Source organism: Enterococcus sp. AZ015, from assembly GCF_050499225.1.
In the GTDB taxonomy this organism is placed as follows: Bacteria; Bacillota; Bacilli; order Lactobacillales; family Enterococcaceae; genus Enterococcus_D; species Enterococcus_D entomosocium.
Window position 1 is genome coordinate 963,357 of record NZ_JBMHEX010000001.1, and the last position, 96,644, is coordinate 1,060,000.

Annotated in this window: 104 protein-coding genes, 1 tRNA gene, 1 rRNA gene and 1 other RNA gene (2 of these 107 cut by a window edge); 77 read left to right on the forward strand and 30 right to left on the reverse strand. The window is 40.3% G+C overall.

Features of this window, described 5'->3' with window-relative positions; all coding sequences use genetic code 11:
* From IGK85_RS04395 to IGK85_RS04420, 6 genes are all read left to right on the forward strand, one after another.
* A protein-coding gene (locus IGK85_RS04395) for a VOC family protein (RefSeq protein WP_005237221.1) crosses the window boundary here: on the forward strand, positions 1 to 77 show its final stretch. It extends 328 nt beyond the left edge of the window; only the last 77 of its 405 coding nucleotides appear in the window; the start codon falls outside the window, past its left edge; the stop codon is at positions 75 to 77.
* 191 nt (positions 78 to 268) lie between these two features.
* Positions 269 to 700: an Rrf2 family transcriptional regulator gene (locus IGK85_RS04400; protein ID WP_008377620.1), complete on the forward strand. Its 432-nt coding sequence runs from the start codon at positions 269 to 271 to the stop codon at positions 698 to 700.
* A gap of 130 nt (positions 701 to 830) precedes the next feature.
* Positions 831 to 1,481, forward strand: coding sequence for an NAD(P)-dependent oxidoreductase (locus IGK85_RS04405; RefSeq protein WP_081487901.1), 651 nt, complete (start codon positions 831 to 833; stop codon positions 1,479 to 1,481).
* 166 nt (positions 1,482 to 1,647) lie between these two features.
* Entirely contained in the window at positions 1,648 to 2,109 is a 462-nt protein-coding gene (locus IGK85_RS04410) for a GAF domain-containing protein (RefSeq protein WP_008377623.1), read from the forward strand.
* 181 nt (positions 2,110 to 2,290) lie between these two features.
* The gene (locus IGK85_RS04415) at positions 2,291 to 2,518 is read left to right on the forward strand and encodes a hypothetical protein (RefSeq protein WP_005237217.1); all 228 of its coding nucleotides are present in this window, start codon (positions 2,291 to 2,293) and stop codon (positions 2,516 to 2,518) included.
* A 168-nt stretch (positions 2,519 to 2,686) separates the two neighbouring features.
* A complete protein-coding gene (locus IGK85_RS04420) occupies positions 2,687 to 3,460 on the forward strand; it encodes a hypothetical protein (protein ID WP_086332132.1) in 774 nt (257 codons plus the stop codon).
* 81 nt (positions 3,461 to 3,541) lie between these two features.
* On the opposite strand, the gene IGK85_RS04425 is transcribed toward IGK85_RS04420, so the two are convergent.
* Positions 3,542 to 3,880 (reverse strand): antibiotic biosynthesis monooxygenase family protein, encoded by a 339-nt coding sequence (locus IGK85_RS04425; protein ID WP_008377626.1) that lies wholly within the window; start codon positions 3,878 to 3,880, stop codon positions 3,542 to 3,544.
* A 709-nt stretch (positions 3,881 to 4,589) separates the two neighbouring features.
* Between IGK85_RS04425 and IGK85_RS04430 the strand changes: the two genes are divergently transcribed.
* From IGK85_RS04430 to IGK85_RS04445, 4 genes are all read left to right on the forward strand, one after another.
* Positions 4,590 to 6,251 (forward strand): peptide ABC transporter substrate-binding protein, encoded by a 1,662-nt coding sequence (locus tag IGK85_RS04430; RefSeq protein ID WP_008377628.1) that lies wholly within the window; start codon positions 4,590 to 4,592, stop codon positions 6,249 to 6,251.
* 187 nt (positions 6,252 to 6,438) lie between these two features.
* Positions 6,439 to 7,512, forward strand: a complete 1,074-nt coding sequence (locus tag IGK85_RS04435) for a dipeptide epimerase (RefSeq protein ID WP_008377630.1) — start codon at positions 6,439 to 6,441, stop codon at positions 7,510 to 7,512.
* A gap of 21 nt (positions 7,513 to 7,533) precedes the next feature.
* Positions 7,534 to 8,445, forward strand: a complete 912-nt coding sequence (locus IGK85_RS04440) for a C40 family peptidase (protein WP_008377632.1) — start codon at positions 7,534 to 7,536, stop codon at positions 8,443 to 8,445.
* A 36-nt stretch (positions 8,446 to 8,481) separates the two neighbouring features.
* Entirely contained in the window at positions 8,482 to 9,249 is a 768-nt protein-coding gene (locus tag IGK85_RS04445) for a serine hydrolase (RefSeq protein ID WP_008377634.1), read from the forward strand.
* Between the two features lie 49 nt (positions 9,250 to 9,298).
* Here IGK85_RS04445 and IGK85_RS04450 read toward each other — a convergent pair whose 3' ends face one another.
* Positions 9,299 to 10,000, reverse strand: a complete 702-nt coding sequence (locus IGK85_RS04450) for a GntR family transcriptional regulator (RefSeq protein WP_086338009.1) — start codon at positions 9,998 to 10,000, stop codon at positions 9,299 to 9,301.
* A 171-nt stretch (positions 10,001 to 10,171) separates the two neighbouring features.
* Here IGK85_RS04450 and IGK85_RS04455 point away from each other — a divergent pair, with 171 nt between their 5' ends.
* Together IGK85_RS04455 and IGK85_RS04460 are read left to right on the forward strand one after the other, a co-directional pair.
* Positions 10,172 to 11,476 (forward strand): PTS sugar transporter subunit IIC, encoded by a 1,305-nt coding sequence (locus IGK85_RS04455; protein WP_008377638.1) that lies wholly within the window; start codon positions 10,172 to 10,174, stop codon positions 11,474 to 11,476.
* A 15-nt stretch (positions 11,477 to 11,491) separates the two neighbouring features.
* The gene (locus IGK85_RS04460; protein ID WP_008377640.1) at positions 11,492 to 12,907 is read left to right on the forward strand and encodes a glycoside hydrolase family 1 protein; all 1,416 of its coding nucleotides are present in this window, start codon (positions 11,492 to 11,494) and stop codon (positions 12,905 to 12,907) included.
* 53 nt (positions 12,908 to 12,960) lie between these two features.
* Here the strand turns inward: IGK85_RS04460 and IGK85_RS04465 are convergent, their stop codons facing one another.
* Entirely contained in the window at positions 12,961 to 14,061 is a 1,101-nt protein-coding gene (locus IGK85_RS04465) for a mandelate racemase/muconate lactonizing enzyme family protein (RefSeq protein ID WP_008377641.1), read from the reverse strand.
* A 509-nt stretch (positions 14,062 to 14,570) separates the two neighbouring features.
* Complete coding sequence (locus IGK85_RS04470; RefSeq protein ID WP_005237205.1) at positions 14,571 to 14,939, reverse strand: ACT domain-containing protein; 369 nt, start codon at positions 14,937 to 14,939, stop codon at positions 14,571 to 14,573.
* Between the two features lie 491 nt (positions 14,940 to 15,430).
* On the opposite strand from IGK85_RS04470, the gene IGK85_RS04475 reads away from it, so the two are divergent.
* Complete coding sequence (locus IGK85_RS04475) at positions 15,431 to 15,676, forward strand: nitrogenase subunit molybdenum-iron protein alpha (RefSeq protein WP_008377645.1); 246 nt, start codon at positions 15,431 to 15,433, stop codon at positions 15,674 to 15,676.
* Between the two features lie 587 nt (positions 15,677 to 16,263).
* Here IGK85_RS04475 and ssrA read toward each other — a convergent pair.
* Positions 16,264 to 16,627, reverse strand: a transfer-messenger RNA (tmRNA) gene (ssrA, locus tag IGK85_RS04480).
* A gap of 62 nt (positions 16,628 to 16,689) precedes the next feature.
* Positions 16,690 to 17,460, reverse strand: coding sequence for a Cof-type HAD-IIB family hydrolase (locus IGK85_RS04485; protein ID WP_008377647.1), 771 nt, complete (start codon positions 17,458 to 17,460; stop codon positions 16,690 to 16,692).
* Between the two features lie 145 nt (positions 17,461 to 17,605).
* On the opposite strand from IGK85_RS04485, the gene IGK85_RS04490 reads away from it, so the two are divergent.
* Genes IGK85_RS04490 through IGK85_RS04500 form a run of 3 tightly spaced genes read left to right on the forward strand, consistent with a single transcriptional unit; the run spans position 17,606 to position 20,110 of the window.
* A complete protein-coding gene (locus IGK85_RS04490) occupies positions 17,606 to 17,956 on the forward strand; it encodes an SdpI family protein (protein ID WP_005237201.1) in 351 nt (116 codons plus the stop codon).
* On the forward strand, positions 17,937 to 18,650 hold the full coding sequence (locus IGK85_RS04495) for a response regulator transcription factor (RefSeq protein WP_005237200.1): 714 nt from the start codon (positions 17,937 to 17,939) through the stop codon (positions 18,648 to 18,650). Before IGK85_RS04490 ends, IGK85_RS04495 begins: the two co-directional genes overlap by 20 nt.
* Entirely contained in the window at positions 18,650 to 20,110 is a 1,461-nt protein-coding gene (locus IGK85_RS04500; protein ID WP_005237199.1) for a sensor histidine kinase, read from the forward strand. Before IGK85_RS04495 ends, IGK85_RS04500 begins: the two co-directional genes overlap by 1 nt.
* A gap of 117 nt (positions 20,111 to 20,227) precedes the next feature.
* Here IGK85_RS04500 and IGK85_RS04505 read toward each other — a convergent pair whose 3' ends face one another.
* The 3 genes from IGK85_RS04505 to IGK85_RS04515 all read right to left on the reverse strand — a co-directional run bounded on the left by IGK85_RS04505 (position 20,228) and on the right by IGK85_RS04515 (position 23,682).
* Positions 20,228 to 20,701: a hypothetical protein gene (locus tag IGK85_RS04505; RefSeq protein WP_005237198.1), complete on the reverse strand. Its 474-nt coding sequence runs from the start codon at positions 20,699 to 20,701 to the stop codon at positions 20,228 to 20,230.
* A complete protein-coding gene (locus tag IGK85_RS04510) occupies positions 20,680 to 21,417 on the reverse strand; it encodes a hypothetical protein (protein WP_005237197.1) in 738 nt (245 codons plus the stop codon). The genes IGK85_RS04505 and IGK85_RS04510 overlap by 22 nt, the downstream gene beginning before the upstream one ends.
* Before the next feature lie 180 nt (positions 21,418 to 21,597).
* Complete coding sequence (locus IGK85_RS04515; protein WP_016613914.1) at positions 21,598 to 23,682, reverse strand: LTA synthase family protein; 2,085 nt, start codon at positions 23,680 to 23,682, stop codon at positions 21,598 to 21,600.
* Between the two features lie 237 nt (positions 23,683 to 23,919).
* Here IGK85_RS04515 and IGK85_RS04520 point away from each other — a divergent pair, with 237 nt between their 5' ends.
* From IGK85_RS04520 to ybaK, 3 genes are read left to right on the forward strand one after another with little or no spacing between them, the layout of a single operon-like run.
* Positions 23,920 to 25,089 (forward strand): class I SAM-dependent rRNA methyltransferase, encoded by a 1,170-nt coding sequence (locus IGK85_RS04520; protein WP_035006533.1) that lies wholly within the window; start codon positions 23,920 to 23,922, stop codon positions 25,087 to 25,089.
* Between the two features lie 5 nt (positions 25,090 to 25,094).
* Positions 25,095 to 25,847: a type I 3-dehydroquinate dehydratase gene (gene aroD / locus IGK85_RS04525; protein ID WP_008377653.1), complete on the forward strand. Its 753-nt coding sequence runs from the start codon at positions 25,095 to 25,097 to the stop codon at positions 25,845 to 25,847.
* Between the two features lie 50 nt (positions 25,848 to 25,897).
* A complete protein-coding gene (gene ybaK / locus IGK85_RS04530) occupies positions 25,898 to 26,389 on the forward strand; it encodes a Cys-tRNA(Pro) deacylase (protein WP_008377655.1) in 492 nt (163 codons plus the stop codon).
* A 55-nt stretch (positions 26,390 to 26,444) separates the two neighbouring features.
* On the opposite strand, the gene IGK85_RS04535 is transcribed toward ybaK, so the two are convergent.
* Together IGK85_RS04535 and IGK85_RS04540 are read right to left on the reverse strand one after the other, a co-directional pair.
* Complete coding sequence (locus IGK85_RS04535) at positions 26,445 to 27,482, reverse strand: tagatose 1,6-diphosphate aldolase (RefSeq protein WP_005237193.1); 1,038 nt, start codon at positions 27,480 to 27,482, stop codon at positions 26,445 to 26,447.
* Between the two features lie 137 nt (positions 27,483 to 27,619).
* A complete protein-coding gene (locus IGK85_RS04540; protein ID WP_008377657.1) occupies positions 27,620 to 28,882 on the reverse strand; it encodes an NAD(P)/FAD-dependent oxidoreductase in 1,263 nt (420 codons plus the stop codon).
* A 160-nt stretch (positions 28,883 to 29,042) separates the two neighbouring features.
* Here IGK85_RS04540 and gdhA point away from each other — a divergent pair, with 160 nt between their 5' ends.
* Together gdhA and IGK85_RS04550 are read left to right on the forward strand one after the other, a co-directional pair.
* Complete coding sequence (gene gdhA / locus IGK85_RS04545; RefSeq protein WP_008377658.1) at positions 29,043 to 30,392, forward strand: NADP-specific glutamate dehydrogenase; 1,350 nt, start codon at positions 29,043 to 29,045, stop codon at positions 30,390 to 30,392.
* 102 nt (positions 30,393 to 30,494) lie between these two features.
* Positions 30,495 to 31,841: a glucose-6-phosphate isomerase gene (locus IGK85_RS04550; protein WP_005229134.1), complete on the forward strand. Its 1,347-nt coding sequence runs from the start codon at positions 30,495 to 30,497 to the stop codon at positions 31,839 to 31,841.
* Between the two features lie 102 nt (positions 31,842 to 31,943).
* On the opposite strand, the gene IGK85_RS04555 is transcribed toward IGK85_RS04550, so the two are convergent.
* Positions 31,944 to 33,167, reverse strand: a complete 1,224-nt coding sequence (locus IGK85_RS04555) for a tyrosine-type recombinase/integrase (protein WP_429972142.1) — start codon at positions 33,165 to 33,167, stop codon at positions 31,944 to 31,946.
* 205 nt (positions 33,168 to 33,372) lie between these two features.
* Between IGK85_RS04555 and IGK85_RS04560 the strand changes: the two genes are divergently transcribed.
* On the forward strand, positions 33,373 to 33,579 hold the full coding sequence (locus IGK85_RS04560; RefSeq protein ID WP_311809366.1) for a hypothetical protein: 207 nt from the start codon (positions 33,373 to 33,375) through the stop codon (positions 33,577 to 33,579).
* Here the strand turns inward: IGK85_RS04560 and IGK85_RS04565 are convergent.
* From IGK85_RS04565 to IGK85_RS04585, 5 genes are all read right to left on the reverse strand, one after another.
* Positions 33,576 to 34,166, reverse strand: a complete 591-nt coding sequence (locus IGK85_RS04565; RefSeq protein WP_311809367.1) for a TIR domain-containing protein — start codon at positions 34,164 to 34,166, stop codon at positions 33,576 to 33,578. The two genes, IGK85_RS04560 and IGK85_RS04565, sit on opposite strands and share 4 nt — an antisense overlap.
* Positions 34,166 to 34,669 (reverse strand): DUF4231 domain-containing protein, encoded by a 504-nt coding sequence (locus tag IGK85_RS04570; protein WP_317756031.1) that lies wholly within the window; start codon positions 34,667 to 34,669, stop codon positions 34,166 to 34,168. Before IGK85_RS04570 ends, IGK85_RS04565 begins: the two co-directional genes overlap by 1 nt.
* Positions 34,670 to 34,760: 91 nt before the next feature.
* Positions 34,761 to 35,633 (reverse strand): Ltp family lipoprotein, encoded by an 873-nt coding sequence (locus IGK85_RS04575; RefSeq protein ID WP_311809369.1) that lies wholly within the window; start codon positions 35,631 to 35,633, stop codon positions 34,761 to 34,763.
* Between the two features lie 11 nt (positions 35,634 to 35,644).
* The gene (locus IGK85_RS04580; RefSeq protein ID WP_429972145.1) at positions 35,645 to 36,124 is read right to left on the reverse strand and encodes an ImmA/IrrE family metallo-endopeptidase; all 480 of its coding nucleotides are present in this window, start codon (positions 36,122 to 36,124) and stop codon (positions 35,645 to 35,647) included.
* A 3-nt stretch (positions 36,125 to 36,127) separates the two neighbouring features.
* Positions 36,128 to 36,454 carry a helix-turn-helix domain-containing protein gene (locus tag IGK85_RS04585; RefSeq protein WP_429972147.1) on the reverse strand — a complete coding sequence of 109 codons (327 nt, stop codon included), beginning with the start codon at positions 36,452 to 36,454 and terminating at the stop codon, positions 36,128 to 36,130.
* A gap of 168 nt (positions 36,455 to 36,622) precedes the next feature.
* Between IGK85_RS04585 and IGK85_RS04590 the strand changes: the two genes are divergently transcribed.
* The 17 genes from IGK85_RS04590 to IGK85_RS04670 all read left to right on the forward strand — a co-directional run bounded on the left by IGK85_RS04590 (position 36,623) and on the right by IGK85_RS04670 (position 48,802).
* Positions 36,623 to 36,847: a helix-turn-helix transcriptional regulator gene (locus IGK85_RS04590; RefSeq protein ID WP_429972148.1), complete on the forward strand. Its 225-nt coding sequence runs from the start codon at positions 36,623 to 36,625 to the stop codon at positions 36,845 to 36,847.
* Entirely contained in the window at positions 36,844 to 37,098 is a 255-nt protein-coding gene (locus IGK85_RS04595; protein ID WP_429972149.1) for a hypothetical protein, read from the forward strand. The genes IGK85_RS04590 and IGK85_RS04595 overlap by 4 nt, the downstream gene beginning before the upstream one ends.
* Positions 37,099 to 37,162: 64 nt before the next feature.
* Positions 37,163 to 37,711 (forward strand): hypothetical protein, encoded by a 549-nt coding sequence (locus tag IGK85_RS04600; protein ID WP_312727548.1) that lies wholly within the window; start codon positions 37,163 to 37,165, stop codon positions 37,709 to 37,711.
* 5 nt (positions 37,712 to 37,716) lie between these two features.
* A complete protein-coding gene (locus IGK85_RS04605; protein WP_429972150.1) occupies positions 37,717 to 37,965 on the forward strand; it encodes a helix-turn-helix domain-containing protein in 249 nt (82 codons plus the stop codon).
* A 2-nt stretch (positions 37,966 to 37,967) separates the two neighbouring features.
* Entirely contained in the window at positions 37,968 to 38,159 is a 192-nt protein-coding gene (locus IGK85_RS04610; RefSeq protein ID WP_081119413.1) for a hypothetical protein, read from the forward strand.
* 151 nt (positions 38,160 to 38,310) lie between these two features.
* Positions 38,311 to 39,252 (forward strand): YqaJ viral recombinase family protein, encoded by a 942-nt coding sequence (locus IGK85_RS04615; RefSeq protein WP_429972151.1) that lies wholly within the window; start codon positions 38,311 to 38,313, stop codon positions 39,250 to 39,252.
* Between the two features lies 1 nt (position 39,253).
* Positions 39,254 to 40,153: a recombinase RecT gene (locus IGK85_RS04620; protein ID WP_429972152.1), complete on the forward strand. Its 900-nt coding sequence runs from the start codon at positions 39,254 to 39,256 to the stop codon at positions 40,151 to 40,153.
* Positions 40,154 to 40,191: 38 nt separating this feature from the next.
* Entirely contained in the window at positions 40,192 to 41,097 is a 906-nt protein-coding gene (locus IGK85_RS04625) for a Lin1244/Lin1753 domain-containing protein (protein ID WP_429972153.1), read from the forward strand.
* A 14-nt stretch (positions 41,098 to 41,111) separates the two neighbouring features.
* Positions 41,112 to 41,900 (forward strand): DNA cytosine methyltransferase, encoded by a 789-nt coding sequence (locus IGK85_RS04630; RefSeq protein ID WP_429972154.1) that lies wholly within the window; start codon positions 41,112 to 41,114, stop codon positions 41,898 to 41,900.
* Positions 41,897 to 42,685: a DNA adenine methylase gene (locus IGK85_RS04635; RefSeq protein WP_429972155.1), complete on the forward strand. Its 789-nt coding sequence runs from the start codon at positions 41,897 to 41,899 to the stop codon at positions 42,683 to 42,685. The genes IGK85_RS04630 and IGK85_RS04635 overlap by 4 nt, the downstream gene beginning before the upstream one ends.
* 36 nt (positions 42,686 to 42,721) lie before the next feature.
* The gene (locus IGK85_RS04640; protein ID WP_429972156.1) at positions 42,722 to 42,913 is read left to right on the forward strand and encodes a hypothetical protein; all 192 of its coding nucleotides are present in this window, start codon (positions 42,722 to 42,724) and stop codon (positions 42,911 to 42,913) included.
* Between the two features lie 281 nt (positions 42,914 to 43,194).
* The gene (locus IGK85_RS04645) at positions 43,195 to 43,611 is read left to right on the forward strand and encodes an ArpU family phage packaging/lysis transcriptional regulator (RefSeq protein ID WP_429972157.1); all 417 of its coding nucleotides are present in this window, start codon (positions 43,195 to 43,197) and stop codon (positions 43,609 to 43,611) included.
* Positions 43,612 to 44,059: 448 nt separating this feature from the next.
* Positions 44,060 to 44,653, forward strand: a complete 594-nt coding sequence (locus IGK85_RS04650; protein ID WP_429972158.1) for a hypothetical protein — start codon at positions 44,060 to 44,062, stop codon at positions 44,651 to 44,653.
* Positions 44,654 to 44,733: 80 nt separating this feature from the next.
* Complete coding sequence (locus IGK85_RS04655; protein WP_429972159.1) at positions 44,734 to 45,186, forward strand: terminase small subunit; 453 nt, start codon at positions 44,734 to 44,736, stop codon at positions 45,184 to 45,186.
* The gene (locus IGK85_RS04660) at positions 45,149 to 46,444 is read left to right on the forward strand and encodes a PBSX family phage terminase large subunit (protein WP_429972161.1); all 1,296 of its coding nucleotides are present in this window, start codon (positions 45,149 to 45,151) and stop codon (positions 46,442 to 46,444) included. Before IGK85_RS04655 ends, IGK85_RS04660 begins: the two co-directional genes overlap by 38 nt.
* Positions 46,445 to 46,455: 11 nt before the next feature.
* Positions 46,456 to 47,988, forward strand: a complete 1,533-nt coding sequence (locus IGK85_RS04665; protein ID WP_429972162.1) for a phage portal protein — start codon at positions 46,456 to 46,458, stop codon at positions 47,986 to 47,988.
* Positions 47,981 to 48,802 (forward strand): phage minor head protein, encoded by an 822-nt coding sequence (locus IGK85_RS04670; RefSeq protein ID WP_429972163.1) that lies wholly within the window; start codon positions 47,981 to 47,983, stop codon positions 48,800 to 48,802. Before IGK85_RS04665 ends, IGK85_RS04670 begins: the two co-directional genes overlap by 8 nt.
* Here the strand turns inward: IGK85_RS04670 and IGK85_RS04675 are convergent.
* Positions 48,790 to 49,296 carry a hypothetical protein gene (locus IGK85_RS04675; protein ID WP_429972164.1) on the reverse strand — a complete coding sequence of 169 codons (507 nt, stop codon included), beginning with the start codon at positions 49,294 to 49,296 and terminating at the stop codon, positions 48,790 to 48,792. The genes IGK85_RS04670 and IGK85_RS04675 overlap by 13 nt on opposite strands.
* A 101-nt stretch (positions 49,297 to 49,397) precedes the next feature.
* Between IGK85_RS04675 and IGK85_RS04680 the strand changes: the two genes are divergently transcribed.
* The 13 genes from IGK85_RS04680 to IGK85_RS04740 are packed head-to-tail and all read left to right on the forward strand — an operon-like array spanning position 49,398 to position 61,848.
* A complete protein-coding gene (locus IGK85_RS04680; RefSeq protein ID WP_429972165.1) occupies positions 49,398 to 50,447 on the forward strand; it encodes an XkdF-like putative serine protease domain-containing protein in 1,050 nt (349 codons plus the stop codon).
* A 14-nt stretch (positions 50,448 to 50,461) separates the two neighbouring features.
* Entirely contained in the window at positions 50,462 to 51,400 is a 939-nt protein-coding gene (locus IGK85_RS04685) for a phage capsid protein (protein WP_429972166.1), read from the forward strand.
* Positions 51,401 to 51,420: 20 nt separating this feature from the next.
* On the forward strand, positions 51,421 to 51,627 hold the full coding sequence (locus IGK85_RS04690) for a hypothetical protein (RefSeq protein WP_317756060.1): 207 nt from the start codon (positions 51,421 to 51,423) through the stop codon (positions 51,625 to 51,627).
* 9 nt (positions 51,628 to 51,636) lie between these two features.
* A complete protein-coding gene (locus IGK85_RS04695) occupies positions 51,637 to 52,044 on the forward strand; it encodes a hypothetical protein (protein WP_429972167.1) in 408 nt (135 codons plus the stop codon).
* A complete protein-coding gene (locus tag IGK85_RS04700; protein ID WP_395997389.1) occupies positions 52,034 to 52,378 on the forward strand; it encodes a putative minor capsid protein in 345 nt (114 codons plus the stop codon). Before IGK85_RS04695 ends, IGK85_RS04700 begins: the two co-directional genes overlap by 11 nt.
* Positions 52,375 to 52,704: a hypothetical protein gene (locus IGK85_RS04705; RefSeq protein WP_429972169.1), complete on the forward strand. Its 330-nt coding sequence runs from the start codon at positions 52,375 to 52,377 to the stop codon at positions 52,702 to 52,704. Before IGK85_RS04700 ends, IGK85_RS04705 begins: the two co-directional genes overlap by 4 nt.
* A complete protein-coding gene (locus tag IGK85_RS04710) occupies positions 52,704 to 53,138 on the forward strand; it encodes a phage tail terminator protein (RefSeq protein ID WP_142968757.1) in 435 nt (144 codons plus the stop codon). The genes IGK85_RS04705 and IGK85_RS04710 overlap by 1 nt, the downstream gene beginning before the upstream one ends.
* 11 nt (positions 53,139 to 53,149) lie before the next feature.
* The gene (locus tag IGK85_RS04715; RefSeq protein WP_118215311.1) at positions 53,150 to 53,656 is read left to right on the forward strand and encodes a phage tail tube protein; all 507 of its coding nucleotides are present in this window, start codon (positions 53,150 to 53,152) and stop codon (positions 53,654 to 53,656) included.
* A gap of 50 nt (positions 53,657 to 53,706) precedes the next feature.
* Entirely contained in the window at positions 53,707 to 54,111 is a 405-nt protein-coding gene (locus IGK85_RS04720; protein ID WP_270288454.1) for a hypothetical protein, read from the forward strand.
* A gap of 12 nt (positions 54,112 to 54,123) precedes the next feature.
* A complete protein-coding gene (locus tag IGK85_RS04725; protein ID WP_429972170.1) occupies positions 54,124 to 54,819 on the forward strand; it encodes a Gp15 family bacteriophage protein in 696 nt (231 codons plus the stop codon).
* Positions 54,812 to 58,003, forward strand: coding sequence for a hypothetical protein (locus IGK85_RS04730; RefSeq protein ID WP_429972171.1), 3,192 nt, complete (start codon positions 54,812 to 54,814; stop codon positions 58,001 to 58,003). Before IGK85_RS04725 ends, IGK85_RS04730 begins: the two co-directional genes overlap by 8 nt.
* Complete coding sequence (locus IGK85_RS04735) at positions 57,981 to 59,408, forward strand: distal tail protein Dit (RefSeq protein ID WP_429972173.1); 1,428 nt, start codon at positions 57,981 to 57,983, stop codon at positions 59,406 to 59,408. The genes IGK85_RS04730 and IGK85_RS04735 overlap by 23 nt, the downstream gene beginning before the upstream one ends.
* A gap of 10 nt (positions 59,409 to 59,418) precedes the next feature.
* Positions 59,419 to 61,848, forward strand: a complete 2,430-nt coding sequence (locus IGK85_RS04740; protein ID WP_429972175.1) for a metallophosphoesterase — start codon at positions 59,419 to 59,421, stop codon at positions 61,846 to 61,848.
* Between the two features lie 125 nt (positions 61,849 to 61,973).
* On the opposite strand, the gene IGK85_RS04745 is transcribed toward IGK85_RS04740, so the two are convergent.
* Positions 61,974 to 62,138 carry a hypothetical protein gene (locus IGK85_RS04745; protein WP_231473265.1) on the reverse strand — a complete coding sequence of 55 codons (165 nt, stop codon included), beginning with the start codon at positions 62,136 to 62,138 and terminating at the stop codon, positions 61,974 to 61,976.
* Between the two features lie 124 nt (positions 62,139 to 62,262).
* On the opposite strand from IGK85_RS04745, the gene IGK85_RS04750 reads away from it, so the two are divergent.
* From IGK85_RS04750 to IGK85_RS04790, 9 genes are all read left to right on the forward strand, one after another.
* Complete coding sequence (locus IGK85_RS04750; RefSeq protein ID WP_429972176.1) at positions 62,263 to 64,620, forward strand: hypothetical protein; 2,358 nt, start codon at positions 62,263 to 62,265, stop codon at positions 64,618 to 64,620.
* 12 nt (positions 64,621 to 64,632) lie between these two features.
* On the forward strand, positions 64,633 to 64,911 hold the full coding sequence (locus tag IGK85_RS04755; protein WP_270288459.1) for a hypothetical protein: 279 nt from the start codon (positions 64,633 to 64,635) through the stop codon (positions 64,909 to 64,911).
* Between the two features lie 14 nt (positions 64,912 to 64,925).
* On the forward strand, positions 64,926 to 65,069 hold the full coding sequence (locus tag IGK85_RS04760; RefSeq protein WP_176256981.1) for a CD1375 family protein: 144 nt from the start codon (positions 64,926 to 64,928) through the stop codon (positions 65,067 to 65,069).
* 67 nt (positions 65,070 to 65,136) lie between these two features.
* On the forward strand, positions 65,137 to 65,430 hold the full coding sequence (locus tag IGK85_RS04765; protein WP_010749285.1) for a hypothetical protein: 294 nt from the start codon (positions 65,137 to 65,139) through the stop codon (positions 65,428 to 65,430).
* Between the two features lies 1 nt (position 65,431).
* Positions 65,432 to 65,677 (forward strand): phage holin, encoded by a 246-nt coding sequence (locus IGK85_RS04770; RefSeq protein ID WP_429972177.1) that lies wholly within the window; start codon positions 65,432 to 65,434, stop codon positions 65,675 to 65,677.
* Positions 65,678 to 65,715: 38 nt separating this feature from the next.
* Positions 65,716 to 66,498, forward strand: a complete 783-nt coding sequence (locus IGK85_RS04775; protein WP_429972178.1) for a peptidoglycan amidohydrolase family protein — start codon at positions 65,716 to 65,718, stop codon at positions 66,496 to 66,498.
* A gap of 45 nt (positions 66,499 to 66,543) precedes the next feature.
* Positions 66,544 to 66,924, forward strand: a complete 381-nt coding sequence (locus IGK85_RS04780) for a transcriptional regulator (RefSeq protein WP_086317187.1) — start codon at positions 66,544 to 66,546, stop codon at positions 66,922 to 66,924.
* 101 nt (positions 66,925 to 67,025) lie between these two features.
* Entirely contained in the window at positions 67,026 to 67,682 is a 657-nt protein-coding gene (locus IGK85_RS04785; RefSeq protein WP_156237016.1) for a peptidoglycan amidohydrolase family protein, read from the forward strand.
* Positions 67,683 to 67,705: 23 nt separating this feature from the next.
* Entirely contained in the window at positions 67,706 to 68,401 is a 696-nt protein-coding gene (locus tag IGK85_RS04790; protein WP_429972179.1) for a lysozyme, read from the forward strand.
* A gap of 681 nt (positions 68,402 to 69,082) precedes the next feature.
* On the opposite strand, the gene IGK85_RS04795 is transcribed toward IGK85_RS04790, so the two are convergent.
* From IGK85_RS04795 to IGK85_RS04805, 3 genes are read right to left on the reverse strand one after another with little or no spacing between them, the layout of a single operon-like run.
* The gene (locus IGK85_RS04795) at positions 69,083 to 69,364 is read right to left on the reverse strand and encodes a hypothetical protein (RefSeq protein ID WP_429972180.1); all 282 of its coding nucleotides are present in this window, start codon (positions 69,362 to 69,364) and stop codon (positions 69,083 to 69,085) included.
* Positions 69,255 to 69,524 carry a hypothetical protein gene (locus IGK85_RS04800; protein WP_429972181.1) on the reverse strand — a complete coding sequence of 90 codons (270 nt, stop codon included), beginning with the start codon at positions 69,522 to 69,524 and terminating at the stop codon, positions 69,255 to 69,257. Before IGK85_RS04800 ends, IGK85_RS04795 begins: the two co-directional genes overlap by 110 nt.
* Positions 69,524 to 69,877, reverse strand: a complete 354-nt coding sequence (locus tag IGK85_RS04805; protein WP_429972183.1) for a hypothetical protein — start codon at positions 69,875 to 69,877, stop codon at positions 69,524 to 69,526. Before IGK85_RS04805 ends, IGK85_RS04800 begins: the two co-directional genes overlap by 1 nt.
* 666 nt (positions 69,878 to 70,543) lie before the next feature.
* Here IGK85_RS04805 and IGK85_RS04810 point away from each other — a divergent pair.
* A complete protein-coding gene (locus IGK85_RS04810; RefSeq protein WP_005237189.1) occupies positions 70,544 to 70,753 on the forward strand; it encodes a hypothetical protein in 210 nt (69 codons plus the stop codon).
* A gap of 61 nt (positions 70,754 to 70,814) precedes the next feature.
* On the opposite strand, the gene IGK85_RS04815 is transcribed toward IGK85_RS04810, so the two are convergent.
* The 4 genes from IGK85_RS04815 to IGK85_RS04830 all read right to left on the reverse strand — a co-directional run bounded on the left by IGK85_RS04815 (position 70,815) and on the right by IGK85_RS04830 (position 74,801).
* Positions 70,815 to 72,617: a glycerophosphoryl diester phosphodiesterase membrane domain-containing protein gene (locus IGK85_RS04815; RefSeq protein ID WP_008377797.1), complete on the reverse strand. Its 1,803-nt coding sequence runs from the start codon at positions 72,615 to 72,617 to the stop codon at positions 70,815 to 70,817.
* Between the two features lie 170 nt (positions 72,618 to 72,787).
* On the reverse strand, positions 72,788 to 73,387 hold the full coding sequence (locus tag IGK85_RS04820; protein WP_005229140.1) for a TVP38/TMEM64 family protein: 600 nt from the start codon (positions 73,385 to 73,387) through the stop codon (positions 72,788 to 72,790).
* Between the two features lie 188 nt (positions 73,388 to 73,575).
* Positions 73,576 to 74,046 (reverse strand): threonine/serine exporter family protein, encoded by a 471-nt coding sequence (locus IGK85_RS04825; RefSeq protein WP_005237187.1) that lies wholly within the window; start codon positions 74,044 to 74,046, stop codon positions 73,576 to 73,578.
* On the reverse strand, positions 74,043 to 74,801 hold the full coding sequence (locus IGK85_RS04830) for a threonine/serine exporter family protein (protein ID WP_008377799.1): 759 nt from the start codon (positions 74,799 to 74,801) through the stop codon (positions 74,043 to 74,045). Before IGK85_RS04830 ends, IGK85_RS04825 begins: the two co-directional genes overlap by 4 nt.
* A 277-nt stretch (positions 74,802 to 75,078) precedes the next feature.
* Between IGK85_RS04830 and IGK85_RS04835 the strand changes: the two genes are divergently transcribed.
* Positions 75,079 to 75,645, forward strand: coding sequence for a TetR/AcrR family transcriptional regulator (locus tag IGK85_RS04835; protein ID WP_005237185.1), 567 nt, complete (start codon positions 75,079 to 75,081; stop codon positions 75,643 to 75,645).
* A gap of 84 nt (positions 75,646 to 75,729) precedes the next feature.
* A tRNA-Ser gene (locus tag IGK85_RS04840) sits at positions 75,730 to 75,817 on the forward strand.
* A gap of 205 nt (positions 75,818 to 76,022) precedes the next feature.
* Here the strand turns inward: IGK85_RS04840 and IGK85_RS04845 are convergent.
* Positions 76,023 to 76,682 carry an Ltp family lipoprotein gene (locus IGK85_RS04845; RefSeq protein WP_008377802.1) on the reverse strand — a complete coding sequence of 220 codons (660 nt, stop codon included), beginning with the start codon at positions 76,680 to 76,682 and terminating at the stop codon, positions 76,023 to 76,025.
* A gap of 229 nt (positions 76,683 to 76,911) precedes the next feature.
* Here IGK85_RS04845 and IGK85_RS04850 point away from each other — a divergent pair, with 229 nt between their 5' ends.
* On the forward strand, positions 76,912 to 77,100 hold the full coding sequence (locus tag IGK85_RS04850) for a hypothetical protein (protein ID WP_008377804.1): 189 nt from the start codon (positions 76,912 to 76,914) through the stop codon (positions 77,098 to 77,100).
* A 59-nt stretch (positions 77,101 to 77,159) separates the two neighbouring features.
* Here IGK85_RS04850 and IGK85_RS04855 read toward each other — a convergent pair whose 3' ends face one another.
* Complete coding sequence (locus IGK85_RS04855; RefSeq protein ID WP_005229155.1) at positions 77,160 to 77,309, reverse strand: hypothetical protein; 150 nt, start codon at positions 77,307 to 77,309, stop codon at positions 77,160 to 77,162.
* A 465-nt stretch (positions 77,310 to 77,774) separates the two neighbouring features.
* On the opposite strand from IGK85_RS04855, the gene asnB reads away from it, so the two are divergent.
* A complete protein-coding gene (gene asnB, locus IGK85_RS04860; protein WP_008377808.1) occupies positions 77,775 to 79,670 on the forward strand; it encodes an asparagine synthase (glutamine-hydrolyzing) in 1,896 nt (631 codons plus the stop codon).
* Positions 79,671 to 79,724: 54 nt separating this feature from the next.
* Here the strand turns inward: asnB and IGK85_RS04865 are convergent, their stop codons facing one another.
* Positions 79,725 to 80,528 (reverse strand): Cof-type HAD-IIB family hydrolase, encoded by an 804-nt coding sequence (locus IGK85_RS04865; protein ID WP_005229159.1) that lies wholly within the window; start codon positions 80,526 to 80,528, stop codon positions 79,725 to 79,727.
* A 261-nt stretch (positions 80,529 to 80,789) separates the two neighbouring features.
* Here IGK85_RS04865 and IGK85_RS04870 point away from each other — a divergent pair, with 261 nt between their 5' ends.
* Both IGK85_RS04870 and IGK85_RS04875 read left to right on the forward strand, forming a co-directional pair.
* On the forward strand, positions 80,790 to 82,229 hold the full coding sequence (locus IGK85_RS04870; RefSeq protein ID WP_005237180.1) for an NCS2 family permease: 1,440 nt from the start codon (positions 80,790 to 80,792) through the stop codon (positions 82,227 to 82,229).
* A 100-nt stretch (positions 82,230 to 82,329) separates the two neighbouring features.
* Complete coding sequence (locus tag IGK85_RS04875; RefSeq protein WP_005231893.1) at positions 82,330 to 83,535, forward strand: multidrug efflux MFS transporter; 1,206 nt, start codon at positions 82,330 to 82,332, stop codon at positions 83,533 to 83,535.
* Positions 83,536 to 83,582: 47 nt separating this feature from the next.
* Here IGK85_RS04875 and IGK85_RS04880 read toward each other — a convergent pair whose 3' ends face one another.
* Complete coding sequence (locus tag IGK85_RS04880; protein ID WP_008377814.1) at positions 83,583 to 83,765, reverse strand: YjzD family protein; 183 nt, start codon at positions 83,763 to 83,765, stop codon at positions 83,583 to 83,585.
* Between the two features lie 147 nt (positions 83,766 to 83,912).
* Between IGK85_RS04880 and dnaE the strand changes: the two genes are divergently transcribed.
* The 9 genes from dnaE to IGK85_RS04925 form a co-directional block, all read left to right on the forward strand.
* Positions 83,913 to 87,224, forward strand: a complete 3,312-nt coding sequence (gene dnaE / locus IGK85_RS04885) for a DNA polymerase III subunit alpha (RefSeq protein ID WP_008377815.1) — start codon at positions 83,913 to 83,915, stop codon at positions 87,222 to 87,224.
* Between the two features lie 161 nt (positions 87,225 to 87,385).
* On the forward strand, positions 87,386 to 88,348 hold the full coding sequence (gene pfkA / locus IGK85_RS04890; RefSeq protein WP_005237177.1) for a 6-phosphofructokinase: 963 nt from the start codon (positions 87,386 to 87,388) through the stop codon (positions 88,346 to 88,348).
* Between the two features lie 84 nt (positions 88,349 to 88,432).
* Positions 88,433 to 90,217 carry a pyruvate kinase gene (pyk, locus tag IGK85_RS04895; protein WP_008377816.1) on the forward strand — a complete coding sequence of 595 codons (1,785 nt, stop codon included), beginning with the start codon at positions 88,433 to 88,435 and terminating at the stop codon, positions 90,215 to 90,217.
* Positions 90,218 to 90,412: 195 nt separating this feature from the next.
* Positions 90,413 to 90,973, forward strand: a complete 561-nt coding sequence (locus IGK85_RS04900) for a YceD family protein (RefSeq protein ID WP_008377817.1) — start codon at positions 90,413 to 90,415, stop codon at positions 90,971 to 90,973.
* A gap of 56 nt (positions 90,974 to 91,029) precedes the next feature.
* Entirely contained in the window at positions 91,030 to 91,209 is a 180-nt protein-coding gene (gene rpmF, locus IGK85_RS04905) for a 50S ribosomal protein L32 (RefSeq protein ID WP_005229191.1), read from the forward strand.
* Between the two features lie 183 nt (positions 91,210 to 91,392).
* Positions 91,393 to 92,814: an NADP-dependent phosphogluconate dehydrogenase gene (gene gndA, locus IGK85_RS04910; RefSeq protein ID WP_008377818.1), complete on the forward strand. Its 1,422-nt coding sequence runs from the start codon at positions 91,393 to 91,395 to the stop codon at positions 92,812 to 92,814.
* Between the two features lie 139 nt (positions 92,815 to 92,953).
* Positions 92,954 to 93,640, forward strand: a complete 687-nt coding sequence (locus IGK85_RS04915) for a response regulator transcription factor (protein WP_429972184.1) — start codon at positions 92,954 to 92,956, stop codon at positions 93,638 to 93,640.
* A 14-nt stretch (positions 93,641 to 93,654) separates the two neighbouring features.
* The gene (locus IGK85_RS04920) at positions 93,655 to 95,160 is read left to right on the forward strand and encodes a HAMP domain-containing sensor histidine kinase (RefSeq protein ID WP_034872519.1); all 1,506 of its coding nucleotides are present in this window, start codon (positions 93,655 to 93,657) and stop codon (positions 95,158 to 95,160) included.
* A gap of 614 nt (positions 95,161 to 95,774) precedes the next feature.
* Positions 95,775 to 96,644: ribosomal RNA gene (locus tag IGK85_RS04925) — 16S ribosomal RNA — on the forward strand; it runs 690 nt beyond the window's last position.

The following is a 96,644-nucleotide window of genomic DNA, read 5'->3' on the forward strand; positions in this document are numbered from 1 at the left end:
AGGATATGATGGTCGGCTATGAAATCGTTGATCCCGACGGCAATCAGCTTGAATCAGCATGGATGAATGGCTATTAGCAAAGTGATCGTTTAAATAAAAAGTAAAAAAGTGGTTCAGTATGCAGTTCCTTCAAGAAGTTAGGCTTTTGTGCTAACTTTTTGAGGGCTGTTTTTTTTGACGGGATTCTTGAGTTTTGTAAGATTGATCAGTCCCCTTTGTCTAAATGCTAAAAAAGAGGTATGATACAAGAAAAAGGAGTGGAGACGAAGTGAAATATTCAACCAAATACAGCGACGCCATTCACATCCTCGCTTACATCCACCTCTTTAAAGGAACTGATTTATCAAGTGATCGGATCGCCCAGAGCGTTGAAACGAATCCGGCTTATGTTCGCCGGATTATGAGTGATTTACGGGTTGCTGGATTGATCGAAAGCCAAAGAGGAAAACCAAACCCTAAACTAACGAAGGAACCAAACGAGATTTCTTTGTTGGACATTTATGCGAGTGTTGAAAAAGACCACCATCTTTTACATGCAGACAAAAAAACCAATCCCAACTGCTTGATTGGGGGGAATATCCAAGCGGTATTAGAAGAAACCTATGATGTGCTGCAAAAGAAAATCGAGCAAGAGATGAGCGCCATCTCGCTGCAATCAATCATTGAAGGCATTCAAGGAGAGGCCGATCAAGTAGATTGAACGGACACAACACAGTAAAAAGAACTTTCACCTGCTAAGCAATTTCTTGACAGGAAAGAAAGTTTCTTTTATACTCTAGTTGTAACTTGATTAGTAACAACTATTTTAGTCAAACAAAAGATGAGGAAGGATGATTATCATGAAAATCGGTGTTATTGGCGCAACAGGAAATGCAGGTTCAGCTATTTATCAAGAAGCAGTACAGCGAGGACATGAAGTGACTGCTATTGTTAGAAATGAAGTTAAAGCCAAAGAACAATTTGGTGATACAGTCAAAACACTTAAAAAAGATGCTTTTTCGTTAACAGAAGAAGACCTCGACGGATTTGATGTGTTGGTCGATGCGTTTGCGACAAGTCCTGACCAAGCGTACTTGCATGTGGATCTGGCAGCAAAATTGGTTCATTTGTTTCGAGAAAAGAACACGCGCTTGTTCTTCATTTTAGGAGCTGGCAGCTTGTTCAATGAAGCGGGTGAACGCAATCTTACCGAATTGAAAAAAGCCTCAGGAAGTGAAAGCTGGATCGCGATCCCAGAAAATCAGTTAGATGAATATCTCTTTTTAGAAACCGTCAAAAATGTTCATTGGGTCGGGATTTCTCCAGGAAATCTATTTCAAGAGGGACCAGCTAAACCAGCGATTTTAGGCAAAGATCACTTGCTTTTCAACGACCAAAAGAAATCAGTAACTTCCAGCGGTACGTTAGCCAAAGCAATTCTTGATGAAATTGAAACAGTGCAACATGAAAATACTCGTTTTACTGTGATTGATGCAGAGTAGGTTCAACAAATGATTGACCCAATCGATCAGAATCGATAGCTGCATAGGTTGGCAAGTAGACTGTTTCAGGCAACTTCTTTTTTCACAATTTTTGTTTCCAATACCCAATAATTTAGACAAGACAAATCCTCTGTCTTTGCTTATAATCAAGGACAGAGGTGATAAAATGAATAAAAAAATCGAAGCGTATGAATTGATGCTTCTACAATTAAAAGGGTTGCTAGAAGCGGAGAGTAATTGGATCGCCAACCTAGCCAACTCTTCTGCTTTACTGAATGAAACATTGGAAGATACAGTGTTTGCCGGCTATTATTTGTTTGAAGAAGGCGAGCTGATTTTAGGTCCATTCCAAGGAAGAGTCTCTTGCACCAGAATCACATTAGGCAAAGGGGTTTGTGGGGAATCAGCAGAGAAAAAAACCACATTGATCGTACCCAATGTCAAAGAACATGAAAATTATATTTCTTGTGACTCAGCAGCGATGTCTGAAATCGTAGTTCCCATGGTGGTTGATGATCAGTTGCTTGGAGTGCTGGATATCGATAGTGGAAAAACGAACAGCTATGATGCGATCGATCAGAAATATCTGGAAGAATTTGCTGCTTTATTGGTAGCAAGCCGTCAATAAAGTACTTGTTTTTTAATTTTAACTATAAAACAACATAATGTTTTTAAGTGGGGCGTTCATTGAATAATGAACGCTTTTTTTAGTTATTATTTAAAAATGTCGGGCATATTACTTTATTTAATTAAAATTAGATGATAATATGATAATACAATTAGAAAAATGAGTTTTTAAGGAGAGAATTATGGAAGCAGAAACAATTGTATTAGGTAAAGCATATGAATGTAAACCAGTCGGCTTACAAAGCCGCGTGATTGGTGAAGTGGTCAGAAAAATGGAACGGTGTGTCGTATTAAATGTGATCCGCTACGATGGGATCGATCATGAAGATATCGAAGAACGTTGCGGACGAGTAGTTGCAAAATACAATGAGATCTATCAACCAGCGCTAGTTGAGTGCTTTTTTAGCTGATCCATTGGTAATCAACCAATCAAAATAAAATGAAACCATGCATGTAAACTAATTCCCTTAAAAAGAGACTGTTTCTCAGAAGCAGTCTCTTTTTTGATTCTTAAACTCAGGTATCTAGCAAAAGAAGTGCTATAATAGGCGAGAAAACAACAGAAAGCAGGGATTAGGATGGAACTAAAAAAGACGATCGTTGAGGAGCAGCAGTTGCTTTTTGAATGGCCGAATGAAGCAGGCCAACTGCAAATTGTTAAGGGAAGTCTAGCGCAAGTCAAAGAAAATACTGTGCTATTTTTTATCAAAGACGGCCAAATTTTCTCAGTAGCAGACGATAAAGCCTTTGACGACAAGCTAGAATACGACCGCTTGATGATCCTCACACCATCTTGGGAGATCATGGCTCCTTATTTAGCAGCCTATTATCAAGAGCAATATCAGTTAACTAGTGGGTCCAAAGCATCCATCGGCATCCCACAAGAGTTGCAGCAAACCATTGCTGCTAGCGCAAAACCATTTGATCGCTTTATCGATTTTCTTGGCTATGGATCTACGAGCAAAAAGACGACAAAAGAGGCTAAAAAAGGGGGCAAACCAAGACACAAATGGTCAAAAGAATTACAAGATGAACCCTTCATGGTTGACTATCAAGGAAGTAAAGCAAGGGTCTATTGGCAAAAACGCAACGAGGTTCGAATTGAAAAAGGCGCAATTTTGAGTCAAGAGATTCCCTTGAATAAAGACGGATCGGTTGGTTTTTCTGCTCGTTTAGCGGAAAAAATTCGGCAAGAAAACCAAGCGGCGATCAAAGAGGGACACACGATTGAAGACGTTGTATTAAAAAGTGTCAACGAGGTAGGAATGTTTCTTTACTATGGGGGCACCAATGGTTGGCTACAATTAAAAGATCAGCAAGGAAGAACCTTGAACGAGCGAACGGTCGAGTAGAATTGCCAAGAAGCACAGAAGAAAAAAGCGCCTCTCAAAATGCTCGATCAATCTTTGAGCGTTTGAGAGGTGTCCTTTTCATTAAATAGGAGTAGTAGGCTCTTCATCGATCAAGACAAATTCTTGACCTGTTTTGGACAAAACAAGGCTCGGTTTTGCAGTTCCTTCCTTTTCTGCTCGATACGCCTCTCGGTGCTTTTGCATATGTTCGGGGCGTTTTAACCAAGCTTGAAATGCTTTTTTCTCAGTCCATTTTGACACCAACTGGAAAACGAGGCGGTCTTTTGATTCTGAAAACCAAGCTTCAGCAGAGTGACAGCCAGCAAATGTTTTCATTGAGGCGGTATCTTTTTTCATTTTAGCAAGAAAGATGTCTTTGCCTTCTGGAATGACTTCAAATGCGACGGTACGGATATACATGAAATTCCTCCTTTGACTCGGGACGATTTGGTTTAGTATAGCGCTAATTGAGAATGATTGTCAATTAGCTATGGAATCTTGTAAGCTTTTTATCGATAGTCATTTTTTGATCAAATTCCTCAAAAGCCTTGAACAAATGAAAAAAGTACGTATAATTAATATACGTACTGAAGAGTCCGAAGAGTATTGGAGAAAATGGATACTTGGGGAAGTCTTTCTTTTCTCACGTGCAGTACTCTTCGTTTGTTTAGTGTACCACTCTCATTTTAAAATAGATACGTTTATTTTACTTTCTGAGGAGATTTCTTTTGTTCCTTGAGGTGAAAGCCGAAAAAGTGGGAAGGTTCTGAGAAAGCACTATGAAGACAAAATTTGTGTCTTCTTTTTTTTTGCGAAATGTTAGGAAAATAGTGGGAGTTTTTTTATCCATTTTTCTTCGAAATGATGTATAAGAGAGCAGCCAAAGTTCTGATCGCTAGGAGATCAGAACTTTTTTGTATGCTTTCTTGGAACTACTCCTTTCAACGATATTTAGCATAAAGTCGCTCTTTTCTAATTTTTACATTCAGAAGAGAACTTCTGACACAACTATGTAACCTCTTACATTTTTGATCGTGTTAAATTGACAGGCTGCATAAACATGCGGTAAACTCGGTACAACAAACAGAATATTTTGAATTATCTGAATGTTAGAAGGGGATGAGTAGAAATGGGGAAACGCAGCAAATATGCAGTATCGCTTGTGTTACTAAGCAGCTTTTTTTTAGCAGCTTGTCAAAATGGCAATCAAGAAAACGAGACGGATTCATCAGCAGCTTCTTCCGCAGAGCAAGTGATCAATGTGCAATTTTCAGCAGAGATGGGCAGTGCCGATATTTCTTTAGCCACCGACTCTTATAGCTTTATTACTCTGAACAATGCCTATGAAGGCCTTTATCGCTTGGATGAGAAAAATGTTCCCATGATTGCTGGGGCAAGTGAAGACGCTGAAGTTAGTGAAGATGGGCTGACCTACACCATTTCACTGCGAGAAGAGGCAAAATGGTCGAATGGTGATCCAGTTACAGCGGCTGATTATGTTTTCAGTTGGCAGCGAACGGTTGATCCAGCTACAGCTTCTAATTATGCCTATATGCTGGCACCCATTAAAAATGCGTCGGCTATTTCAGATGGCACGCTGGATAAAAGCGAGTTAGGAATCGAAGCAGTCAATGACCATGAATTGACAATCACGTTAGAAAAACCGACGCCTTACTTTTTATCTTTACTGGCTTTTCCAACCTTTTTCCCACAAAATGAACGTGTCGTGGAGGAATTTGGTGATCAATACGCCTTAACAAGTGAAAACGCGGCGTACAATGGACCATTCCTATTGACCAATTATGCAGGCCCAGGCACCGACATCCAGTGGTCATTGGAAAAAAATCCGGATTATTGGGATGCCGATTCAGTTAAACTTGAAAAAGTTAATTTTGATGTCGTGAAAGACTCATCGACTGCTTATAACTTGTACGAAAGCGGACAAGCCGATGACATTATCTTGAGCGGTGAATTGGCGATGCAGAATGTGAACCATGCTGATTACATTGTTCAGCCTAGTGCAACCACTCAGTATTTAGAAATGAATCAAGCACCAGAAGATTCGCCTTTTCGAAATACGAATCTGCGGCAAGCCATTTCGTATAGTATGAATCGACAACAAATCGTTGACAATATTTTAGGCAACGGCTCGTTACCGGCTGTCGGTTTTGTTCCTTCTGACCTAGCCTTCAATCCAGAGACAAAAGCTGACTTTGTTAAGGATGCGGCAACGACGTTAGACTATGACGAAGAAAAAGCCCAAGAGTATTGGGAAAAGGCCAAAGCTGAGCTGGGGATCGATACGTTGTCTTTCGAGTTGCTGACCTCAGATACCGACCAATCGAAAAAAATGGCGGAATACATTCAAGGAACCTTGCAGCAAACATTGGATGGATTGACTGTCGAAGTCACAAACGTTCCTTTTTCTGTGCGCTTGGATCGTTCAAATAGCGGCGATTTTGAGATGGTCATGAACAACTGGATCGGAGACTATGCAGATCCAATCAACTTTTTGGAATTGTTCAAAAAAGACAGTTCCTACAATCGTGGGAAATGGCTAAATGATGACTACGACCAATTGATCGAACAAGCATCCAATGAAAATGCCAACGACCCAGAAGCCCGTTGGGAAAATATGGTGGAAGCAGAAAAAATCTTAAATGAAGATTTGGGTGTTATACCGCTTTTCCAAAGTGCAGAAGCACATCTGCGGTCATCAAAGATCAAAGGACTTATCGTTCATAGTGTCGGTGCTGCCTATGATTATAAAAATGTATTTGTCGAAGAATAAGTAAAAAAACAATTTTTTCATACATCTACCGACTGACGTAGTCAAACAGTACTGCAGAAAAGAAGAACGCGATTCGAGCGTTCAGCAACTTGAGAACAAGGAATAAAGCCGTTCTTTATCTAGCAGTGAAGAGGAATCATTCATTCCAGCTAGATAAGAACGGCTTTTCTTTTTAGGGGGAACATGAATGATAATCACAGCAGTTGAAACCAAACGAATTCCGATCCAGCTGAATGCACCGTTTAAAACGGCGCTCAGAGAAGTGCACGCCGTCGAAGTGATTCGAGTGTTGCTTTCTTTTGACAATGGGATCGTTGGCATCGGAGAAGCAGCACCTACCGAAGTGATCACCGGTGATACAAAAGAAAGTATTTTAACAGATATCGAAACTGTCTTTGCCCCGTTCCTGTTAGGCAGAAAGGTAGATGCCCAATTGCTGGTAATGGATGAGCTTCATGCGTTAATCCAGCATCATACGAGCCCTAAAGCGGCGATTGATATCGCGTTGCATGATGCACTGGCAAAAGCGGCAAACTTGCCTCTTTACCGCTATTTAGGTGGTTCTGCCAATACACTGACAACCGACTATACGATCAGTGTTGGTTCACAGGAGCAGATGCTGCATGATGCCAAAGCGAAAGTCCAGGCGGGATTTCGCTCCTTGAAAATCAAACTAGGGGTAGGTGTGATCGAAGAGGAGGTTGCGAAAATTCGCTGCATCAATGAACGCTTGGCAGGAAAGATCCCCTTTCGAATTGATGCCAATCAAGGCTGGACCAAAGAAGAAGCGGTGCAGATTTTAGACCAATGGCAAGACATTCCGATCGAGTTTGTTGAGCAACCCGTCAAAGCCAATGATTTTGCTGGACTCAGCTATGTGACTGCTCGGACGACGATTCCGATCATGGCAGACGAAAGTCTTTTTTCCTATGAGGATGCCAAACGTTTGATTGCTGAAAACTGCTGCGATTATATGAACATTAAATTGATGAAAAGCGGCGGGATCAAAGAGGGACAAAAAATTTATCAATTGGCAAAAGAGCATCAAATGCCGGTGATGGTCGGTTCGATGATTGAAGGGTATGGGGGAATGGCTGCAGCCGCCCATTTTGCCTTGGGGATGGCGGATGTCCAATTTTATGATCTGGATGTTCCTTTTATGTGGGAGACCCAAACGACTTCCCCTGAAATGCAAGGGATTCTTCAGCGTCCAGGAAGCTTGAGCGTCACCGAACGCATCGGACTAGGAATCAACGAATAAACAGTTATGAGAGGAGCAAAGATGAAACAAATTGTTCAGGCTGGCTCTTCCTTCTTATGGAAGGAACCCAAAGAAAACAAAGTACTAGCAAAAATCAAAGCATTTCCTTTAGAAGCACTGCACACTTTTTTGACTGATGAAGATACGATGCGGCTTTATCAGGAAAGCTTAGTGGACTCCGAAGTATTATATGGGACGATTGTAGAAGTCATCGCCCAAACGGATGGTTGGTCCCATGTGATCGTCTTGGATCAAATAAGCAATAAACATCCACTCGGGTATCCGGGTTATCTGCCGAACGAGGTATTGAAGCCATTGTCACCAGACTATGCAACAGCCAAAAGAAGGATTGGTGTGATTGCAAAAGAAGCCGTGCTTGTTTTTGACTCGACCACACGACTTGTTTCTTTTGGAACAGTTTTACCACTTGTTGGGGAAACCGCAGATTCCTATCAAGTGGCTACGCCTAATGGACCAGCAACGATCGCTAAAGCTTTTGCTCACGTCCTATCGGACACATGGGCAAAGCTCCCAGAAAAAATAATAGCCTTGGCAGAACAATTTATAAACCAGCCCTATGTCTGGGCAGGCATTAGCGGCAGTGGCTTTGACTGTTCTGGATTCATGTATTCGCTGCATCGACTTCATGGTATTTTAATCCCCCGAGATACGATCGAGCAAGCACAACAAGCAAACATCGTACCTTACAGTCAGGCACAACCAGGGGATCTGCTGTTGTTTGCTTATGAAGAAGGAAAAGGCGAAGTCCATCATGTCGGTCTATATTTGGGGGATGACGAAATGATTCATTCAAGAACACCTGGGTCACGGGTCATGAAAACCAAAATCACTGGCTCTAATTATGAACCAGAACTCGCAGTTGTGGCGCGTTATTGGCAAAACCAGCCGAATGAATCACAGGAATACTCATGAACATTCTTTTCATGATCGTAAGGAAAGGGGCATTTGATGGGAAAAGATGACTTGCGTGTAGCAATTGATCCTATTCTAAAAAACTACCAGGCAACGTTGGAAATGGGGGTATGGATCGGTACGCCAACGGAATGTCTTGTTGACTATCAGGGTCAAAAGTCGTTTTCGGCAGCGAGTATTAGTAAGCTTGTTTTGTACGCGTATTATCTTGAACAAATCATCGAAAAAAAGATCGATCCCCAACAGGTAATTTGTGTGAGCCCTGTTGATCTGACAGGGGGGGCTGGGGTGATCCGTCTTTTTCCTCAGAAGAAAGGTTGGACCATCAGTGAACTTCTCATGGCAATGATCGCCGTATCTGATAATACTGCGACCAATGTACTATTGGACTTAGTAGGGTTGCCCACGCTTCAGGCATGGATTCAGGAGCCGGAGATCCAATTTGAACGGTATATGATGCGACCGATCAAAGACAAAGAGAACCGCTTGACACCCTCGGTGGCTGCCAAACTGCTACTAAGGTGTGTGGAACGAGAAGAAGCTGCACTAGGATTTTCACCTTTAAATCAGCAGCAATTTCAAGATGGATTAGCGGGGAATTTTGCTGAAACTGCGCAGCCTTCTTGCCGCATTTTTAATAAGACAGGTCGTCTTGACCGCATCGAACACGATGTAGCATATTTACAAGCCAATGAAACGACGATCATCATTGCGGCATTTTCCTATGATAAAGCCGGTAGTGGCCGAGGGATCAGTTGGCTAAGAGAAATTGGTCAAACAGTCTATCAGCAGTATTTTAAGTAAAATACGCTGCGTATCGAGTGCCTCTGAGTGAGGATCGATACGCAGCGTATTAATTATTTACAACAATAAAATCCCCCATATCATAGCGGTGCCGTGATTGGGAAAATTCAAAAGGCGTCCCATCGCCGAGGTAAACCGTTTGTTCCACTTCTAAAATGGGATCGGTGGCAGCACAAGCTAAGTATTGCTGGTCGTAGGTGTCTGCACGATCCGCTTTGATACGACGGACAGATGTTCCAATCGAGGAGTGGAGTTGGTTCGTGATGTAGCTATAGACGGAAGAGGCTAAGACTTCTTCGGTAATGCCAGGAATGACATGAAGCGGCATGATGGTATATTCTAAAACAACGGGTATATCGTCAAATAGACGCAAACGAACGATATCATAAATTTGCTGGTCACTGCGAATGTTTAGTTTTTCTTGTTCTTTCTCATCGGGAAAAAGAATGGCAAAAGAAATGATCTTGCTGGTGATCTTTCCTGTTTCTCCAAGGCGCTTGGTCAGCCCGCGATTGATCTTGGCGTTGTAATCGAAGGTTGAATAGGAATCGCTGATAAACGTACCCGTGCCTTTTTTACCGTAAATAATGCCTTCCATTTGTAAAATATTCAATGCTTTTTGAATCGTCACGCGGCTCGTTTGATAATCCGCAGCCAGTTCGGATTGCTTCGGCAATTTTTTCTCTTCTTCGTAAAACCCGTGATTGATTTTGCTCCGTAAATCGGCAGCGATGTCATGGTAGTTCGCCATTTGCTTCACCTCAAAATAATAATAAGTGATAAAACGAAGTATGTAAACTTGGAGCTTTACATACCCTGTTTTGAAGGCTTTTCCTGCGTTTACATTCTTCAGGAAATGAATTACATTTGTAATGTAATCGTTTTCTAACAATTGAAGAATAGGGGTATAGGAGGGAGTTTTATGCAAGGATTTATGGATCGACTCGCTGACGTTTTAGGAAAGTTTGCCAATAGGATCAACAATTTACGCTACATCATGGTCATTAAAAATGCTTTTGCTGCTTTGATTCCAGTAATCATTACAGGAGCGTTTGGTACATTGTTTTCAGCAATGGTTTTTGATGCTGAAAATGGATTGGCACAAATCGAGGCACTGCGCTTTTTAGAAAGTTTAAAACCGATCTCATCTGCGGTCAGTTATGTGACGTTGAGTTTCTTAACGATCTATGCAGTGTTTCTGATTGGGATTGAGCTAGCAAAATTAAATAAGATTTCTGGGGTCTTTCCAGGAATCATCGCCGTGATGTCTTATCTTTCTGTTAATCCAATGATCTTTGAATTTTTGCACGAAGATGCGACGGTGGTTGCCGAAAACGTGCTGGCTAAGCAATATACTGACACGAAAGGTCTATTTTTAGGCATGTTCGTTGCGATCGTTTCCATCGAGCTTTATGCGTGGTTAGGAAGACAAAAACGGCTGCAGATCATGATGCCTGATAGTGTTCCAGGGAATGTTTCGGCAAGTTTTTCGGCATTGTTTCCAACGATTTTCACCGTGACCATCATCGCCACCGCTGGTTTTGCTATCAAAGCACTCACAGGGATGTATGCTTACGATATCATCTACAATGTCGTCCAACGACCACTGGAAGGGATCGTCCAAGGATTACCAGGTATCTTGTTGTTGATGTTTATCGCACAAGTCTTTTGGGTCATCGGGATTCATGGGAACCAGATGGTCAAACCCATTCGCGAACCATTGTTGTTGGCAGCGATCGCTGTCAACACGGAAGCTTTTGAAGCTGGAAAAGAAGTACCCAATATTATTACGATGCCGTTTTGGGATATGTATATGAGTATGGGCGGCTCTGGGGTTACGATTGGGTTGCTGATTGCGATTTTGATCGTCGGCAAGCGGGAGGACATGCGCCAAATCACTAAATTGTCATTAGCACCTGGGATTTTCAATATCAATGAGCCAGTGATCTTCGGAATGCCAATTATGCTGAATCCCATTTTGGCGATTCCCTTTATCCTGACACCGTTAGTAACAGGAACGATTGGGTACGTGGCGACAAGTCTAGGCTTTGCCGCTAAAGCGGTGGTAATGGTCCCATGGCCGATGCCACCGATCGTCAATGCTTATCTAGCTACTGCTGGGGATATCGGGGCTGTGATCACGCAAGTGATCTGTATTGTCGTGGCGATTTTGATCTATCTACCTTTTGTTTTGGTAATGAATCGTACGACCAATGAAGTTGCATAAAGGAGTTTTAAAAAAATGGTAAAAATACCTGAAACATTTATTTTAGGGGCTGCTTCGTCTGCTTGGCAGACAGAAGGCTGGCAAGGAAAGAAAGAAGGGCAAGATTCGTATCTCGACCGCTGGTACAAAGAAGAACGCTTTGTCTGGCATAATGGCTACGGGCCGGCTGTTGCGACGAATTTTATGGAAAAGTTTTCAGAGGATGTTGAACTGATGCAGGAGGTTCATTTGACCCATTACCGAACATCGATCAACTGGGCGCGCTTCTTTACCGACCATGAACAGCTGATCGTTGACGAAGACTATGCTGCTCATATCGATCAGCTTATCGACCAATTGCTTGCGGCTGGCGTCGAACCGATGCTTTGTTTGGAACATTATGAACTGCCAGCTAGTTTGATGGATGCCTATGATGGCTGGAGCTCGCGGAAAGTGGTCGATCTATATACCCGTTATGCCGAAATCGCCTTCGAGCGTTACGGTGATCGAGTCAAACAGTGGTTTACCTTCAATGAGCCGATCGTTATTCAGACTCGTTGCTATCTCGATGCGATCCGCTGGCCCCATGAGCAAAACACAAAAAAATGGATGCTTTGGAACTATCACAAAGTATTGGCGTCCGCCCAAGCGGTGGCTGTCTATCATGAAAAGGGCTACGAGGGGCGCATCGGTTGTGTGCTAAATCCAGAAATGGTTTACGCACGCTCTTCCTCACCGGAGGATCAAAAAGCGCAAAAAATGTATGATCTCTTTTTCAACCGGATCTTTTTTGATCCAATGGTCAAAGGTCATTATCCAGAGGAACTTATCACACTTTGCCAAACCTATGACATCTACTTTGATCCGACAGAAGAAGATTTGGAAACGATCCGCACCCATACGGTGGATTTCTTAGGTGTCAATCAGTACTACCCGAAACGCGTGCGGGCACCACGATATCAATGGCATTCGGATACACCATTTCATCCAGAAATGTTTTATGAGACATTTGATTTGCCAGGAAAACAAATGAATAACTCCCGTGGCTGGGAAATCTATCCGAAGGTCATGTACGATATGGCTAATTATCTTAAAGAAAATTATGGCAATATTCCATGGCTGATCACTGAAAATGGTATGGGGCGGGAAAATGAAGAACAGTATATGGATGCCACAGGTCAAGTCCAAGATGATTATCGGATTCAGTTTATTACCGAACATCTTTACTGGCTGCTAAAAGCCGTCGAGGAAGGCGCCAACTGCGAAGGCTATATGCTTTGGGCATTTACCGATTGTGTTTCACCTATGAATGCATTTAAGAACCGCTATGGTCTCGTCCGAATTGAGTTAAATGAAGAACGGACCCGGTCATTAAAAAAATCAGCCGCTTGGTATCGTTCCCTTATTGATGAACGGTGGCTTCCATTTGAAGAAAAGCCATTGATTCTGTAATAAAAACCCACGATTATTTCCTAATCCTAAAGGAAATAATCGTGGGTTTTCAGTTAAAAGGGTTGTTTATGAGGAGCAAGTTTCTCCCAGTCAAATATGACACCAATCCCTGGTTCTTCTGGTGCAATCGCACGGCCAGCGGATGGATCGATCACTAATGGTCTCGTGGTGTATTGATCGATTGGAAAACTGTGCATTTCAAGATACCCAGCATTAGGCATCGCCGCCAGTAGACTGACGTGTAATTCCTGCATGCCATGTGTAGAAACAGATAAGTTACTTGTTTGTGTTAAGGCAGCAATTTTCAACCAGCCGGTGATCCCACCGCAATTGGAAGCGTCGGGTTGTGGAAAATCGACATTGCCATATTTGATCATATGAGCAAACTCAATAGGGGTGCGCAAGTTTTCCCCGCCTGCGACCGCAATTTGCCCTTCTTTAGCGATACGAGCGTAGCCTTCGTAATCTTCGGGGATTGTTGGTTCTTCAAGGAACAAAATGTCATAAGGCGCCATCAGTTTGGCGGCTTTGATCGCTTTTTCAACAGACCAGCTCATGTTGGCATCCACCATAAAGACAACATCGGGACCAATCAATTCTCTGACCGCTTTTATTCGAGCAATATCTTCGGCAAGTGTTTTTTGGCCCAATTTGATTTTGACCGCTTTTAATCCCATGTCTAAATATTTTTGATTATTGGCTAAGAGTTTTTCAAGAGAAAAGTTTAGATCGATCGCACCACCATAGCATTTGACTTTGTTACTTGCGCCGCCTAAAAGTTTGTAGAGGGGTTCTTGTGCTTTTTTCGCGCGTAAGTCCCATAAGGCAATATCACAAGCCGCAATGGCGAAACTCGCTAAACCGCCTCTGGTAACATAGTGAATGCCCCAGTTCATCTGATCCCACAAGGCCTCCACACATGCTGGATCTTTCCCTAAGAGGATTGCTTTTAGTTCTTTGTCGATCAGTTTGGCAATCGATTCGCCACCGAAGCCACCAGTATACGTATAGCCCACACCTTCACGTCCCTCATCAGTAACGATCTTGACGATAGGCACTTCAAAGTGGGTGTGTAAGCCGTGCTTCGCATCTTCCATGATTTCCGGAAGAGGTATCCGATAATACGCTGTTTGTACATCTGTAATTTTTGCCATTAAAAATCCTCCTCAAACTAATGTTCACGTGTGCATTTTAATGTTAACGTTTGCATAATCATGTTAGCATGGGAACGCGAGATTGACAAGACAAAAATCGCTCAAATTCAATACTTAGGAAACAAGAATGTCTCTTTTTAAGAGGTCATTCACTTAGGAGCGAAGCTAAAGGACCTCTTCAGAATATAAATAGAAATTGGAGAGATGTTATTAGAAATGAATTGAAAACCTTATAAATTGTCATAAAAAAGTATTTAATGTAATTTATAGACATATTTATTGAATAAAAATCATTTTTGTATTATGATTATCTTAACAACGAGCAATGAAGAGTACTGGGGCAGATGAAAGCTTGGGGAAGTCTTTTATTTGGGATACCTAGTACTCTTATCTTTCTTCAACGACAAGTGAAATACAAAAGAACGACTGAACTTCTTTGGTTCAGTCGTTCTTTTGTATTTCATAAAGCGAGCGAGAGTAACTTGTAGTAAGGAAGAAAAAGTTTTTTCTCAATTGACAAAAGAATAATCATTGGCGGTTAAAACAGTACGAGCTTGTTCTACCTGATGCTCCTTGATTAAAATATAATCAGTATTGAAGGTAGAAACAGCAAAAATACTGATTGACTCCTCGGCTAGAAGGGAAGAGATTTTTGCAATAATGCCAATCAAGCTAAAATCCAGCACACCAATTATTTTCATCGCTTTCCATCCATCTTCTCTGTTTAGCGTTTCAGCTGGAACGTTTGCAGTTGGTAACACCAAAGAAAGTTCTTCTGACGTATGGGCAAAAAAAAGAGGAACAATCTTCAGTATCGAAGGATCAATACTCTTTACTTGGATGACAGAAAAAGAGGGAGCCAGTAAGGTTAGTTTCATCTAATCACGTCCTTCGTTTGATGCTTTCATCATATCAAATGGGAAGAACGAAGGGAAGGCGATTATCATTTGATCACGTACGATTCTAAGCGTTGTGTCGTTTCTGCGAGGCATAACAGACGGGTAGATTCTATGCAAATGAAAATAAGCGGTTAAAACTGATGGGTATACCTCTGTTTCTGGAGAAAAAGAAATATCAATTGGATCCGCAATCTATGCTGAATCAGATTTGAAATCAATCGAGTTAATAGAAAATAACTAGCACTCAATCATAAATCAATGGTTGAGTACTATTATTGTACATAAAATTATGGTGGACAGAGGAATGGAACATAAATCACTAATTGTTTGATTGGAAGAAAAATTGATACTGAGGATCATAAAGAGAAGAAGGAACATGCTAAATTTTACGAAGACCTTACAAGATTCAAGAAGAAGGTAAAGAACGCTTTGTAATATTTTGATCAACTTTAGTCAAGGAGGTGTGATGAATGGATAAATTTTTCAACTTTATTGAAAAAGGACTTTCCGAAGAAATTAATTTTTTTATGTTTTCCATAGATTTGGAACATTATTTAGTCGATCACTACGAGGAAATGTATACCGAAAACAAGGAAGCTACATTGTATCTGAATGATTTACTTCCTGATGAGGCTGAGAAAATGGAGCCTGGAATAAATCCAGATAGTTTTTGTGAACGAGTAAAGGAAATTGTAGAGAAATCGAAAACAATTTAATTAGCACTTTTTTTACTGAGGCAGAGTCATATCAAGCCAGCAACGAACTATCATAGATTGCTGATGATCAAGCAGATTATGAAACTTACATCAAGCTTTGATGAAAAGAAACATCTTCAAAAAATTTCATGCGATGAGGCAGGGAAAATAACTATTGTAGAAGCAAAGAAAGCCGTTGAGAACGCAAAACAGGAGTGGAAAAAAGTGTATCTAAAGATACTAAGGAGTAAAAAGCCTTAAATCAAAAATAGAGTAAAAAAATCAGCCCAAGAAAAACTCGCAAACAAGAGATTCGTATACAATTTGGTGAGAAGGTACACCATTGAAGAGCATTGATTGCTTAAAAAAAGCATCTGACTTCACTTGAACAATTAATGTAGGTTCAATCGGTATAAGAAATACAATCTAAGAAAAGCGAGGAATAGCACATCGGTTTAAAGCTGATAATTAACCACCATTTGACTACCAAACATGAAAAACTACGAAAAACATTGTGGAACTGAAAATACAAAAAAAGTGTTAAAAACCTCTTTAAATCAAGGCTTTGAACACTTAGGAAAAACTACGAAAATCTAATTGATTTAAGCTTATGGAGATGGCGGGAGTCGAACCCGCGTCCAAACATATTGCTACCTAAAAATCTACGCTCATAGTCAACTCATTTGTAGATTCGCTTTACAGCTTGCCGAGTGACAGGCAGTCTGTATCGCTAGTCTGATGATCTCTTTTTTATCTTACAGACGGAAAGATAAAACGTATCCCACTTAGAATAGGACCCTTACTCGAGCACATGGGCGATGCCGAGAGGATCTACGCTAACTGTTTTTAGGCAGCTAAAGCGTAAGAGTTTTCGTTTTTAGCAGTTATATTTAACTGTAACGTTTTAACGTAGACGTAACCTACGAAGCGCAATTCAGGCTCAACTATGCCTGTCGAATCCGTAACATCCCCTTGATAAAAGGGGTATCGCTACCATTCACTAGTATACCATATTTTCGTGCGTGTGCAAAGAATCAGATTAAGTCAAAATGTTTCAGGGCGTGTACGATCCCGCCTTCGGTATTTTTCAAGGTCACGAAGTCTGCCAGCTCTTTTAACTCTTGAATCCCATTTCCCATTGCAATCTTGTGGTCACAAGCTTCTAAAAGGGCGAAATCGTTGCTGCCGTCACCAAAGCCAAAGGTAGGTACATCTTCTAGACCCAATAATTCTACCAAGGTTTTTACGCCAGTCCCTTTAGAAGTCCCGGATTTTACGACATCGATTGAAAAGGGCGTATTACGATAAAAAGTTAGTTCGGGAAAACGCTCATGATAATAAGCATCGTTGCCGACACCTAAAACCAACAACATATTGGTCCGATCAGTTTCATAATGAAGAGGATCGATTTCTGGTAGAGGGCTACGGACGTAGTTATATGCACCAACCATTTCCTCGGTGTGACCAGTCGCCCAATAGCCTTTCTCATTGTAATAACACAGCTCATCGCCATTGTCTTTGACGGCTTGGTACATCCTTGCGCAAAGCTCAGGCTTAAGGGTATCGGAAAAAACTTCTTTGCCATCAATGCGGATAAAAGCACCGTTCATGACGATGTTCGAGGTAATACCAGCTGCTTCACGAATAGCGGTAACTTCAGGTTCGGTTCTGCCTGTTGCAATGATCGGCAGTACTTGGTTTTTTCGCAACCTCGCCATCGCCTCAGCAATTTCCGAAGTGATTTGCGAGTGCTCATCTAAAAGTGTACCGTCAAGATCAAAAAAAGTTAATGCTTTGTAGGTCATGTATCTTACTCCTAAGGTTTATAGTCATAGTCCACTCACAATCTTATCAAAGATTGAAAAAAAGGCAAACCTTTATGAATAATCGGTGAAGTTGTTGGTAGAAGAAAGAAATTCGAGTATACTATAGGAAGAATGGAGTGAAACGATGATTTTTTTAGTAATTGGCAGCATTTTTTTCTTGATTGGTCTCACTTTTTTTCTTTTTCCATCAAAAAAAATGAACCTTATTTATGGATACCGTTCCTATCTAGCAAAACAAAATGAACGCAATTGGCGACAGGCCCAAAAACTATCTGCCCGATTCTTTCTGCTTTTTGGCGGAATCATGGCGCTCATTGGGTTTGTCTTGAAATGGCAAGAATGGACCAATTTTTTTCTAGTTGAAATGATCGTGATCCCTTGGTTCATCGTGCCGATCTTTGGCCTGATCGAAGAAAATCTGCAACGATTTGATAAAGAACATAGAGGTGAAGAAAATGAATATATTAATGATTGAAGACAATGAATCTGTTTCTGAAATGATGCAAATGTTTTTCTTGAATGAAGGATGGGAAGCAGTATTTAAATACGATGGCAAAGAAGGACTAGAGGCCTTTGCTGCTGAACCAGACAAGTGGGATATGATTACCCTTGACTTGAATCTTCCTTCCATGGACGGCATGATGGTGGCGCGCGAAATTCGTAAAATCTCTAGTACAGTTCCTATTATTATGTTGACGGCCCGTGATTCAGAAAGCGACCAAGTCATCGGGTTAGAGATGGGGGCGGACGACTATGTGACGAAACCCTTTAGTCCATTGACCTTGATTGCACGGATCAAGGCATTACACCGCCGCAGTGAATTGGTTGAAAAAACAACACCTGAAGCTTCCGATGCCACCTTTGATATCGTCACCGATCATTTCAAAATGAACACAAAAACAAGGGAAGCCTATTTAAATGGCAAACCCATCGATGGGTTGACGCCGAAAGAATTTGATTTGCTTTATACGTTAGCGAAAAAACCGCGACAAGTGTTTTCGAGAGAACAGCTGTTAGAACTGGTTTGGGATTACCAATACTTTGGCGATGAACGGACCGTTGATGCACACATCAAAAAACTAAGACAAAAAATTGAAAAAGTGGGGCCACAGATCATTCAAACCGTCTGGGGCGTTGGGTACAAATTTGATGATGCGGGTGCTGCTTAATGCGCTACCTGTATCAACAGCTGATTGCATTTTTCGTGGTGATCTTCGTGATCTTGATGACGATTGGTATTGCGTTTACTCAAATGACACGCCAAACGTTACAAGAACGGAATTATGAGCAGTTAATGGGGTATGCTTCGTCGGTCGCGACGATTTCGCAAATCAGTGATTCAGAATATTTACAGCAAAATATGACCCGGGATGGCTATCTACAGTATTCCTTGCGTTTGGCTGAGAATATTTTGAGCAACCAAGATATCTCCTTTGCTTTCTTTAAAAGTCCTGATGACATTATTTATCCACTAGATACCGCTCATGCTGTTGATTTTCCGATCTCTGAAAAAGACTGGCAATCCTTAGAAAATGGGGCGCGTCTACAACTGACTTCCGCCACAAATTTATACGGGGAAAAAGAACTGACTTCCTATGTGTTGATACCTTTTTCTGTCAATCGCACGGATTTTTACGGTGTAATGGTGGTTTCGCAATCGGCAAGCAGTATTTTGAATCTTGTCAGTGCTTTTAATCAAAACTTGTTTAAAGTTTGTTTGATCTCGATCGTTGTCTCATTATTGATCAGTTACCTTTTCGCTACGTTCCAAGTAAGACGGATCAATCGAATGAAACGAGCAACCAAAGAAATTACTAATGGCAATTTTGATATTTTCTTGCCGGTGCATAATCGGGATGAATTTGATGAATTAGCCGAAGATTTTAATTTAATGACGAAATCCTTAAAAGAATCCCAAGAAGAAATTGAACGGCAAGAAGAACGTCGTCGGCAATTTATGGCGGATGCTTCTCATGAGATGCGTACCCCGTTGACGACCATCAATGGCTTATTGGAGGGCTTAGAGTACAACGCAATTCCTGAGAATCAAAAAGACAATGCGATCCGCTTGATGAAAAATGAAACCAATCGCTTGATTCGATTAGTCAACGAAAACCTTGACTACGAAAAAATCAGGACCAATCAAATCTCGATGGTCATCAAAAAATTTGATGCGACGCAAACCATCAAAAATCTGTTGACGCAACTGGAGAGCAAGGCAGAAATTGCCAAAGATGTGCTGATTTTAGAAACAACCGAGCCAATCGATGTCTACGCGGATTATGATCGTTTCGTCCAGATCATGGTCAATATTTTACAAAATGCGATCCAGTTTACGGAAGATGGAGAAATTCGGGTCCGAATAGAAAAAGGCTATTTAGAAACGATTATCGAAATCAGTGATACGGGGATCGGTATGTCTGAAGAACAAGTCAAAAATATTTGGGATCGTTACTACAAAGTCGATCCGTCCCGTAAAAACCGTCAATTTGGCGAATCAGGTCTAGGCTTATCAATCGTTGAACAGCTCGTACGCCTGCACAAAGGAAAGATCAGTGTAGAAAGTGAACTTGGCAAAGGCACGACCTTTAAAATCTCTTTTCCAGATATCGACTTAAATGAAGAATAAGGAATCGACCGGCAGCAATTCGCTTAGCCGGTCGATTTTTTTGCGGTTCATTGGCAGCAGCCCAAACAAAAAGACTTGCTTTTGCAAGCAAGCCTTTTTGTATGAGGGCTATGTAAACTATAGATAAGTGGTATAGGGCGTATGGGCAAAGCATTCGTCTTCATGGATCAAATAGATGGCAACAGCAAATTGTTCGGCGATTTCTTGGCACAAAGGTAGCAGGATTTGGACCTCTTCTGTTGTTAACGTGCTCAAGACATTTTCGATTAAAAGGGTTTCTCTTTCTGAAAGTAACGCTAAGAGCAGCTGAATTTTGATCTCCTCAAAGGGGCCTAATTCTGTCCGCTCTTTTTTCAAAGCCGATAAGGGAAGCTGAACATAAGGCAGAACACCCTCTAAATCGCCCCCTTTTTTATTTGCAAGAGATACATTGTCCATGACGGATAAAAAGGGAACGGAAGGCCATTGAGCACGAATCAAGATGGCTTTTTTTTGTGAAAGCAGCAAACTTAATTCAGAAGTTTTTGTTTCATTGTCTTTCGAAACATAATAGAAACCAATTGGTTTCGTTAGCTGAGTTGGTTTTTCCATTGTTTTTTCCTCCAATACAGACTATGTCCGCTGGCAATCAAACCAGTAAAACTGGTAACAGCGGCAAGTAAGACGACAAGTGTGTGGCGTGTGCTTTCAAATAAAATAGCAAGCCAAGTGGTGCTGTTCAAATCGACATTTTGGACCAGAATTTGACTATTCTGCGGAATCGTAATGGCGAATTCTTGTCCAGGAAGACTTTGTACAGCCTCCCAAAAGTTATCAGAAGCACGCTCTCGATCAAGGGCAATGATATGCCCACTAAGTAATTCCCGCTGGAAATAAGGCTGGAAGAGTAGCAATAAGACAAAGGCGATCACAGCGGCTGCTAAGAGCGGCAAGAGCATTTCAATGATCTGCATCGCTACCCATTGTCTGGTGGTGGCGCCACTTGCTAACCAAGCTGTGTATTCCGAGCGTTTATATAATTGATAGTAAACTTGAAAGCCAATAAAGACCAGTGTAAAGGCACTAAAAATCAAATAGAACAGTTGATGATAGATTGTCGTGACTGGTTGGATCTCTTCGGCTACTTTCGTTTGCAGATCTTCTGTCGCCAAGAGATCTCTTGTTTGAGCGATCACTTGATCCATCGAATAGATCAAGGCAAACGTCACGATCAAGCCAATCACGGCAAAGAAGGATACAAGCGTATAAAGCACCATGGCTTTTTTATGATAAAAAATGCTGGCAATCGCAAAATGTATAGTTTTCATCTAAGTCACCTCATCCTAGTACATAGTATAAAAGGGGAGTTTGAATAAAGTATGAAGTTCTTGTAGTAAAATATCGAAGCTAAAAATGTGGCAAGAAAGTTCGACTTTTTCTTATCAAATAGTGCAAAAAAATCCAGCAAGGCAGGTGCCTTACTGGATTGATTATTGGTTGTTCTTACTTTACTCGCCGCTATCTTGTTCCGTCATCTGCTGGTATTCTTGGAAGGTTTTTGTTTGATACAGATCGACGGTCGATTGATTGCCATTTTGAGAAAAGGCACTAGTTGAATCACTGCCTAGATTCTTTTCAATGTCCATCATTTGCTGAAGGGCGTCTTTGTAGTTATAGGTCGAAGGATCAACTTCTTCTAGACCGCTTTTCGCGTAGAATCGTAAAAGGTCACCATTATTGATCTGATCAGAAACCGAAAGCTGCTTGTCGACTTTGGCTTTCCATTCATCGACTTTGGCTTGCAATTCATCGGATGGATCGTTGATCGGCATGCCGGTACGATTGTCATACAATGTACTGCTGTAGTAGGTGTAGTCTGGTGTCACAAAGTCGCCATCGCGGAAAGCAACCAGTTGTTCGTTTTGATCAGAGAATAAATCTTGTCCTAATTGGATATAGTTTGATGTATCCACACCCAGTAAGTGCAAGAGGGTTGGCAAGGCATCGACTTGGCCACCATACGTATGATTGATGCCGCCGTTTGATTGTCCTGGAATATGAATCATATAAGGCACACGTTGTAACGAGGCATTGTCAAAGTTTGTCCATGTAGAACTTGTTTTTCCAAGCAATTCTGCTAAGTTACGGTTACGAGAATTGGAAATTCCGTAATGGTCACCATATAAAACGATGACTGAGTTTTCGTATAAGCCACTTTCTTTCAAGTAATTGAAGAACTCTTCCACGGCTTTATCCAAATAATTCGCGGTTGCGAAATAGCCATTGATCGTTTGATCAGAAGTGTTCGCTAGCGGGAAGCCACCTTCTTCATTGGTAAATTCAGAATATGGGTAGTGGTTAGAAACCGCAATGAATTTTGAATAGAACGGTTGTTGCAGACGTTCTAAGTATTGTACGGATTGTTCAAAGAACGGTTTGTCATGTAGACCGTATTGGAATGAATTTTCATCATTGACATCATAATACGATGCGTCGAAGAAATAATCATAGCCAAACCGTTTGTAGGTTTCATTTCGGTTCCAGAAGGTACCGGTATTTCCGTGGAAAACAGCACTGGTATAGCCTTGCGTTTGACCTAAAATATCTGGCGCTGCCTCAAAGGTATTTTTCCCACCCAGTTGAGTGAATAACGCTCCTTGATTCAATCCAAACAGGGAATTTTCGAATAATGTTTCGGCATCACTGGTCTTCCCAGCTTTTACTTGGTGGAAGAAATTATCAAAACTAAAGGTACTATCGCTATGGTATAAACTATTGATAAACGGCATGACTTCATGTTCCACGCCATCTTCATCTTTCAATTTATAATCGATCAAGAATTGCTGAACACTTTCTAAGTGAATATAAATGACATTCTTGCCTTTTGCGATACCGAACAGATCATCATTTGGTTCTGCGTAATGTTCTTTAACATAGCTCTCTACTTCGTTCATGTCGTTGGGACTCGCTTCGGCACGTACTTGCGAAGCTTGATAAGTTTGTACCCCATCATAAACCGTAAAGGCGTTGATCCCAAGATATTTGACTAAATAGTCACGAGAAAACGTTCGAGTAAGCAATTCAGGACGATCCGCCTCTGCTAAGAAAAGGTTGGCAGAAAAGACCATGACAGCCAATGTTGAAATGGCGAAAGCCATCCGTGCCCGTACAGGACGAGTGTCCATTTTGATTTTCTTCATTGAAAAGGCTGCAATTAACACGATAAAGTCAATGAAGTACAACACATCGTAGGGACGGAACAAGCGAATTGCGCTTTCTCCTAGACCACTTGCTACTTTTCCTACACCGAGCATCGTGTTGATGGTGATAAAGTCAGTGAATTCTCGATAGTACGAAACATTAGAGAACAACAGCAGAGTCATCAAGAAATAGATCACAAGCATCGTGATATAAGCTGCTTTGGTTCTTCTTACGTACAATGCGATCGACAGCAACAACAAAGTCGTTGCGATCGGATTGATGAATAAGATGAAGTACTGAATGCTGCTTTCAATACCTAGGTGGAAGTCCACCATATAGGCAAAGATATTTTTTAGCCAAAATAATAGGGCTAATAGGAAAAAAAAGCCCATTCTTGTATTCACAAAGGTGGATACTTTATTTTTTTTCAAAGGAATCGTCCTCTCTTTTTCCAGTATAACCGGTAAATTACGATTTTACATCACAGTACATTTTACTAGGCTGTGAAAGACGTGTCAAATGAATTCCTTGTCATGACGCGGAATTAAGTATTTCTTTACTTTCAAGGATACAGACAATACTGTCGCTTTTTGCTATACTAAAAAGGAGAATGAATGGAGCAGATGAACATGAAAATAAAACTAACGAAGCAAGGATCAGCGAAGCTTCGCAAAAAGAATCCGTTGATCCAACGAGAAGATCTTCAACAAGCAATCGAGACGAAGGAGTGGGTCACCTTTATTGATCAGGCCAACCATTTCTTAGGTGTCGGCTATCTTGGGGAACAAAATAAAGGGATCGGATGGGTCTTATCCTTTGAAGAAACAGTGATCGACCAAGCATTCTTTGCGCAACGCTTTGCGAAAGCAAAAGGCAAACGCATTGCTTACTATCAAGATGACCTGACAGATGCCTTTCGTCTGTTTAATGGCGAGGGGGATCAATTGGGGGGACTTACCGTAGATTTGTATGGCGAGTATGTCGTTTTTTCTTGGTACAATGCCACCCTTTATCAACATAAAAAAGCGATCGTGGCGGCTTTTCGTCAAATATTTCCCGAGATCAAAGGGGCTTATGAAAAAATCCGCTTTACGTCTGAGCTGCCTGAATCAGCATGGGTCTATGGAAAAACGGCACCTGAACCCTTACTGGTGAAGGAAAATGGCGTCACGTATGCGACGTATTTGAACGAAGGACTAATGACGGGCATCTTTTTGGATCAAAAAGAAGTTCGTGGGCAACTTGTTGATGGCTTGGCAGCTGGCAAGACGGTTTTAAATATGTTCAGTTATACGGGGGCGTTTTCTGTCGCTGCTGCTGTCGGTGGCGCTGCTCAAACAACGAGCGTCGATTTGGCAAAACGCAGTCTAGAAAAGACCCGCGAACAATTTGCAGTCAACGGCATTGATCCAGATACCCAGCGTATCCATGTCATGGATGTTTTCAATTACTTCAATTATGCCAGCAAAAAAGACTTGCGCTTTGATGTGATCGTTTTAGATCCGCCGAGTTTTGCCCGCAACAAGAAAAAGGTCTTCTCGGTTGCGAAAAATTATGGCGACTTAGTCACTGATAGTTTGGCGATTTTAGCGCCTGATGGCTTGTTGATCGCCTCAACGAATGCGGCCAATCTTTCACCGAGGAAGTTTCAAGAAATGATCGAAGCATCCTTAGAGAAAGCACACGTTGCTTATGAATGTATTCAAAGTTATCGTCTACCAGCTGATTTTGCGGTAGATAAGCATTTTTCCGAAGGGAACTATCTGAAAGTATTCTTTTATCAAATGAAAAAGGAGTGAAGGAGATGAGCCGATCAAAACCAGTAACGTTAGACGGGAAAACACCGTTGATTTGTGTGCCATTGATTGGGAAAACCAATGAAGAGATCTTGAAACAAGCCATTGCTGCTGAGGAATCAGAGGCACAGATCGTCGAATGGCGTGTTGATCATTACAAACATGTCGAAGACCAGCAAGCGGTCTTAGATGCGTTATCACATATTCGCACGACATTAAAGCACAAAGAGCTGCTCTTCACTTTTCGAACCTTGGAAGAAGGGGGCGAGCGGGCGTTCACATTGACCCAGTACAAAGAATTGTGTTTAGCTGCTGCTGATTCAGGCTTGATCGATTGGATCGATGTCGAATTAGAGAAAGCTGAATTTTTAGGTCGAGCCTTTATTCAAGAAATCAAAAAGGCACAGGTAAAGCTGATATTGAGCAATCATGATTTTGAGAAAACGCCAGAAGATGCTGTGTTGATTTTAAAGATCGGCGTAATGAATCAATTTGGTGCCGATGTTGGCAAGTTAGCGATGATGCCCAAGCAAGTCCAAGATGTTTTACGTTTGATGGGGATCATTACTAAAGCGCGTGGCTTCAACCAACTGCCGTTGGCGATCATGTCGATGGGGGAGCTGGGGAAAATCAGCCGGATTAGTGGGGCATTGACTGGTTCGGTCTTTACTTTTGCTTCGTTGCAAGGTGCTTCAGCACCTGGACAAATACCGATCGAACGAATGACCAACTACTTACAAGAATTTTCACTCAATGAGTAAGACCAGCCAAGGCCTTCTCTTAAAAGAAACCAAAACAAAAGAGGGATAAAATGGCGAAGAAGAAACAAAAAACCAATGCGATCCGTCAAGTAGAACAACAGAAAATCGCTTATAACGAATACACCTATGAGTGGTCGGAAGACCATCTCGATGCGCAATCCGTCGCTGTGCAACTAGCACGCCCGCAAGCCATCTACAAAACGCTGGTGGCACTGGGCAACAAAACAGGTCCGCTAGTGGCTGTGATTCCTGGAAACAGAGAAGTGGATCTGAAAAAGTTAGCCAAAGTCAGTGGAAACAAAAAAGTAGAGATGCTGCATCTGAGAGATTTAGAAGAAACGACTGGCTATATTCGCGGCGGCTGTTCGCCGATCGGGATGAAAAAGCTCTTTCCTACTTATATTGATCGTGGGGCGCAGACACTGGAAGAAATCGTGGTTTCTGCAGGAAAGCGCGGGTTGCAGATGGGGCTTGCCCCACAAGCGTTGCAACAATTGACTAGGGCGATCTTTGCCGATTTGTTGGCACCTGAACACGAATAAAAAATCCCCGTGAACCATCTTGAAATGCCGTTCACGGGGATTATTTTGTACTATTTTATTCCATTACTTCAATATCGAAAACCTCAATATTTTCTAAACCACCATAAAAGTCAAACCATGGAGTGGCATATTGTTTTAGAATGGCGTTTAATTCTTCAACATTTTCTTTCCCTTGGGTGTCCAGCCATTCCAGTAATGCTTTGGCGCCTTGCTTCCCATAGATTTCCACACTATCGCGCCAAGTTGCTCGCCCACCTAAGATTCCTGAGAATTTAGCACCGTGTTGACCAGCAAAGGTCAATTCATCGCGAAAGACATTCGCTGGAACTCCCGCACTCAAATAGATAAATGGCCGAGTCGCGGCGTCACTGGCTTCTTTGAAGTAATTGGCTGCTTCTTCTTGCGTATAGACGGCCTCTAAGCCTTCTTTTTGGAAGCCTTCCACTAAGTCGAACTGAACCGGTACTTCGACTTTCAAAATATCGATATGGTAGTGATCTTTCGTCAATTCCTGAATGGTTCGGATGACCTTGCTCGGTTTGATCTTGGCAAAAGCAGGTGATTTGTCATCTGTGATCTCATCATCATAGACGATCGGTTCCACAAATAAGGGAATATCGGCCGCCTGTGCCTCCGTACCTAAACGCTCCAAAAACGCATGTTTGGTATCTAAAATCTCTTGGGGTTCATCTGGATTATAATAAACCAAGACTTTTGCAGCATCCGCACCTTTTTTCACCAAGCGCTGCAACGATTCATTGGGTAAAATCTCTGGCAAACGACCCGGCGTGTTGACATCATAGCCTGTTTTTTCATAGGAAAGGATCAAGCCAGCATTGGGATTCTTTGCTTCGATCCCTAAGAAGCCATATTCCTCATCTAACAGAATACTGCTGACATATTTGGTCAGTTCTTGGGAAACCAACTGTTTGAATTCATAAATGTGTTCCATCGTAAAGTCATCCGGTCCAGTTGCCGCCTTCATCATTTTTTTCATGGAACCACGTTGGTCGATCGCTAGTGCGGCAATCACACCGTCCTCATTTGAAAGTTTTTGCATTCGTTCAAATTTACCTCTTGAAATTCGTTTCATAAAAAAAACCTCCCTCGATCTTGCTATCTTTAGTCTACGCCTACTTTGAGAAAAACCCAACTAATAAGCAAAAAGAGAGGAGACCCAGGTGTTGGCAGCAACGGCAAGGATATTGCTGCCAACACCTGGGTCGTCGATCAATAACTGAAATAACTAGCTGTTTCTGCTGCGTTTTTTCCAGAAACATGACCCGTGCAAAACGCAGCGGTGATGTTGAAACCACCTGTATAACCATTGATATCCAGCAATTCACCGGCAAAATACAAGCCATTGATTTTCTTACTTTCCATGGTCTTAGGGTTGATTTCTTTCAGATGGACCCCGCCGCCCGTCACGAAGGACTTTTCTAATGGGAACGTACGGACAATGGTGATTGAAAAGCCTTTAATCAAGGAAGCGAGCGCCGTCAACTGTTCCGGTGAGGCTTTTTCAGCAACCAGCTCATGCAGGTCTAGCTGCTGCAAAAAGAAGGTCATCAAGCGCTCAGGCAAAAAGCCAGCTAAAGCATTCGGCAATTGTTTCTTCGAAGCCGCAGACTGAATCAATTCTTGGGTCAAGGCTTCCTGGGATTTCGTCGGCAGACAATCCAGAATAACCGTCACTGGTTGCTGCTTTTTCAATTCTTGGTTCACAAAAGAGGAACAGCGCAAAGCAGCTGGACCAGATAACCCAAAGTGGGTAAACAAAAGATCCATGGTATGGGCGACGATGGGCTTTCCTTTTTGATCCAAGACACTCAAGGTGATGTCTTGTAAGGAAATGCCCTGCAAGGTCCGCTCTTGAATAAAAGATTCTTCTGAAACAAGCGGCGATTCGGTTGGATAAAGCGGCGTAATGGTATGCCCGACTTTTTTCGCCATCTTATAGCCGTCCCCCGTTGCGCCCGTGGAAGGATAGGTGCGGCCACCCGTCGTCAAAATCACGCTTGGGGCAGAGAACTCATCGGTTTCGGTTCGTACGCCGCGTATTTGGCTGCCATCATGGATCAGCTTGGTTACGACCGTATTCGTCAACAGGGTGACGTGATGATCGTTGATTGCTTGAAGCAGCGCTTCGACGATGGTTTTTGATTTGTTCGTCACAGGGAACATCCGTCCGTGGTCTTCTTCTTTTAAGACGACACCTAAGTCTGCGAAAAACGCCATTACATCATAGTTATTGAATTGGGAAAACGTACTATACAAAAACTTGCCGTTTCCTGGAATATGAGCAACTAAATCATCTACCGGCCGATTATTGGTTACATTGCAGCGTCCGCCGCCAGTCATCAATAGTTTCTTGCCGATTTTTTTGTTTTTTTCGATTAATAAGACCCTAGCACCTTGTTTGGCAGCGGTGATCGCAGCCATCATACCGCTCGTACCTGCACCAACAACGATGACATCATAGGTTTTTTCCATTCTTCTCACCTCTTTGGGATTGTAACACATCGCCTATGACTGCTGAAAGGAGAGGGCGATTTTTTTCGAATGATAAAAAATTCTGACAATTCTAAAAAAAAGCGTGCAATTTCAGAAAATTTCTTTAAAATAGAAAATATCTTAAAGGAGGTAATGCACTATGACCAAAGCTTCAGCTTACGTGAAAGAAATTCAAGCGAAGATTCACGAGAAAGACCAACACCAACCGGAATTTCTTCAAGCAATTGACGAATTTTTGCCTACGATCGTTCCCTTTTTAGAGGAGCATCCAGAATATATTGAATCAAATATCCTTGCACTCTTAACTGAACCAGAACGTTTTATCCAATTCAGAGTCCCGTGGCAAGACGATCAAGGCAACTGGCAAGTAAACCGTGGCTATCGGATTCAATTCAACTCGGCAATGGGGCCTTACAAAGGCGGCTTGCGTTTTCACCCAAGTGTCAACTTGAGTATCTTGAAGTTTTTGGCGTTTGAGCAAATCTTCAAAAACAGCTTGACGGGTCTGCCGATCGGCGGCGGCAAAGGCGGAAGTGATTTTGATCCAAAAGGCAAATCAGATGCCGAAGTGATGCGTTTTTGCCAAAGCTTTATGACGGAGCTGTCAAAACATATCGGACCTGACCTAGATGTTCCTGCTGGCGACATTGGTGTCGGAGGTCGGGAAATCGGCTATTTGTTTGGTGCCTACAAACGATTGAAACAATACGATGCCGGGATTTTAACCGGTAAGCCACTAGACTTCTGGGGCAGTAAAAACCGCACAGAAGCAACGGGTTATGGCGCTGTTTATTTCGTTAAGCATTTATTGACAGACTTAGATGAAACATTTGAAGGCAAAAAAGCGATCGTTTCTGGAAGCGGCAATGTTGCGATCTATGCAATTGAGAAATTGCAACAATTAGGTGCGATCCCTGTCACATGTTCTGATTCCTCTGGTTTTATTTATGACAAAGACGGCATTGATCTGGCCTTATTAAAAGAGATCAAAGAAGTGAAACGCGAACGGTTGACGGCTTACGCCAAGGAACGGCCAACAGCGGAATATCATGAAGGGGCAACTGTCTGGGATTTTGATACTCCAGCGGAATTAGCCTTTCCTTGTGCGACCCAAAATGAGATTGATCTCTCGCAAGCCAAACGTGCAAAAGCCAATGGCGTCCGGGTCGTTTCTGAAGGCGCGAATATGCCTAGCTCATTAGAAGCAGCAGAATATTTTATTGAAGAAGGAATTTTCTACTGCCCAGGAAAAGCAGCCAATGCCGGCGGCGTAGCCGTTTCTGCTTTAGAAATGAGTCAAAACTCCCAACGATTGCAATGGGAAAAAGCCGAAGTCGATGCCAAATTGGATGATATCATGAAGTCGATCTATGAAGCATGCCGTGATACAGCTGAAACCTTCGATCAAAAAAATAATTTTATGTTAGGTGCGAACGTCGCAGGCTTTGAAAAAGTTGCTAAAGCAATGTTTGCTCAAGGACTTGTCTAAAATCACCCAACAGGCTACCTATCAGGAATTACTTGAAAAAAGTTGGAAAAAAACGTAAAGTAGGTAGTGTATGAAAAACTATTTTTTCAAGGAGGACAAATCATGTCACACATCAAGTTTGACTATTCGAAAGTAGCACCATTCGTAAACGAATACGAATTGAGCTACATGCAAAGTCAAGTTACAGCAGCAGACAAACAATTACGCGAAGGAACAGGTGCTGGTAGCGACTTTTTAGGTTGGATCGACCTTCCTAAAAATTATGACAAAGATGAATTTGCGCGTATCAAAAAAGCGGCTGAAAAAATTCAATCTGATTCTGAAGTACTAGTCGTGATCGGGATCGGCGGATCTTATTTAGGAGCGAAAGCAGCGATTGATTTCTTAAATCATTCTTTCTTTAACTTGCTACCAAATGAAGAACGCAAAGCACCTCAAATCTTTTTTGCCGGTAATTCGATTTCTTCAACATACTTAGCAGATTTGATCGAAATCATCGGTGACCGTGACTTCTCTGTGAATGTGATCTCAAAATCAGGAACAACTACTGAGCCAGCGATCGCTTTCCGTGTTTTCAAAGAACGTTTGATTGAAAAATACGGCAAAGAAGAAGCCAACAAACGGATCTACGCAACAACGGATAAAGCGAAAGGTGCAGTAAAAGTTGAAGCAGATGCTGAAAACTGGGAAACCTTTGTGATTCCAGATGACGTCGGCGGCCGTTTCTCTGTATTGACTGCTGTTGGTTTATTGCCAATCGCTGCCAGCGGAGCAGATATCGATGCCTTGATGCAAGGGGCAGCAGATGCTAGCGATGCTTACGCAAGTGACGACCTTGAAAAAAATGAAGCGTATCAATATGCAGCAATGCGTAACATCCTTTATCGCAAAGGCAAAGTAACCGAATTGCTGATCAACTACGAACCAGGCATGCAATACTTCTCAGAATGGTGGAAACAATTATTCGGCGAGTCTGAAGGAAAAGACCAAAAAGGGATCTATCCTTCAAGTGCAAACTTCTCAACAGATTTGCATTCTCTTGGTCAATACATCCAAGAAGGCCGTCGCAATATCTTTGAAACTGTCGTAAAAGTTGAAAAACCACGCAAATCAATTGCGATCCCTACACAAGAAGCTGATCTTGATGGTCTTGGCTACTTAGAAGGAAAAGAAGTTGATTTTGTTAATACGAAAGCTTTTGAAGGAACGTTACTTGCCCATACAGATGGGGATGTACCTAATCTGTTAGTAAAAATTCCTACAATGGATGCGTACACGTTAGGTTACACGATGTACTTCTTTGAGATCGCTGTAGGTATCTCTGGTTACTTAAATGGGGTGAACCCATTTGACCAACCAGGGGTTGAAGCGTACAAGAAAAACATGTTCGCCTTACTTGGCAAACCAGGTTTTGAAGATCTTGCAAAAGAATTGAACGAACGTCTATAAGCCAACGTTTTTAATACTCTTATAAATTAGTGGTGAACGAAACATGTTCGCTTTAGTTTGTAACTGGTGATAGTTTTGGTGATAGTGACAATCAAAAAGCACTCATTGCGAGTGCTTTTTTCTTTCGCTTTCGATGTAGTTTTCGAATTGTTCCATAGACTTCTTTTTGACTTCTGGTGAAATGTGGGCATAGATTTGAGTTGTTGAAATATCTTTGTGACCAAGGAAGTCTTTGATATCTTCTAAGGACAGACCAGCTTGACGAGATCTGACTGCAAATGTATGCCTGCCATCGTGGACTCTAATTTTTGGCAAATCAGCTTTTTCAGCAATCCGATTAAATGCACCATTCACTGATCGATCACGAACTATCTTACCTTTATATCTCTTACTGGTTTGTAAGAAGATAAATTGTTCGGCATCTTCAGTGGAAGGGAAGGTACCAAAAGTACTCAGGATATGATTTCTAAAAGCAAGGAGCGCCTGTTTGCTTCTTTTAGTCATAGGCATACTTCTGATACCGGCTGGTGTTTTTGGATCATCAGTAATGATAGCATTAATGTTCAAGCCTTTTTCAACTGATCCTAACCGTTCTCTCTCAATACTGATCATATTCCCACCGAAATCAATATCCTGCCACTGTAAACCCATTACTTCTGATTTCCTCAATCCTTGATCAAAGATTAGTAGGAAGAAGGGGTACCACAAAACCTCGGATTCTTTTTTCGCAAATTCTAAAAATTTATCAGCTTGCTGCAGATCATAATATCTGATCGATTCTTTTTTCTCAATCAATCTTGGAAATTCAACGAATTGAGTTGGGTTATCTTTTATATATCCTAATTGAATTGCTTTTTTGAAGGCATTGCTCAACGTCGCATTTACGCTCTTGGCAGTAGTGATAGACAGACCTTGTCCGCTTCTTCCTAAACCTGCCTTTGTAAGTAGTAGATTAATGAATTTTTGATGATCAGCTCGAGTATATTTGTTCAAGGAATATTTTCCAATATAGGGAATGATATACATCCTCATGTTGGATCTATGAACTACTCTTGTTCCTTCTTTTACCGCTTGCTTATAATTGTTTACCCAATCTTCAAGAAATTCTTCTATAGTTAAGTTATGTGGATTTTCTTTGAAATATTCTTCTGATGCTATCTTGCCTTCAATTATTTTGGCGTAACTATTTGCTTCATCAAATGTCTTAAAACCTTTTTTGTGTATTTTGTTTTGTTTTCCTGTTCCGGGATTGATTCCATTAGAAATGAAAACTTCATATCTATATTGTTTTGTCTTCTTCAAATAGTATTTCTTTATAGAAGCCATGAGAATTCTCCTTTCGTAATTATTATATTTAATTCCGAGATATCAGTTTAAATCATTCGAATGTCCACTTATATAATTAATTAATTCGAAATTTATTAAAAAATAAACGAACGTATGTTCTTTTGGTTTGAAAAGAAAAGCCCGAAGGCCAATCAGAACATATATTTTTAATTATGCTATAATGCTACTAAAGGAGGTTTTGATAATGCATAGTCCAAAAGAAGTGAAGGCAATAAAGAAACCTATACCAGTCAAGGCAAGACAAGTCAGAAGCAAAACTATTGTTAAAACAATAGAGGGGGAATTGACTGCACAGCCTGGTGACTGGATTATCACTGGGATAGACGGTGAAGAATGGCCAGTTAAAAAAGATATTTTTGAAAAAACCTATACCATAACTGAATCGAATTAAACAGGACGCACCTTTGTTTTATTAGCTATGGGTGCGCTTCGTTTTTTGAACGCATCATCAATATAGTTATTAGGGGCTTTAATAAAATCGTCCCACTTGACCAATACGCAATAATGGTCATCAAAAGACCATGCACATTTGTCATTCGGGATATAGTAGTTATAACTAAACTCTTTTATAACTGTCTGGTCATTAATTTTAACTGCATTATGTGTTTTTCCACAATCGGAACATAAATATTCACCCTGAAATACTGGATCATACATAGAAGGAAGAACGATACCAAGAATTCCATTTTTTGTACTAATTGAAGTGTTAGACAGAGAGGCTTGTAATTCTTTTTTTATATAATATTGATTTATAAAGGGATGTAAATTTTCTGCACTATTTGAGCCGATTAAACAGATTGTCACTGTTGAATCATTTAAGTAGTCTCGTCTAATTACTTTCATGATGTAATCTTGATCTTCTGAATTTATCGGTTCATTAAGTGATTTATCAATCATATCCACATTTAAATTATCTTGTATATATTTTTTGTATTCCATGTCTGTTGATTTAAAAGATATAAAACATTTATGTCCCATTAGTCATTCTCCTTTTTTTCTTTTTTTATATTTGCCCAATTAACATTTTCCTGTGAAATAATTGATTCTACTCTTTCAGCAAAAAATTTAAAAGATTCTTCATTATCACTATATACACCAGCTTGAGCTAAATACATATATTTTTCCTTCTTAAGAGTTTCACAGACTGTTCTGTATTCAACCCAATTTTCATTATATTTGCTCATGTTTATTATTCCTTGAGACAGAGTAGCTATTACTCCCAGTAAGCTCACAATCCACTTAGCCTTCTGACTAGAAAGGATTAAATTTGCTGCAACTGGAGATAATGAGGTACATAAAATGGTAAAAAAAGTGAATAACTTATACTTTTTTTGAGCACGAATGCTCTTTTTATCATACCAATTAATTTGATCATTAACTCGAGAAATTATATATTCTTTATGATCTTCTGATAGTCTGCTTAAATCTATTTCATTTGGAGCTTTATAAGGCCAAAGCAAATCGAACATTTTATCTAGCATAACGACTCCTTAAACTTTCGATTAATATTTTTATATAAAAGGGTGTGCATATTCAAATAGTAGCAAAAAAGAAAAGCCCAAAGGCTAATCTTTAATTTAAATTGTCGATTGCATATTGAGCTTCTTCTGGTGTGAACTTTTCATAGATTAACTGATCATATAAGCCAGAGTCAGAAAAAGAAGAATAGTCAAGGTAGTCTTGAGCAGTGGCAAATGCTTGTGATTTCCAATCAACGTCTATATTATCTACAGCATATCTTGCAGCATCATCAGGGTATTGTTCATAAATGAGCTGATCATAAAGACCTTCTTTTGAAAAAGAAGTGTAATTTAGATAATCAATAGCAGATTGTTTAGCATTAGCGTATTCTCTAGGTAAACTTGCTTCAGCCTCAGCTGCCTCGGTTTCTTCTTTTTCTTTAGATGCCGAAGCTTCTTGAGCAGCTTTTTCTTCTTCCTGTTTTTGCGCTAAAACTTTAGCATTGGGTTTTACAATTATTTTTGCACTAGTGTTTCCGCCATCAAGTCTAGAATTTATAGTAAGTTCTTCTTTTTTATCACCAGTTAGAGAATGATTCAAAGAAAACTTTCCATCTTTATCAGCTTCAACTGAGTCACCAATTATCCCCAATCCTACAGAAACCGATGCACCAGGATTTGTTGTTCCAGTGATTACGGCGTTACCTTCTTCGTCAACTTCTAGTTCTTCATTATCTAATTTAAGTTCAACAACTACAGAATTACTACTAGAACTCTCTGATTCTTTGATCGATTCAGTAGTAGTAGTTGCAGTTTCCGCTACTTGTTTCTCATCCTCTCCTGAACCTAGAATACCCACCAGTGCAAATGAAATTGCAGCTAGCCCAATTGCGATATTTCTTTTACTTGAATCTGGTTTTCTTTTAATAAAATACCAAATACCAACACAACTTATAATAAAAATTAAACTAAACAACCCTGTCATTTACCCATCTCCTAAAAATTATTAAATGATTTTAAAACTGCTACAGTCCCATTCGGTTGGAATAGGAGAGTGTAGTTGTTTTCTGTTTTAATGCCGTTCCATTTTCTTGCATACCATTTTACTGCATCCTTAAATGTTAATTCAGACACTTGCAAATGTTCAGCACATTCCCAAATAGAGACACATCCCGCCTCAAAACAATCTATGATGTCATAAGGTGACACTAGCATCACAGCACCAATATCACGAGCTTTTTTCTCTTGTTTTTGATTGGTAGGGTTATCTAGATCCACTATATCACCAACTGAGGTAAGGTAGTGAGCAATTTCTTCAGAAATTGTGGCTGCCAATTCAATTGCTGATTGCCCTGGTCTCAAATATATTGTTTTCCCAATAATTAGCCCATCCTGATGATCTGGCATACCTTTTTCAAATTTATATGTGAGTTCATCATATTCAGCCATCAAACGTTCAGAAATATTCAAATACATCACCTACTCTTTGTCATGGTCTCTCATCTTAATAAATTTGATGAAGTCTTGTACTTCTTGTTTTTGTTTTTCAGTCAAATCATCATCAACGTGAGTTGCAATGAGGAGATTAGGATCTTTTTTAGTATTCGTTGAATCGGTTCTACCGTGCAAGTAATCAAGGCTGACCTTAAAAAAATCTGCTATTTTATTTTGAATATCAACATCAGGGGTACGTCTACCTTGTTCATATGATGAATATGTAGTACGTGCGACTCCCAAAATATCGGCCATTTCAGCTTGGGTTAATTTTTTTTGCTTTCTTAAATCCATAAGTCTATGACCAAACATCTAAGCACCTCCAATGCTTCAATATGTAATAATGATACTACGCAATGCGCGTATGTTAAAACAAAAAAATAAAATGTGTCAAAAAGAATAATTATTTGTTGACATGTGTCAAAATGCGTAGTAATATAAAAGTACGCAATACGACACATTGAAAGGAGAATTATTTTTATGGAAAAATGGTTAACTAAATTGCGTTTGGAAAAAGATCTAACACAAGATGAAGTTGCTCAGTTATCAAACATTCCAAGAACAACATATTCATCTATAGAGCAAGGGAGGCGGAGACCATCTGTTGAAAAAGCTATGAAAATAGCAGGTGCTTTAGATTTTGAATGGACTCTTTTTTTTGAACCTAAACTACGCAAAATGACACGTGAGGAGGTGACGAAATGAAGGACAAACCGCAAATGATTAAGGCTAATGTCGATTCGGGATTTTTACCACGCTATATAGAAATGATTATTCCTGCAATTAAACGCAAGTTTAGCATTTCAATCGGTATTGAAGGCGAACTGTTCATAAATCCTGGCGGTGTTGAAGAAATCATCATGCGTTTTTTAGCTACCGATGAAGTAGCACAGGACATTTATTCCTATATTGACGAAAAATGGCAGTTCGCCACAACACCAGAACTTGTTGCTTAAGTTCATTTTAAACGACAATTGACCGTTTGTGCCAAAAACAATAACGAATAAAAGGAGTGAAAGCATGCCGAAAGCAGCAAAAATCGGTCGGACCTTAAAACTATCATTATTTCTTTCGGGAAAGAGACAGAAAGAATTAGCGATCGATGCTAGTACACCAAATGCAACAGTAAGTGATCATTTTAATGGAGCCAACGTCAATATTGACAAGGCAATCGAGTATTTAGAGGCAATGAAAGAAAATGGGTATCAAGCCACTGATGAATTAACAGGAGACATCAGTTATAAATACTTAGGATTTTTTAAATCAATGGATGGTCAACTGGCAGATGTTAAATCAACGAATGATCTTGAGATATTTCAAGAAATCGAGTCAGATGAAAGAAAAGAACGGAAGAAAGTAGTTCAAAGAATCGTAGCTGAATCACAAGTAAGAATGCTGACTGATGTTGAAAGAACTGAACTTAGAAATTACACAGATGAATTTCTGGATGAAATTATTGTAGAAATGGCGATCGTTTTTTCTATCTTGAAGATTTTGAACGTCACTATCCAAGAGGCTATTAAAGCAAGAATGCCTCACTGGATCAAAAAAAGATATATGAGGGGGTAAACACAATGAAAATATCTCAGATGAAGAATGTTGTACCACTTGAAAGAAGAAATGAAGTGTTAGAGGTTGAGTGGAAGAAAGCAAAAGAAATTGCTGATTATCTTGGTATTTCAAGACCAACGTTATCTAAATTAACACGTCGGGATGTTGATCCGATTCCTTTTTCAAAACTTAGCGGGATTCTTCAATACGATCTGCAAAAGGTTAAGGAATGGGAAGAACGTAATAGAACTTTTAACTATAAGGAGGCGTAATTATGAAACGTTCAATTAAAGACACTTTGACCGTTACTGTACTTTTGTTTTTTGTAGTAGCTTTCACAGCAATCCATATTGTAGCAGGACTTGTATTAGTTTTCTTATGGGGCTTCGCTAATGTTGTTTACGATTTAGCTGCTAAAGATTACCAAGACAAAGAAAAAAGACTTGCTAGCCGACCAAAGCAATAGCAAGTCCATCGAATATTTTGATAAATATCTTTGTCTCCATTTTAAAACAGAAAAGGGGAAATGACAATGAATTCTTTTGAACAAGCATTAGACGAGTATTTAACAACTCCCGGATGGGGTCAACCAATTTCAATTGAGGAGATGACAGATGATGAGTAAATCAACTCTTGAAATGACTCATGACGAGTGGTTATTAGATCGTCGAAAGGGTATAGGTGGCTCAGATGTCGCTACAATCCTTGGGTTAAACAAATGGAAGTCGCCTTATCAATTATGGCTAGAAAAGACTGGTCAAATCGATTTAGAACACACTGAGAGCGAACCAGCGTATTGGGGAAATGTACTAGAGGAAGTTGTGGCTAAAGAATTTCAAGAACGAACAGGCAAAAAAGTTCGCCGACGAAATCAGGTATTCGATCATCCGTTACATCCGTTCCTGCGAGCGAACATTGACAGAGATGTTGTTGGTGAAAATGCTATTTTGGAATGTAAAACAGCAAATGCTTTCCTTGGTAAAGAATGGGAAGGCGAAGAAGTTCCTCTAAGTTATTTGTGCCAGGTTCAGCATTATATGAACGTTTTAAATAAAAAATATTGTTACATTGCCGTTTTGGTTGGTGGACAAAAGTTCATTTGGAAACGAGTTGATCGTGATCAAGAACTGATTGACATGATCACCGAACGATTAGTTAGTTTCTGGGAGGAAAATATTTTAGCTGGCAAAGAACCAGAAATAGATGGTAGCGAAGCAACGTCAGACTTTTTAAAAGATCGGTATTCGGAACTTGATGAAACAGAAACCACATTGCCATCTTCATTTGATGATTTAGTTGAGCAAAAAAGGGAACTTAAGAAAGCAAAAAAGGAGATCGAAACAGCCATTCGCCATGTGGATAACGAAATCATAAGCGAACTTGGCAAAAGAAATGCGAGTATCGGTATCGCTCCAAAGAACATTGTTTCTTGGAAGTTAGTATCCACTAGAAGAATGAACAGCAAGAAACTTGCTGAAAAATATCCCGAAGTAGCAAAAGATGATGAAATCTATAACGTTACTGAATCACGAAGACTTACAGAAAAGGAGATAAAATAATATGGCTACAAATGATGCATTAAAAAACCAATTAGCTGAAAAGAGTACGCAGGTTGTTGATCCATCTAAATTAGGATTCAAGGCTTTAATGAACACACCAGCAATGAAAAAGAAATTTACAGATATTCTTCACGAGAAGTCGGATTCCTTTATGGGATCACTTATGACTCTAGTTGGTGGTGATAATTACCTATCTCAAGCCGAGCCAATGACGATCATTGCATCAGCTTTAAAAGCAGCGACAATGGATCTGCCGATTGATAAGAACCTTGGTTATGCTTATGTGGTTCCCTTTAATCGATCAGAAAAGGTTGGGAACAAATGGGTCAAGCATAACGAAGCTCAATTCATTCTAGGATACAAGGGTTATATTCAACTTGCTCAACGAAGTGGTCAATACAAAGCTCTTAACGCTTTGGCAGTCTACGATGGACAATTGATCGATTGGAATCCATTGACCGAAGAATTTACGTTTGACTACAAATCTAAAGTATCAGATGAAGTGATTGGTTATGTCGGATTTTTTGAATTACTGAACGGCTTTAAGAAAACAGTTTACTGGACCAAGCAAGAAATCGAAAGTCACCGCATCAAGAATGCTAAGGGATATGACAAAGAAAAATTAAGTGGCGCTTGGGTCGATAATTACGACTCAATGGCCATTAAAACAGTTCTTAGGAATATGTTATCCAAATGGGGCCTTTTATCTGTTGAAATGCAATCAGCAATAGCTTCAGATGAAAAAGTTTTTCGAGTAGACGAAAACAACGATTTGATTGAAGAAACTGATTTATCAGATATGGAGCCATTGAAGCAAGATCTAAAGGAAGCTGAACGAGTTGAAGAATCTGAAAACATCGAAACATTGTTCGATACATCAAATCCACCGATAGAAAAATAATGAGGGAGTTTAACTCCCTCTGATTAGGAGGAATAAGCGTGGCAAGACCAACGAAGAAAGGTCTTGATTATTTTCCTCTGGATGTCGATTTTTTATCAGATTTAAAAGTTCGAAGAATTATTAAAGCATGCGGTAAAGAAGCCGTTCATATACTGGTCGCCCTGCTGGGTAATATTTATCGTGATGAGGGGTATTGCGTTTTGTGGGATGACGACCTTGCGTTCTTAGTGGCTGACGAAGTTGGTACGAAGGAGGGCACAGTTGAAGAACTGGTTAGAAAAGCCGTGCAAGTAAAATTCTTTGATAAAGATATTTTTGATAAATACTCCGTATTAACTTCTAAAGGAATTCAAAACAGATACATTCTAGCCACTAAGGAACGTAAAAAAGTTGAGCTTGAATTTAAGTATTTGCTGACAAATGAAGTTAATCGGTCGAATATTTCGATTAATGGGCGGAATAACTCAGTTAATCAGGGGAATAATCAACAAAGTAAAGTAAAGGAAAGTAAAGAAAAGGAAATAAAAGAAGATGCTACTGCGAGCGAGAGTGCGTCCCTAGAAACTTTCCAAAGATTATGGCTCTTTCCAAATGTTGTACAGGTCGAAGATCTGCTTAATCTGGTTGATATCTATGGCGATGAACTTGTAGAGGCTGCTATTAAACTTGCTGGTAGTAAAGACGTCCCTAAGAATCGAGCTATTAGCTTTTTAACGGCATCTTTGCAGGAATGGGCAGATGCTAACGTTAAAACAATCGATCAAGCAAGAGATTATCAGCGAACTAGAGGCACTAAGAAACAAGGCTATAATCAAAAGCCACTACGTGAGGAAAAACTACCTAATTGGGCTGTAAACGAACAGGGGGAAGAACAGTTGTCGCCTGAGCGCCAAGCAGAGCTTGATGCGAAACTAGCAGCATATCTAAACAAAACGAAGCATTGAAAGGAGGGAGTTAAGTGAGAGCATTATCTCTTTTTTCGGGGATTGGCGGCATTGATTTAGCAGCAGAATGGGCCGGAATTGAAACAATAGCATTCTGCGAATATGCTGATTTCCCCAGGAAAGTTTTAAATAAGCATTGGCCAAATGTGCCAATTTTTAAGGATGTAAAGAGACTCAGTAAATCGGAATTAGAGAAAGCAGGTGTTATCGATCGAGACAAGACAATTAAGCTTATTCACGGAGGATTCCCTTGCCAACCTTACAGTTCAGTTGGGAAGCGAAAAGGCAAGGATGATGACCGTGATCTCTGGCCGGAAATGTTTAGAATTATCAACGAACTTAGGCCCGATTGGGTTGTTGGAGAAAATGTTGCTAACTTCGCCAATATGGAACTCGACCGCACATTATTCGACTTGGAAAATCTTGGGTACGAAACAAGCACATTTATATTACCAGCTTCAGCCGTGGGGGCGTGGCACCAGCGATCAAGAACATTTATTGTGGCCAACGCCGATAGCAAGCGATGGGATAGCTTGGAAGTACCTCGGGAAAGCGGATGTAGGTCGTTCTGTCAGAATGGCTTTGACAAACAAGCCTGGGATCAGGAGAGGGCAGAAGCGAGTAGTATATTATCTCGCGCTTCTGGAATACTCGCCGATACAAGCATCAGAATTCATAGAGACGATGATGGGATTACCGAAGGGATGGACCGACTTAAATCACTCGGAAACGCAGTAGTTCCACAACAAATCTATCCAATTTTCAAAGCGATTATGGAGATAGAGAGGATGATAGAAAGTTGAAAAGAATATTAAATTATCCTGGTAGTAAATGGCGCATGGCGGACTTAATTGTCGATATGATTCCAGAGCATACGACTTATGTGGAACCATTTTTCGGTAGCGGAGCTGTCTTGTTTAACAAAAAAATGTCAGCAGTAGAGACAATAAATGACTTGGACCAACGTGTTTATAATTTTTTTAAAGTGTGCAGAGATGAACCAAAAGAGTTAGCAAAGGTTGTCTATTTAACACCTCATAGCAGATTGGAGCACCAGCTGAGCGGACAGACTGTGGGCGATAGTATAGAAGATGCCAGAACATTTTTAATTCAGAGTTGGCAATCTATTGGTGGGATTCAGAAACATAAAACTGGATGGAGAAGTAATATCGATAAGATAGGCGGCAAGATTCATGAATGGAATGAAATACCAGAGCGGATACTTGAAGTCGCAGAACGGCTTAAACAAGTTCAGATAGAAAATCAAGATGCAATTGAATTACTTCAAAGATACAATCGCAAAACTGTATTTGCCTATATCGATCCACCGTATGTGATGGCGACCAGAAATGGCAGGCTTTATCAAACGGAGTTTGAAGATAAACAACATGAACAGCTGTTGGATTTCCTTTCATCTGATTTTAAAGGCAAAGCGATATTAAGCGGGTATCAATGTGAAATGTACGATGACATATTAAGTTCATGGTACAAAGTACAATTTCAAGCGAATGCAGAAGCCGGTCAAAGTAGGCTAGAAACACTTTGGTGCAATTTTGAGCCAAACGGTCAGCTGTCATTATTTGGTTAGTCAGCTATCAGACGAAATAGCAGAAAGGATATGTTTATGAAAAATAAATTTGTAATCTTTGCATTCTTGGGATTAATCGCAGTATCATCTTGGATTTCTGCTTATGTGATTTTGTCCCAAGCAAAACAAATCGTGAAGCTACAAGAACAACTGCAGAATGAGCAGATGAAGTACAAGGTTATTATCAATGATCCGTTAGTCAGGGATGCGATGGAAGCAGGGGGATGAAAATGACTTTTGCAGTACTAGGTATAACGGCTTTTGTCGTGATTATGTTTCTATGTGTTGTGATAGGCAAGGCTACAGACGAAAAGGAGCAAGATTATGGAGGAAGCTATTTTATGGAACAAGATGGTGTTGATCGTCGAAGTAATCGTCACGGAGCAGTTAAAAAAGATCGAAAGTAAAGCAAAATAAAAAGCATTAAGCAATCGCCCAATGCCTCAAAAATAATGATTTTGTCCCCGCCAAGGTAACTTCATTATACCAAACAAAGGGGCGATTGAGCAATGATGCTATTACTAAGAGAAGTTGATTTCTCTCAAACGAGAAAGAATGCACGATATGTTTTGAAGAACTACCGTCGGTTGGAGCGGATTGCAGGTCGTTCAAAGATCGATGTCCGCTCACCAATTATTACTGATATGCCTAGAACACCTAGTAATGGAAATAAGTCCGAGGATGCTTACATTCAAAGATTGGATGCAGAAACAGAAAGAGATGCAATAATCGTGGCGCTTATGGCTTTGAAGCTAACAAGCAGACAGATACTTCATTATAGCTTCTGCTTACAAGAGCAGTATTCTAATCTAAGGATCGCAGATGAGATGGGCTATTCAGTTCGGCAAATTGAGCGAATGAAGTCAGATGCATTGGTTGAATTTGCTGAAAGTTATCGTCGTGGCAAGCTTGTCGCTTATCGTTGAAAAATGGCGCTTTTTTGGCGGTATAATGGCGGTTTAATGCCAATAATCCATAGTAAGATAGTATTATCAATTATTGTAAATAACAGGGCGCACTCCTTTAAGATGCGTTGGCAGACCTCCTTTCTGAAAATTATTCCCAGCGCCCTGTATTTAACTAAGAAGGCAAAAAAAATATATTATGAATGGAGTTGAACACACTCCTTATCTTCATTCGCTAGCCGTCTTTTTATTATGTCACTGTGGCAGACCGGGGAAATGCAGAGGCTATGCATATAATGTGTACGACTCGTAAGTGAGGTTCAAGTCCTCACCAGTGGATTTGGGAGTTGTCGGTTAGATTACTCACATGATCTTTGCTACTTCCTACTAGGCAGTCCTTTAGGGCTGTTTATTTTTATTGGGTATTACTCGATTTCTTGATATTATATAGAAAAGGAGTGATTCATAAGTGAATAGTGAACAATACGTAGAATCTGTTAAGCAGATGATGTCCCAACAAAATAACTTTTTTGCAATATTTCTTGCTATTTTAGCGATTGTACTTACATTTGCTGGAATATTACAATGGAGATTAAGTAATAAACAAATTCAACAAATCAAAGAAGAAACAAGGGCGGAGACAATTGCTGATATTGAGAAAATACTTAATTTATCTGATTTACATACATTAAAAGACGATATAAGGAAGCCTTTGATAAATAGTATTGAAACAGCAACTCAATCGGCTAATGGATTTTTAGATTACGAGCATCTTTCGTTAGATTTAATTTTTTTAAATTTGAATAGAAGTCCGTATCCCATAGCTGATTTAATGGTTGTTATAGATGTTTACACGCCTTATTTGAGAAGGGATATAGGTAATTTAAACTATTTCGTTTCCAAAATAGAAAAACTAGTTAATAATTCGGATATCAATTTATCAGACGAAGGTAATATCCCACGTTTAAAACTTGTGTACGATAAATTATCTGTAATTGAGAGTAGCTTGAATCAAAAGTCATTTAAAATTGAAAATTTTAAGAATGCTAATCTTTTTAAATAAGTAATTGTCTAAAGATCTCACTTGAGGTCTTTTTTTATACATAGAATTACAAAACAAACACAGATTGCGGGGTGAGAGTAGTGAAATTAACTGAAAAACAACGTAGGTTTGCGGATGAGTACATTATCAGCGGTAATGCAACTCAAGCCGCTATTTCTGCTGGGTATAGTAAACGAACGGCTAAGTCTGTAGGCAGTGAGAACCTGACAAAACCTGACATTAGGCAATATATAGACGAAAGACTCGAGCAGCTGCAGTCTGAAAAGATTGCTAGTCAAGAAGAGGTGTTGGAGTATCTTAGTAAAGTTATGCGAGGAGAAGAGACTGATCAGACAGTCGTGTTCCAAGGTGCTGATTATGGCTCTTCAATTGAAGATATACAGGTAGCTAATAAAGATCGTCTAAGAGCAGCTGAACTCCTTGGCAAGAGGTATAGCCTATGGACTGATAAAGTGGAGCTAGATGGCAATATGGATCTGAAAGTGGTGGTTGATTATGGCGATGGCGAAAACGAAGCGCCAAATGATAGTTAAGGTACAATTTAACCGAAATTTCCAAACATACAATACCACTAGGAAAAGATATCGATTAGCTAAAGGATCAGCTGGTTCTGGTAAATCCGTAAATACTGCGCAAGACTTTATCATAAAACTTGGAGATCCGAAATATAAAGGAGCAAATCTTCTTTGTGTTCGTAAAGTCGCCGAGTCAAATAAAGATAGTACGTATGCTGAATTGAAGTCTGCTATTTATAAGATTTACGGATCTGACTACCACAAATATTGGTCCATTAAATCATCGCCTATGATGCTCGAATCAAAGATTACTGGTAATCAAGTGATATTTCGTGGGATGAAAGATGACGGACAACGAGAAAAAGTAAAATCTATTACTTTTGACCGTGGTAAACTCACCTGGATATGGATTGAGGAAGCGACAGAACTTTATGAAGCCGATGTAGATATTCTTGATGACCGTTTACGTGGTAATTTGGATTTTAACCCATATCTTTACTATCAAATGACTTTTACTTTTAACCCGGTATCTGCTACTCACTGGATTAAGGCAAAGTATTTTGATGTAACACATCTAGACATTTTTACTCATCAATCCACATATCTACAGAATCGATTCATAGATGAAGCCTATCATCAGCGGATGATGATGCGGAAAGAGCGTGATCCTGATGGATATCAAATCTATGGGCTCGGCGAATGGGGTGAGTCTGGTGGACTTATCCTTACTAATTACATTGTAGAAGACTTTAACATAGATCCAGAACGTTTTGACTACATGGTTAACGCTCAAGACTTTGGATTCAATCATGCCAATGCTATTGGTGAGATTGGATTTAAAGATGGTGAGCTTTTTTTGTGCCGTGAAATCTACGAGTTCGAAAAAGATACGAGTGAACTTATTGCGATCGCTAATGAAAAAAGAATCAATAAAAAACTGGTTATGTGGTGTGATTCTGCCGAGCCGGATCGAATTAAAATGTGGCGCAAAGCTGGCTATCATGCTGAACCAGTTGTAAAAGAACCCGGAAGCGTGTCAGCGCAGATCGATTATTTGAAGCAGATGCGCATCCATATCCATCCAAGTTGTACAAATACAATCAAAGAAATACAACAATGGAAGTGGAGAAAGGACGAGAAATCCAATACTTTTACAGATGTTCCGGTGAATTTCTTTGATGATGCAATGGCTATGTTGCGGTACTCTATTGAACTGGAAAGGCGTAAAGGTCAGCAAGCCAAGAAAAGACGTACAAATAGAAAGACAGCATTTTAGGAGGTGGTTTCTTGACATCGAAAATTATTAGTGGCGGATCGTCGGGATCTGTTCCTAAAGAATATATCAAAAAGAACGTGAGCATTGAGAATAAAAGAACTCTAAAGTTCAAGTCTGCAGGTGGTTTTGATCAAAGAAGAGATTTAACCCAATTATCTCCACCGTATGATATTGCTACATTACGATCAATCACCGATATATCTGACATTCTTAATCAATCGATTGAAGCTTATGTAACGAATGTGGCTGGATTTGGTTTTGGTATACGTTACAAGGTTGACGACACCGAAGAAACAGCAGAAATGAAGGCAGAATGGAATCAATTGGATATCCTTCTGAAAGAATTATCCTTTGAACGTCCGCCAAAAGAAGTGATTGAAGAAGTCATTCGACATGTTGAAGAATGTGGGAATGGCTATATTGAAGTTATTCGTAATCTTAAAGGTGATGTTGTAGGGATTGATTCTGTCAAACCTGAGTACATGACTGTTACCAAACTAAATAGAGTGATAAATGCGGACGGATCAGAAATTAAGGTCCGCTATTTTGTCTTTCGTGATTCTATGGATGATTCTGTTAAAGAATCTGGAACGTGGTATAAAACCTATGGGGATCCTACTCCGTTTAATTCAAATGGAAGTGTGGGTTCTGAGGGACAAGGCACAGCTACTGAAATCATTCATCTTAAAAATGGAGATTTTCAAGATCCTTATGGCAAGCCCCGCTGGGTAGGACCATTGATTAAAATACTCGGAAATCGCAAAGCTGACGAATTGAACTATCGATATTTTACTCAGGGAAGACATATTCCTCTTGCCATCACTTTAGAGAATGCGCAGCTGACTGAACAATCCGAAGCCACGTTACAGGCATATGCTAATGCAATTGGCGGGGAAGAAAATCAGCATAAGTTTTTATTGCTAGAAGCTGAAAAAGTAAGTCCTGCAGAAGAAGGGCTAGGATATGGGGAAGATAAATTCAAACCAGCAATTAACATTGAGAAGTTAGCAGACATCTTACAAAAAGATGCTCTATTTCTTGAGTATGATGAGAACGTCATTGAATCAGTCCTTGGAGCATTCCGTTTGCCCCCGATTTATGTAGCTAGATCAAGCGACTATACAAGAGCTACTGCTGAGACTGCTAAAGAACTGACGGAAGAACAAGTGTTCCAACCCATGCGTGAATCTTACGATTGGCGTATTAATTCGCTTTTCAGGGAATATGAATTCAAGTATGTAGAAGTGTTTCTGAAATCATCCAATCTTGTAAATATGGAGGATGTTAAAGCGATTCTCACACCAGCTATCCAAGCGAATGCAGTCGCTCCAAATGATTTGAGGGATATTCTTTCAAAAGCCCTCAATAAGCCACTAGAAGCTTTTGATGGAGAAGAGTATAATTATCCGCTTAATAGACAATCATCGTCATCAGCGTTTAATCTTGGTGATTTGGACGTGGCTAAGGCATATGGTGAAGGAGAAGTAAGTGAAGTTGCAGCAAGTATTCGGCGTATGATCCGGAGTGTGAAGTCCAATGAATGATGAAGAGTTAATCAAAGCCGCTTTACAGCTGAAAAAAGAAGAAGATGATGAACTGTCTAAGCTTCTAGAAAAAGCAGGCTTTTTATTTGTCCCAATATTGCTTACGTTCATCTTAAATTCAGAGGATAAGATGGATGATACCTTGCAAATTGATTACGAGGAAGTATGGGAAAAAGTAAAGAAATTCGTAGAAAATCGAAAAAAGAAACCTACTAAATTATCTATAAAAGTTATGCTCCGTGGACGATCATTCAAATCAAACATGGAAGAAAGTGTTATCCCAGAACTGAGAAAAGCTTTTTTTGGGTTGTTTGATGAATTTAATGCCAAGTATGACGGATCTGAGGACTTTGATTATCAAACCAAACACTACCGAGACATCGAAAAATGGCTCAGGAAGCTGCCAAAGTTAATGAATGTCACTACAGAGAACGCTCTTGTAGGAGTGATTCAAGAATCTTTTAATGAAGGTAAAGGCATCCGATGGTTAGAAAGTAAGCTGTCTTCACTCCCTGAATTCTCTCGCAATCGTGCCAGAACAACTGCGATCACTGAGGGATTAAGGATGTACTCTGGCAGCCAGTATGAAGCGTTCATGCAAAACGATGCTGTTATAGGTATGACTTGGCACCACACTCATGGAATAAAAGAACCGAGAAAAGGTCACGAGGCAATGGACGGTCAAACAATCGCTAAAGGCGAGTACTTCATCGTCAATGGCGAAAGTTGCCGTTATCCTCGTGACCCTATGTTATCTGCTAAAGAGTCGATTCATTGTCATTGCTTTGTTGTTCCTACTATTCAATCATTTTGAGAAACTACCATAAGACTCACAAGCTCAACTTCATTTGTTTTAATTCCAAGGTCAAGAAATGGCAGATTCACATTTGATTCCAAAAATTTAACGTTTCTAAAAACAGCCGGGCTTTCAAGTGTATCCGGCAGATTTAGTCCATTCACAAATTCTTTGATTGATTGTAACAATAACTGCTGATCATACTTTAACAGTTCCTTACTCACAGGATAAAAATTATATTTATCCTTCATTTGTCTTAAGACAATACTGTATAAAGAATTTTCATTACGAAGGTTAGGGGAAGAGCGTCTATATTCAACCATGTTTTCTTCCCAAAAAATAGTCATTGGATCAAAGTTTTCATCGCTCAAGAATGTTGTGGCAGTAAAAAGTTTATTATCATAACTAAAGACTAGTTCTCTTTTGTCTACTTCTATACTTCTTTGTTCAAATAATAATTGATCAAAGATCCTTAGGGCATATTCTATAGCTTGTAATTTAATAAAATCCATGTTTAAACCTACTCTCTGATTTTGTTCGGTTATTGTACCGACAAACTAATTATATAGTATGTGTAAATGTTTTCAAATGATATTTGAAAGGTGGTGAGAAAATGCGAAAACTAGAAAACGTTCTTGTAACACATGTTTCATATGTGGATAAGGCGGCCAATAAGAAATCATTCTTTCTTACTAAGTCTGCCGAAGACCTAAAACCAAATTTTGAAACCGAAGTTAAGTTGGTTACTAAATCAGATGATCCACAAAAACTTGTATATGGTGTTGTTTATGAGCCTGATGTGGAAGATGTTCATGGAGATTTCATGGATGCTGACACAATCGAGAAGGCTGCACATGGATTCATGGCGGATTATCAACAGATTGACAAACAGCACGATTTCACCACGAATGCTGGAAAAGTAGTAGAGAGTTATGTTGCCCCTGTTGATATGACTATCGGCGAAACCACAATCACAAAAGGAACTTGGGTGCTTGTCACTAAAGCTACTGACGAAATGTGGGAGTCAATCCAGAAAGGTGATTTCACAGGCTATTCATTAGCAGGAACCGCTCAGGTCGAAGATGTTCAGAAGCAGACTGCCGATAACTTTGAAAGAGGTAAAACTTATCGGGATGTTAATGCGGCGATTGATGCATTCAGATCGGCCACTTGGTCAATTTTGGACAACTACACAGACAGCGATGCGGATAAAGTCGCCAGCATTCAGTCGGAAATCGGCGAGTTATCCACACTTATCAACACAATAAATACAACTAAATCAATTACCAAACAAGGACTAATCGAAACGGTTAAGTCCTTTTTTAGTACAAGTAAATCCGAGGAGGATGAAGAAATGACAGAAGAACAGTTAAAAAAAGCGCTCGGCGAAGCGCTGAAACCAGTAAACGATCGTTTATCAGCTTTGGAAAAAGGCGATAAATCAGATGAAAAACCAGAAACAGCGAATTCAGAAGCTAGCATTGAATTAGATGCTGATGCTATTGCTAAGGCTGTATCAGAAGCCGTGGCACCTTTGAATGCGAAGATTGAGAATCTTGAAAAATCTCGAATCAGCAACAATGCAGAACAAAATTACACAGAAACAGTTGAGAAATCGGTTGTACCATCTTATGTGGACGCTGCTTTCCCGATTTCTGAATAAAGGGGGAAACACAAATGACAAACGTTTTATCGAACGAAACATTGATCAAACAAATGAACGCAATCTTGAAAGCTGGTAACAATGTTACCTTACGTGAAGACAATGCTCGAGCGTTCTTCTTAGATGCAGTTGCAACTGCAGGAACTATCGGGAAATTATTTGTCCATTTTGCCAAATCAGGGACAGGATCTTTGGATAAATTAGGTGTTAAAAAGCGTACATTGAAAAAACACCTAGGTATTAACACTGAAGATACTGGCACGGATATCAAAGAAGAAGACACAGTACCATTCTCTCTTGTTCCGGTTTACTTGGATACATGGATCGAGAACAGCAATACATTTTATACCGCTCGTACTCGTGGGCAAGATGTCCGTCAAGCGTTACTTTCACTAATGCAAGCTCAGTATGCAGCGGATTTGCAAGATCTAGCATTTAATGGGGATGAATCTTCATCTGATGCATTCGTGAAATTAAATGACGGTTACATCAAAATGGCCAAAGCATCTGCTGAAGTAAAAGTAGAAGGTGCTAAATTGCCAACGATTCAAGAGCTAACAGCTGCAACTGCTAGAATTGAACCAAAATATTTGCGTCAAGGAACATTTAAGTTCTTTATGTCTCAAGCGACAGCAACAAACTATGTTGTTGAATTACAAAATCGAAATACTGCTTTGGGTGATGCAGTACTCGTGGATGGTGCCCTCCGCAATATTGGTGGATTTGGAGTCGAAGTTGTTGAGTCTATGGAAAACAATGTAATTCTGTTCACTCCTTATGAAAACCTCGCTGTTGTTTCTGGTTTGACTGTTACATTGACAACCGCTGCTCAAGACAGCCGTGCCGTTGCAAAACAGGCAACATATCACTTCATGCTTGATGATGTTGACTTCATCATTCGTGAACCTAAAGCACTAGCTTACTTCGGTATTGATGCTACTCCAGAAGGATAAGAAAGGGATCGGTGAAAAACATGGCAAAATACAACGTTTTAAAAAAATTCCGTGATAAAGAAACTAAAGAAGTGTATGAAGCAGGAACGGTCATTGATATGACCGTTAAACGTGCTGAAGAAGTTGCTGTAAATCTAGATGATTCTTTCTTAGAACGTGTTGAAGAAAAAAAAGATGACAAGACAGCCGGCAAAGACGATCAGAAGGAAGACAAAAAAGAAAAGTAGGTGAAGATCATGTCTGAACCTTATGTTGATGAAGTCTTTTATAAGGATGATTACGAGGGAACCCCTGTTGATGATAAGGACTTTTCTCGTCTATCCAAAAGGGCTTCGGACATTATTGATTCTTTGACAAGCTATCAAGTGCCTAAAATTGGTTTGGATAAATTTTCCGAACGTGTACAGCTGCTGATTAAAAAAGCATGTTGTGCTCAAATTGAATACTATCAAGTTGAAGGTATAGATCTTGATGTTACAGGAAATACTTTGAGCGGTCAGAGCGCTTCTATTGGTGGGTTTAGCTATTCTGGCGCAACAACGTCAACGAGTAAGCAAGTTAATCGGGTCGCTCCGAGTTGTCTTTCATATTTAGAAGGAACCGGTCTTTTGAGAAAAAGGAGTGTGAGGATCGGTGTCATTTAAGCCAATACCTAAACACTTGTTGATCCATGAGGTTATCTATCAAGCTCCAAAGCCTGATGATGATGGCTCAATGGGAAGTGGTGAACTGCCTAAACCACAAAAGATTGAACATGTAAGGTTTACTCCTAAGCGAAAAAGAATTGTAAAAACGGATAATACAGAGGTTTTGACTAACGGCATTTTGTACGTCGATGCTGTTAATTCAAAACCTTTTGTAAATCCTAGCGAGGACGGAACAATTACATTTCAAAACCGCAAACTAAAAATCGTTGAATGCTACGAGGTGTTCACTGACCAATTAAATCCACATCATATTGAGGTGATGTTGCAATGAGCGGGAGATTTGAAGGTAATTTCGATCGTATTGAGAGAGGTATCGAATCCGCTCTGAATCCGACATCAATCGCATTTGCTAAAGCGGCTAATCAGTATGTTAAGAAAGACACTGGTGCAACCGAAGCTAGTGTTTGGGTTGATAGTGATTTCCCAAAAGGAAAACTGGTATGGGGTACAGAGTATGCTGGGTACGCATATTATAGGGGAACTCCATCTAAAAACCACAATCCTCAAGCATCTATACGGTGGGCTGAGGTTGCGAAAGCTCAAGATATGGATGAAGTACTGGATGTGGCAGAAAAAGCAATTAAGGAGGCTCTGTGATGGATTTATTTGCACGAATTGCTGATCACTTACGCTTATTAGAACTTGAAACACCAAGAGTAACAAGCACTGGGAAGCAAATCATTCAAGAAGACAAACCTCCTCAGGACAATGAACGAGATTTATCTATACAAGGGATCGCATCCGGACAAGGACAGCAGGACTTGGCTAGAAACAGGCAAATTCCGTTCATGGTTCAAATCATTATCAAAAACACAAATCAATCACAAGCTTTTAACGATGCTTGGAAGATTGCTGACAGTTTTGATAAGTTGCCAAGAAAAGAAAATGGTGAATGGGTCACACTTTGCTCGAGTGATGGCTCATTTTTGTTTGATTCGAGCGAAGTTTACACACAACCTAGAAATTTAGGTATACAAGAGCATGATGCATATCTTTATGTACTCACTGTTCGATTAAATATAAGTAAATAGGAGGAAATTTCATGAAAATGAATTTACAGTATTTTGCAGCTGGTGAAGGCTATTCACCTAACTGGATGAACAAATATGAAATCGGTGTAGCTGCAACGGTCGGAGAAAACGGAAAACTTGTGCCTCCAACGACTGTTCACGAACTAGCAGATGGTATTCAGGAAGCAACACCTTCCCAAGATGAATCATCTGAAACATATGAATATTACGGTGATAAGGGTGGATCAAACACCGATATCACACGTGTTACTGGTGTTTATGCTTTTACAGGTCATCGAAAATATGCTACTGATGCAGCGCAAGAATTTGTACGCGATCGCTTAAACAAAGCTGGACAAGATCGAATTGTTTTCTTCCGTCATACTGAGCCAGATGGTCGTGTAATTCAAGGTAATGCTACCTTGTCAGGTATCGTTCATACCGGCGGGGGACCAAACAACCGTGGTAACTTTGAAATGCAAGTATCTTTCAATGGTGTTCCAGAAGATACCAAACCAGATACAACCCCAGAAGGCTAGTCATTGTACTAGCCTTTTTCTTTTACATAAAAAATTAGGAGGAATTACAAATGTCAAAAAACAATTTAATCGAGGTAGGTTTTAAGAAGCAGGTTCAACCAGTAAGAATTGCGGGTTTAGATTTCGGTATAAAAACAGGTAAGAAATATCGTGATCAGTATTTGTCAGAATTACCCAAAATGCTTGAAGTTATTCAAGAGCAAGAAAAGGTTATTAAAACAGCTTCTGAATCAGGTGATTACAAAGCAATCGTTGGAGCTAATGATAAGGTTGAATCCGTTGTCAAAGACGTTATTGATTTAGTGCTGGGTGAAGGATCGTTCGATAAACTGATGGATGCTGCAGATGATGAAATTGATTTGGTTGTCGGAGCATTCCTTGAAGTTGCTGATCAGTATAAAAAGCTTCAAACAAAACAAAAAGCACAATCCTATATCGACGGTAAAAAGAAATAGAGGTGATGCTTTATGGCATTATCTCTTGCTTGGGGTATTGATGATTCGGTCGTAATCAATGAAAACACTTATGAATTAAATCTAGAATTTTCTCGTGTTCTCCGATGGTACGAAATGTGGAAAGATCCCGAATTATCTAAAGAAGGAAAAGTACTATATTCCATTATCCTAATTTTATCCCATGATTGGGCGGAAGTACTTCCCGAAACGATCGAAGAACTAGCAGATATAATTCCACAGGATGATTTAATTCCATTATCAAACGCTATCATCAAAAGGATTGCCGGGGATCAATTTGAAAGCACAACCGTCAAACGTGACTTAAAAGGAAATATTTTAGAGGACGAGGAAAAGAAGTGGTATGAATTCGAACAGGATTCTGGCTACATCTATTCCTCTTTTTTGATGGATTATGGGATGGATTTGATGGTGGAAAGAAGCAAGGGAACACTGCATTGGGATAAGTTCAACCATTTATTAGCTGGTTTGTCTGAGAATACCAAGTTTAAAAATGTCATCAAGATTCGCATGATGGAGTACCCAGAAAAAGCCACACCAGATGAAATTAAAGAAATAAGAAAAGCAAAATTAGCGGTGGCTTTGAAAGAAGATCGAGCAAACTTGGAATTTGAAATGATGGACCTTAAGCAAAAACGAGAATACATGTTGAAAAAACAAGAAGAAAGAGGTGAGGTGAAGGATGAATGATGGTTCCGTAATCATTGATGTCGAATTTAATACCGACAAAGCGCGAAAGCAGTATCAAGATTTTGGTAATGAAGCTGCACAACAATTGGATAATAAAATCGGCAAATCTAAAGCCTTCAACTCACTGTCTGAACAGTCCACTGAGTTTGCGAAAAAAGCTAGTTTGAGTATTTTAGCAGTAGGAACTGCAGTTGCAGGTTTTTCAATAAAAGCTGCAGCTGACATGCAAGCAATGGATGCTCAATTTTCTCAAGTGTTCGGCAATTTAGAAAAGAATGCGCAAAGTAGTATTGATTCAATCTCGAAAGAAACCAATATCCTGCCTAATCGTTTGAAGCCAGCCTTCACTTCTATGGCTGCATTTGCAAAAACGACCGGTATGGATACAGCTGACGCATTAGACTTAACTAGTCGAGCAACTAAAGCAGCTGCCGACAGTGCTGCTTTTTATGATAAATCAATTGGCGAAGTCTCTGAGAGTTTACAGTCGTATTTAAAAGGAAACTACGAAAACGATGCAGCACTTGGGATTTCTTCCACTGAAACCACTCGAAATGCAGCTGCAAATAAGCTTTACGGCAAATCATTTAACGACTTATCCGAATCCCAGAAGCAGTTGACACTTTTACAAATGGTTGAGGATGGTAACAAGTTATCAGGAGCATTAGGACAAGCTGCACGTGAAGGCGGTGGTCTTGAGAACGTTATTGGAAACATGAAACAAGCCATCACTGATTTAGGGGCAGCTTTTGGTGCTCCATTGCTTGATCCATTTCTCGCAATTGTTCAAAAAATTAGTGGAGCGATGGCAAAACTAGCAGAGGTTTTTAGGGAAAATCCTGCGCTTGTATACGTTGTTGTAGGTGCAGTAACTACCTTAGCTGCAGCATTAGGAGCAGCATATCTTGCAGCAAATAATTTCGCAAAATTGAAGGCAATCATTTCTGGTGTAAAAGCTGGCTTTATGGCACTCACAAGTCCGGTTTCTCTAGTTGTTCTAGCAATAGGAGCATTGGTAACTGCTTTTATCTATTTTTACAACACGAGTGATACCTTTAGAGAGAAGGTTAATGGGGCGGTCAAGACCTTACAATCTTTTATGGCTCCTGTTGGAGATGTTATCGAAGGCATTAAGTTGCTGGCACAAGCTTTTAAAGCGATTGTTTTCAACGACTTCAGTGTAAGTCTTTCTGATTTACATGATCAGTTCGTCAAACTATTCCCTGAATCTCTGTGGAACGGTATGACATCGTTCGCACAAAGTACTAAAGGAATAGTACAAGGGATTTCAACTCTGGCAAAAGCTTTCAAAGCAATAGCGCTTGATGATTTCTCGGTAAGTGTAACCAATTTAAAGGCAGATTTTTTAGAGGTATTTCCTGAAAGCTTATGGAACGGAATGACCAAAATCGCTTTAGGAATTCGATCATTGATTAACGGATTCAAAAGTGGTGAAAAATCAATAGATCCGTTTGGAATTGCTCTAAAAATACTGCAGTCAGTTTTTCTTGGATTGCTTGGACCTATAGGATTGTTCATTAAAGGGTTTGAACTGATTGCAAAGGCTCTAGGAGGCGGGGACGTTTCAAAAGGTATAGATAAAATTATCGATGCCTTTGATTTGCTTGCATCTGGTTTACAGAGCAATGGACCGAAAGTAGGAAGATCTGTTGGAAAGGCAATTGAGGGCATTCTAACGGCTATCGCAGGTGCATTACCTGGTATTATTTCAGGAGGATTGCAAATAGTAGCTGCTATTGTATCTGGAATCGCACAAGGCCTACCTTCATTAGCAATGTCTGCCAGTCAACTAATTATGGCTTTCACAGGAGCTATGCTTATTCTAGTACCGCAAATCGCCTTATCAGCAACAGCAATCATTGTGGCTTTATTAGCAGCTTTAACAGCAGGGATGCCACAAATTATTGTTGCTGGTGGCTCGCTGATATTAGCTTTGTTAGAAGGAATTACACAGCAACTACCAGCGTTGATCGAGTCTGCAGCAACTTTAATCGTCACTTGGCTGACTTCTCTTACATCGCACTTACCAGAAATTATAACTGCGGGTATGTCTTTATTAATCGCAGTGATACAAGGGATAACCCAAAAATTACCCGATTTGATAATTGCTGTTGGGCAAATGATAGTAACCTTTTTAACCGCACTTTCGTCTCAACTACCGCAAATCGTTGTTGCTGGTGCCACCTTAATAGTTAATTTTATAAATGGATTAGCTACTATGATGCCAAGTATTGTAGCTGCAGCAATAAACTTAGTTGTTCAGTTTCTTGGCGGAGTCTCTGCTAACTTAGGAAGGGTAATAACTGCCGGTGTCAGTATAGTCATTGCGGTTATCGACGGGATTGCAAATAATATCGGACGTATTATTGAAGCAGGTATGAATCTCGTAGATCAAACTGTTGCTGGAATTCTTAGGGCACAAGATAGATTGTTTCAAGCGGGGATAACTTTAGTTAATGGTCTAGCTGATAATATTCGAGGAAATCAAGGAGCCATGAGCGATGCAGGGGCAAATCTACTTAATGCATTAATAGGAGCCTTGCCTGGTGGAGCACTTATCAATAATGGTATTGCGCTAGTAGACGGTTTGTTAAGTGGGCTTATGTCAGGATTTGAAAATGTTAAAAGGACGGTTTCGGGTTGGGCAGATACAATCGCAAGTTTAAAAGGGCCGATTCCATACGATAAAAAAGTATTAATAGAAAATGGTTTGGCTTTGGTATCAGGGCTTAGAGAAGGACTATTGAATGGATTTTCAGAAGTCAAATCGAATGTGGCTACTTGGGCAAATGAATTGCAAGAAGGAATCGAATCTGAAATTGATTCAAACTATTTTAATGATTTAGTTAAGTCAATTCCAACTGAAATACCAGCGATGAACGCTTTGATGAACGGAGTACTGTCTCCAGAATTAGTGTCTGGAGTCGACAGATATTCCAATGCATCCAATAGAGCTGCTGAGGTGTACAGAAGTAAAGAATTAGCATCAGGATCAAATATCTCAGATGGCACAGTGTTCCAAATTCCAACACATGTGCAAATAGATAGCGAGACGATAGTGAAGAAAACATTCAAATTGACATATCAACAAATTAAGCAAATGCAATTTACAAAAGGCAGATTGAGAGGTGAAATAGACAATGCTGGAAGTGACTTATGGTGATTATAAACTAACAGATTACATGGCTGTTACTTCTAAGTTCAATCGGGGAATTGGTTTGAACCGCTCTAACTACTTAAAAGACAAGAAAGAGACGGGCAAACTTTTTTTACGTTCTTCACATGAAGAAAATATCATCACAATGCCTTTTATATTACGTTACGATCTAAATGTAAAAAGACGAGAACTGGCTAAAATTCTTGGAACTCTAACACCGCAAAGACTAGTCTTTAGTGATGAACCAGATAAGTACTACATGGCTATTCCTGACAATCGAATAGATTTAGAGGAAATTGTTTTCCTTGGGAAGGGACAGATTGATTGGATTGTGCCTGATGGAGTAGCTTATTCGACAGAGGAGAGGCAGTTCCATGCTTTAGACAACACATTATCTATCGAAAATAATGGATCTCACAAATCTCCTGCAAGTTTTACTGCCGATTTTACGGAAGATACAGATTATTTGGGTCTTTTAACTGATAAAAAAATCATCCAGTTGGGGACAGTAGAAGACACAGATGCTTCTACAATGGCAGAAAGCACAGTCATATTTAACGAAAGTATCACGGGAACATCGAATAGAAATTGGTCAGAGAACGTTGCACGTATTCGCCATACACCAGACACTTCTGCACTTTCTGGGCGTGTATCATGGAAGTCAAACTCTGTGGAGGTCGGTGATTTCGGTTCAGGAGAGGGTTGGCATGGACCAAGTGTTACAAGATTTTTGGGCGATGATGCCATTGAGAACTGGGAGGCGACATTTCGTGTAGGTTTAAAACGTGCATCAAGCAATCCCAAAAGAGAACAAGTAGGGCTGCTTGAGGGGAATATTTTAGATGCAGATAACAACTTTATAGCCGGGTTCAATATTAAGAAACCTCGGGCAACGGATGAACGAGTAGAGTATGCCTTTTACATTGGAGATAATCGTGTATTTCTAGGTGACATTCCATACAATTTTCGGGATTTCTTTGGAAATGTAGTTATCAAGAAAATCGGTAGTAAATTCGTCTTTTCGATTGGCGGTTTTGGTGACAATTGGAAGTTCAACTGGAGTTATAGTAAAAGTTTTACGAATGATGATGTAGCCAACTTACGTGCTAAGTCAATAAGCGCTTTTTTCGGTTCTTGGAATTGGCGGCCAAGCATGTCGTTGGGTATGAGTTATGCCAAATTTACCAAAATAAATACGAATAATCCAGAAGAAGAATCACTCAAATTTTTGACTGGTGACCATCTAGAAATTACGGAAAATTTGAAAGTCTTTTTAAACGGCACGCCAGCTGATGACTATCTTGCAAACGGTTCGGATAAGCTTTATTTTGAGCCGGGGACAACAGAAGTCTTGATTGCTTCAGATAAGTCTCCATCTGTGACCGCAACGCTGAGAGAACGGTATTTATAGGAGGGATAGAATGTATTTTAGAGTAATAGATGAACAGTTCAATACACTCACCTCTTTTCTAGATGAAGACCTTCTTGATGATGAGCAATGGTATTCCCAACAAGGCAGTACTCTTTCATTAACGATTTCTAAGGAAATGTCTGGAAGCGAGTTCGTGATCGAAGACAATATGATTGCTTTTGTCGATGAAGCAGGCAAAAATAATCTATTCACGATTATGAGTATTTCCGCAGAAGATGAGTATACGCGTACAATTAAATGTGAAAGCTTTGATACAGCTCTGATCGGCGATATTGCCAATAGTTATGTGTCCAACAAGCCACAGACCATTGATTACTACTTGAATCGAGAATTGTATAACACCGTTTGGGAAATAAGACTCAATGAATTGCCTCACAAAACAGCATTGCCGGATTGTAGCGGAACGGGCAATACGAAAAAATCTCGTATTTTTGCGATCGCAGAGTCATTTGAAGCTGAATTGGATTTCGTCATAGAATTCAATAACTCAAAACTGAAACGTGCCTACATTGATATTTATCAACAAAGAGGAACGGATCTCAGTAATAGTGTAGTACTTAGGACTGGCGATGATGTCGAAACGATTCATAAAACAACAGATATCTATACAACATTTACTGAGGTAAAAGTGTTAGGTTCAAAGGCGGATATCTCTTCGATCAAGTATGATGATGGCATCTATTATACAACGGATGGTTCCAATATCATTTACAATCGTGAAGCCAAAACGGATCGTGGCGGGAAAAAGGTGATGGGTTATTATTCTTCTAGCAGTGCTACTCCATCAACTATTTTCGCCGAAGGACTATCCTATCTAAAAGATAATGATGAAGTCAAAGTCAATTATGAAGTATCTGTTATCCGTGGAATGGATGATTATCATGTCTTTGACTATGTAAAAATTATTGATAATGAATACAATCCAGCTATTCGAGTAAAAGCAAGAGTTTTAGAAAAAACGATCAGTCGGACTGATCCAAGCAAAAACAAAGCGGTCTTTGGCAACTTCGTCACATTGGCTAGCGGAATATCCGCCCGATTAAAGGCTTTGCAAAAGCAACTTGATGAGATCGAGGCAAGGTATTCCGTCAAGCTGCTCAGTGACAACGGTACTGGGTTTATTGATGGTGTATCGAAAACAACGACATTAACAGCAACGGTTTACAGGGAAAACGAAGAAATAACAGATACGTTATCAAATTTGGATTTCTTCTGGTATAAAGTTGATAAAAACGGCGTTCATGATACCAATTGGGAACAAAATACGTATGGTAAAGGGAAAATGGTCAGCGTGTCTGATTTAGATCTGGAAGATATCGCAAAAATCACCTGTCGAGTCAATGTTCATAAAAACAAATGGGTCCAAGCAATCTACTTCATCAACGGATTGAAGGCATTAGCGTACAGAGTAGAGCAATTACGAACAGAAGACACCTTGGTCGTTCCTGTAATCACAGATACGCATTACGCAACGGATGTCATGAATAAAGAAGACATACGAGGCAATCTGATGGTATTTGATCACCTCAAAAATTTCGTGGAATTTACAAATATGGTTGAGTGTGATTTCGTTTTACACAACGGGGATTTTGTAGATGGGCGAACAACCAAAAAAGAGAATGTCAAAAATATTGGAGAGTTTATGGGCCTTTTCGGGCAAGTAGACTGTCCTTATTTTATTGCTTTAGGGAATCATGATGACAATCGGTATGGGAATCGAGCAAGCGGAAATGTGATGAACCAAGTCATTTATCCGCAAGAAATGTATCAGTTAGTCACTACAACAGCAAGAGCTTTTGGAGTGGTGGAGAATCCTTCCGATCGGAATAGTTATTACTATTATGATGTACCCGATAAAAAATACCGGCACATCATGTTAAATACTTTTGACCATCCTTATACATCTGGGGCGAATCAGGATTTGAATTATATCAATAATGGTGGCTATAGAGAAAAGCAAATCAATTGGTTGATCGATGTGTTGAAAAATACGCCATCAGATTACACCGTGTCTCTTTCACAGCATTGCTCAATGGGGACGGGTTACAATGACACGAATCCGGAATACTTGTTCAATGCATTGATCGTTGAGGGCATCGTAGGCGCATTTCGAAATGGCACAACCTACATTGGAGAAAATAAAACTGATAGAGATTTTCTAGTCAGCGTTAATGTGACGTTTGATCAACCGCATAAAGTAGCCTTTGTAGCAAATGGACACCATCATGTCGATCGAATGAAAGTTGTCAATAATGTCATGAACATCACAACGGCCATATGTAACCCTGAAGGACGTCCTCAAACTTGGTTCACTTTGACTCAAGATTTATGGGATGTTTTTTTGATCAATACGAAGACAAAGCATGTGGATGTATTGCGATATGGCTACAGTGATAAAAATCGGCAATTTGATTACTAAGGGGGTGGGAAGGTGCCGGTAATACAAGATGAAATAAGTTTAGTGAAAGTCAAGGATGGACTATCTGGCGAAACATACTACCCTCACCGTGCATGGAAGATGGCAGATGGTACATTTACTAAGATTTATCCAAATGAGAATTTACTTCCAATTTCTAGATTTGAAAAAACAGCTTCTAGAGAGTTTGTAAATGATTCAAGATGGGATTTGGCTCCGATATTTGATAAATATGGTGTGGGTATTGAATATACAATATCTTTTGATTTAAAATCTGCTGTTGCTGGTCCCATTCAAGTTTATTCCCAAAATGGTTCCGGAACTAAGTACAATATCGGAACAACTGCGGTTCAAGCAACTATAGAATATAAGCGTTATAGGGTGACTGTTATTCCTCAACTACAAACTGGATCAACTATGACCCAAGCTCTTTTAGCGTTTTATGGGGTATATGACAGTGGACGGATACCAAGCATCAAGAATGTTAAGGTTGAATTGGGTAATCTTTCTACTTTGGACATACCTTCACCGAATGAGAATTATAGCGAAGCCTATCCAAAATATGAAGGATTCTATTCAGATACGAATCAAGTTGGGTCTGATAATCCTGACGATTACAAACCATGGAAACCATTCATGGGACCTCAGGGGAAAGACGGCTATACACCGATAAAAAATGTTGATTACTTTGACGGACAACCAGGTCAAAATGGGAAAAGTGCGTATCTATGGATAAGATATTCTCAGAACGCAGATGGATCTGGCATGACTACGGATCCAGCAAATTCTAAATATACTGGTTATGCTACCACGGAAACGAACGTTGCGCCTACCAGTCCAAGTGCTTATAGGTGGCAACAAACGAAAGGCGATCCCGGCATAGGCATTCCGGGAGAACCCGGACCAGACGGAAAGACGTCATATCTGCATATGAAATACTCGAATGATGGTGGACTTACTTTTACTGGAAATGGTGGAGAAGACGGCGGGGATTACATTGGCCAGTATGTTGACTTTACAGAAGCTGACAGTACGAAGCCGAGTGACTATACGTGGTCATTGGCGAAAGGTCCAAAAGGGGATAAGGGTGATTCAGCGCCACTGATTTCTTTATCAGGGGCAACACAAGCAATCACAATTGATAAAGATGGGAAGATCACACCGGCTTCTAGTTTCACAGTGATCGGGACGGCAGTGAACACGTCTATTTCCAATTGGACATATAGCTTAAACGGTGGCAATTTTGGTTCGGCAGTTCCAACAGGAGTCACTCGTTCAGGGAACACAGTAACCATCAATCCAGCAACAGCGACATTTAACCAACTCACTATTCGGGCTGCTGATGCAACCGTGAGAGACGAATTCACTATTTCTAGAATTAAAGATGGTGGAGACGGAACACCAGGTGCCGACGCTTACACCGTTTTTCTGACGAATGAATCGTACACCTTTGCCGGATCAACAAGTGCCGCATTGGCTGGGTCAACGACAACGGAAGTCGTTGTTTACAAAGGGATCAACAAAATCACACCAACTAGTGTTGAAGTTGGAACTAAGCCCACAGGGCTATCATCGAGTGTCAGTGGTTCTGTCGTATCCTTCACAGCTGCGACAACATTAGTCACAAAGAGTGGTACTATTCCTCTCACGATCACAGCGGACGGCAAAACATTTACGAAGCAGTTTGCTTTCGCTATCTCATTTCAAGGCGGAAAAGGAGAGCCAGGTCAAAATGGCGTCAGCGTCACAGGAACCCAAGTTCAGTATGTCCAGTCATCCGGAACGACGGAGCCGACAACAGGATGGTCAAATACACGTCCCACGCCAGTACCCGGTCAATGGTTGTGGATTCGCTCAAGAAGTATTTTATCAGACGGGACATACGGATCATGGGTAACAGTTCCAACTTTAATCGGTCGTGAAGCAATTGTAATTAACGCTACGGCACCAAGTAATCCGTCCACAGGAACGCTATGGCAAATTCCGAGTGATCCAAACGTTAAACAGTGGGACGGCACCAAATGGGTTGATTGGGGTATCTCCATTGATAATCTGATTGCGGAAAATGCGGTGTTCAAAGACGGTAAGTTTGAGACGTTAGAAGGTGTTCAAATTATTGGTTCTCAGTTTATTAGCCCATTTGACAAAGAAAAGATCGCAGGAGGAACGAACTGGATCAGAGGAACACTAACGAATGCTGACGGTATGAGTGTCCTTGAATGGGCAGAGTATAATAAATCCTCTGGTGCTACTATATCCACAGGAACAAATAGGTTTTATCCTGACGGAATTTCGACAATGAAAAAAACTGGGTCGATTATCAGATCTTCTTATTATGGTGCTGACGGTATTCAAATAAGTGACGGAAATCTCCCTCAATTACCAGCATCCTTACTGACTATAGAAGATATTGTCCAAATACCAAAAACTCTGATTCCGGCTTCTAGTGGTTATAGCCAATACGCTACCTCTGGGGATAATGCACCATTTGCTTCACGATCAGGTCGAATCGTTCAATTGTCTGGAGCATTTAAAAATAATACTGAGTTAGCGAGCGGGGTTAGTGGAACAATGGGGATACTGCCTGACTGGGCGAGACCTGAAAGAGCTGTACTTATGCGTGTTCAAGCATCTTATAACAATACTTACCTGTTGACCGTAAATACGGATGGAACAATAACTATGAGTCGACATGCAGCCGGAGCTAGCAATGTAGCAGTTCCTTCAGGTTCGTGGTTAAATATAGCAATTGTCTATGCTGCGAAAAATTTGTAGGAGGTGAGCAGTATGTCCGACAATCAAAAAAGATTTTCTGAGTTGTATAAATCACGAGAAGGTGAGTTTAATGAAGAAATGCAAGAACTTTTTAACAAAATCCTGGTAGATGACTTCAAAAACGATCCTCTATTAATGGATGGGTTTATTTACTCACTATATAGCGAGATAACGGAAAAGGAACCCACTGAATTAGAATTATTAAAGCAGGAGAACAAACAACTGCAAGAAGACTCAGAAATGATCCAAACAGCTTTTATGGAACTATCAGACTATGTTTTTTCAAAATAAAGGAGGGATGACACATGGAATTTTCAGCGGTGAAGATGTTATACGCAACACATGTGATTGAAGGAAAACGCACGATTGAAAGCGTTCCTGAAATGTTACGTGAAGATGTTGCAAAAATTGTTGATGAAGCAAAAAAGCCAGAAGGAACCAAAGAATAGGATATGTAGCAGCAGGAGCAATCGGCTTATTAGTCGGTTGCTTTTATTTTAGGAAAGTAGGTGGCATATGTTAAACGTAGGAGAGTTAGCAACTTGGGCGGGTTGGATAATGACGATTGTTGGAATGCTGGCATTTGTAATCAAACCGGTAATGTCTAATTTCACAAAAATTGCAGATAATCTGACTAAGCTTGCGCATAATCTTGATCTATTAACCAGAGATTTAGAAGCAAGTAAATCTGATCGTGTAGCAATTCATGATGAATTAAAGCGACATGATGAGCGCTTGGATAAGCACAACGATCGATTGATTGAACATGGTGAACAATTAAAATCTTTATGGAAAGAAAGAGGGAAGTAATATGAAATTGACGAACAAGCAATATGATTTAGCAAAAAAAGTTTTAACCGTTGGGGTGCCAGGAATCACGGCATTTATCGTAACTTTAGGCGGTTTATATGGATTCTCAACAGAAATCATTGTTGGAACGATCACGGCTGCTGCAACTTTAGCTGGTGTGTTCTTGAATATCGCTAGCAGCCAGTATCAAGATGAACAAAAACCAGACTATGGTGATGGACAGGAGTTTACCAACAAGAAGGAGTAGCTATTAGCTACTCTTTTTAATTTGAAAGGATGATCAACATGAACATTGAACAAATGATTAAATGGATGACTGATCGTGAAGGTAAAGTAATATACTCAATGACAAGTCGCTTAGGACCTAAAAGCTACGACTGTTCTTCTGCAGTGTTCTTTTCCATGATAGCGGGTGGATTTCTGCCTAGTGGATCAATGGGGAACACTGAAACATTGTTTGCAATGTCAGGTACTAAACTGAAAAAAATCAGCCGATCAGAAGTGAAACGTGGTGATATTTTTGTTGCTGGTACTCCTGGTCAATCCAACGGATCAGGAGGCCATACAGGTATTTTCCTAAGCAATAAGAGTTTCATTCATTGCTCATATTATTGGAACGGAATCCATACTGATAGCCATGATTCATACATGAGTACCCGGTTAACGCATCATTTTTATCGAATTGTTGCAACTGGTGGTGTTAAACCTAGCGAAAACAATCCTCAGATGATTCAATTAGCAATCGATGGACAATTCGGCAATGCTACGGCGAGACGCTTGCAAGAATACTTTGATACTGCTGGTAAAGATGGCATTATAAGCCACCAATACAAGCAGAAATTTAATCAGAACGTTTATGCTGCTGAATTCGATAATTCTTTGATCGGATCCAATGTTGTTGTGGCATTGCAAAAGTATTTGGGTGTAACACAAGATGGTCTAATGGGCCAAGCGACTATCAAAGCATTCCAAAAACGATTGGGTACTATGCCAGACGGTATTATTAGTCCTGTTTCGAGCATGGTTTCTGCATTACAGAAAGCATTGAACAACAACAAATTACCTTAAACCAATTTCGCAAATAATTGCAAACCATTGATAGGAGTTGTCAACATGACTAATGAAACCAGGGCACATATTCGCAGCATACTATGGCAATATAAAAAGATCGAAAAAACATTTAAAGAGTTCTCAGATATTATTGCAACAGATAGAAATCCTTATATGGAATACCCATTAGGTGAAGAAAATCCAAGTTGGACAATGAATCAAATTTTATTTTACAAATCATTTTTAAGAGTGGTCAATGGGGTTCTAGAAGATTCAACACTTGATGTTAGAGATATATTTTATGTGAAGTACTACAATGGTCATTCGAAAAAATGTATAGCGGTTGTATCTGCGGAAACTTTTCTAAGCGAGTCTACTATAAAGAGAAGAGATGCAGAATTTATTAATGAAATCGCAAAAAGATTAGGTTGGTTATCGGTTTGACCTCTTTTGATTCATACTTCGATTTATACTGTAAGTGGAAATAGGGAACATGTTTCGAACTCGTGGACGCACGAAATATATTTCCAAAGGAGGCTTTAAATTTGGGTAGTATAAATAATATGATTCAATGGTTTAAAGACCGAGAAGGTAAAGTAAACTACAGCCAAGATGGACGTTTGGGACCTAATAGTTATGACTGTAGTTCCGCAGTGTATTTCGCTTTGATTGCTGGTGGATTTATCCCAGTGGGAAGTATGGGGTGGACCGGATCGTTACACGATACAACTTTACCGCCTATCGCAAAAAAAATTTCACGAGCGGAATGTCGCAGAGGTGACATTTTCCTATCAAAGTATTGGGCAAATGATGGGCATACGGGAGTCTTTTTAGATAACGGCACAATCATTCATTGTAATGCATATGATGATAACATTCGAACAACTGTAGCAGATGGACGAATGGGCCCAGCACCAACTGAATATTATAGATTGAATAATGCAGATGATGAAAATATGCCAGATACAGAAAGTGAGGAAATGTTAATGTGGGTATTTTACCAAGCAAACAAAAATGTACCAGTTCGTTGGTTCAATGGAGAGCATGCATATGCTATCGGTCACGCTGATGAGATGAAAGCAATTCAGCAAATTTATAAAGCGAACACAGGTAAAGATGTTCCATTTTTGACAAATTGGACTGATGCAACTCCTTATCATAATCGTTTGGCCAATGTCTTGAATCGAACACCTGATTTCTAAAATCATCAGGAGGAGGAGAAAGAATGGCTAATGAAAATATGAAACTATCTCAGAATGGTTTTGAGTTGATTAAAAGTTTTGAAGGGTTAAGTTTGACTGCGTACCAAGATGTTGTCGGCGTTTGGACAATAGGATATGGTCATACACAAGGTGTATATGCTGGAATGACTATTACTTTAGAACAAGCAAACAATTTTTTGAAACAGGATATAGACAACCATTTACCCGGTATTTATAAATACGTTACGGTAGAATTGAACCAAAACCAGTTTGATGCCCTAGCAAGTTTTCACTTTAATTTGGGTGTAAATATTTTACAGGGCTCTACACTGCTAACTTATATTAATTCAAAAAATTGGCAAGCAGCAGCTAACGAAATGAAAAAATATGTAAATGGAAATGGCTCTGTTATACCGGGGCTTGTGACACGAAGACAACTTGAAACTGATTTATTTTTAACACCAATAAATGACAATACAGTAAATGAAAGTGAGGAAATATTGATGTGGGTATTTTATCAAGCAAATAAAAATGCGCCTGTGCGTTGGTTTAATGGTCAGCATGCATATGCAATTGGACACGAAGATGAAATGAGAGCAATTCGACAAGTGTATCATGCGAATACAGGAAAAGAAGTCCCATTCTTAACAAACTGGACAGACGCTGCGCCTTATTATAACCGTCTTGCGAATGTTTTGAATCGTAAACCTGATTTTTAACAGCTGATTCGTTCCAGATAAAAAGCTCCTTACTCAAATTAGAGTAGGGAGCCTTTGTTTATTTCCTTCAAAAGTTAATATACTTGCAGTAACCAAGTTTATCCTATAGATTAGTAGGTGCGTGCAATACTCTACGAGGAGTATTAGGCGGTAATGCTTGGGGAAGTGTGCCTAGTACTCTTCGATTTTTTTATTTTAGCATTATTTCAATGTAATAGATATTATTGATTAGAAAATCGTCATAAATTTGTTGAATTTAATTAATAATGGATGTAATGTAGAATCATACCAACCAATCCAATTTTTCATTTGTTTACTTTTCTTTTGGTCCACTCTAGGCAGAATAGGGTGGACTTTTTGTTGAAATAAAAACCATGTTCTTGTAGAATGAAATCATAGCCTTAACCGGGGCTATTTCATTTTATATCTTTTTTCAGGCCACTCTCCTTGAGGGTGGGTTATTTTTGAGCAAAAGTTTTGAATAAATTTTAGATTGCTCATATAATTAATTTACCATATAAAAAAACTTTTTTATCTAATTGAGCCACTCCTACCCGGGAGTGGTTGTTTTTTGTAAAAAAAGCACAGCATATTTTCATATGCCGTGCAAGTGGAACTATGTTCCGTCATCATAACAATCATCATATAGTAATTTACTGAATAGGAAAAGTAATACGCTTATCAAACATTGATATTTTCAAATTCAATCATAATCTTCGTTTTACCAATCACCGAATACTTCTTCACAACAAACTGTTTACGATCGTTATAATCTCCAGCAACCACAATCTTCATTCCCTCATCCACATCGGCTAGGAAGTTCAAACTATGTGCAGCAATCAAGCAATTCTCATTACTCAAAGAGAACCGCACCAAAGGGGTCTTGCTCATTTTCAACACTCGTATCTTCGAAACTACACCTTTCATCGTTTTCACATTGATCGCCTCCATAAGCTTGAACATAATAGCAACAATCTGTTTTGCCTAAAGTGACAGCAACATAAAACTCGACACATCTTGCGCCGAACAAAACTTCCTGAGATTCAGAAATACTGTCCGGGAATTCATTTATAAACTCGGAATAGGATAAATAGCCTTGCTCGTATTGGGTGATGATATTCATCACAAATCAAACCACTTTTTCTCAGAAAAGAAATCTATATTTCGAATTTCACCATATTCTATGAGGGTGGATCCGATGTAGATTCCCAAATCATTATGACCAGACAGAAACCCGGTTATATCAGGCATAAATTTTCCCAACTGAGTGTAATTTAGTTGCACGGCTAACTTTTTGTGTTTCATAAGCGCTTCCTGAAGAAACTTTCCTATTTCTTCTTCATCCATTTCTGGTTTAGGAGGGCATACATAAGCTAACTCTTTTTCAACTCTATCAATATCAGTTGTATGTTCAGACAAGAAGAATCCTATCCACTTTAATTTTTTACGATCCTCATAAGGTTTAATCATTCCCATAATTATCACTCCTTACGAAAAAGTATACGAACGTTTGTTCTCTTTGTAAAGCGAACAGAATTATAAATTTAAAAATTAGAATGGATAGAAACATCAAAAATTTTTGGTGATAGTTTTGGTGATAGTGAATCTAAATATAAGAAAAGTTAGAAACAAAAAATACTAGTAAAAGTACTGATATTAAAGGGTTTTGGTAAATGGGGAACAATAGGAAATGGGGAAGAGGTACAAGAAAAACATGTTCGCCTTACTTGGCAAACCAGGTTTTGAAGATCTTGCAAAAGAATTGAACGAACGTTTATAAATCGACAAAGAAACGCCTTGTGCCAGTTCTGATTGGCTCAAGGCGTTGTTTTATTTTCGCGTTTGTTGTGTTACTCGATAGTTGATCCAAAAAATCAGCGGTCTTCTTTTAATCCCCAAAGCAACGCAGCAGACAATAGTCCAAAGATACAGGTTTGAATAATTGGCATTTGACTCATCTCCTTTTGATTTCCTTTAGTATAAAATGCTTTTTAAGAAGTGGCACGAACAAACCAGTGCGTTTGAACGAACGAAACTGTCATTTCTTGGTGACAAATACGTGATAAATCGAAATAAAACGTTTTCAATTTGATGCTTTTTTGTTATTATATCTTTATGAAAGAAAACGGTTGAGGTGAGGATATGGAGAATATTACGATCGGTGAAAAATATGTCTGCCAACCTGTCGGGGCGAGCAAGCCTGTGATCGGTGTGGTGGAAAAATTATACGTACATACGGCGTTGATCGTCGTTTCAAGTTATGAAGAAGAAGATCAAGCACAAGTAGAAGCTTGTAATCGTCGGATGATCGTCAGTTTCAATAAAATTTGTACGCAAACGAACGTTGCCTAACCAACTAGCAAAAAATGCTGCTCAACGGATCACCGTGAGCAGTATTTTTCTTTGTGTGAGATCAGCCAACGCCAATCACGAAATTCAATAGTTTGTCTGAATAAGTCATGTCTTCTTCCGACAAACTCAACTCTTCATTTAAAATCCCCATTTGGTCAGTAATGATCCCGTCTACACCGTAAAAACGCATTCGGCTGATAGTATCCGCATCATTGGGGGTCCAAACGAACACTTCCTTTCCATCGGTCCGGGCAGAAGCGATGAAGTTGCGGTTGATCGTACTGTATTCCATTGTCAGAAAGTCGGCACTGGTCAGTGGCGGCCCTACGACATTGAAAGGCATGATGTATCCCGACGTCAAGTCAGGCGCCTTCTCTTTTAATTCTTCAACAACTGTATAGGAGAGACTTTGCATGATATGCCCATTTGCAACTAAATCCTCTTGGTATCGGTCTAAGAAGGCATCTACGAGTGCCGCAGTATCTTTTTGTTGGGTTTTGATCTCCACCAGTAATTTTTGGTCCAACTGATTGGCAAGCGCCAAGTACTCGTCAAAAGTTGGAATACGGGCTGTCTGGTTGTTTTCTGAAACCGTCAGTGATTCGGCGTAACTCAAGGGCAATTGCTCGGGTTTTCCTTTGCCGCCTGTCAAAGGCCGGTAAGAAAAATCATGGTAGACAATAAAATGACCATCACTTGTTTGCTGGACGTCCATTTCCACGTAGTCCGGCTGATATTTCTCACTAGTAAAACGTAACGCTTCAAGGGAATTTTGGACCCCTTGTCCGTCGCTTACCCCTCGATGGGAGATCGTTACCGGATGGATCGAAGCAGCTGAGGTCAGATAGTTCATATTATACAGACTAACCCCAACACCAAAAAGTACCGTGACCAAGGTAAACAAGGAACTTTTCAGTCCTAGAAAATGTCGCTGGTTCAATGGTTCTTGGTGGAACCACGAAGGGATCTCTGGTAAAAAGCCTTCATCATCCATGAAATCAACGATGATGTAAAAAATAGCCACGGTCGATAAAATGACATTCAGTAACAAAATAAACTGCAAGAAAGTCATAATAAAAACAGCACTATACAACGCATAGTCCGGTGTAACAACTTCAATCACCGCTTGAAGGGTAATCAGCAGCGTGAAGCCCAGTGTTGTGATCAACAAGATACTACCACCGATAAAGACAAATTGACCAACGATGGCAAAAAAACGGCGTTTTGTTACTTGGAGGCTTTCTTTGATCGCTTTTCGAAAGGGCAGATCACGTAAAATCATTTCCGGTAAGGCAAAGATCACGCGAATCCCCAAGTAAATCAACAAAACATAAACCAAAAGCACTGCCCCAATGATCAAGACACGATTGGCAAAAATAAAGTCCATGATAAAAGCAGGGATTTTGATTTTTGCGAGTAAATCCGAATTAAAACTCAATCCACCGATGGGTAAAATCAGTAAGAAGTAAAAAAGGAAAAATAAAAAGGTCATCGGCCGTAATTTGCGCAATTGCAAAATAGTCATTCGTAACAATTGCCGCAAGCTGATGGGCTGCTTCTTTTTGATAAAATAGACACTCAGCAGCAAGAAAGTAAATTCAAAAAAGACGGCTAATAAGATCAAAAGCAAAATCAGGGTTAATGAGAGCAACACAACAGGGTGATCTGTAAAGATACTACCGATATTATCGAAAGAAAGGTAAGGCAAGCCGCCGCGCTTTAAGACGAACTTGGTGGAAGCCGATAATATCGGGATCACTAAGAACAACAAGGCACCGTGCATCAATAAAACATCACGGAAGTAGGCATTGCTGTCTTTCAAAAAATCCCACGTGTTGACTAAGCTGTTTTTTAAATAATTCATGGTCGTCATCCTAACAAAGTAAGTATTGTGGTTCAATTTATTCTAGAAAGGCGGTAAAAAAGAGCCGAACAGTTTTAGAAGCACATTTGCCACAGGCATAGTTCCCTGTTTGAAAAGCAGCTTCTTTACGTTCGGCTCGCTGAATTGATCGTTTTTCTTACATATGATTCTTATCCGCCTAACAAACCAGTTAAGAATGTTCCACCGTAAATCAATGCCATACTGTACAAGAAAATTGAAGCAGGTTTTGCCAACAAAATAATCAACGTAAATTTCTTCACTGTCATGTTGGTCAAGCCAGCCATTAGACAAAGGGCATCATCTGGGGCAACCGGTAGAAAGATTGCAAGGGCGAAAAGTTTTTCAAATCGGCTTTGGTTGTCTAACCAGCCGATATATTTATCGTAAGTTTTGTCACTGATCATACTTAAAATGAATGGTTTACCGTATCGTCGGCCAAGCAGGAAAATAATGACAGAACCAATACTGATTCCTACATAGTTATAAACGAATCCTAGATAAGGACCGAAAATCAAGACACCTGCAGCGCTGGAGACACCACCGGGAATAATCGGGATTACTACTTGCAAGATCTGCAATAGGATAAAGACGATTGGTCCTAAGATAACGGAATTTCCAACTAGACCTCGCAGTGCATTAATGTCTTTGAAAACACCTAGATTGATAAAATAGATGGTTAACGCGATCGATAAACCTAAGCCAATAATAGAAATCGTATTAATGATACGACGAGAAGTTGCTATGCTCACAGGACTTCATCTCCTTTATGTTTCATAATCTCACTATACGGGGTGGGACCAGAAAAATCCAGTAAAACAAATGACAAACGTCAAACAGTTTTGTAAGGTATGCCCTTATTATAAAAGAAGTCCGAAAAGAAAACATTGTACTAAAGTCTGAAATAAGAAAAATTTATAGTTTCTGCGCGCCAATAGTTTCAGGAGATTTTTTTATCTGGATGACGTTTTTTTGTGCGTTTCACTTGCCAGCGATTGACGATCTTTTCAACCACACTCGTCATCATGAACCCGCCGGCAATCGCCCCAGCGGTGATGACAACGATCATCAGATTTTCAAAACCGACAAAGTTGTCGCCCAAAGCGAATTCTCGAACGGCTTTGTAGGCAGGCCCACCCGGTACGAGGGGAACGAGGCTGGGAATGTTAAAAATGATCATGGGCATTTTTTTTCTGCGGGAAAAAAAGATGCTGACGCAACCGACGGCAAATGCGGCTAAGAAGTTGGCACTGCCTAGACCGTAGCCAATCGTTTGCAATGACCAATAGATCATCCAGCCAACCGTTCCAGCAATGCCTGTGGCAACTAAGGCTCTTTTAGGAATATTGGTCAAGATGCCGAAGGTTACAGTGCTTAAGAAGCTGAAGGAAAGGTGAATAAAAATCGTCATGAGATCCCTCCAAATAATGTGAAGACCGTGGCGATGCCGACACCGATCGCGGCAGCAGTAAAGATGGCCTCTGTTCCCCGAGCTGTGCCACTAATGAGATGGCCCGCCAAGATATCCCGAAAGGAATTGGTGATTGCTACACCAGGAACTAAGGGCATGACGGCACCGATAATCAAATTATCGACGTTTTGTGCGATATGAAGAGAGACCGCTAAGACAGACAAAGTACCGATCAGTAAGGAGGCACAAAACATATCCAAAAAGCGAATGTCGATCAGTTTCTTGACCCAATACGCACACAAAAAGCCAAGGCAGCCAATGCCGAAGGTCGCTAGAAAGTCAAACCAAGCACCGCCAAAAATAATCATTAAGGTACTGCTGACCACGCCAGCACTAAGAACCTGTAGCCAGTAAGGAAAACTTGGTGTTGTCTGATTGACCTTTTTTAATGCCTCATGCAGTTCCGCTAAGGAAAGTTTCTTTTCCGCATAGGCGCGAGAGAGCCCATTGACGGCAACGATTTTTTCGAGATTGATGACTCGATCATGAACATTTTCTACTTGTGCATAGTGGCTACTGCGTAAGCCCATAAAAAGTCCAGTTGCTGTTACATAACTAATACTCCCTTGCTCTCCAGCGTTTGCCGCAATTCGATTCATCGTATCTTCCACGCGATACACTTCTGAGCCGTTTTCCATCATGATTTTCCCTGCTAATAAGCAGGTCTCCAATAATAGCTCTTTTGATTCAGCCATTTCCAAACCCCTTTTTCAATCGAATTTGCGTGCTACACTCCTAGTGTACAATTTCAGCGAGTTTTCAACAAGAAAGAAAAGTAGATTTGAAAAATAACTAGAACGCCATCCGTTGGATTTTTTGTGATAAATGAAAAAAGCAGAACATTTCCTATTACTAAACATTCGTTTTTAGTGAACAAAGTGAATAGAAATAAGATAACGGAAGGAGTGTTTTATTTTTAAAAAATGAATATCTCGGTTACAATTAAATAAATATAAAAAGGGGGATTTATTGATGCGAAGGAAGGTCTATACAAGAGAACACATTTTGAAGGCCGCTTATGAACTGATCAATAGAGAAGGTTTTGGCAACTTTACGGCCCGGAATATCGCTAAGCACATGGGAATTTCTACTCAACCAATTTATCTTGAGTTCGAAAATATGCAGGACTTAAAAAATACCTTGGTGGAGGCTGTTTTCAAAGATTTATCGGAAAATGTTTTTCCAGTCGTTCGAACAGGAGACAAACTTGTTGATTTAGGCCTGAATTATATACGCTTCGCGCAAGAGCAGCACAATCTCTACATCGCCCTTTTTATCGACGACTACGGCGGTGGGAAATTGATGCATGATTTTTCATCCACCTATTTCAAATCCTTGATCAAATCAGAAGAAAAATATGCAGATCTATCCGAAGATGCGATAAATGCACTACATAATGGCGCATGGATCGTTGTGACTGGTTTGGCTTCCTTAATGTCGGCGGGTATCATCACACCCACCGATGATCAGATCATCAAAATCATCAACGAGACGATCGAAGGCGTAATCGAAAAGAAAGAAAACTATATTTTCGATTAAAGAACAAAAAATCTGTATCCATTTCCACTTTGGATGCAGATTTTTCTTGACATTTTTTGTAAAACTAGCGAAAATAACTGTTATGGAGAGTTGGCAGAGTGGTAATGCAGCGGACTCGAAATCCGCCGACCCGGTTCATCCCGGCGCGCAGGTTCAAATCCTGTACTCTCCTTATACCAACGCTTTGGAGCGTTTAGCCTATCTTTCGAGATAGGCTTTTTTGTTTGTTGTGGGCAGAAGAATATAAATGACTGCCGAGGTTGATCGATAACCATCTGAAAAGCGATTAACCTACACTCGGTCTAGAAAACAGCATAATTGTTCCGTCAACTTGCCGATATCTTTTTTGCTTGTGGTCCTGCAACAAACGAAAAGAATCAATCGGGCAAACGTGCTAAGGCGTATTCAATTTGTTCAGAAGTAAAGCCTTCAAAGGAAAGTTGGCTCGCCACACGCTCATCCGATAAGGATAAATTTTGCGAGTAGCGAATCGCTTTTTTCAATGCTTGCTCGTTCCAATCGGCATCCACGGTGGCTACGGCAAAGTCTGCTGCGCTCTCAGAAAAATCTTCATAGAGTAGTTGGCGTTTTAAGCTCGACTGAGAAAACGCATTGCTGGATAAGTATCTTTCTGCACGATTCAGTGCATTTCTTTCTTCACGAGAAAGTTCAGGTGTATGTTGCTCGTTGTTCGCGGGTTCTTCTTGTTGTGCGCTACTTGCTTCGTTGTTGCCAGCTTTTTGTTCTCCTTGTGGTTGTTCCATGGAAGCAGCGGCATCGCCAAAGGATTCGCTTTGCCTTGATTCGTTACGTAAAGAAAGGCTTAATTGCGCAGTGATGCTATCGAAAGATGTCACATCTTGGTAGAAGGACAAGCCACCATAAGAAAACAAGGCAATAAAAGCGGAAGCGACAATGATCAAAACGTTTCGATCTCGTTTTGCATTTTGTTTTACAAGCCCAATATAAAATAAGACAATGCCAAAAACAAAACAGAACAATCCAATGAAAAACAAAATGGCGAAAAACGTAGCCATAAAAATTCCTCCTAAATAAAAGTCTCCTGAAAAGACAATAGTACTATGTTCTGTACCAGAAAACAGATTTGTCTTTTCATGAATAGAGGAAAAGGATGATTTGACAAATGTAACGTGTATGCTATTAATGGATCATTCATAAGTATTAAAGGAATGACGCTCAAGAATGACTAGTGAAATAGATGGTAAACTTAATAAAAGCACAGTTGTATCAGTAGGAGGCAAGAAGATGGATTTTGAAGAAAAAGATTATTTTATGCGTTATACAAAAGTTGCGGCACAGGGATTGAGTAAGTTTATTACGCAAGGATCTGTTGATGAAATCTTACAGCTAGATGAACAGCAAAGTGGACAGAAGCAAGAAGTGGATGCTGCAAAAGACAAAAGCGAGCCAAAAAACAAGAAAGCACCTAGCTAATTATTTCCTTAGCGAGGTGCTTTCAGTACGAATCGGTATCCTTCATTTGGATAAACTCCTTATGCAGTTTTTTTCAATTCTTGTACAGCTTGCTCGATCGTAATTCCAGTCGCAAAATGATTCGCATCTTTTTTATCGAAAACGATAAATAAATTCAATTTGGTATCCAGAGTTACACGATATTGTAGATCTGTGTTATAGAATGTCATAGTCATTCTCCTTTCTTAAAACTTGTCATTGAAAGGCAACGGTTAGTTGATAACGAAATTCCATAGTTAGAATAACACTTTTTTTCACAATAGTCCAATAAAACTATCAAACGAACAAATCTGACTGATTATTTTCAGGAAATCAATGCTGAGAATGGCAGCAAAAGAAGTTTGCTGGAGTCAGTAAATTCGGGAAAAGTATCTTTGTATATTTTCAGAAAAATAGAATTCATAAAAAATTTCTTAAGAATTTTGAGGATAGCTATTTTCTTAGATAACAAATTTGTAAGATTGAGAGTATGAGATGATTGGAAACCTTGATACCATAAGGTTTATCTTCAAATTGTGTTTTGTGCAAAAATATATTGATTGTATTTTTTTGAAAAAGAGATCGTATCTCTTGAATTCTATGGTATTATTTACTTTAGAAAAATGAAAATGGATTATGAAAACGGATGTGAAAATATGTGCGGAATTGTCGGCTTTGTCAATTCAAAAGACCAAAAAGAAATCATTATTGAACGCATGATGGACCGGATCGTTCATCGCGGACCAAACAGTTCAGGGAAATTTACCGACGACCGAGTATCATTAGGGTTTCGTCGTTTATCGATCATCGACTTAGAAGGTGGCTCACAACCAATTTTTAATGAGGATCGAACAAAAGTAATCATTTTTAATGGTGAAATTTACAACTTTCAAGTATTGCGTGAGGAATTGATCCAAGCAGGTCATGTCTTTTCTACCCATGCGGATACCGAAGTAGTCTTACATGGCTATGAAGAGTGGGGCATTGATGTGTTGCAGCGCCTGCGGGGAATGTTTGCTTTTGCCATCTGGGATACTCAAAAACAAGAGCTTTTCGGCGCGCGGGATCACTTTGGCATCAAACCGTATTACTATGCGCAAATGAACGGCAGTTTCATGTTTGGCTCTGAAATCAAAAGCTTTTTGCCTCATCCAGATTTCAAGAAAGAACTAAACCAGGAGGCGTTGAAACCTTATTTGACGTTCCAATACTCGCCTTTGAACGGAGAAACCTTCTTTAAAGGCGTTCATCGTTTGCAAGAAGGGCATTATTATCTGTTTAATGAACAGGGATTGACGATCAAGCAGTACTGGGATGCAGATTTTTCAGTGAAAGAAAATCATTCAAGAGAAGAATGGGTCGATAAAATCGATCAAGCAGTCCAAGAATCAATTGCCGCTCATCAAATCAGTGATGTTGAAGTCGGCTCATTTTTATCCAGTGGTGTCGATTCAAGTTATGTGGCCTCGGTCTTGCGCCCAGATCACTCATTTTCAATTGGGTTTGATGACAAAACCTACAACGAAGCGATCGAAGCCCGCAAATTGACGGAAAAGCTCGGCTTGAACAACACAGCAGCGGTCATCGATGGTGAAATGTCCTTTGAGGCATTTCCGCTGATTCAGTATCACTTGGACGAACCGGATTCTAACCCAAGCTGTGTCCCTTTGTACTTTTTAGCCAACCTAGCAGCACAGCAAGTGCGGGTCGTTCAATCTGGGGAAGGGGCAGATGAATTATTTGCCGGTTATGCTGCCTATGGCTTCCACACAAACTCTAAAGCGGTTCGCGTTTTTGCCCAAGGCTTGAAAAAACTGCCGCAAAACATCCGCTTTCGTTTAGGGCGTCAAATCGGCAAAATGAAAAACTTCCATGGTCGAATTCATCTTTATGAAGCAACGGCACCTGCCCAAGACTTCTTTATCGGGCAAGCCCTGGTTTTTGAAGAAGAGGAAGCACTACAGCTTTTAAAACCAACGTATCAAAAAGGACCATCTGTTGCTGAAATCGTTGCGCCTCATTATGAGAAAGTCAATGGTCTCAAAGACGAGGTCAACAAGATGCAATATTTGGATCTTCATCAATGGATGCCGAAGGATATTTTGTTAAAAGCAGACAAAATGTCCATGGCGAGTTCTTTAGAATTACGGGTTCCGTTACTGGATATCGAGATGCAAAAACTGGCGCAAACGATCCCGACGAAATATTTGATCAATCAAAACAATACGAAAGATGTGTTTCGACAAGCGTCAAACCGTCATTTGCCAAAAGAATGGGCAAACCGTGAAAAGCTAGGCTTTCCTGTACCAATCAAGGCATGGCTGAAAGAAGGAACAGGGTATGAAGCAGTTAAAGCCCTTTTTGAGTCAGACTTTGCAGCAACCTTCTTTGATCAAACAGCGATTTTGCAAATGCTAGAAGACCATCGCCAAGGAAAACCGAATCTTCAGCGAAAAATCTGGACGATCTTTACATTCTTGACCTGGTACAAAGTATTCTTTATTGATGAATCGATTCCCGAAGCCAAAGAAATCGTTTATGAAACACTTTGATTTGAATATGGAAGCAAAAAAAAGCTGATGCGGACAATCCCGCATCGGCTTTTTTTATAGACCTAAATATTTTTCCAAGTAATCGACCATTCCATCTTCCGCATTGGTTTTGTCAGTAACATCATTGGCGATTGATTTTAATTGTTGCGTGCCATTTGCCATAGCAACGCCCCAACCCGCATAATCCAGCATCTCCAAATCATTGTGTTCATCACCAAAAGCGATGATATCTTGCCGATCCAAAGACAAAGAATCCGCGATCACCGAAAGACCAAGTGCTTTATGGACCCCTTTTGGTACGATCTCTAAGATGGCTTGAGGCCCGCCCCACGTGCGAACATCGACTGCATCGTCAAATTGATCCTTGATACGTAAAGAAACAGATTCTGCTAATTCATTTTCGGTTTTCACCAGTAATGAAGTGGGATCCGTTTTTAAATTTGCTAATAGATTTTTTTCGGAAGCATTACCCGAAAAGAAAAAGTGTTGATCAAATCCGCTTAAATCATCAATGAAAAAGGTTTCGCGATTTTCTGCTGCGACAAATGTCAGCCCCAATTGCTCTTTTTGTGCCATGAGCTCAAACGCAATTTCTCGAGAGATCGAGTGCTCCATTTCATTTGCCCATACTTGTCGAGGTTTATGGACCAACCCACCGTTAAAATTGACCATTGGTGTTGTGAGCGCCAATTCTTTATAGAATTGATCGCTCATACGAAAAGGTCTTCCTGTAGCGATGGTAACAAAGTGTCCCGCTTTGGTGGCGCGAACCAGTACCTCACGTGTGCGAGGGGAAAGTTGGGATTCAGTATTTAAGGTTGTGCCATCTAAATCAATGGCGATGATTTTTGGTTTCAAAAGACTCGCTCCATTCTCTTATGGTAGTGGCTTAAGTGTAACATATTTCTGTCATTTCACAATACAAGTAAGTTTTCGATAAGTTTTCATAATAGTTATAAAGCAAAACACGAACATTAAACGTTTTTGGTTCGTTTTATTCGGAAAAAGGTTTGAAAAGCGAAAATTATTCCCTTATAATTTGTAATTGTTCGATGAAAAGCGCAATTATTCATTTTTTCTTTTCATAGAAACGATTAACGTTCAGGAGTGAAACATAACATGGAAAAGTTTTTCAAATTAAAGGAGAATAAAACGACGGTTTCCACAGAAGTGATGGCTGGGGTCACCACCTTCTTCGCGATGAGTTATATTTTGTTTGTGAATCCGACGATTTTATCTGCTGCAGGCATGCCGTTTCAAGCTGTTTTCTTAGCAACGATCATCGCTTCAGTGATTGGTACCCTGATCATGGGCTTATTTGCAAATGTGCCTTACGCGCAAGCACCTGGAATGGGACTTAATGCATTCTTCACCTTTACCGTCGTTTTTGGTTTGGGGTATACGTGGCAGCAAGCATTAGCGATGGTTTTCATCTGCGGCTTGATCAACATTTTTATCACGGTCACTCGTATCAGAAAAATGATCATCCATGCGATTCCAGAAAGCATGCAGCATGCAATTGGCGGCGGGATCGGGATCTTTGTGGCTTATGTAGGGATCAAAAATGCCAACTTGCTAAACTTCAGTGCAGACACTGCCGCAGTGACTGGTTCAGTTGTCGACGGTGAGACGATCGTGAGTGCCAATTTTAATGGAGGGATCGTCCCAGCTTTGGCGAATTTCAATAATGCACCTGTTTTGTTAGCAGTGATTGGTTTAGTAGTGACTACTTTATTAGTGGTGAAAAATGTTCGTGGGGCAATTATTTTTGGTATTTTAGGAACGACGATCATCGGTATTTTGATGGGTGTGGTGGATTTAAGTGCCATTGATTGGCACGGGAATTCATTAGGAAGTTCCATCAGCGAACTAGGAATCACATTTGGCGCTGCGTTTGGCTCTGAAGGAATGGGCTCACTATTCAGTGATTCTGCCAAAATCCCTCAAGTAATCATGACGATTTTAGCGTTTAGTTTATCAGATGTCTTCGATACGATCGGTACATTTATCGGAACCGGACGTCGTACAGGGATCTTTTCGAAAAAAGATGAAGAAGCGGTTGAAAACAGTAATGGGTTGAATACGAAGATGGATAAGGCTCTTTTTGCAGATGCCGTAGCCACTTCTGTAGGGGCCATCGTAGGGACCTCAAATACAACGACTTATGTGGAATCAGCAGCTGGCATCGGTGCTGGTGGACGCACGGGCTTGACTTCCGTTGTGGTGGCAGCACTCTTTGCGATCAGCAGTATCTTTTCTCCACTGATCTCAATCGTTCCCGCACAAGCGACAGCACCGGCATTGATCTTGGTTGGGGTAATGATGATGGCTTCTTTTGCGGACATCAAGTGGACTGATCTAGAAGAAGCAGTTCCAGCCTTCTTCGCGTCCATTTTTATGGGCTTGTCTTACAGTATTTCAAATGGGATCGCTGTTGGTTTCATTTTCTATGCATTAGTGAAAGTAGTGAAAGGAAAAGCCAACGAAGTGTCTCCGATCATCTGGGTCGTCAATGCGTTGTTTATCCTGAACTTTGTCATTTTGGCTTTGATCAGTTAAGTTTAATGATGAAAATCTTTCTGTATTTTAAATGCAGAAAGATTTTTTATTTGATTATTACTCACGATACGGTATAGTATTTGTGAAAGAAGGTTTGTAAATGAAGATTGATTGGAAACGAAATCTACTGATTTCATGGGTAGGTTGTTTTTTTACGGGTGCCAGTTTTAGTCTTGTCATGCCATTCATTCCCTTATATATAGAAGAGTTAGGCGCTCCAGAGAGTCAAATTGAGTTGTTTTCTGGATTAGCAATCTCAGTAACGGCGTTTGCGGCGGCTATCATTGCTCCAGTTTGGGGAAATCTAGCAGACCAAAAAGGTCGTCGTTTAATGATGATTCGCGCGGCTGCGGGGATGACAGTGACGATGGGTTCTTTGGCTTTTGTACCGAATGTCTATTGGTTATTGATCATGCGTTTCTTTACCGGAATTTTATCGGGGTATATTCCAAATGCGACTGCGTTGATCGCTTCGCAGGCGCCTCGAGAAAAAAGCGGTTGGGCGCTTGGGACATTGGCTACAGGAGCCATCGCAGGGAATTTGATCGGTCCATCGATGGGTGGGGCGTTGGCGCAATGGTTCGGTATGAAAAATGTTTTTATCATTACTGGTGTTGTGCTGCTAATTACGCTCTTGCTTACGATTTTTCTCGTTCAAGAAGATTTTGAGCCGGTTGAAAAGGGCGATTTGCTGTCCATCAAAGAAATTTTTGGTCAAATCAAAAATATGCAGCTACTTGTCGGTTTGTTTATTACTTCCCTGATTTTACAGCTAGGTGTAACGAGTATCAGCCCGATCCTCACGTTATATATTCGTGATCTAAGCGGGAATAGTGGCAATATTTTGTTTGTCAGCGGATTGATCGTCTCTGTTGCTGGTGTTTCGGCAATCATCTCTTCGCCATTTTTAGGCAAAATCGGTGATCGTTACGGCAATCACAAGGTATTGTTAGGCGGTTTATTGCTGTCATTTTTCTGTTTCATTCCGATGGGCTTTGTCTCCACACCGTTTCAGTTGGGCGTGCTGCGCTTCTTGCTTGGTTTTTCGACGGGTGCGTTGATGCCGTCGATCAATACACTGATCAGCAAGATCACCCCGATGGAAGGGGTCAGCCGCATTTACAGCTACAACCAAATGTTCTCTAACTTTGGGCAAGTGTTAGGTCCGATGGTGGGCTCAACGGTGGCAGCTGGCTTTGGTTATCCCGCCGTCTTTTGGGTAACTAGCGGGTTTGTACTGATCAATATTTTTATCTCAGGATTTAATTTCCGTAAAAGCTTGCGTAAAACGGACATCAGTGAATAGTTGAAAAGAAAAAAAAACCAGTTACAATAAAGGTAACTGGTTTTTTTTTAATGGCTTGTCTTTTCAGGCGCTGGTGCGATAATACCAACAAGAATGATCACCACACCTGTGACCAAAGAGATGATTGAAGTTAATTGAAAATCATAAGTTGCTCCAGCAAGTGAGCTGCCTAGATAGCCAACGACTTGACCTAATACAAAAGTCCAAAATAAAGTGACTAGGTAACGCATGACGACACCTCTTTTCTGCGTATCTTCCATTTCGACTTTAGTTTATCACAAAAATATTTATTGTAAAGATTTTCACTTTTTCATTTTGTTTTTCAAATCTATTTACTAGCAGAAAGAAAGAGAATTTTCATTTTTGGAGGGATTTCAATGTATTCACAGCTCACCACCTTAAGCGCCTATTCGTTGCTGCAAAGTACGATCAAAATTCCTCACTATATAGAGCAAGCCAAAAAGATGGGCTATCAGACGTTGGGTCTGACCGATCATAATGTTCTCTATGGCGCGGTCGAGTTTTATCAGCAATGCCTAGCACAGGGCATCAAGCCGATTTTTGGCGCTTTGTTCGACTGTACCTTCGGAGAGGGATCAATGTCCTTTCCGTTGTACGTATTTGCCAAAAACCTCAAGGGCTATCAAACCTTGATGCGTTTATCAAGTGAAAAAATGATCACCGAGCAGTTGAATTTAGCTGCTTGTGATTCTTTGCAGGACCTCTTTGGTTTGCTACCTGAAGGTGAAGGCTTTTTGCCGTCTCAGCACGATGATTTAGAAGCTAATCAAAAAGTACTGCAAGCAATTAGCCATAAATTTGATTCTGAGAGCTTGTTTTTAGGCATAACTAGCAAGGGGCTAGATCCAGAAACGATCACTTGGTTTAACGAGCAAAACATTGCACCATGCGCGTATCAACCAATCGCGGCTTTAGCACAAGAAGAAGCCTTTGCAGTCAAAGTGATGACCCATATCAAAGAGGGCTCGCAAATTGAAGACTTTCGTCAGGCAAAAGAGCAAGCGACTACGCAGTTTTTTCTACAACCGGCAGACCAACTTGCGGCTGTATTTGGCGAAGCGTCTCAGGCATTGATGAATAATCAGCGGATTGCAGCTGAATGCGCTGTCGATCTGCCGCTGCATCAGCGGCTATTGCCTCATTACCCATTAGCACAAGAAGAAAGCGCCGCGGACTATTTGCGCAAAATTTGTTTTGAACGTCTGCCTCAGCGTGTTGCTCACGTTACATCGGCGTACGAACAGCGTTTGGATTATGAGTTGTCTGTCATCCATAAGATGGGCTTTGATGATTACTTCTTGATTATTTGGGACGTCATGGACTTTGCCCACCAACAAGAAATCGTTACCGGAGCTGGACGGGGATCCGCTGCCGGAGCACTGGTGGCGTATGTTTTATCTATCACCGACGTGGATCCAATCAAATACGATCTTTTGTTTGAACGATTCTTGAATCCAGAACGTTACACGATGCCTGATATTGATTTAGATATTCCTGACAATCGCAGAGACGAGATTTTACAGTATGTGCGCCAAAAATATGGGCAAGAATATATGGCACAGATTGCCACGTTTGGTACCATGGCGGCCAAAATGGTTTTGCGAGATGTTTCTCGGGTCTTTGGTCTCTCGCAAAGTGAAGCTAATCGCTGGTCAAAAGCCATCCCCAATGCCTTGAAAATGACCTTAGATCTTGCTTATGAACAATCCAATCAGCTGCGAGAGCTGGTTTCGTTCAATGAGCGGAATCAAGTAATGTTTCAAGTCGCCAAAATCTTAGAAGGACTGCCCCGTCACGTATCGACCCATGCCGCCGGTGTGGTGATCAGTGACAAGAATCTGCTTGATTTGGTGCCTTTGCAAGAAGGCAGCGATGGGATTTGGCTGACCCAGTTTACCATGAATGACGTGGAAGCCATTGGCCTATTGAAGATGGATTTTTTAGGTTTGAGAAACTTGTCGATCATTGATAATACCTTGAAAGGTATCAAACGAATCAGCCAACAAATCGTAACCCAAAAAGAGATTCCTCTTGATGATCCAGCAACATTGCGTTTGTTTCAAAAAGGGGAGACGGCAGGGATCTTCCAATTTGAATCAGCGGGAATACGCAATGTCTTGCGCAAGCTAGGGCCAGAAAGTATCGAAGACATTGCTGCAGTCAATGCCTTGTATCGCCCGGGACCGATGCAAAATATTGATACTTTTATCAAGCGGAAAAAAGGACAAGAGCGGGTCTCTTATCCGGATGATAGCTTGATTCCAATCTTGCAAAACACTTACGGAATCATTGTTTATCAAGAACAGATCATGCAAGTAGCTTCCAAAATGGCTGGTTTTAGCCTAGGACAGGCAGATATTTTGCGGCGAGCAATCAGTAAAAAGAAAAAAGACGTGTTGGATGAAGAACGTCGCCATTTTGTGCAAGGTGCGTTGGCCAATCATTATGACGAGAAGACCGCCAATTTGGTCTATGACTATATTGAGCGCTTCGCCAACTATGGGTTTAACCGTTCCCATGCGTTTGCCTATTCCTTTATCGGCTTTCAAATGGCGTACTTGAAAGTGCACTATCCGGCACCTTTTTTTGCTTCGATCTTGCACTCGGTACGCAATACTGCAAGCAAAATGAAAGAATACTTAAATGAAGCCGCACGTTATGGCGTAGAAGTATTGCCACCATCGATCAATACCAGTGGGTTTAGTTTTCAACTGCAAAATGAGAAACAAATCCGCTTTGGGTTCAGCAGTATCAAAGGGATTCGGCGCGACATGATCCAAGACATTTTGACAGAACGAAAAGAGCATGGCAATTTCACGTCCATGGATCAATTTTTACTTCGCTTGAATCAGCGGAACAGCAAGTGGTTAAAGTTGGACTATTTATTGCCGCTTTTGAGCATCGGTGTATTCGATGTGATTGCGCCTAATCGAAAACAAGCATTGATCCAACTAGAAGGGAAAATCCAAAATATTACTTATAGTGGCGGCAGTTTGGATCTCTTAGAAACCATGGCTTTAAAAGAAGAAGCCGTTGCCGATTACAAACTGGAAGAGAAACTGGCTTTGGAAGAAGAATACTTAGGTGTTTATTTGTCTGGCCATCCCGTAGAACAGTTTCAAAAATTGCATCAATTAAAACAAATCACCGATATTGCCGATCTGGTTCCCAATGAACGGGTCCGCATCCTTTTGTATGTCCGCAAGATTCGGGAGATACGTACAAAAAAAGGCGAACAGATGGCATTTGTTGAAGGAACGGATGCTAGCAAAGAAGTTTCAGTAACGATTTTTCCCATCGTTTATCGACAAGTGCGTTCCTTGATCGAAGAAAATGCTGTTCTCTATATTGAAGGAAAGGTCGAGGTAAGTCGTTACAATGGTGAAATCCAACTCATTGCTGATAAAATAGACTTAGCAGAAAACGTTCAAAATAAAATTGCGCCACAAACTTGCTACTTAAAGATTTCTGCTGAAGCCGAAACGTCGCACCTGCAAGCATTGTCGAAGGAAATGAAGCAGCATCAAGGAAATATTCCAGTGGTGATGTTTTATGAAAGTAGTGGCAAAAAAGTGTTATTAGCAGAAGAAAACTGGGTAACGGATGAGCCGAACTTTGTCACACAACTGAAGGCATTATTAGGAAATGGAAATGTAATTTTCAAGTAATTTTCCGAAAACGATAATTCAACTTACACTTTTTTCAACTTTTTCCCACTATTTCAAGACATTTTCATGGAATAATGGTAGAATATGTCTCGTGGTTATTACTTGAAAACTAGCAAACAGGGGCTTCCCTAAACAAAATCTTTTGATGAGGTGAAAGAATAATGAAACGCATTGGAATTCTAACCAGTGGCGGCGATGCACCAGGAATGAACGCAGCGATTCGCGCAGTTGTCAGAAAGGGTATTTTTGACGGACTTGAAGTATACGGAATCAACTATGGCTATGCCGGACTAGTCGCAGGCGACATTCGTCGCTTAGATGTTGCTGATGTTGGTGACAAAATTCAACGTGGTGGAACATTCTTATATTCAGCACGTTATCCAGAATTTGCGACACAAGAAGGGCAATTAAAAGGAATCGAGCAATTAAAGAAATTTGGCATCGAAGGGCTAGTCGTGATTGGTGGAGATGGATCTTACCATGGTGCGATGGCACTTACTCGCCACGGTTTCCCAGCAATCGGGATTCCAGGAACGATCGATAACGACATTCCAGGAACAGATTTCACGATTGGTTTTGATACAGCGATCAATACTGTCTTAGAATCGATTGACCGTATCCGTGATACAGCGACATCACATGTCCGCACATTTGTGATCGAAGTAATGGGACGTGGTGCTGGCGATATCGCTTTATGGTCAGGTGTGGCCGGTGGTGCGGATGAAATCATCATCCCAGAACATGATTTTGACATGCAAGTTGTTGCTGATCGTATCCGTGAAGGACGCGACCGCGGGAAAAAACATTGCTTGATCGTTTTAGCCGAAGGCGTGATGGGCGGAAATGATTTTGCTGACAAACTTTCTGAATACGGCGATTTCCATACCCGTGTATCAATTCTAGGACACGTTGTCCGTGGTGGTTCACCAAGCGCTCGTGACCGTGTGTTAGCAAGTAAATTTGGTTCATATGCCGTTGAATTATTGCAACAAGGCAAAGGCGGTCTATGTATCGGTATCGAAAACAATGAAATGATTGCTTCTGATATTATCGAAACCCTTGAAAACAATCGTCACAAACCAGATCTTAGCTTGTATAACTTGAACAAAGAAATCTCATTCTAAAGAGATTTTTTAGAGCAACGCAACAGTAATTTTGTAAAAAAAGCTTATTAGCTATTTTAAATAAATGAATAGGAGCGTTTAGTAATGAAAAAAACAAAGATCGTAAGTACATTAGGACCAGCAAGTAACAGTGTGGAAATTATTTCTCAACTGATTGAAGCCGGTGCGAATGTCTTCCGCTTTAACTTCTCTCATGGAGATCATGAAGAACAATTAGCGCGTATGACAATGGTTCGTGAAGCCGTGAAGAAAACTGGTAAAGATGTCGGTATCCTTTTAGATACAAAAGGTGCTGAAATCCGTACAACTGTACAAAATACGACAGAAGCTGACTTTGGTCGTGCTGGATACATCCAATTTAACGTTGGCGATGAAACACGCATTTCAATGGATCCAGAACACAAAGGAACAAAAGAAAAAATTGCTGTAACTTATCCTGGTTTATTTGAAGATGTTCATGTGGGCGGACACATCTTGTTTGATGATGGTTTGATCGACATGGAAATCAAAGAAAAAGACGAAGCAACCCGCGAATTAGTGGTTGTTGTTAAAAATGCTGGAATGTTAGGATCACGTAAAGGGGTCAACGCTCCTGGTGTATCAATCAGCTTACCTGGTATTACTGAAAAAGATGCAGAAGATATCCGTTTTGGTCTTGATAACGATATCGACTTCATTGCCGCTTCATTTGTACGTAAAGCGCAAGACGTTTTAGAGATTCGTGAAATTTTAGAAGAAAAAGACATGACTCATGTGCAAATTTTCTCTAAAATCGAATCACAAGAGGGTATCGATAATATCGATGAAATCATCAAAGTTTCTGATGGTATCATGGTTGCCCGTGGTGACATGGGTGTTGAGATCCCTGCTGAAGAAGTACCAATGGTTCAAAAGAGCATCATTAAAAAATGTAACGCTGCTGGTAAATCAGTTATCACAGCAACACAAATGTTAGAGTCAATGCAACAAAACCCACGTCCAACCCGTGCAGAAGCTTCTGACGTTGCCAATGCTGTCTTTGATGGTACCGATGCAACAATGCTTTCTGGTGAATCAGCAAACGGTGACTACCCTGTTGAGGCAGTAGCAACAATGGCACGGATCGACATTGAAGCTGAAAAAGCTTTATCAGAAAACAGCACATTCCAAATCAACCAATTCGATAAAACAGATGTAACAGAAACAATCGGTTTATCTGTTGCTCGTGCGGCGAAAAACCTAGGGGTTAAAACAATCGTTGCAGCGACTGAATCTGGCTACACTGCGAAAATGATCTCTAAATATCGTCCAGATGCTGACATTTTAGCTGTCACATTTGACGAACGCACAAAACGCGGCTTGATGCTTAACTGGGGTGTGTACCCAACCGTTGCTGAAAAACCATCAACAACTGATGAAATGTTTGAATTAGCAGCAAAACAAGCAGTGGATTTAGGCTTTGCTAAAGAAGGCGATCTAATCTTGATCACAGCCGGTGTTCCTGTTGGTGAACGCGGAACAACCAACGTAATGAAGATCCAATTGATCGGATCAAAATTGCTTGAAGCGCAAGGAATTGGTGAAAAATCAGTTGTTGCCAATGCCGTGATCGCTCACAGTGCCGAAGAAGCAATTGCGAAAGCAAAAGATGGCATGATTTTAGTTGTACCAACAACAGATAAAGAATATATGCCAGCAATCGAAAAAGCAGCAGCTTTAGTTGTTGAAGATGGCGGCTTGACTTCTCATGCAGCAGTTGTCGGAATTGCGAAAGATCTACCAGTGATTGTTGGTGCCAAAGACGCAACAACAACCATCAAAGATGGCGAATTGGTTACTCTTGATTCTCGTCGCGGTATCGTTTATCGTGGAGAAACAACAGCGATCTAATGATTTTTAACGATTGATCAAGCAACAGGCAAGTGCACGTTGTGCGCTTCCTGTTGTTTTTTTGAGAGTGTCGAAATCCCTTGAGAAAAGGCATTAAAATGACACGATCAAAAATGAAAAAGGTGTCAAGAAAATTTCATTGACAAAGCCTCAGAAGCCCTGTATAATTGCTTTTGTTGCTTAGGGGTGATAAAAATGAAATGGTCTTTATTGGAATTAAAAAAATACCAAGAGACACCGCTGATGTTTGAAGAAACACTTGACCTAAAAAGTCAACTGATAAAACGCGATGGACAGATCATTGATTTGTCTCCTGTAAAAGTAAAAGGGCTGATGAGTGTTGATAAGCAAGGATACTTGCTGCACTATCAAGTGGAAACGACGATGACATTGCCATCTACTCGTTCTTTGACACCTGTAGCGATTCCTTTTGATTTTTCAGTGGATGAACAATTCATGACACCAGAGCAATTTCAGCGTCGCGATGAAACGATCGTCGAAGAAGAAGTTTTGATCATTGAAGGTCAAACCATCAGTTTAGATGAATCAGTCGCTGATAACCTATTACTTGCGATTCCTTTGCAAGTCCTGACAGAAGAAGAAAAACAAGGTTCAGCAATGCCATCTGGCAACGATTGGGCTGTTTTGTCAGAAGAAGACTTTGCAAATCAAAAAGAAGCGCAAGCTCAACAAGTTGATCCTCGTCTTGCAAAATTATCCGAATTATTCACTGAATCAGATGACGATAACGCGTAGGATTGGAATAAATTGCAGCCTCAAGGTTGCGTTCATTAACAAGGAGGTGTAGCAAAATGGCAGTACCAGCTAGAAAAACTTCGAAAGCGAAGAAAGCAAAACGTCGTACACATTACAAATTGACAATCAACGGTTTGAACGAATGTGCAAACTGTGGTGAAATGAAAAAAAGCCACCATGTCTGCTCAAACTGTGGTCATTACGATGGCAAAGACGTAGCAACAAAAGAAGCATAATTCCTTTTTTTCAGAAAGAGGATTCTAAAACCTTAGGCTAACCATGGAGCCTGAGGTTTTTTTGTTTTTTTGACTAATATGGAACTTTTCAGAAATATTTTTGTCCAGCGAAAGAGAATAGTTCAAAAGCAGGTACATTTGCGCTATAATGAAAAAGATAATTGAATCTTAGGAGGATGAAAGATGACAAAACAACAAATCGGCGTTGTCGGTATGGCTGTTATGGGCAAAAACTTAGCGTTGAACATCGAAAGCCGCGGTTATTCAGTTGCCTTATTTAACCGTACTGGTTCAAAGACAGAAGAAGTAGTAAAAGAACATCCAGATAAAAATTTTAAAGCAACCTATACGATAGAAGAATTTGTTCAATCTATTGAAAAACCACGTCGTATTTTATTAATGGTAAAAGCAGGATTTGCGACAGATGCAACGATCCAAGAATTATTGCCTCATCTAGACAAAGGCGATATTTTGATCGATGGCGGAAATACCTTCTTTAAAGATACGGTTCGTCGTAACGAAGAGTTGGCAAACTCAGGAATCAACTTTATCGGTACAGGTGTATCTGGTGGGGAAGAGGGCGCCTTGAAAGGTCCTTCGATCATGCCAGGAGGACAAAAAGAAGCGTATGAATTGGTTGCGCCAATCTTGGAACAAATTTCTGCAAAAGCCGAAGATGGAACACCTTGTGTGACTTATATTGGACCAAACGGTGCAGGCCATTACGTAAAAATGGTTCATAACGGGATCGAATATGGAGACATGCAGCTGATTGCTGAGTCTTATGACTTGATGCAAAACATATTAGGTCTATCTGTTGGTGAAATGGCTGATATTTTTGCTGAATGGAACAAAGGCGAATTAGACAGCTATCTAATTGAGATCACAGCGGATATTTTGACTCGCAAAGACGATCAAGGTACAGGCAAACCAATCGTTGATGTGATTTTAGATGCTGCTGGTAATAAAGGAACTGGGAAATGGACAAGCCAAAGTGCCTTAGACCTAGGCGTACCACTACCATTGATCACTGAATCTGTTTTTGCCCGTTATATCTCGGCTTACAAAGAAGAACGGGTCAATGCCAGCAAAGTCTTACCAAAACCAGAAGCAGTTGCTTTTGAAGGAAACAAAGAAGAGTTTATCAATAAGATCCGCGAAGCATTATACTTCAGTAAGATCATGAGCTATGCACAAGGATTCGCGCAATTACGTACAGCATCAAAAGAGTATGATTGGGATCTTCCTTTTGGTGAAATTGCCAAAATTTGGCGTGCAGGCTGTATCATCCGGGCTCAATTTTTACAAAAAATCACGGATGCTTATGACAAGAATGCCGACATTGAAAACTTACTATTAGATGACTACTTCAAAGATATTACGAAACGTTATCAATCTTCTGTACGTGAAGTAGTTGCACTAGCTGTCCAAGCCGGTGTACCTGTGCCGACGTTCTCATCTGCGATCGCGTACTTCGATTCTTATCGTTCTGATCGTTTGCCAGCGAACTTGATCCAAGCACAACGGGATTACTTCGGAGCGCATACGTATGAACGGACAGATAAAGAGGGAATTTTCCATTATTCATGGTATGACGAAGCGTAAGCTTTAAGAGAATCCAAAAGAGAAAGGCCGAAAGTGAGAACTTTCGGTCAATCTCTTTTTTATTTTTTAGATACATGATAAAATAAGACAGATAATGTCTAATTTAAAGGCAGAATAATCAATAAAGGGGCTATCAATAATGAGTAGTATTCTAATCATTGAAGATGAAAAGAACTTAGCTCGATTTGTGGAATTAGAATTGAAGCATGAAGGGTATAATACTGAAGTTCATTACAACGGACGGACGGGACTGGATGCGGCGCTGAATAATGAATGGGATGCGATCTTATTGGATCTGATGCTTCCTGAGTTAAATGGGTTAGAAGTTTGCCGCCGCGTGCGTCAATCGAAGAACACCCCGATCATCATGATGACCGCACGAGATTCCGTGATTGATCGAGTATCAGGTTTGGATCATGGTGCTGATGATTATATTGTGAAGCCTTTTGCAATTGAAGAATTGCTGGCACGCTTACGTGCGTTGCTTCGCCGTATCGATATCGAAGGGGACAAAAACGTTGCAAAACAAACCACGATCACTTACCGCGATCTAACGATTGAAAAAGAAAACCGTGTCGTTCGACGTGGAACAGATGTCATTGAACTAACGAAACGCGAATATGAGCTATTGTTGACTTTAATGGAGAACGTTAATGTCGTTTTGGCCAGAGATGTTTTATTAAACAAAGTCTGGGGCTATGAGACAGAAGTTGAAACCAACGTTGTCGATGTTTACATCCGCTACTTACGGAATAAAATTGATGTACCAGGGGAGGAAAGTTATATCCAAACCGTTCGTGGTACAGGATATGTGATGCGGTCGTGAACCTAAAAAAAAGAATGAAAAAATTAAAAGAACTGAAGGGGCCTTCTTTAACTGTAAAGTGGGCCTTCGCAAGTTCTTTCTTTATATTCGTCGTATTTACGATCTTTGCAGTAATCACTTATAAGACCTCGGTGAATTTGATCGTCGCTAAAGAAGAAAACAATGTGGAGCGGACGATGTCAGAGGTTGCTTCTCGTTTAGCCAATTCGGATCAAGAACTAACATTGGTCCGAACGTATCGTAATTTAACCAAAAATGACGCGGGGACGACGAGCATTTATGATCGCACTTCAACGATCGATGGCAACTTAATGAAAATCGACTCCTTTATTTCGGAATTAGGCCAAGCACCATTGAGCCTGTTTGTTTATAATTTGAATGAGGACCTTGTGTTTAAAACCCATGAAAATGATTTAGCACTGATCGACACGCAGCGCAAAGCGCCAACCATCGTAACGCTGGATGGTATCACAGGCTTTCTCTCGATCCAACCCATTTATTCAAAAGGCACCAGAGAGCGGATTGGCTATGCTCAAACATTTTATGAGTTGACTTCTTTTTATGAAATACGCAGCAAACTGCTGCTGACTTTGATTATCTTAGAAGTCGTCTCTCTGATTCTCAGCAGTGTACTCGGGTTCTTTTTATCAGCGTATTTCCTTCAGCCATTAAAGGTATTACGGGATACGATGGAAACTGTTCGGAAAAACCCGCAGTCAACCGTGCATATGCCAGAATTAAATACGAACGATGAACTGTCTGATTTAGCAGATATATTTAATGAGATGTTGGATCGCATGCGCCTGTACATTGAGCAGCAAGAGCGATTCGTTGAAGATGTTTCTCATGAGTTACGGACACCCGTAGCAATCATTGAAGGACACATGAATCTTTTGCAACGTTGGGGAAAAGATGATCCAGAGATCTTGGATGAGTCCCTCGCAGCCAGTATGCAAGAGATCAGTCGAATGAAGACGCTAGTACAGGAAATGTTGGATCTCTCAAGAGCGGAACAAGTGGATGTTCATTATGCAAATGAAACAACTAATGCAAAAGAAGTTGTCTATCAAGTGTTCAATAACTTTAAAATACTGTATCCGGATTTTGTCTTTACATTGGATGATGATTTGTATCATGAGTTGAAGCTGAAAATCTATCGCAATCATTTTGAACAGATCATTATTATTGTCTTGGATAACGCAGTAAAGTATTCCACTGATCGAAAAGAAGTTCATCTATCCATTTCATTGGATCGTCAATCTTTTGAAATTGCCATCCAAGATTTCGGGGAAGGCATCTCCAAAGAAGACCTCGATAAGATCTTCAATCGTTTCTATCGGGTAGATAAAGCTCGTGCTAGAACCAAAGGTGGCAATGGTTTGGGGTTATCTATAGCAAAACAACTATTGGAAAGCTATAAAGGGAAAATCACGGCGGAGAGTGTCATTGGCCAAGGAACAATCTTTCGAATTTATATACCGATTCTTCAAACGGAAGATCGGACGAAAAGAGAACGTTAGGCGAAAAGCTTAAGTTCTCTTTTTTTATCCATTAATGATAGATTTAGCCGTGAAATACTTCTTATAAGCGAACGTTCGAATCGTTTGACAATGAATAATTCGCTTATAAAAATAGTTGCCCAAAAGCCTATTTTTTTAGTTGATTTTTCCTTTAAGAATTGCTATATTATTACTTGTCCTTGTTAAGACATTTGTAACAAACACTGATTGAACTTTTTTGAAATTAGTTGTTGACGAAACATTTTACAAGTGTTATTATAACAAAGTCGAAAAAATATCATCTCCGAAAAACCTAATAAATCAAAAAAACTTTTCAAAAAAGTGTTTGACATATAACGGTTGAGATGGTAAGATGAAAAAGTCGCTGAGGTTAAGAAAGAAGTTAAATAACAACTTCTTGAAAAAAACTTTTAAAAAAGAGTTGACAATCAATTGTCGCTCTGATATGATATAAAAGTTGCTAACACAGCACTGTAGACCTTTGAAAACTGAACAAAGCAAGCAAACGAACCAATGTGTAGGACGTTTCAATTTATTGAAACAAATACATGCAAGCAATAGCTAGCAAAGTTAATTTTTATGAGCTTAATGACCGTATGGTCATTCAAACAAATCATTATGAGAGTTTGATCCTGGCTCAGGACGAACGCTGGCGGCGTGCCTAATACATGCAAGTCGAACGCTTTTTCTTTCACCGGAGCTTGCTCCACCGAAAGAAAAAGAGTGGCGAACGGGTGAGTAACACGTGGGTAACCTGCCCATCAGAAGGGGATAACACTTGGAAACAGGTGCTAATACCGTATAACACTATTTTCCGCATGGAAGAAAGTTGAAAGGCGCTTTTGCGTCACTGATGGATGGACCCGCGGTGCATTAGCTAGTTGGTGAGGTAACGGCTCACCAAGGCAACGATGCATAGCCGACCTGAGAGGGTGATCGGCCACACTGGGACTGAGACACGGCCCAGACTCCTACGGGAGGCAGCAGTAGGGAATCTTCGGCAATGGACGAAAGTCTGACCGAGCAACGCCGCGTGAGTGAAGAAGGTTTTCGGATCGTAAAACTCTGTTGTTAGAGAAGAACAAGGATGAGAGTAGAACGTTCATCCCTTGACGGTATCTAACCAGAAAGCCACGGCTAACTACGTGCCAGCAGCCGCGGTAATACGTAGGTGGCAAGCGTTGTCCGGATTTATTGGGCGTAAAGCGAGCGCAGGCGGTTTCTTAAGTCTGATGTGAAAGCCCCCGGCTCAACCGGGGAGGGTCATTGGAAACTGGGAGACTTGAGTGCAGAAGAGGAGAGTGGAATTCCATGTGTAGCGGTGAAATGCGTAGATATATGGAGGAACACCAGTGGCGAAGGCGGCTCTCTGGTCTGTAACTGACGCTGAGGCTCGAAAGCGTGGGGAGCGAACAGGATTAGATACCCTGGTAGTCCACGCCGTAAACGATGAGTGCTAAGTGTTGGAGGGTTTCCGCCCTTCA

Bases quoted from the DNA above. Each gene is read 5' to 3' on its own strand.
- IGK85_RS04405 (WP_081487901.1), top strand. From the start codon at position 831: ATGATTATCATGAAAATCGGTGTTATTGGCGCAACAGGAAATGCAGGT.
- IGK85_RS04410 (WP_008377623.1), top strand. From the start codon at position 1,648: ATGAATAAAAAAATCGAAGCGTATGAATTGATGCTTCTACAATTAAAA.
- IGK85_RS04415 (WP_005237217.1), top strand. From the start codon at position 2,291: ATGGAAGCAGAAACAATTGTATTAGGTAAAGCATATGAATGTAAACCA.
- IGK85_RS04420 (WP_086332132.1), top strand. From the start codon at position 2,687: ATGGAACTAAAAAAGACGATCGTTGAGGAGCAGCAGTTGCTTTTTGAA.
- IGK85_RS04425 (WP_008377626.1), bottom strand. From the start codon at position 3,880: ATGTATATCCGTACCGTCGCATTTGAAGTCATTCCAGAAGGCAAAGAC.
- IGK85_RS04430 (WP_008377628.1), top strand. From the start codon at position 4,590: ATGGGGAAACGCAGCAAATATGCAGTATCGCTTGTGTTACTAAGCAGC.
- IGK85_RS04435 (WP_008377630.1), top strand. From the start codon at position 6,439: ATGATAATCACAGCAGTTGAAACCAAACGAATTCCGATCCAGCTGAAT.
- IGK85_RS04440 (WP_008377632.1), top strand. From the start codon at position 7,534: ATGAAACAAATTGTTCAGGCTGGCTCTTCCTTCTTATGGAAGGAACCC.
- IGK85_RS04445 (WP_008377634.1), top strand. From the start codon at position 8,482: ATGGGAAAAGATGACTTGCGTGTAGCAATTGATCCTATTCTAAAAAAC.
- IGK85_RS04450 (WP_086338009.1), bottom strand. From the start codon at position 10,000: ATGGCGAACTACCATGACATCGCTGCCGATTTACGGAGCAAAATCAAT.
- IGK85_RS04455 (WP_008377638.1), top strand. From the start codon at position 10,172: ATGCAAGGATTTATGGATCGACTCGCTGACGTTTTAGGAAAGTTTGCC.
- IGK85_RS04460 (WP_008377640.1), top strand. From the start codon at position 11,492: ATGGTAAAAATACCTGAAACATTTATTTTAGGGGCTGCTTCGTCTGCT.
- IGK85_RS04465 (WP_008377641.1), bottom strand. From the start codon at position 14,061: ATGGCAAAAATTACAGATGTACAAACAGCGTATTATCGGATACCTCTT.
- IGK85_RS04470 (WP_005237205.1), bottom strand. From the start codon at position 14,939: ATGAAACTAACCTTACTGGCTCCCTCTTTTTCTGTCATCCAAGTAAAG.
- IGK85_RS04475 (WP_008377645.1), top strand. From the start codon at position 15,431: ATGGATAAATTTTTCAACTTTATTGAAAAAGGACTTTCCGAAGAAATT.
- IGK85_RS04485 (WP_008377647.1), bottom strand. From the start codon at position 17,460: ATGACCTACAAAGCATTAACTTTTTTTGATCTTGACGGTACACTTTTA.
- IGK85_RS04490 (WP_005237201.1), top strand. From the start codon at position 17,606: ATGATTTTTTTAGTAATTGGCAGCATTTTTTTCTTGATTGGTCTCACT.
- IGK85_RS04495 (WP_005237200.1), top strand. From the start codon at position 17,937: ATGAATATATTAATGATTGAAGACAATGAATCTGTTTCTGAAATGATG.
- IGK85_RS04500 (WP_005237199.1), top strand. From the start codon at position 18,650: ATGCGCTACCTGTATCAACAGCTGATTGCATTTTTCGTGGTGATCTTC.
- IGK85_RS04505 (WP_005237198.1), bottom strand. From the start codon at position 20,701: ATGGAAAAACCAACTCAGCTAACGAAACCAATTGGTTTCTATTATGTT.
- IGK85_RS04510 (WP_005237197.1), bottom strand. From the start codon at position 21,417: ATGAAAACTATACATTTTGCGATTGCCAGCATTTTTTATCATAAAAAA.
- IGK85_RS04515 (WP_016613914.1), bottom strand. From the start codon at position 23,682: ATGGGCTTTTTTTTCCTATTAGCCCTATTATTTTGGCTAAAAAATATC.
- IGK85_RS04520 (WP_035006533.1), top strand. From the start codon at position 23,920: ATGAAAATAAAACTAACGAAGCAAGGATCAGCGAAGCTTCGCAAAAAG.
- aroD (WP_008377653.1), top strand. From the start codon at position 25,095: ATGAGCCGATCAAAACCAGTAACGTTAGACGGGAAAACACCGTTGATT.
- ybaK (WP_008377655.1), top strand. From the start codon at position 25,898: ATGGCGAAGAAGAAACAAAAAACCAATGCGATCCGTCAAGTAGAACAA.
- IGK85_RS04535 (WP_005237193.1), bottom strand. From the start codon at position 27,482: ATGAAACGAATTTCAAGAGGTAAATTTGAACGAATGCAAAAACTTTCA.
- IGK85_RS04540 (WP_008377657.1), bottom strand. From the start codon at position 28,882: ATGGAAAAAACCTATGATGTCATCGTTGTTGGTGCAGGTACGAGCGGT.
- gdhA (WP_008377658.1), top strand. From the start codon at position 29,043: ATGACCAAAGCTTCAGCTTACGTGAAAGAAATTCAAGCGAAGATTCAC.
- IGK85_RS04550 (WP_005229134.1), top strand. From the start codon at position 30,495: ATGTCACACATCAAGTTTGACTATTCGAAAGTAGCACCATTCGTAAAC.
- IGK85_RS04555 (WP_429972142.1), bottom strand. From the start codon at position 33,167: ATGGCTTCTATAAAGAAATACTATTTGAAGAAGACAAAACAATATAGA.
- IGK85_RS04560 (WP_311809366.1), top strand. From the start codon at position 33,373: ATGCATAGTCCAAAAGAAGTGAAGGCAATAAAGAAACCTATACCAGTC.
- IGK85_RS04565 (WP_311809367.1), bottom strand. From the start codon at position 34,166: ATGGGACATAAATGTTTTATATCTTTTAAATCAACAGACATGGAATAC.
- IGK85_RS04570 (WP_317756031.1), bottom strand. From the start codon at position 34,669: ATGCTAGATAAAATGTTCGATTTGCTTTGGCCTTATAAAGCTCCAAAT.
- IGK85_RS04575 (WP_311809369.1), bottom strand. From the start codon at position 35,633: ATGACAGGGTTGTTTAGTTTAATTTTTATTATAAGTTGTGTTGGTATT.
- IGK85_RS04580 (WP_429972145.1), bottom strand. From the start codon at position 36,124: ATGTATTTGAATATTTCTGAACGTTTGATGGCTGAATATGATGAACTC.
- IGK85_RS04585 (WP_429972147.1), bottom strand. From the start codon at position 36,454: ATGTTTGGTCATAGACTTATGGATTTAAGAAAGCAAAAAAAATTAACC.
- IGK85_RS04590 (WP_429972148.1), top strand. From the start codon at position 36,623: ATGGAAAAATGGTTAACTAAATTGCGTTTGGAAAAAGATCTAACACAA.
- IGK85_RS04595 (WP_429972149.1), top strand. From the start codon at position 36,844: ATGAAGGACAAACCGCAAATGATTAAGGCTAATGTCGATTCGGGATTT.
- IGK85_RS04600 (WP_312727548.1), top strand. From the start codon at position 37,163: ATGCCGAAAGCAGCAAAAATCGGTCGGACCTTAAAACTATCATTATTT.
- IGK85_RS04605 (WP_429972150.1), top strand. From the start codon at position 37,717: ATGAAAATATCTCAGATGAAGAATGTTGTACCACTTGAAAGAAGAAAT.
- IGK85_RS04610 (WP_081119413.1), top strand. From the start codon at position 37,968: ATGAAACGTTCAATTAAAGACACTTTGACCGTTACTGTACTTTTGTTT.
- IGK85_RS04615 (WP_429972151.1), top strand. From the start codon at position 38,311: ATGAGTAAATCAACTCTTGAAATGACTCATGACGAGTGGTTATTAGAT.
- IGK85_RS04620 (WP_429972152.1), top strand. From the start codon at position 39,254: ATGGCTACAAATGATGCATTAAAAAACCAATTAGCTGAAAAGAGTACG.
- IGK85_RS04640 (WP_429972156.1), top strand. From the start codon at position 42,722: ATGAAAAATAAATTTGTAATCTTTGCATTCTTGGGATTAATCGCAGTA.
- IGK85_RS04645 (WP_429972157.1), top strand. From the start codon at position 43,195: ATGATGCTATTACTAAGAGAAGTTGATTTCTCTCAAACGAGAAAGAAT.
- IGK85_RS04660 (WP_429972161.1), top strand. From the start codon at position 45,149: ATGGCGATGGCGAAAACGAAGCGCCAAATGATAGTTAAGGTACAATTT.
- IGK85_RS04670 (WP_429972163.1), top strand. From the start codon at position 47,981: ATGAATGATGAAGAGTTAATCAAAGCCGCTTTACAGCTGAAAAAAGAA.
- IGK85_RS04675 (WP_429972164.1), bottom strand. From the start codon at position 49,296: ATGGATTTTATTAAATTACAAGCTATAGAATATGCCCTAAGGATCTTT.
- IGK85_RS04680 (WP_429972165.1), top strand. From the start codon at position 49,398: ATGCGAAAACTAGAAAACGTTCTTGTAACACATGTTTCATATGTGGAT.
- IGK85_RS04685 (WP_429972166.1), top strand. From the start codon at position 50,462: ATGACAAACGTTTTATCGAACGAAACATTGATCAAACAAATGAACGCA.
- IGK85_RS04690 (WP_317756060.1), top strand. From the start codon at position 51,421: ATGGCAAAATACAACGTTTTAAAAAAATTCCGTGATAAAGAAACTAAA.
- IGK85_RS04695 (WP_429972167.1), top strand. From the start codon at position 51,637: ATGTCTGAACCTTATGTTGATGAAGTCTTTTATAAGGATGATTACGAG.
- IGK85_RS04705 (WP_429972169.1), top strand. From the start codon at position 52,375: ATGAGCGGGAGATTTGAAGGTAATTTCGATCGTATTGAGAGAGGTATC.
- IGK85_RS04710 (WP_142968757.1), top strand. From the start codon at position 52,704: ATGGATTTATTTGCACGAATTGCTGATCACTTACGCTTATTAGAACTT.
- IGK85_RS04715 (WP_118215311.1), top strand. From the start codon at position 53,150: ATGAAAATGAATTTACAGTATTTTGCAGCTGGTGAAGGCTATTCACCT.
- IGK85_RS04720 (WP_270288454.1), top strand. From the start codon at position 53,707: ATGTCAAAAAACAATTTAATCGAGGTAGGTTTTAAGAAGCAGGTTCAA.
- IGK85_RS04725 (WP_429972170.1), top strand. From the start codon at position 54,124: ATGGCATTATCTCTTGCTTGGGGTATTGATGATTCGGTCGTAATCAAT.
- IGK85_RS04730 (WP_429972171.1), top strand. From the start codon at position 54,812: ATGAATGATGGTTCCGTAATCATTGATGTCGAATTTAATACCGACAAA.
- IGK85_RS04735 (WP_429972173.1), top strand. From the start codon at position 57,981: ATGCTGGAAGTGACTTATGGTGATTATAAACTAACAGATTACATGGCT.
- IGK85_RS04740 (WP_429972175.1), top strand. From the start codon at position 59,419: ATGTATTTTAGAGTAATAGATGAACAGTTCAATACACTCACCTCTTTT.
- IGK85_RS04745 (WP_231473265.1), bottom strand. From the start codon at position 62,138: ATGGGACCAGCAACAGCAGATTTTAAATCAAAAGATATTGTATATTCA.
- IGK85_RS04750 (WP_429972176.1), top strand. From the start codon at position 62,263: ATGACCCAAGCTCTTTTAGCGTTTTATGGGGTATATGACAGTGGACGG.
- IGK85_RS04755 (WP_270288459.1), top strand. From the start codon at position 64,633: ATGTCCGACAATCAAAAAAGATTTTCTGAGTTGTATAAATCACGAGAA.
- IGK85_RS04760 (WP_176256981.1), top strand. From the start codon at position 64,926: ATGGAATTTTCAGCGGTGAAGATGTTATACGCAACACATGTGATTGAA.
- IGK85_RS04765 (WP_010749285.1), top strand. From the start codon at position 65,137: ATGTTAAACGTAGGAGAGTTAGCAACTTGGGCGGGTTGGATAATGACG.
- IGK85_RS04770 (WP_429972177.1), top strand. From the start codon at position 65,432: ATGAAATTGACGAACAAGCAATATGATTTAGCAAAAAAAGTTTTAACC.
- IGK85_RS04775 (WP_429972178.1), top strand. From the start codon at position 65,716: ATGAACATTGAACAAATGATTAAATGGATGACTGATCGTGAAGGTAAA.
- IGK85_RS04780 (WP_086317187.1), top strand. From the start codon at position 66,544: ATGACTAATGAAACCAGGGCACATATTCGCAGCATACTATGGCAATAT.
- IGK85_RS04790 (WP_429972179.1), top strand. From the start codon at position 67,706: ATGGCTAATGAAAATATGAAACTATCTCAGAATGGTTTTGAGTTGATT.
- IGK85_RS04795 (WP_429972180.1), bottom strand. From the start codon at position 69,364: ATGTTCAAGCTTATGGAGGCGATCAATGTGAAAACGATGAAAGGTGTA.
- IGK85_RS04800 (WP_429972181.1), bottom strand. From the start codon at position 69,524: ATGAATATCATCACCCAATACGAGCAAGGCTATTTATCCTATTCCGAG.
- IGK85_RS04805 (WP_429972183.1), bottom strand. From the start codon at position 69,877: ATGGGAATGATTAAACCTTATGAGGATCGTAAAAAATTAAAGTGGATA.
- IGK85_RS04810 (WP_005237189.1), top strand. From the start codon at position 70,544: ATGGAGAATATTACGATCGGTGAAAAATATGTCTGCCAACCTGTCGGG.
- IGK85_RS04815 (WP_008377797.1), bottom strand. From the start codon at position 72,617: ATGAATTATTTAAAAAACAGCTTAGTCAACACGTGGGATTTTTTGAAA.
- IGK85_RS04825 (WP_005237187.1), bottom strand. From the start codon at position 74,046: ATGACGATTTTTATTCACCTTTCCTTCAGCTTCTTAAGCACTGTAACC.
- IGK85_RS04830 (WP_008377799.1), bottom strand. From the start codon at position 74,801: ATGGCTGAATCAAAAGAGCTATTATTGGAGACCTGCTTATTAGCAGGG.
- IGK85_RS04835 (WP_005237185.1), top strand. From the start codon at position 75,079: ATGCGAAGGAAGGTCTATACAAGAGAACACATTTTGAAGGCCGCTTAT.
- IGK85_RS04845 (WP_008377802.1), bottom strand. From the start codon at position 76,682: ATGGCTACGTTTTTCGCCATTTTGTTTTTCATTGGATTGTTCTGTTTT.
- IGK85_RS04850 (WP_008377804.1), top strand. From the start codon at position 76,912: ATGGATTTTGAAGAAAAAGATTATTTTATGCGTTATACAAAAGTTGCG.
- IGK85_RS04855 (WP_005229155.1), bottom strand. From the start codon at position 77,309: ATGACATTCTATAACACAGATCTACAATATCGTGTAACTCTGGATACC.
- asnB (WP_008377808.1), top strand. From the start codon at position 77,775: ATGTGCGGAATTGTCGGCTTTGTCAATTCAAAAGACCAAAAAGAAATC.
- IGK85_RS04870 (WP_005237180.1), top strand. From the start codon at position 80,790: ATGGAAAAGTTTTTCAAATTAAAGGAGAATAAAACGACGGTTTCCACA.
- IGK85_RS04875 (WP_005231893.1), top strand. From the start codon at position 82,330: ATGAAGATTGATTGGAAACGAAATCTACTGATTTCATGGGTAGGTTGT.
- IGK85_RS04880 (WP_008377814.1), bottom strand. From the start codon at position 83,765: ATGCGTTACCTAGTCACTTTATTTTGGACTTTTGTATTAGGTCAAGTC.
- dnaE (WP_008377815.1), top strand. From the start codon at position 83,913: ATGTATTCACAGCTCACCACCTTAAGCGCCTATTCGTTGCTGCAAAGT.
- pfkA (WP_005237177.1), top strand. From the start codon at position 87,386: ATGAAACGCATTGGAATTCTAACCAGTGGCGGCGATGCACCAGGAATG.
- pyk (WP_008377816.1), top strand. From the start codon at position 88,433: ATGAAAAAAACAAAGATCGTAAGTACATTAGGACCAGCAAGTAACAGT.
- IGK85_RS04900 (WP_008377817.1), top strand. From the start codon at position 90,413: ATGAAATGGTCTTTATTGGAATTAAAAAAATACCAAGAGACACCGCTG.
- rpmF (WP_005229191.1), top strand. From the start codon at position 91,030: ATGGCAGTACCAGCTAGAAAAACTTCGAAAGCGAAGAAAGCAAAACGT.
- gndA (WP_008377818.1), top strand. From the start codon at position 91,393: ATGACAAAACAACAAATCGGCGTTGTCGGTATGGCTGTTATGGGCAAA.
- IGK85_RS04915 (WP_429972184.1), top strand. From the start codon at position 92,954: ATGAGTAGTATTCTAATCATTGAAGATGAAAAGAACTTAGCTCGATTT.
- IGK85_RS04920 (WP_034872519.1), top strand. From the start codon at position 93,655: ATGAAAAAATTAAAAGAACTGAAGGGGCCTTCTTTAACTGTAAAGTGG.